This is a genomic window from Bradyrhizobium sp. McL0616 (genome assembly GCF_049993385.1).
Lineage (GTDB): Bacteria > Pseudomonadota > Alphaproteobacteria > Rhizobiales > Xanthobacteraceae > Bradyrhizobium.
In genome coordinates, this window is record NZ_CP188255.1 from 6,494,467 (window position 1) to 6,609,809 (window position 115,343).

The 115,343-nt window shown below is 63.6% G+C and carries 100 protein-coding genes and 1 pseudogene (2 of these 101 only partly in view); 57 read left to right on the plus strand and 44 right to left on the minus strand.

Features of this window, described 5'->3' with window-relative positions; all coding sequences use genetic code 11:
* Positions 1–477: the 5' portion of an FMN-dependent NADH-azoreductase gene (locus ACPPVR_RS31320; protein WP_426610396.1), read on the minus strand. The gene continues 360 nt to the left of window position 1, outside the view; the window shows 477 of its 837 coding nt (coding positions 1–477); it begins with the start codon at positions 475–477; its stop codon lies off the left edge, out of view.
* Positions 478–496: 19 nt separating this feature from the next.
* Between ACPPVR_RS31320 and ACPPVR_RS31325 the strand changes: the two genes are divergently transcribed.
* The 7 genes from ACPPVR_RS31325 (at position 497) to ACPPVR_RS31355 (ending at position 6,455) form a co-directional block, all read left to right on the plus strand.
* Positions 497–1,918, plus strand: a complete 1,422-nt coding sequence (locus ACPPVR_RS31325) for a PLP-dependent aminotransferase family protein (protein ID WP_426610397.1) — start codon at positions 497–499, stop codon at positions 1,916–1,918.
* A 127-nt stretch (positions 1,919–2,045) separates the two neighbouring features.
* Complete coding sequence (locus tag ACPPVR_RS31330; protein ID WP_426610398.1) at positions 2,046–2,501, plus strand: carboxymuconolactone decarboxylase family protein; 456 nt, start codon at positions 2,046–2,048, stop codon at positions 2,499–2,501.
* A gap of 110 nt (positions 2,502–2,611) precedes the next feature.
* Positions 2,612–2,932, plus strand: coding sequence for a DMT family transporter (locus ACPPVR_RS31335; RefSeq protein ID WP_426610399.1), 321 nt, complete (start codon positions 2,612–2,614; stop codon positions 2,930–2,932).
* Between the two features lie 175 nt (positions 2,933–3,107).
* Positions 3,108–4,442 carry an adenylate/guanylate cyclase domain-containing protein gene (locus tag ACPPVR_RS31340; protein WP_426610400.1) on the plus strand — a complete coding sequence of 445 codons (1,335 nt, stop codon included), beginning with the start codon at positions 3,108–3,110 and terminating at the stop codon, positions 4,440–4,442.
* Complete coding sequence (locus ACPPVR_RS31345; protein ID WP_426610401.1) at positions 4,442–4,588, plus strand: hypothetical protein; 147 nt, start codon at positions 4,442–4,444, stop codon at positions 4,586–4,588. The genes ACPPVR_RS31340 and ACPPVR_RS31345 overlap by 1 nt, the downstream gene beginning before the upstream one ends.
* A 187-nt stretch (positions 4,589–4,775) precedes the next feature.
* The gene (locus tag ACPPVR_RS31350) at positions 4,776–5,870 is read left to right on the plus strand and encodes an amidohydrolase family protein (RefSeq protein WP_426610402.1); all 1,095 of its coding nucleotides are present in this window, start codon (positions 4,776–4,778) and stop codon (positions 5,868–5,870) included.
* Between the two features lie 135 nt (positions 5,871–6,005).
* Positions 6,006–6,455, plus strand: coding sequence for a MaoC/PaaZ C-terminal domain-containing protein (locus ACPPVR_RS31355; protein ID WP_426610403.1), 450 nt, complete (start codon positions 6,006–6,008; stop codon positions 6,453–6,455).
* Positions 6,456–6,524: 69 nt separating this feature from the next.
* On the opposite strand, the gene ACPPVR_RS31360 is transcribed toward ACPPVR_RS31355, so the two are convergent.
* The 3 genes from ACPPVR_RS31360 to ACPPVR_RS31370 all read right to left on the minus strand — a co-directional run bounded on the left by ACPPVR_RS31360 (position 6,525) and on the right by ACPPVR_RS31370 (position 9,935).
* The gene (locus tag ACPPVR_RS31360) at positions 6,525–7,349 is read right to left on the minus strand and encodes a fumarylacetoacetate hydrolase family protein (protein ID WP_426610404.1); all 825 of its coding nucleotides are present in this window, start codon (positions 7,347–7,349) and stop codon (positions 6,525–6,527) included.
* Between the two features lie 300 nt (positions 7,350–7,649).
* Positions 7,650–8,591: a helix-turn-helix domain-containing protein gene (locus ACPPVR_RS31365; protein ID WP_426610405.1), complete on the minus strand. Its 942-nt coding sequence runs from the start codon at positions 8,589–8,591 to the stop codon at positions 7,650–7,652.
* A gap of 282 nt (positions 8,592–8,873) precedes the next feature.
* On the minus strand, positions 8,874–9,935 hold the full coding sequence (locus tag ACPPVR_RS31370; RefSeq protein WP_426610406.1) for an isocitrate/isopropylmalate dehydrogenase family protein: 1,062 nt from the start codon (positions 9,933–9,935) through the stop codon (positions 8,874–8,876).
* Between the two features lie 170 nt (positions 9,936–10,105).
* On the opposite strand from ACPPVR_RS31370, the gene ACPPVR_RS31375 reads away from it, so the two are divergent.
* Positions 10,106–11,494 (plus strand): MFS transporter, encoded by a 1,389-nt coding sequence (locus tag ACPPVR_RS31375; protein WP_426610407.1) that lies wholly within the window; start codon positions 10,106–10,108, stop codon positions 11,492–11,494.
* Between the two features lie 5 nt (positions 11,495–11,499).
* Here the strand turns inward: ACPPVR_RS31375 and ACPPVR_RS31380 are convergent, their stop codons facing one another.
* The gene (locus tag ACPPVR_RS31380) at positions 11,500–13,119 is read right to left on the minus strand and encodes a B12-binding domain-containing radical SAM protein (RefSeq protein ID WP_426610408.1); all 1,620 of its coding nucleotides are present in this window, start codon (positions 13,117–13,119) and stop codon (positions 11,500–11,502) included.
* Between the two features lie 315 nt (positions 13,120–13,434).
* Between ACPPVR_RS31380 and ACPPVR_RS31385 the strand changes: the two genes are divergently transcribed.
* The 10 genes from ACPPVR_RS31385 (at position 13,435) to ACPPVR_RS31430 (ending at position 22,584) form a co-directional block, all read left to right on the plus strand.
* The gene (locus ACPPVR_RS31385; protein ID WP_426610409.1) at positions 13,435–13,884 is read left to right on the plus strand and encodes a (2Fe-2S)-binding protein; all 450 of its coding nucleotides are present in this window, start codon (positions 13,435–13,437) and stop codon (positions 13,882–13,884) included.
* A 12-nt stretch (positions 13,885–13,896) separates the two neighbouring features.
* Entirely contained in the window at positions 13,897–16,080 is a 2,184-nt protein-coding gene (locus ACPPVR_RS31390) for a molybdopterin cofactor-binding domain-containing protein (protein ID WP_426610410.1), read from the plus strand.
* Positions 16,081–16,128: 48 nt separating this feature from the next.
* Positions 16,129–17,412, plus strand: coding sequence for an FCSD flavin-binding domain-containing protein (locus ACPPVR_RS31395; protein WP_426616219.1), 1,284 nt, complete (start codon positions 16,129–16,131; stop codon positions 17,410–17,412).
* On the plus strand, positions 17,405–17,857 hold the full coding sequence (gene soxX, locus ACPPVR_RS31400) for a sulfur oxidation c-type cytochrome SoxX (RefSeq protein WP_426610411.1): 453 nt from the start codon (positions 17,405–17,407) through the stop codon (positions 17,855–17,857). The genes ACPPVR_RS31395 and soxX overlap by 8 nt, the downstream gene beginning before the upstream one ends.
* A gap of 8 nt (positions 17,858–17,865) precedes the next feature.
* Positions 17,866–18,333, plus strand: coding sequence for a SoxY-related AACIE arm protein (locus ACPPVR_RS31405; RefSeq protein WP_426610412.1), 468 nt, complete (start codon positions 17,866–17,868; stop codon positions 18,331–18,333).
* On the plus strand, positions 18,333–18,653 hold the full coding sequence (gene soxZ, locus ACPPVR_RS31410; RefSeq protein ID WP_426610413.1) for a thiosulfate oxidation carrier complex protein SoxZ: 321 nt from the start codon (positions 18,333–18,335) through the stop codon (positions 18,651–18,653). The genes ACPPVR_RS31405 and soxZ overlap by 1 nt, the downstream gene beginning before the upstream one ends.
* Positions 18,650–19,429, plus strand: a complete 780-nt coding sequence (gene soxA / locus ACPPVR_RS31415) for a sulfur oxidation c-type cytochrome SoxA (RefSeq protein WP_426610414.1) — start codon at positions 18,650–18,652, stop codon at positions 19,427–19,429. Before soxZ ends, soxA begins: the two co-directional genes overlap by 4 nt.
* Before the next feature lie 79 nt (positions 19,430–19,508).
* Positions 19,509–20,831, plus strand: a complete 1,323-nt coding sequence (locus ACPPVR_RS31420; protein WP_426610415.1) for an ABC transporter substrate-binding protein — start codon at positions 19,509–19,511, stop codon at positions 20,829–20,831.
* Positions 20,828–21,763, plus strand: coding sequence for a carbohydrate ABC transporter permease (locus ACPPVR_RS31425; protein ID WP_426610416.1), 936 nt, complete (start codon positions 20,828–20,830; stop codon positions 21,761–21,763). The genes ACPPVR_RS31420 and ACPPVR_RS31425 overlap by 4 nt, the downstream gene beginning before the upstream one ends.
* Entirely contained in the window at positions 21,760–22,584 is an 825-nt protein-coding gene (locus ACPPVR_RS31430) for a carbohydrate ABC transporter permease (protein ID WP_426610417.1), read from the plus strand. The genes ACPPVR_RS31425 and ACPPVR_RS31430 overlap by 4 nt, the downstream gene beginning before the upstream one ends.
* Before the next feature lie 58 nt (positions 22,585–22,642).
* Here ACPPVR_RS31430 and ACPPVR_RS31435 read toward each other — a convergent pair whose 3' ends face one another.
* The 3 genes from ACPPVR_RS31435 to ACPPVR_RS31445 all read right to left on the minus strand — a co-directional run bounded on the left by ACPPVR_RS31435 (position 22,643) and on the right by ACPPVR_RS31445 (position 26,164).
* On the minus strand, positions 22,643–24,292 hold the full coding sequence (locus ACPPVR_RS31435; protein WP_426610418.1) for a regulator: 1,650 nt from the start codon (positions 24,290–24,292) through the stop codon (positions 22,643–22,645).
* A gap of 10 nt (positions 24,293–24,302) precedes the next feature.
* Positions 24,303–25,001: a cysteine hydrolase family protein gene (locus ACPPVR_RS31440; RefSeq protein ID WP_426610419.1), complete on the minus strand. Its 699-nt coding sequence runs from the start codon at positions 24,999–25,001 to the stop codon at positions 24,303–24,305.
* Between the two features lie 206 nt (positions 25,002–25,207).
* Positions 25,208–26,164, minus strand: coding sequence for a hypothetical protein (locus tag ACPPVR_RS31445; protein WP_426610420.1), 957 nt, complete (start codon positions 26,162–26,164; stop codon positions 25,208–25,210).
* 166 nt (positions 26,165–26,330) lie between these two features.
* Between ACPPVR_RS31445 and ACPPVR_RS31450 the strand changes: the two genes are divergently transcribed.
* A complete protein-coding gene (locus ACPPVR_RS31450; RefSeq protein ID WP_426610421.1) occupies positions 26,331–29,807 on the plus strand; it encodes an indolepyruvate ferredoxin oxidoreductase family protein in 3,477 nt (1,158 codons plus the stop codon).
* 142 nt (positions 29,808–29,949) lie between these two features.
* Here ACPPVR_RS31450 and ACPPVR_RS31455 read toward each other — a convergent pair whose 3' ends face one another.
* From ACPPVR_RS31455 to ACPPVR_RS31470, 4 genes are all read right to left on the minus strand, one after another.
* A complete protein-coding gene (locus ACPPVR_RS31455) occupies positions 29,950–31,674 on the minus strand; it encodes an FAD-dependent oxidoreductase (RefSeq protein ID WP_426610422.1) in 1,725 nt (574 codons plus the stop codon).
* Between the two features lie 58 nt (positions 31,675–31,732).
* Positions 31,733–32,752, minus strand: a complete 1,020-nt coding sequence (locus ACPPVR_RS31460) for a S1C family serine protease (RefSeq protein ID WP_426610423.1) — start codon at positions 32,750–32,752, stop codon at positions 31,733–31,735.
* Between the two features lie 96 nt (positions 32,753–32,848).
* Complete coding sequence (locus ACPPVR_RS31465; protein WP_426610424.1) at positions 32,849–33,295, minus strand: hypothetical protein; 447 nt, start codon at positions 33,293–33,295, stop codon at positions 32,849–32,851.
* Positions 33,296–33,302: 7 nt separating this feature from the next.
* A complete protein-coding gene (locus ACPPVR_RS31470) occupies positions 33,303–34,901 on the minus strand; it encodes a GMC family oxidoreductase (protein ID WP_426610425.1) in 1,599 nt (532 codons plus the stop codon).
* Between the two features lie 203 nt (positions 34,902–35,104).
* Here ACPPVR_RS31470 and ACPPVR_RS31475 point away from each other — a divergent pair, with 203 nt between their 5' ends.
* Positions 35,105–35,893 carry a thermonuclease family protein gene (locus ACPPVR_RS31475; RefSeq protein WP_426610426.1) on the plus strand — a complete coding sequence of 263 codons (789 nt, stop codon included), beginning with the start codon at positions 35,105–35,107 and terminating at the stop codon, positions 35,891–35,893.
* Positions 35,894–36,154: 261 nt separating this feature from the next.
* Here ACPPVR_RS31475 and cyoD read toward each other — a convergent pair whose 3' ends face one another.
* From cyoD to ACPPVR_RS31495, 4 genes are read right to left on the minus strand one after another with little or no spacing between them, the layout of a single operon-like run.
* Positions 36,155–36,544, minus strand: a complete 390-nt coding sequence (gene cyoD / locus ACPPVR_RS31480) for a cytochrome o ubiquinol oxidase subunit IV (protein ID WP_426610427.1) — start codon at positions 36,542–36,544, stop codon at positions 36,155–36,157.
* Entirely contained in the window at positions 36,541–37,182 is a 642-nt protein-coding gene (locus ACPPVR_RS31485; protein ID WP_426610428.1) for a cytochrome (ubi)quinol oxidase subunit III, read from the minus strand. Before ACPPVR_RS31485 ends, cyoD begins: the two co-directional genes overlap by 4 nt.
* A complete protein-coding gene (gene cyoB / locus ACPPVR_RS31490) occupies positions 37,182–39,182 on the minus strand; it encodes a cytochrome o ubiquinol oxidase subunit I (protein WP_426616220.1) in 2,001 nt (666 codons plus the stop codon). The genes ACPPVR_RS31485 and cyoB overlap by 1 nt, the downstream gene beginning before the upstream one ends.
* Complete coding sequence (locus tag ACPPVR_RS31495; RefSeq protein WP_426610429.1) at positions 39,172–40,005, minus strand: cytochrome ubiquinol oxidase subunit II; 834 nt, start codon at positions 40,003–40,005, stop codon at positions 39,172–39,174. The genes cyoB and ACPPVR_RS31495 overlap by 11 nt, the downstream gene beginning before the upstream one ends.
* A 222-nt stretch (positions 40,006–40,227) precedes the next feature.
* Between ACPPVR_RS31495 and ACPPVR_RS31500 the strand changes: the two genes are divergently transcribed.
* From ACPPVR_RS31500 to ACPPVR_RS31510, 3 genes are read left to right on the plus strand one after another with little or no spacing between them, the layout of a single operon-like run.
* Positions 40,228–41,040, plus strand: a complete 813-nt coding sequence (locus ACPPVR_RS31500; RefSeq protein ID WP_426610430.1) for an SDR family NAD(P)-dependent oxidoreductase — start codon at positions 40,228–40,230, stop codon at positions 41,038–41,040.
* Positions 41,041–41,057: 17 nt separating this feature from the next.
* Positions 41,058–41,612, plus strand: coding sequence for a carboxymuconolactone decarboxylase family protein (locus tag ACPPVR_RS31505; RefSeq protein WP_426610431.1), 555 nt, complete (start codon positions 41,058–41,060; stop codon positions 41,610–41,612).
* A gap of 1 nt (position 41,613) precedes the next feature.
* A complete protein-coding gene (locus ACPPVR_RS31510) occupies positions 41,614–42,414 on the plus strand; it encodes an SDR family NAD(P)-dependent oxidoreductase (RefSeq protein WP_426610432.1) in 801 nt (266 codons plus the stop codon).
* Positions 42,415–42,590: 176 nt separating this feature from the next.
* On the opposite strand, the gene ACPPVR_RS31515 is transcribed toward ACPPVR_RS31510, so the two are convergent.
* Positions 42,591–43,892 (minus strand): PQQ-dependent sugar dehydrogenase, encoded by a 1,302-nt coding sequence (locus ACPPVR_RS31515; RefSeq protein WP_426616221.1) that lies wholly within the window; start codon positions 43,890–43,892, stop codon positions 42,591–42,593.
* A 205-nt stretch (positions 43,893–44,097) separates the two neighbouring features.
* Between ACPPVR_RS31515 and ACPPVR_RS31520 the strand changes: the two genes are divergently transcribed.
* The 4 genes from ACPPVR_RS31520 (at position 44,098) to ACPPVR_RS31535 (ending at position 47,827) form a co-directional block, all read left to right on the plus strand.
* Positions 44,098–45,291: a urate hydroxylase PuuD gene (locus tag ACPPVR_RS31520; protein WP_426610433.1), complete on the plus strand. Its 1,194-nt coding sequence runs from the start codon at positions 44,098–44,100 to the stop codon at positions 45,289–45,291.
* A 157-nt stretch (positions 45,292–45,448) separates the two neighbouring features.
* On the plus strand, positions 45,449–46,306 hold the full coding sequence (locus tag ACPPVR_RS31525; protein ID WP_426610434.1) for a VOC family protein: 858 nt from the start codon (positions 45,449–45,451) through the stop codon (positions 46,304–46,306).
* A gap of 78 nt (positions 46,307–46,384) precedes the next feature.
* Positions 46,385–46,660: a hypothetical protein gene (locus ACPPVR_RS31530; protein ID WP_426610435.1), complete on the plus strand. Its 276-nt coding sequence runs from the start codon at positions 46,385–46,387 to the stop codon at positions 46,658–46,660.
* A 213-nt stretch (positions 46,661–46,873) separates the two neighbouring features.
* Positions 46,874–47,827: a lytic transglycosylase domain-containing protein gene (locus tag ACPPVR_RS31535; protein ID WP_426610436.1), complete on the plus strand. Its 954-nt coding sequence runs from the start codon at positions 46,874–46,876 to the stop codon at positions 47,825–47,827.
* A gap of 4 nt (positions 47,828–47,831) precedes the next feature.
* Here ACPPVR_RS31535 and ACPPVR_RS31540 read toward each other — a convergent pair whose 3' ends face one another.
* The 3 genes from ACPPVR_RS31540 to ACPPVR_RS31550 are packed head-to-tail and all read right to left on the minus strand — an operon-like array spanning position 47,832 to position 50,785.
* Entirely contained in the window at positions 47,832–48,215 is a 384-nt protein-coding gene (locus ACPPVR_RS31540) for a cupin domain-containing protein (RefSeq protein WP_426610437.1), read from the minus strand.
* A gap of 23 nt (positions 48,216–48,238) precedes the next feature.
* Positions 48,239–48,943 (minus strand): SDR family oxidoreductase, encoded by a 705-nt coding sequence (locus ACPPVR_RS31545; RefSeq protein WP_426610438.1) that lies wholly within the window; start codon positions 48,941–48,943, stop codon positions 48,239–48,241.
* 42 nt (positions 48,944–48,985) lie between these two features.
* Entirely contained in the window at positions 48,986–50,785 is a 1,800-nt protein-coding gene (locus tag ACPPVR_RS31550; RefSeq protein ID WP_426610439.1) for a thiamine pyrophosphate-binding protein, read from the minus strand.
* A 227-nt stretch (positions 50,786–51,012) separates the two neighbouring features.
* Between ACPPVR_RS31550 and ACPPVR_RS31555 the strand changes: the two genes are divergently transcribed.
* From ACPPVR_RS31555 to ACPPVR_RS31570, 4 genes are all read left to right on the plus strand, one after another.
* Positions 51,013–51,924 (plus strand): IclR family transcriptional regulator, encoded by a 912-nt coding sequence (locus ACPPVR_RS31555; protein WP_426610440.1) that lies wholly within the window; start codon positions 51,013–51,015, stop codon positions 51,922–51,924.
* A gap of 141 nt (positions 51,925–52,065) precedes the next feature.
* Positions 52,066–53,310: an ABC transporter substrate-binding protein gene (locus tag ACPPVR_RS31560; protein ID WP_426610441.1), complete on the plus strand. Its 1,245-nt coding sequence runs from the start codon at positions 52,066–52,068 to the stop codon at positions 53,308–53,310.
* 19 nt (positions 53,311–53,329) lie between these two features.
* On the plus strand, positions 53,330–54,205 hold the full coding sequence (locus tag ACPPVR_RS31565) for a branched-chain amino acid ABC transporter permease (protein ID WP_426610442.1): 876 nt from the start codon (positions 53,330–53,332) through the stop codon (positions 54,203–54,205).
* Positions 54,202–56,742, plus strand: a complete 2,541-nt coding sequence (locus ACPPVR_RS31570; protein ID WP_426610443.1) for an ATP-binding cassette domain-containing protein — start codon at positions 54,202–54,204, stop codon at positions 56,740–56,742. The genes ACPPVR_RS31565 and ACPPVR_RS31570 overlap by 4 nt, the downstream gene beginning before the upstream one ends.
* A gap of 161 nt (positions 56,743–56,903) precedes the next feature.
* On the opposite strand, the gene ACPPVR_RS31575 is transcribed toward ACPPVR_RS31570, so the two are convergent.
* The gene (locus ACPPVR_RS31575; RefSeq protein ID WP_426610444.1) at positions 56,904–57,887 is read right to left on the minus strand and encodes a Bug family tripartite tricarboxylate transporter substrate binding protein; all 984 of its coding nucleotides are present in this window, start codon (positions 57,885–57,887) and stop codon (positions 56,904–56,906) included.
* A gap of 425 nt (positions 57,888–58,312) precedes the next feature.
* On the opposite strand from ACPPVR_RS31575, the gene ACPPVR_RS31580 reads away from it, so the two are divergent.
* The 7 genes from ACPPVR_RS31580 to ACPPVR_RS31610 all read left to right on the plus strand — a co-directional run bounded on the left by ACPPVR_RS31580 (position 58,313) and on the right by ACPPVR_RS31610 (position 65,947).
* Positions 58,313–58,966 carry a hypothetical protein gene (locus ACPPVR_RS31580; protein WP_426610445.1) on the plus strand — a complete coding sequence of 218 codons (654 nt, stop codon included), beginning with the start codon at positions 58,313–58,315 and terminating at the stop codon, positions 58,964–58,966.
* A gap of 566 nt (positions 58,967–59,532) precedes the next feature.
* On the plus strand, positions 59,533–60,543 hold the full coding sequence (locus ACPPVR_RS31585; protein ID WP_426616222.1) for an alpha/beta hydrolase: 1,011 nt from the start codon (positions 59,533–59,535) through the stop codon (positions 60,541–60,543).
* A gap of 138 nt (positions 60,544–60,681) precedes the next feature.
* Entirely contained in the window at positions 60,682–60,939 is a 258-nt protein-coding gene (locus ACPPVR_RS31590) for a DUF1127 domain-containing protein (protein WP_426610446.1), read from the plus strand.
* A gap of 90 nt (positions 60,940–61,029) precedes the next feature.
* Positions 61,030–62,274 (plus strand): MFS transporter, encoded by a 1,245-nt coding sequence (locus ACPPVR_RS31595; RefSeq protein WP_426610447.1) that lies wholly within the window; start codon positions 61,030–61,032, stop codon positions 62,272–62,274.
* A gap of 65 nt (positions 62,275–62,339) precedes the next feature.
* On the plus strand, positions 62,340–63,533 hold the full coding sequence (locus ACPPVR_RS31600) for a M20/M25/M40 family metallo-hydrolase (RefSeq protein ID WP_426610448.1): 1,194 nt from the start codon (positions 62,340–62,342) through the stop codon (positions 63,531–63,533).
* A gap of 74 nt (positions 63,534–63,607) precedes the next feature.
* Positions 63,608–64,696, plus strand: coding sequence for a mandelate racemase/muconate lactonizing enzyme family protein (locus tag ACPPVR_RS31605; RefSeq protein ID WP_426610449.1), 1,089 nt, complete (start codon positions 63,608–63,610; stop codon positions 64,694–64,696).
* Positions 64,697–64,798: 102 nt separating this feature from the next.
* Entirely contained in the window at positions 64,799–65,947 is a 1,149-nt protein-coding gene (locus tag ACPPVR_RS31610; protein WP_426610450.1) for an amidohydrolase, read from the plus strand.
* 146 nt (positions 65,948–66,093) lie between these two features.
* Here ACPPVR_RS31610 and ACPPVR_RS31615 read toward each other — a convergent pair whose 3' ends face one another.
* The 6 genes from ACPPVR_RS31615 to ACPPVR_RS31640 all read right to left on the minus strand — a co-directional run bounded on the left by ACPPVR_RS31615 (position 66,094) and on the right by ACPPVR_RS31640 (position 73,206).
* Entirely contained in the window at positions 66,094–66,384 is a 291-nt protein-coding gene (locus ACPPVR_RS31615) for a hypothetical protein (RefSeq protein ID WP_426610451.1), read from the minus strand.
* Between the two features lie 145 nt (positions 66,385–66,529).
* Positions 66,530–69,031 carry a two-component system VirA-like sensor kinase gene (locus tag ACPPVR_RS31620; protein WP_426610452.1) on the minus strand — a complete coding sequence of 834 codons (2,502 nt, stop codon included), beginning with the start codon at positions 69,029–69,031 and terminating at the stop codon, positions 66,530–66,532.
* Entirely contained in the window at positions 69,028–70,014 is a 987-nt protein-coding gene (locus ACPPVR_RS31625; protein WP_426610453.1) for a cytochrome-c peroxidase, read from the minus strand. Before ACPPVR_RS31625 ends, ACPPVR_RS31620 begins: the two co-directional genes overlap by 4 nt.
* A 194-nt stretch (positions 70,015–70,208) precedes the next feature.
* Complete coding sequence (locus ACPPVR_RS31630) at positions 70,209–70,820, minus strand: DUF1127 domain-containing protein (RefSeq protein ID WP_426610454.1); 612 nt, start codon at positions 70,818–70,820, stop codon at positions 70,209–70,211.
* A 190-nt stretch (positions 70,821–71,010) separates the two neighbouring features.
* The gene (locus ACPPVR_RS31635; RefSeq protein WP_426610455.1) at positions 71,011–71,736 is read right to left on the minus strand and encodes a response regulator; all 726 of its coding nucleotides are present in this window, start codon (positions 71,734–71,736) and stop codon (positions 71,011–71,013) included.
* Positions 71,737–72,183: 447 nt separating this feature from the next.
* Positions 72,184–73,206, minus strand: coding sequence for a c-type cytochrome (locus ACPPVR_RS31640; RefSeq protein WP_426610456.1), 1,023 nt, complete (start codon positions 73,204–73,206; stop codon positions 72,184–72,186).
* A 321-nt stretch (positions 73,207–73,527) separates the two neighbouring features.
* Between ACPPVR_RS31640 and ACPPVR_RS31645 the strand changes: the two genes are divergently transcribed.
* The 5 genes from ACPPVR_RS31645 (at position 73,528) to ACPPVR_RS31665 (ending at position 79,857) form a co-directional block, all read left to right on the plus strand.
* Positions 73,528–74,880, plus strand: coding sequence for a glycosyltransferase (locus ACPPVR_RS31645; protein ID WP_426610457.1), 1,353 nt, complete (start codon positions 73,528–73,530; stop codon positions 74,878–74,880).
* A gap of 89 nt (positions 74,881–74,969) precedes the next feature.
* The gene (locus ACPPVR_RS31650; RefSeq protein ID WP_426610458.1) at positions 74,970–76,220 is read left to right on the plus strand and encodes a multidrug effflux MFS transporter; all 1,251 of its coding nucleotides are present in this window, start codon (positions 74,970–74,972) and stop codon (positions 76,218–76,220) included.
* A 328-nt stretch (positions 76,221–76,548) separates the two neighbouring features.
* Positions 76,549–77,973, plus strand: a complete 1,425-nt coding sequence (locus tag ACPPVR_RS31655; RefSeq protein ID WP_426610459.1) for a sodium:solute symporter family protein — start codon at positions 76,549–76,551, stop codon at positions 77,971–77,973.
* Complete coding sequence (locus ACPPVR_RS31660; protein ID WP_426610460.1) at positions 77,970–79,175, plus strand: sialidase family protein; 1,206 nt, start codon at positions 77,970–77,972, stop codon at positions 79,173–79,175. Before ACPPVR_RS31655 ends, ACPPVR_RS31660 begins: the two co-directional genes overlap by 4 nt.
* A 4-nt stretch (positions 79,176–79,179) precedes the next feature.
* A complete protein-coding gene (locus ACPPVR_RS31665) occupies positions 79,180–79,857 on the plus strand; it encodes an SDR family NAD(P)-dependent oxidoreductase (protein WP_426616223.1) in 678 nt (225 codons plus the stop codon).
* Positions 79,858–79,872: 15 nt separating this feature from the next.
* Here ACPPVR_RS31665 and ACPPVR_RS31670 read toward each other — a convergent pair whose 3' ends face one another.
* Both ACPPVR_RS31670 and ACPPVR_RS31675 read right to left on the minus strand, forming a co-directional pair.
* Positions 79,873–82,977 (minus strand): DEAD/DEAH box helicase, encoded by a 3,105-nt coding sequence (locus ACPPVR_RS31670; RefSeq protein ID WP_426616224.1) that lies wholly within the window; start codon positions 82,975–82,977, stop codon positions 79,873–79,875.
* Positions 82,978–83,403: 426 nt separating this feature from the next.
* On the minus strand, positions 83,404–84,591 hold the full coding sequence (locus ACPPVR_RS31675; protein WP_426610461.1) for a CaiB/BaiF CoA transferase family protein: 1,188 nt from the start codon (positions 84,589–84,591) through the stop codon (positions 83,404–83,406).
* A 171-nt stretch (positions 84,592–84,762) separates the two neighbouring features.
* On the opposite strand from ACPPVR_RS31675, the gene ACPPVR_RS31680 reads away from it, so the two are divergent.
* The gene (locus ACPPVR_RS31680; protein ID WP_426610462.1) at positions 84,763–85,650 is read left to right on the plus strand and encodes a VOC family protein; all 888 of its coding nucleotides are present in this window, start codon (positions 84,763–84,765) and stop codon (positions 85,648–85,650) included.
* 118 nt (positions 85,651–85,768) lie between these two features.
* Here ACPPVR_RS31680 and ACPPVR_RS31685 read toward each other — a convergent pair whose 3' ends face one another.
* Genes ACPPVR_RS31685 through ACPPVR_RS31695 form a run of 3 tightly spaced genes read right to left on the minus strand, consistent with a single transcriptional unit; the run spans position 85,769 to position 89,685 of the window.
* Positions 85,769–87,307 (minus strand): hypothetical protein, encoded by a 1,539-nt coding sequence (locus tag ACPPVR_RS31685; RefSeq protein WP_426610463.1) that lies wholly within the window; start codon positions 87,305–87,307, stop codon positions 85,769–85,771.
* Complete coding sequence (locus tag ACPPVR_RS31690; protein ID WP_426610464.1) at positions 87,261–88,817, minus strand: DEAD/DEAH box helicase; 1,557 nt, start codon at positions 88,815–88,817, stop codon at positions 87,261–87,263. Before ACPPVR_RS31690 ends, ACPPVR_RS31685 begins: the two co-directional genes overlap by 47 nt.
* Positions 88,818–88,863: 46 nt before the next feature.
* Positions 88,864–89,685: a Hachiman antiphage defense system protein HamA gene (locus ACPPVR_RS31695; protein ID WP_426610465.1), complete on the minus strand. Its 822-nt coding sequence runs from the start codon at positions 89,683–89,685 to the stop codon at positions 88,864–88,866.
* A 217-nt stretch (positions 89,686–89,902) separates the two neighbouring features.
* Between ACPPVR_RS31695 and ACPPVR_RS31700 the strand changes: the two are divergent.
* Together ACPPVR_RS31700 and ACPPVR_RS31705 are read left to right on the plus strand one after the other, a co-directional pair.
* A pseudogene (locus tag ACPPVR_RS31700) lies at positions 89,903–90,133 on the plus strand (hypothetical protein); the annotation flags it as partial.
* 88 nt (positions 90,134–90,221) lie between these two features.
* The gene (locus ACPPVR_RS31705) at positions 90,222–91,409 is read left to right on the plus strand and encodes a caspase family protein (protein WP_426610466.1); all 1,188 of its coding nucleotides are present in this window, start codon (positions 90,222–90,224) and stop codon (positions 91,407–91,409) included.
* Positions 91,410–91,590: 181 nt separating this feature from the next.
* On the opposite strand, the gene ACPPVR_RS31710 is transcribed toward ACPPVR_RS31705, so the two are convergent.
* The 6 genes from ACPPVR_RS31710 to ACPPVR_RS31735 form a co-directional block, all read right to left on the minus strand.
* Complete coding sequence (locus ACPPVR_RS31710) at positions 91,591–92,637, minus strand: carbohydrate porin (RefSeq protein WP_426610467.1); 1,047 nt, start codon at positions 92,635–92,637, stop codon at positions 91,591–91,593.
* Positions 92,561–92,752, minus strand: a complete 192-nt coding sequence (locus ACPPVR_RS31715) for a tautomerase family protein (RefSeq protein ID WP_426610468.1) — start codon at positions 92,750–92,752, stop codon at positions 92,561–92,563. Before ACPPVR_RS31715 ends, ACPPVR_RS31710 begins: the two co-directional genes overlap by 77 nt.
* Positions 92,753–92,850: 98 nt before the next feature.
* Positions 92,851–93,240 carry an AMP-binding enzyme gene (locus ACPPVR_RS31720; protein WP_426610469.1) on the minus strand — a complete coding sequence of 130 codons (390 nt, stop codon included), beginning with the start codon at positions 93,238–93,240 and terminating at the stop codon, positions 92,851–92,853.
* Positions 93,241–93,315: 75 nt separating this feature from the next.
* Positions 93,316–93,513, minus strand: a complete 198-nt coding sequence (locus tag ACPPVR_RS31725; protein ID WP_426610470.1) for a hypothetical protein — start codon at positions 93,511–93,513, stop codon at positions 93,316–93,318.
* 131 nt (positions 93,514–93,644) lie between these two features.
* Entirely contained in the window at positions 93,645–93,836 is a 192-nt protein-coding gene (locus tag ACPPVR_RS31730) for a hypothetical protein (protein WP_426610471.1), read from the minus strand.
* Positions 93,833–94,687 (minus strand): helix-turn-helix domain-containing protein, encoded by an 855-nt coding sequence (locus tag ACPPVR_RS31735; RefSeq protein WP_426610472.1) that lies wholly within the window; start codon positions 94,685–94,687, stop codon positions 93,833–93,835. Before ACPPVR_RS31735 ends, ACPPVR_RS31730 begins: the two co-directional genes overlap by 4 nt.
* A gap of 489 nt (positions 94,688–95,176) precedes the next feature.
* Between ACPPVR_RS31735 and ACPPVR_RS31740 the strand changes: the two genes are divergently transcribed.
* From ACPPVR_RS31740 to ACPPVR_RS31770, 7 genes are all read left to right on the plus strand, one after another.
* On the plus strand, positions 95,177–97,054 hold the full coding sequence (locus tag ACPPVR_RS31740) for a PAS domain-containing sensor histidine kinase (RefSeq protein WP_426610473.1): 1,878 nt from the start codon (positions 95,177–95,179) through the stop codon (positions 97,052–97,054).
* The gene (locus tag ACPPVR_RS31745; protein WP_426610474.1) at positions 97,051–97,722 is read left to right on the plus strand and encodes a response regulator transcription factor; all 672 of its coding nucleotides are present in this window, start codon (positions 97,051–97,053) and stop codon (positions 97,720–97,722) included. Before ACPPVR_RS31740 ends, ACPPVR_RS31745 begins: the two co-directional genes overlap by 4 nt.
* 103 nt (positions 97,723–97,825) lie before the next feature.
* Positions 97,826–98,203: a response regulator transcription factor gene (locus ACPPVR_RS31750; protein ID WP_426610475.1), complete on the plus strand. Its 378-nt coding sequence runs from the start codon at positions 97,826–97,828 to the stop codon at positions 98,201–98,203.
* Between the two features lie 155 nt (positions 98,204–98,358).
* Entirely contained in the window at positions 98,359–100,257 is a 1,899-nt protein-coding gene (locus ACPPVR_RS31755) for an FUSC family protein (protein WP_426610476.1), read from the plus strand.
* Positions 100,254–100,457 carry a DUF1656 domain-containing protein gene (locus ACPPVR_RS31760; RefSeq protein ID WP_426610477.1) on the plus strand — a complete coding sequence of 68 codons (204 nt, stop codon included), beginning with the start codon at positions 100,254–100,256 and terminating at the stop codon, positions 100,455–100,457. The genes ACPPVR_RS31755 and ACPPVR_RS31760 overlap by 4 nt, the downstream gene beginning before the upstream one ends.
* An 11-nt stretch (positions 100,458–100,468) precedes the next feature.
* Complete coding sequence (locus ACPPVR_RS31765) at positions 100,469–101,764, plus strand: biotin/lipoyl-binding protein (RefSeq protein WP_426610478.1); 1,296 nt, start codon at positions 100,469–100,471, stop codon at positions 101,762–101,764.
* Positions 101,765–102,007: 243 nt separating this feature from the next.
* On the plus strand, positions 102,008–102,976 hold the full coding sequence (locus ACPPVR_RS31770; RefSeq protein ID WP_426610479.1) for a helix-turn-helix domain-containing protein: 969 nt from the start codon (positions 102,008–102,010) through the stop codon (positions 102,974–102,976).
* 594 nt (positions 102,977–103,570) lie between these two features.
* Here the strand turns inward: ACPPVR_RS31770 and ACPPVR_RS31775 are convergent.
* Positions 103,571–104,284 carry a glycosyltransferase gene (locus tag ACPPVR_RS31775; protein ID WP_426616225.1) on the minus strand — a complete coding sequence of 238 codons (714 nt, stop codon included), beginning with the start codon at positions 104,282–104,284 and terminating at the stop codon, positions 103,571–103,573.
* A 134-nt stretch (positions 104,285–104,418) separates the two neighbouring features.
* On the opposite strand from ACPPVR_RS31775, the gene ACPPVR_RS31780 reads away from it, so the two are divergent.
* The 4 genes from ACPPVR_RS31780 to ACPPVR_RS31795 are packed head-to-tail and all read left to right on the plus strand — an operon-like array spanning position 104,419 to position 108,826.
* A complete protein-coding gene (locus ACPPVR_RS31780) occupies positions 104,419–105,759 on the plus strand; it encodes an efflux RND transporter periplasmic adaptor subunit (protein WP_426610480.1) in 1,341 nt (446 codons plus the stop codon).
* Positions 105,756–106,487, plus strand: a complete 732-nt coding sequence (locus tag ACPPVR_RS31785; RefSeq protein WP_426610481.1) for an ABC transporter ATP-binding protein — start codon at positions 105,756–105,758, stop codon at positions 106,485–106,487. The genes ACPPVR_RS31780 and ACPPVR_RS31785 overlap by 4 nt, the downstream gene beginning before the upstream one ends.
* 9 nt (positions 106,488–106,496) lie before the next feature.
* Complete coding sequence (locus tag ACPPVR_RS31790; RefSeq protein WP_426610482.1) at positions 106,497–107,657, plus strand: ABC transporter permease; 1,161 nt, start codon at positions 106,497–106,499, stop codon at positions 107,655–107,657.
* 2 nt (positions 107,658–107,659) lie between these two features.
* Positions 107,660–108,826: an ABC transporter permease gene (locus ACPPVR_RS31795; protein WP_426610483.1), complete on the plus strand. Its 1,167-nt coding sequence runs from the start codon at positions 107,660–107,662 to the stop codon at positions 108,824–108,826.
* Positions 108,827–108,860: 34 nt separating this feature from the next.
* On the opposite strand, the gene ACPPVR_RS31800 is transcribed toward ACPPVR_RS31795, so the two are convergent.
* From ACPPVR_RS31800 to pks2, 5 genes are all read right to left on the minus strand, one after another.
* Positions 108,861–110,237 (minus strand): hypothetical protein, encoded by a 1,377-nt coding sequence (locus ACPPVR_RS31800; protein ID WP_426610484.1) that lies wholly within the window; start codon positions 110,235–110,237, stop codon positions 108,861–108,863.
* Between the two features lie 130 nt (positions 110,238–110,367).
* Positions 110,368–111,756 carry a hypothetical protein gene (locus ACPPVR_RS31805; RefSeq protein WP_426610485.1) on the minus strand — a complete coding sequence of 463 codons (1,389 nt, stop codon included), beginning with the start codon at positions 111,754–111,756 and terminating at the stop codon, positions 110,368–110,370.
* A complete protein-coding gene (locus ACPPVR_RS31810) occupies positions 111,749–113,098 on the minus strand; it encodes a hypothetical protein (RefSeq protein WP_426610486.1) in 1,350 nt (449 codons plus the stop codon). Before ACPPVR_RS31810 ends, ACPPVR_RS31805 begins: the two co-directional genes overlap by 8 nt.
* A gap of 41 nt (positions 113,099–113,139) precedes the next feature.
* The gene (locus ACPPVR_RS31815; RefSeq protein WP_426610487.1) at positions 113,140–114,558 is read right to left on the minus strand and encodes a condensation domain-containing protein; all 1,419 of its coding nucleotides are present in this window, start codon (positions 114,556–114,558) and stop codon (positions 113,140–113,142) included.
* On the minus strand, positions 114,551–115,343 hold the 3' end of the coding sequence (gene pks2, locus ACPPVR_RS31820) for a sulfolipid-1 biosynthesis phthioceranic/hydroxyphthioceranic acid synthase (RefSeq protein WP_426610488.1). The gene runs 5,483 nt beyond the window's last position; 793 of the gene's 6,276 nt are visible here — the last part of the coding sequence; its start codon lies beyond the right edge, outside the window; the stop codon is at positions 114,551–114,553. The genes ACPPVR_RS31815 and pks2 overlap by 8 nt, the downstream gene beginning before the upstream one ends.

Consider the following 115,343-nt stretch of genomic DNA (forward strand, 5'->3'; position numbering starts at 1 on the left):
GTTATGCATTGGAGTTGCGATGACCACGAAATCCGCGCTCTCCAGCTCCTGGATCAGATCTTCCGACCGGGACATCGAACCTTCGGCCAACAGTTCCGCGAACGATCGCTCCGTCCCACCGAGAGCAGTTGCGTAACTTTCGTCGAGGTTGGCGACGGCGCCGCCGATCGGTCGAACGATGACCGTTGCCGTGGGCTCTCTATCCAGCAAGTAGCCGAGGATTTTCTGGGATAGCCTGTAACTTTCCGAGGCCTGACCGCGGGGGCTGCAAATCAAATGTAGTATTTTCATCATCCGCTTTCCAATCGCTGCCGTCTGAACTCTGATCATCAACGATAAGCAATCGCGGCCTGCATCAAAGGACCATGAATGAGCTTTGTGACTGGTCCATGATTTGCCGCGCGCAAGCTCGACCATTGCAGCCCGCGAGAAGTGGAGACCGGTCCGAACTGTTATGGCATAGTGGGTTTTCTTCATCGAAAGATCGGATCGGGCCATGCCTGCCGTGAAGCCGGAAAAAATCCCGCCGCTTGATCCAACGGCAGCCGCACCGTTCTACCGGCAGATCTACGATCGGGTTCGCGACGCTATCGCCAGTGGAATGTTGAAGCCTGGTGACCGCATTCCCTCGGCAAGGGCGCTGACCAAGGAATTGGGGCTGGCAAGAGGAACCATCGAAACGGCTTATTCCTTGCTGGCCGCCGAGGGGTATATCGAGGCGCACGGGCAGGCCGGGACGATTGTAAGCCCGAACCTCACGCCGCGAATGTCCATTGCCGACCCGACGCCGCTGCCGGATCCCCGGATGGACGCAGTCAGTTTTCGTCCGGACTCCATCCTGCCATTCCAGATGGGCTTGCCTGCCCTGGATGCGTTTCCCCGCAAGATTTGGGCGCGTCTTGGCGCGCGCACTGCGCGAGCCATGCAGCCTTCCGACATGATCCATCCTCCCGTGTACGGCTTGCCTTCGCTGCGTGCTGAAATCGCGAGATATCTCCAGGTGTCGCGTGGGATCAACTGCTCCCCGTCCCAGGTGTTCGTTACCTCGGGATATCGCCAAACCGTGGAGCTGATCGGTCATGCCCTGCTGAAGTCGGGTGATCGCGTCTGGCTTGAAGACCCCGGATATCCGCCCACGCGAGAAATATTCGAGTATATGCATATCGACGGCGTCTCGGTCCCGGTCGACGGGGAAGGCATGGTTGTTTCCGACGCCGCCAAACTCGCACCCCGGGCGCGTGCAGCAGTGGTCACGCCTGCGCATCAGAGCCCGCTCTGCATGTCCTTGTCGTTGCCGCGGCGTCTGGCCCTGTTGGACTGGGCCGCGCGAAACAAGACATGGATCATCGAAGACGATTACGATGGCGAATATCGCTACATCAGCCGCCCACTCCCTGCGTTAAAGAGCCTCGATCGTGACGGGCGGGTGCTCTATGCCGGTACGTTCAGCAAGGTGCTCTTTCCGGGAATGCGGCTTGCCTATCTCGTGGTGCCGGAAGCGCAGGTCGAGCGGTTTGAGCAGGTCACCGAAAGCCTTTCGCCGGGCTGTCCCGGGCTTACGCAGACCATCGTCACCGCATTCATCGCCGAAGGACATTTTGCGCGCCATATCCAGCGGATGCGGAAGCTCTATGCCGAGCGCCGAGAGGCGACCGCGGCGGGCCTGGAAAGCGTGCTGGGAAAATATGTACGAATAGATTTACAGCCGGGGGGCATGCACCTGATCTTGCGTCTTCGAGGCAACCGTTCAGACCGCCGGCTCGTCGCAAGCATGCGGGAACAAAATCTTTACGCGGAGGCACTCACGGATTGGACGAGTCGCACTGATGGAGCGTCCGCCCTTCTTTTAAATTTCACAAATGTTGATTCCCGGCGCACCGCCGAAAATTTCGGACGGCGTATTTTGAGACTGATGTGACGGCAGCTTGAGAGGGCATCGCCGGAGCCCGAGAATCATGGCCCAGCACCGAATGCCGATCATGGACCTTCTTGAATAGGCCAAGATGCGAGACGATGGAATCCTTCAACCAGATGAGGATTCAGTCATGAACAAGCGAATTGATTACGCCAAGGCATCACCGGAAGGCTTCAAGGCTTTCGGAGGCGTCTACGTCTACCTTCAAAAGAGCGGCCTTTCGAAGCAACTGGTCGATCTCGTGTATCTGCGGGTTTCGCAGATCAACGGCTGTGCCTACTGCATCGACATGCACTCCCGCGACCTGCTCAAGTCCGGCATCGCCGTTGACAAGCTGGTGCTGGTGCCTGTGTGGCGCGACGCGGGGGAAGTCTTCAATGCGCGCGAACGCTCTGCGCTGGCCTGGGCAGAAACCGTGACGCGGGTGGCCGAAACCGGCGTTCCCGATGCCGACTACGAGGCCGCGGCGAGCGAATTCAGCGACAAGGAGCTTGCTGACCTCACCTATGCCATCGGTTTGATGAACGCGTTCAATCGATTTGGAATTTCGTTCCGCTCGATTCCCACCGCCGCCGGCAAGGCTTGAGGCACCCGTCAGCAACCGTGTCGCGCATGGACATTCGTCCATGCGCATCCTGCCCCTCACGAGCGCTGCCCGGCCGAAGTGTCCGGCGGCCAGCGAATGGATTGACCCACATGGAATGGATGATATTGGCCTCCGCCGGCTTTCTCGAGATCGGCTTCGCCTTCGGTATGAAGTGGTCCGCGGGTTTCACGCGGCTGATACCCGCGCTATTTACGGTCGGCACCGGCTTGTCGAGCGTCTTTCTTCTCTCGCTGGCGCTCCGCACGCTTCCTGTAGGAACGGGGTACGCGGTCTGGACCGGCATCGGCGCCGCGGGGACTGCCATTCTGGGTATCGCAGTGCTGGGCGACTCCGCGTCGCCGGCGCGGTTGCTTTGCATTGTTTTGATTGTGGCAGGCGTGATCGGACTAAAGCTTGTCTCGGCAAACTGAGCGTGCGGCTCAAGGCGTTTCGGTGGTGTCCACTATCTTGCGGGGCCAAAAGGCGACGCAAATGGAATCGTGGGCATTGGCTCAGGAAAGCCGTGTTGACACATTGATCCTCCGCCACGGACTTGTGCAATGTGTTACCATGGGCGCGAATGATTGCGGCTAGGGGTCCCAGGCCATGGTCCCTACAACCCACTACGCCAAAAGCGGCGACGTCCACATCGCATATCAAGTCGTTGGTGAAGGGCCCGTCGACCTGGTGCTTATTCATGGCTGGATTTCCCATCTTGAGTATCAGTGGGAAGATCCAGCATTGGCTCGGTTTCTCAATCGCCTGGCCTCCTTCAGTCGCCTGATCGTTTTTGACAAGCGCGGCACGGGTCTGTCGGACCGCGTTGCGGAGAGCGCTTTGCCGACCCTCGAACAGCGGATGGACGATATCCGCACGGTCATGGATGCCGTAGGTTCAAGTCGCGCCGTCATCTTCGGCGTCTCGGAGGGCGGGCCGCTTTCGACGTTATTTGCCGCGACCTATCCCGCACGAACCGCCGCGCTGATCATGTATGGCGCTTACGCAAAGTATATTCGCGCCGACGACTATCCGTGGGCGCCCACACGCGAGCAGCACGAAGCAGCTTTCATTGCTTACGAAAGGCATTGGGGAACGCCGATCGGCCTTAAGATCCTCGCCCCCAGTTCCGCTGATGACGAGCGGGTGCGTCAGTGGTGGGCGCACTACATGCGGGTGTCCGCCAGCCCTGGCGCCGGCGTCACACTCTATCGGATGAATGTCGAGGTCGACATCCGCGCCATCCTTCCGACGATCAGGGTGCCAACCTTGATTCTTCACAGGAGTGGCGATCGATTGGTGTCCTCCCAAGGTGCTCGCTACATGGCCGGGCAGATCCCGGACGCAAAGTTCGTCGAGTTTCCCGGCGATGATCACATTCTCTGGATCGGCAACACCGATCCGCTGCTGGCGGAGATCCAGGAGTTTCTGACGGGCAAACCTCCCATACTGGAGGCGGACCGCGTTCTTGCGACCGTCCTCTTCATCGACATTGTCCAGTCGACCCAGCGTGCGACGGCGATCGGAGACTCGCGTTGGCGCGACTTGGTCAACAACTATCAGCAGCACGTTGGCAAGGAGGTCGCCCGTCTCGGCGGCCGGGTCGTGAACACCGCGGGGGATGGTGTTTTTGCAACCTTTGCCGGACCAGCGCGCGCGATTGAATGCGCCCGCGCAGTCAGGGACGTAGTTGCCACTTTGGGATTGGCGATCCGCTGCGGTATTCACACTGGTGAGTGCGTAATTGAAGGCGACGACCTGGCAGGTATCGCTGTACACATCGGTGCCCGCGTAGCCGCTCGCGCCGAGCCGGGGGAGATTCTTCTCTCGAGCACCGTGAAGGACCTGATCGCCGGATCGAAAGTGGAATGTTCGGATCGAGGTTCGCATATCCTCAAGGGCGTCCCCGGCCGGTGGCGGCTTTTCGCCGTCAAAGATTCCTGATGCCGATCAGCCTGCGACAGCTTGCCGTTTTCGCGCTGCTGTTGGGAGCGGACCGCATGGCTCGTCTGGTCGAGTTGGCCGAGGGCCTGAAGGCGACATTTGCGAACATCGCTCGCGGGGCCAACGCCGGGGCCGCGTTCACATAAAGTTGCAGCTGTGATGGGGTGGCGTGACGAGAGACATCGTTCAACGACGAAAAATCGGCGCATTCCAATCTCCAACAATCACGAGCCATGCTGCAGCTACACCGCGGACTGCAGATGAACGAAACCCATTGCTTATGGAAGCACCACAGGCCCTGCCCTTGCCGATTCATCACAGGAGACGCGCACCATGAACGTTTGGGATCGGAAATCGCCAGGGCGTCACGCCTGCTCTACCTGTTGCGACCCGTCCTGGTCGCGGCGCGGCTTTCTCGCGGGAGTCGGTGCACTTGGCCTCGCCTCGGCCATCCCGACCGTTGCGGTGCACGGACAGACCAAGCCGGCGCTGATCGATACCCACCTTCATTTCTATCCGCCCGAATATCAAAAGCTCTGGCTCGGCTACGAGGACGCACACAAGCAGCCGCACTTTCCCGGTCAGGTTGCCTGGACCCGCGAGAAGCTCGTCGAGGACATGGACCGCAACGGCATACGTACCGGAATCCTGTCGGTCGCCTCCACGCCAGGCGCGTGGTTCGACCTCGGGCCGGCGGAAGCTGGCCGGCTTGCGCGCGTCTGCAACGAATATGCAGCGGACATGATGCGCGACCATCCGGGCCGTTTCGGCCTGTTCGCGACCTTGTCGATGCTGGATATCGATGCGACGCTCAAGGAGATCGACTATGCGTTCGACGTGCTGAAGGCGGACGGGATCGGGCTGCAAAGCAGCTACGGCGACAAATGGCTCGGCCATGCCGCCTACAGGCCGGTGCTCGAAGAGCTCAACCGTCGCAAGGCGGTCGTTTACGTGCATCCGCTGGTCGCGAGTTGCTGTAGTGCGCTCAGCGTCGGCACGTTTCCGGCGGTGATCGAAGTGCCGCACGACACCACACGTGCGGTCACGAGCCTGCTGCTCAGCGGCTCATTTGCCCACCACCGCGACATCAAATGGCTGTTCTCGCACGCCGGCGGCACGATACCGATGATGGCCGGGCGGATCAATTCGTTCTATGGGGCGCGGCCCGACCTGAAGGAGTTTGCGCCGGAGGGGATCGAAGGCGAGCTACGCCGGCTTCACTACGACACCGCGAATGCGACTTTCGCGCCGTCCATGGCCGCGCTGCTCAAGCTCGTACCCGCCTCCCAGATCACCTACGGCACCGACTATCCGTATTTCGGCTCTGACCAGTTCGCGCAGTTGCAGAAGCTTGGCCTCTCGACAACGGATCTCGATGCGATTGGCCACGAGAATGCGGCACGTCTCGTGCCCCGGCTGCAGGCTTAGCCCGCAGGATGGGTAGAGCGCAGCGAAACCCACCCTACGAGCTCTGACATCCGACGCCACCAAGACTATAATGGACCCCGGTCAGCCACCTCTTGGCATCGATCTGGCTTCTTCCATCTTGCAAAAGGATAGCCCATGGCCCAGTTGTATTTTGAAGACGCGGAAATCGGGACCACCTGCAAGGCTGGTCCGTGTCTGGTCTCAAAGGAAGAGATTATTCAGTTCGCCAAACAATACGACCCGGTACCTCGCCACATCGACGAGGCGGCTGCGGCACTTTCCATTTTTGGAGGAATAACAGCATCGGGCGCCCACACTTTCGCAGTGTTCATCTCGCTTACGCCGAAGCTCCAGCCACGATTCCATGTCCTCACCGCAATGGGTTTCGATGAGCTACGCCTACCAAACCCGATACGCCCCGGAGATGAGCTCAATCTCGAAACGATTGTCCTGGAGAAGCGGGAGTCGAAGTCGAACTCCGAGCGGGGCATCGTGCGCAACCAGATCCGCTTGCGCAATCAAAGAGACGAAATCGTCTTGCAGTGTATCAGCAACATTCTTGTTGCGAGGCGACCAGGTCCATGACGACCAACCGTCGTCGCCATTGACGGCACTTGCTTCCCCGCCAGAACACCGGCTATCCAGGAGAAGCTCTCAGCTCCGAATATCGTGTCGCTGCGCGCCGAGGCCAGTGATGCCGCATTCCAGCACGTCCCCGATCGCCATGAATCGGTTTTTGCCGAAACCGACTCCGGGCGGCGTACCCGTCGCGATGACGTCGCCGGGAAGCAATGTCATATGCGATGAGAAATAAGCCACCATTTCGTGGACGCCGAACAGCATGTCACTTGTGTTGCCTTGCTGTTCAAATCGGCCATTCAGTTTGGTCCAGACATCGAGCTTCATGGCATCTATGCCGGTCGTGAGATACGGGCCGATGGGACTGTAGGTCGGCCGCGACTTGGCGCGGACCAAATGTTGCTGGCCCTCCTTGTCGACTTGCGTCGCACGGTCGGAAATATCGTTGATGCAGACATAACCGAAGATATGGTCCGCCGCTTCGGCTGCGGAAATGTTCGTGGTCTCGCGACCGAGGACGATTGCAAGTTCCGTTTCCCAATCCAGCTTCACCCCGTCATCACCGCCTCGAGAGATCGGGTCGAACGGTCCGGTCAGGGAGGTCATCGCCTTCAGGAACACCTCTGGCTCCGTGGGCGGCTTCATCTTGAATTCTTCAATGTGCTTTTTATAGTTGAAGCCCGTTGCTGCAATCTGACGAACGCCGTCGATGGGCGCGAGGTAGGTGAAATCGCCGCCGATCGGGGAAAGGCGCGACGTATCGACATCGATCAACGCGCCGCCGGCGATGCTGTCCGCACTGATGTCGGACACGATCGGACGCAGGTCAAGGTGCTCCGTCCCTTTCAGGATCACGGGAACGGCGCCCTTATCCGTATGTAAACGCGCGAACTGCTGCATCGCCTGCTCCACACATTCGTGACATCAAGGACCGCGCTTCGAGATCACCGATCAGTTGAAGGAAATCCAAGTGCCACTTGCCGCTCAGGTGACATATGCATCCCGGCCTTCGTTGTGAAAGTGTCCGTTGACCGGCGCCGGCATTTCATATTGCCCCGAAAAGAAACGCCTTCATTTTGGACGAAAATTGATCGGGCCTGCCACCCTTGTCCAAAGACGCGTCGCGCCGCCGGACGGCGCAGACAGCAACAACAAACTACGACAAAGAAAAACGAATCGATCCCGGGCCAGCTGGTTCGATCACGACCAATGAAGCCGTCGCCATGCGGTTGGCGTCATCCCCATCTCCTTCCGAAACGCCACTCCAAAAGCACTTTGGTTGCCGAAACCAACGCTCCCTGCGATGTATGAGAGGCTCAGTTGGGGACTGCGGAGCAGCGCCTTGGCCGTGTCTATCCGCTGGCGGCGCAACCAGCCATGAGGGGAAATTCCCGTGGACTGCTTGAACGCGAATGCAAAATGCCCTGCCGAAAGGCCGCACACACTCGCAAGTTCCGAGAGCGAGATATCGTCGCCCAGGTGACTGTTCATGTAGTCGCACGCACGACCGAGAATGACCGGCGGAAGCCCACCGCGGCGCAGGAGATTTGTCGGGCGCATCTGGTTCGAGAGGCTGCGCGCGACATGTAGCGCCAGAAGCGTCGCCGCTGTCTCGGAATAGAGCAGCCCCTGTCGGACAGCGCTCTCGCACTCTTCGAAGATGGCCTCGGCCAGATACCAGGTCAGCGGGTGATCGTGCTCCCACGTTTCGACGAATTCGACTGAACTGAGATGCTGGAGCTCCGCGGCTCTCAGGAGGTATCCGGGATCGAACTCCATCGCGAGAAAGCGGTAGTTCGACTTTTCCTTGATTCTGAATTCGACGTTCGCGCCTGGCGGCAAAACGAGGCCGTAGCGAGGCCGGTTCTTGTAGGCCCAGACCCGTTTGCCTGATTCCGCCTCCGCCTCCGCTACGCCAGAGTTCCACGAGAAGTGCAGCTCGAGCGAGCGCGTCCTGACTTCGGCGGCGCCGGAGACCTTGCCGATCTCGTGAGTTGCAGCAACGCCACCGGTCCATTTTATCATTCTCGAGTGGTCAACACTGCCTTTCACATCGGACCAGATCGTATCCCGATGCCCCGGGGCACTGAACATGGCGACCGGAGGCTCGGGCAACTGCAAAACCGAATCTGTTGAAGACATTCCTCGTTCTCCGAGGCTGACCGAAATCTAAATTCTGGTCCAACGATCTGCGCGCTGCCATGCCGTATTTCTTCCGACCGGCCTCCAAGCGCGACACGTCCCGCACGATAGCATCGTGCCGGTGTTTTGCCCGACGAGTCAACGTCGTCGCGGCCCGAGAATGTCGTCGCTGCGCAGATCGAAAAATCCCTTACCGATCAAGGGACCTTCTACTGTGCATGGGGTTGTTTTCGGCCTTTTTGTTTTGAGTCCCGGAGAAAAAGCGGAAACACGCGCAGCAACTCACTCCGCCTGCAATATCTCCGCGATCGCAGCCCCAGCCGCGATCGTGCCGAGCTTGCCGCCGACGTCGCGCGTCGCCCTGCCCCCTCCGATCGCCTTCGCCACCGCCGCCTCGATCGCACGCGCGGCTTCCTCGTAGCGGACCGCACCGCTCTTCTCGCCGTGCCAGCCGAGCAGCAAGGCCGTCGACAGGATCAGCGAGACCGGATTGGCCACGTCCTGTCCCGCGATATCAGGCGCCGAGCCGTGCGCGGCCTGCGCCATGGCGTAGCGGTCACCGACATTGAGCGAGCCGCCGAGGCCGAGGCTGCCTGACAGTTCGGCAGTGAGATCGGAGAGAATGTCGCCGAACATGTTGGTGGCGACAATGACGTCGAAGCGATCGGGGTTGCGCACGACGTGCGCCATCATCGCGTCGACCAGGATGTCATCGACCGCCAGGCCCGGATAGCCCTTCGCCGCCTCGCGGCAGATGTCCAGAAACATGCCGTCGCCGATCTTCAGCACATTGGCCTTATGCACGATGGTGAGATGCTTGCGCCGCTTCATCGCTAGGCGACAGGCGGCATGCGCGATGCGCTCGCAGCACAGACGCGTGATCCGGCGCAGCGAGATCACGACGTCAGGCGTGACCAGCAGCTCGCCATTGCCCTGCTCCATGTTGCGGTCGGCATAAAACCCTTCGGTGTTCTCGCGCACGACGACGAGGTCGAAATCACCGAGCCGGCCTGGACGGCCAGAATAGGTGCGCGCGGGCCTGATATTCGCAAAGAGGTCGAGGCTCTTGCGGAAGTGACGCGACGGATTGAGCTCGCCATGCGCCTCGTCCTTGAAGTCGAAGGTCGCGGTCGGCCCCAGGATCAGGCCATCGGCGGCGCGGACAATATCGAGCAGCTCGGGGCGCACCGTCGTGCCGAACTGCTTCAGGCTGGCATGCCCGACCGCGTGCTCCTCCAGCCGCAGATTGAGCTGGAAGCGCTCGGAGGCCGCGCGCAGCACGCCCGACGTCGCGGTCGTGATCTCCGGCCCGATGCCGTCCCCGGGCAAAACGACGAGTTGCATGGCGATCCCCTGAAATTGCAGCAGCTCGCGCGATCATACGCCGGGACGCAGGCTCAGCGCCTGACCTTCGCGCATACACAGCATGCAAGCATATGCCTGTGGAAGCAGCCCCGGCCGTAGTACATGCCGAAAGACCATTTCAGCCAGGCCATCGGAGAGCGCGCAAGGCAATGACAATCACGTTACCTGCCGCTGCGCACCAGCCCGATAAACCCGCTGCCGATGGCCTGCCGGCCGATCAACGCCGCTGGGCGATTGCCGCGATCTTCACCGCGCTGGCGATGGCCTCGCTCGACACCGCGATCGCCAACATCGCGCTGCCCGCCATTGCCGCTGATCTGCATGTCAGCCCGGAGCAGTCGGTCTGGGTGGTCAATGTCTATCAGATCGCGCTGGTGGCGACGCTGCTGCCGCTCGGTGCGCTCGGCGAGATCGTCGGGCACCAGCGCATCTATCTCGGCGGCCTCGTGCTGTTCACGATCGCCTCGCTGCTCTGCGCGGTGGCGTGGTCGCTGGACAGCCTGCTGGTGGCGCGCACGCTGCAAGGCCTGGGCGCAAGCGGCATCATGAGCGTCAACACGGCGCTGGTGCGCTTCGTCTATCCCGGCCGGATGCAGGGCCGCGGCTTCGGCCACAACGCGATGGTGGTCGCGACCGCCTTCACGCTCGGACCGTCGATTGCCTCCGCCATTTTAGCAGTGGGCCCGTGGCCGTGGCTGTTCGCGGTCAACATCCCCTTTGGCCTCGTCGCCATCGGCATCGGCTTTGCAATGCTGCCGAAGACGCCGCGGGCGAAGCACAGCTTTGACTTCCTCGGCGCGGCGCTGGCCTCCGCCTGCCTCGGCCTGTTCATCACTGGGATCGGCAGCGCCGCGCACAATCTGTCGCCTGCAATCGTCGCCGTCGAACTGGTCACCGCGCTCGTGCTCGGCTTCATCCTGATGCGCCGTCATGCCGATCATCCGGCGCCGATGCTGCCGATCGACCTGTTCGCCCGGCCGATGTTCGCGCTGTCGGCGGCGACCGCGGTTTGCTCGTTCGTCGTGCAGGGCCTCGCCTTCGTCTCGCTGCCGTTCTATTTCGAGGACGTGCTCGGGCGCTCGCAGGTCGAGACCGGCTTCTTCATGACGCCGTGGCCGCTGGTGGTCGGCATCATGGCGCCGATCGCCGGCCGCCTGTCCGACCGCCACGCCGTCGGCCTGCTCGGCGGCATCGGGCTCGTGCTGCTCGGCATCGGCATGGCGCTGCTCGCCCTGCTCCCGGCGAATCCCTCCATCCCCGACATCATCTGGCGCATGGCGATCTGCGGCATGGGCTTCGGCTTCTTCCAGGCGCCCAACATGAAGGCGGTGATGGGCAGCGCACCGCCGCACCGCAGCGGCAGCGCCTCGGGCATCGTCGCCACCGCGCGGTTGACCGGACAGACGACCGGTGCTGCCCTCGCCGCCGCCTGCTTCGCCATGGCCGGTCACAACGGCGCCACCGTCGCACTGGCGCTCGGCGCAGGCTTTGCCGCGCTCGGCAGCGTGATGAGCTTCTTGCGGCTCACGGTGAAGTAGGACGATCAGACCAAGTGCTGGGCTGCCGCCGCGCCTGCGATCGCCGCAGGGACGATCGGCTGCTCATCCAGCGTGGCCAACCGCGCATCGATGGCATCGATGACCTTGCGCGAGAACGGTCCGAGATGCGCATAGGCCGCGATCATCTGCACGGCGATGCGTGCCGATGACGTGTCGCGCTTGGCGCAGTTTAGAAAAGTTTGCCAGAGCGGACCACGCGCCTCCGGAATGGCGGTGACGACGCGGTGCACGGTTTCCATTGCGCCGACCCCGGCGCGGATGTCGCCCTCTGCCAGCTCATGGCGCTGCCTGGAACGGTCGAGCAGCGTCATCAACTTGTCGACACGGCTTGCATATGCCGCGGGGCTGTAAACGCGCTCCAGCACGGTCTTGTAGTCGGTCAGGATGTCGCGCAGCGGCCGCACCGGATCGAAATTGATCCCGCCGGTGCACTGGTCGCCGCCCGTCGCCGACGCCAGATCATGGTCCGGATGCAGCCGGCCTTCCTTGGCCAGGCGTCGCGTCAGCTGCGTGTTCGGCAAGGCATAGAGCAGACCAACCATGGCGACCGGGATGGCGGCCTCCTCGATGAAATCGACCATGGCATCCGCCATCGAGAGCTTCTCGCTATCGAAGCCCACGATGAAGCCGGCAGTGACGAGCATGCCGGCGGCATAGATCTTGTGGATGCTCTCGGCAATGTTGCGCCGCGTGTTCTGCTTCTTCCGCATCGCGACCAGGGTCGCGGGATCAGGACTTTCGATACCGACGAAGATAGCGAAAAAATTGGCTGCGCCCATCAGCTCCAAGAGTTCGGAATCGTCGGCCAGATTGACCGAAGCTTCGGTCGAGAGTTCGAAGGGATAACCGTGCGCGCGCTGCCATTCGGCGAGCTGGGGCAGGAACAGCCGTAGCGACTTTTTGTTGCCGATGAAATTGTCGTCGACGAAGTCGAGATGGCCGCGGTAGCCCATTGCGTAGAGCCTATCGAGCTCGACCAGCATCTGCGCATTCGTCTTGGTGCGCGGAACGCGGCCATAGAGCTCGATGATGTCGCAGAACTCGCAGGTGAACGGACAGCCGCGGGAATACTGCACACCGAGATAGAGGTAGTCCTCGAATTTGAGCAGGTCGAAACGCGGCACCGGCGTCCTGGTCACGTCGGCCTGGAATTTCGGTGCGGTGAAGACGCCGGAGCGCGCGCCGCTGTCCCAGGCCGCAATGAATTCGTCGAGGACACTCTCGGCTTCGCCGAGCACCCGAAAGTCCGCGCTGGCGTAAACGTGCGGGCTCGACGTCGGATCGGGACCGCCGACCACCACAGGCTTGCCCGCAGCACGGCACTCCTCGATCAGGCGTAAAGTGTCGGCCTGTTGCGGGAGCATTCCGCCGGTGAAGACGACATCGGCCCAGGCGAGATCCTCATCGCCAAAAGCTTGCGTGTTGCAGTCGACCAACCGGACGGTCCAGCTCTCCGGCAACATCGCAGCGACGGTAATCAGGCCGAGCGGAGCCGCGGGGCGGCGCACGCCCATCAGCTTGCAGGACTCGCCAAAACTCCAGAAGGACTCCGCGGTGAACAGCGGATAGAGCATCAGCACGTTGCAGGGGCTCGGCAGCTTCATGGAACTCCTTTTGTGTTGCCCCAGTGTAGCAAAGCGTCATCAACTTGCACCCCGGCAAAAGAGACATACTGTCGCTCACCCCAGAGGCGCCGACGTCGTCCCAGGCAATGTCCCTGGCGTTCAGGGAGATGGCGCGATCTGGGCGTCGGCGTGACCTTCTCAACGTCGCGCAACACCACTCGATCCATAATCTTCCCGCGGCGGCCAGAATCTTCGGCAGCCACCCTCAGACTATTGATTTGAACAGTTCCAATTTGCCGGACATTGTTCCCCCTTGAGTCCATTCGGTGGATTGGACCAATCAGGGGACTTGCGATGGCAAACCTAACAATCAACGGAAAAACCTTCACGCTCGACGTCGAGCCGGATACGCCGCTGCTCTGGGCGATCCGCGAGAATGCCGGACTGACCGGCACCAAATATGGTTGCGGCATCGCACAATGCGGCGCCTGCACCGTTCACATGGACGGCGTCGCGACCCGCTCCTGCGGTGTCACGGTCAGTGAGGCCGAGGGCAAGAAAATCACGACGATCGAGGGGCTCGCCTCCGCCAGCACGCTGCACAAGGTGCAGGAGGCCTGGATCGCCCAGGACGTCCCGCAATGCGGTTATTGCCAAAGCGGCATGATCATGGCGGTGGCGGCGCTCCTGAACGACAATCCGAAACCGACCGACGCCGACATCGACGAGGCAATCACCAATATCTGCCGCTGCGGCACCTTCCAGCAGGTGCGCGAAGCGATCCACACGATCGCAAGCGCATAAGGAGCCGCCAACATGAACAAGCACGTTTCCCCCAAGATGAACCGCCGTGCCTTCGTCATCGGCAGCACCGCCCTCGGCGCTGGCCTCGCCATCGGCCTCGATATCCCCTTTGGCGGCCCGGCCGTGGTCCGCGCGGCCGACGGCTCGCCCGAGATCAATGCCTGGGTCGTGATCAAGCCCGACGACACCGTCGTGATCCGCATCGCCCGCTCCGAGATGGGCCAGGGCTCACTCACCGGCCTCGCTCAGCTCGTCGCCGAGGAGCTCGAATGCGACTGGACCAAGGTCACGACCGAATTCCCCTCGCCCGGACAGAACGTCGCCCGCAAGCGCGTCTGGGGTGATTTCTCGACCGGCGGCAGCCGCGGCATCCGCACCTCGCACGACTATGTGCGCAAGGGCGGCGCCACCGCGCGCATGATGCTGATCCAGGCCGCGGCCAATGACTGGAAGGTGCCGGTCTCCGAATGCACCGCCGCCAACAGCGTCATCACCCACACCCCGTCGGGCAAAACCACGACTTACGGCAAGGTCGCCGAGGCCGCGGCCAAGCTGACGCCGCCGGCCGACGTCAAGCTGAAGGACCCCAAGGACTGGAAGCTGGTCGGCAAGGGCGTGAAGCGGCTCGACACCCCGGACAAGGTCACCGGCACCACCGTCTACGGCATTGACGTCAAGCTGCCGGGCATGCTCAACGCCGCGATCAAGGATTGCCCGGTCACCGGCGGCAAGCTGAAGAGCTATGACGAAGCCAAGATCGCCGGTATGAAGGGCGTCAAGAAAGTCGTGAAGGTCGGCGACAGCGCAGTCGCGGTCGTGGCCGACACCTTCTGGCACGCCAAGAGCGCGCTCGATGCACTCCCGATCGTCTGGGACGAAGGCGAGAACAAGAAGGTCTCCAGCGCCTCGATCGCCAAATGGCTTGCCGAGGGCCTCGACAGCGGCCCGGCCTATGTCGGCAACACCAACGGTGACACCAAGGCTGCGCTCGCAGGCGCCGCGAAGACGATCGAGGCCACCTACAACTATCCCTACCAGAACCACGCCACGCTCGAGCCGATGAACGCGACCGCGCTCTACACGGCCGACAAATGCGAGGTCTGGTGCGGCACGCAGAATGGCGAGGCGGCGTTCGCCGCGACGCTGGAAGCCTCGGAACTTCCGGCCGACAAGTGCGACGTCAACAAGCTGCTGCTCGGCGGCGGCTTCGGCCGGCGCGGCCAGACCGACTACGTGCGGCAGGCCGTTCTGATCGCCAAGCAGATGCCGGGCACGCCAATCAAGCTGTTGTGGACGCGCGAAGAGGACATGACGCACGGCCGCTACCACCCGATCACGCAGTGCAAGCTGACCGCCGGTTTCGATGCCAACAACAATCTGACGGCATTCCACATGCGGATCTCCGGACAGTCGATCCTGTCGAGCCTGCGGCCGGACGCGCTCGTCAACGGCATGGATCCGGCGACCTTTGCCGGCCTCAACGCAAAGGGCGATGCGCCGTTCGGCTACTCGGTCCCCAATCTCCTGATCGAGCATTCCATGCGCAACCCGCATATCATTCCGGGCTTCTGGCGCGGCGTGAACGTCAACCAGAATGCGATCTATGTCGAATGCTTCATGGATGAGCTGGCGCAGGCGGCAGGCCAGGACCCGCTCGAGTTCCGACGCAAGCTGATGAAGGACCACCCGAAGCATCTTGCGGTGCTGGACGCCGTGGCCGAGAAGATCGGCTGGGGCACCCCGCCGCCGCAGGGCATCTTCCGCGGACTCGCGCATTTTGCCTCCTACGGCAGCTATGTCGCGGCGGCCGCGGAGATTTCCGTGACCGATGGCAAGAAGGTCAAGGTGCATCGCATCGTCGCGGCGACCGATCCCGGCTACGCCGTCAACCCGGCGCAGATCGAGCGGCAGATCTCGGGCTCTTTCGTCTACGGCCTGAGCGGGCTGTTCTATGGCGGTTGCACGGTCAAGGACGGCGCCATCGAGCAGACCAATTTCGACACCTACGACTCGATGCGCATGGCCGCGATGCCGAAGGTGGAATCGATCGTGATGCCAAGTGGCGGCTTCTGGGGCGGCGTCGGCGAGCCGACGATCGGCGTTGCCGGGCCCGCGGTGCTCAATGCCTATTTCGCGGCAACGGGCAAACGCATCCGCTCGGTGCCGCTGCGCGACCAGAACATCACCTTCGCTTGAAGGAACAGCTGCGGCGGCGCACCAATGCCGCCGCAGCCTTTTGTCCGGATGATCCTGATGACCGCGCGCCCGGTGACACGGCGGAATGCCGTATTCGGCATCACCGCGGCGGTCGCGACATTGTCGCGGCCGTCGCTTTCGCGCGCGCAATCCACAGGCCGGGTCGTTGTTGTTGGCGGTGGCTTTGGCGGCGCGGCCTGCGCCCGCGCGCTGAAGCGTGCGCAGCAGAACCTGCAGGTCATCCTGATCGAACCCAATGCGGTCTTCACCTCCTGCCCCTTCAGCAACGAAGTGATTGCGGGCCTGCGCGAGATCGACGCGCAGCAGTTTGGCTATGACGGGCTCACGGCCGAGGGCGTCACGGTGATCGGCGAGGCCGTGACCACGATCGAGCCACAACTGCGCAGCGTCATGACGGCCGATGGCGTCGCGCTGCCCTATGACCGTCTCGTGCTCTCACCCGGCATCGACTTTCACTTCGAGGCGCTGCCCGGCTACGACGAGACCGCATCGGAAAAAATGCCGCATGCCTGGAAAGCCGGCGCGCAGACGCTGTTGCTGCGTCGGCAGTTGGAGGCAATGGAGGACGGCGGCACGGTAGCGATTGCGATCCCCGCCAATCCCTCGCGCTGTCCGCCGGCGCCTTACGAGCGTGCCAGCCTGATCGCGCATTATCTGAAGACGAAGAAGCCGCGCTCGAAAATCCTGATCCTCGATGCCAAGGACAATTTCTCCCAGCAGCGGTTGTTCGAGAAGGCGTGGAAGGAGCTCTACGGCGACATGATCGAGCGCGTGGCGCTCTCGCAGGGCGGCCGCGTCACATCGGTCGATCCCTCGACCAAAACCATCATCACCGAATTCGGCAACTATGCGCCTGACGTCGCCAACGTCATCCCACCACAACGGGCCGGGCGCATCGCCGAGATCGCGGGAGCGGCCGACACCTCGGGCTGGTGCCCGATCGATCCCATGAGTTTCGAATCGAAACTCGTCCCGAACATCCACGTCATCGGCGACGCCTGTCTCGGCGGCGGCATTCCAAAATCGGCCTCTGCGGCAAGCGCGCAGGGCAAGGCTTGCGCCGCCGCGATCGTCAACCTGCTCGTGGGTCGCGCGCCGGAGACACCGCGGCTCACAGGCGTCTGCTACAACACCGTCGCGCCCGGTTACGGCTTCTCGCTCGCCGGCAACTACCAGCCCAAGGGCGATATCTTTGCCGAGGTCGAGGGCGGCGCCACGAGCCCCTTCGATGCACCGCGCGAGTTGCGCGCCCGCGAGGCGGCCGAGGCGGAGCACTGGTTTCAAACCATCACGGCGGACACCTTTGGCTAGAGCATCCGTCCATATCGCGTCGCTGATAGCCGCCAGTCTCGCGTTCGTCCCCGGCACGAGGGCAGCGGGACTTGTGCCTTACACGATCGTCGGCGAAGGCATTCCGAAATCGCTCACGAGTGCGCCCGGCGATGCCGCGCGCGGACGCGCTCTGGTATTGACGCGTACGACGACCTGCATCCTCTGCCATTCCGGGCCGTTTCCGGAAACGCGGTTCCAGGGCGACCTCGCGCCCGATCTCACGGGCGCCGGGAACCGCTGGTCGGTGAGCCAGTTGCGGCTTCGTCTGGTCGATGCGTCGCGCTTCAACCCGGAGACCATCATGCCGTCCTATTATCGCATGGACGGACTCATCCGCGTCGGGCGCAATTTCGCCGGCAAACCGATATTATCGGCCGCGGAGATCGAGGACATCGTCGCCTATCTTGCAACGCTTCGGGACTAGGGCAATTCATGCGAACCACGCGACGACAATTTTTGAGCCTTGCGGGAGGCGTCACTGCCGCCGGGACGATCCCGATCATCACGCTGCGACCGCTCAACGCGACGCCCGCGATGCTCAATACCGCGATCCGCAATGTCGTCGGTGAAGCGCCGATCCGCACCGGCAAGGTCAAGATCGACATTCCGCCGCTGGTCGAGAACGGCAACACGGTGCCGATGACGATCAGCGTCGCAAGCCCAATGACGGCTGATGATTACGTCAAGAGCATCCACGTCTTCAACGAGAAGAACCCGCAGCCGAACATCGGCAATTTCTATCTCGGTCCCTGGGCCGGTCGCGCCCAAATCTCGACCCGGATCCGGCTCGCCGACACCCAGAAGGTCGTCGCGATCGCGCGGCTCTCCGACGACACGTTCTGGCAGGTCACAGCCGACGTGGTCGTGACGCTGGCCGCCTGCACCGAGGAGGTGAACTGATGGCCGCGGCCCTGATCAACGTTCCGGCTAAAGCCAAACGCGGCGACGTCATCGAGATCCGCACGCTGACCTCGCACATCATGGAAACCGGCTTTCGCCACACCATGGACGGCGCGCTGGTGCCGCGCGATATCATCACGAGTTTCACCTGCCGCTACAACGGCACGGAGATCTTTCGCGCCGATCTGTTTCCGGCGATCGCGGCCAACCCCTATTTGTCGTTCTTTACGATCGCAAAGGAGAGCGGCAAGTTCGAATTCGAATGGATCGGCGACAACGGCTATTCGTCCACCGCGTCGGCGTCGATCGCGGTCGAATGAATTTCTGGCGCGCGATAGCGGTGGCGGCGCTGTTCGCCACGGCCCCTGCCCTGCTCGCCGGCGAGATTCCGCCTGATTCGCGCCGCTCCGGCTATGCCTTCATGGGCCCGGAGACCCGCGCCATTCAGGATGACGACACGTCCAATCCGGGCATGTTGTTCGTGCTCGACGGCGAGGCGCTGTGGACAAAGAAGACCGGCAGCACCGACAAAGCCTGCGCAGACTGCCACGGCGATGCGCGCAGCAGCATGAAGGGCGTCGCCGCGCGCTATCCGGCTTTCGATAAGGCCGCGGGGCACCCCGTCACGCTCGACCAGCGCATCAACCTCTGCCGCGCCGATCATCAGCAGGCAACGCCGCTGCCCTACGAGAGCCGCGACCTCCTGGCGCTGTCCGCCTTCGTCGCGCACCAGTCGCGCGGTGCCCCGATCACGGCCGGCGACGATCCACAGCTTACGCCTTTCGTCGAACAAGGCCGTGCGCTGTTCATGCAGCGCGAAGGTCAACTCAACCTCGCATGCACCAATTGCCACGACGACAACTTTGACAGGCACCTCGCGGGCGCGCCGATCACGCAAGCGCAGCCGACTGGCTATCCGCTTTATCGGCTGGAATGGCAGACGTTGGGCTCGCTGGAGCGACGCTTGCGCAGTTGCATGACCGGCGTTCGTGCCCAGGCCTATGATTACGGCACTCCCGAGCTGGTCGCGCTCGAGCTCTATCTGATGTCGCGGGCGCGCGGCATGCCGATGGAGACACCCGCGGTGCGACCCTGATGCCTTAGATTAGGGCTAGGCATGCGCCGCGCGGACGCTAGTATCCCCCCAAACAAAATGAATCACAGGGAGGAATACAGTGGCTGACCATCGAATTTCGCGCCGCAGCCTTTTGGCGGGCACCGCAGCGGCTGGCGTGCTTGGCGTCACCGGATTTCCGGCGCGCGCGGAGCTCGCCTGGAAGAAATATTCCGGGACCAAGCTGGAGGTGATCCTCGCCAAGGGCCCGCGCGGCGATAATCTGCAAAAATACATCAAGGAGTTCACCGAGCTTTCCGGCATCCAGGTCGAATCCGAGCAGATCCCCGAGCAGCAGCAGCGCCAGAAGGTTGTGATCGAGCTCACCTCGGGCCGGCCGAGCTTCGACGTCGTGCATCTCAGCTATCACGTGCAGAAGCGGCAGTTCGAGAAAGGCGGCTGGCTCGCCGATATGACGCCCTACTTGAAGGATCCGACGCTGACGCCGCCGGACCTTGTCGAGAGCGATTTTTCGGCCGCAGGCTTGCAATACGCCAAGAACGACAAGGGCCAGCTGCTGTCGTTGCCGTGGTCGGTCGATTATTTCATCCTCTACTACAACAAGGAGCTGTTCCAGAAGAAGGGCATCGAGGTCCCCAAGACGCTGGAGGACATGGCGGTCGCCGCCGAGAAGCTCACCGATCCCAAGGAAGGCATCTATGGCTTCGTCGGCCGCGGCCTGCGCAACGCCAACATGGCGATGTGGACTAATTTCTATCTGAACTACGGCGGCGAATTCCTCGACGCCAAGGGCAACATCTTGTCCGACGGTCCGGAGGCGATCGAAGCCACCAAGCTCTATCAGCGCCTGCTGACCAAGTCGGCCCCTCCTGGCGTCGTTGGATTCAACTGGATGGAATCGATGGCTTCGTTCACGCAAGGACGGGCCGCCATGTGGATCGACGCCGACGGCTGGGCGCCCCCGCTGGAAGATCCGGCCGCCTCCCGTGTCGTCGGAAAGGTCGGATACACCGTGGTGCCCGCCGGCCCCAAAGGCCAGTTCTCGTCGACCTACGGCGACGGCATCGGCATTGCCGCGGCGAGCAAGAACAAGGAGGCCGCCTATCTGCTCTGCCAATGGGTGGCCTCGAAGGGACAAGGCGCGCGCCTGCTCCAGGCCGGGGGCGGCGTGCCGTTCCGCAATTCCATCGTCGATGATCCCGAAGTCGCCAAGGGCGTGAAGACCAAGGAGTGGCTGCAGTCGGTCATCGACTCCGCCAAGATCTCCAAGCTCGGTCTGCCCGTCATCATCCCGGTCGCCGAATACCGCGACACCGTCGGTGCAGCGCTCACCGCGACCTTGTCCGGCGCCGATCCCGCGACGGAGCTGAAGAAGGCGCACGAGCAATTCCGCCCGATCCTGGAGCGCAGCGAAAAAGCGTGAGCGTGATAACACAGACTACTCCGGCCGCGGCGCAAGACGCCGCGCCGGAGAAACCATGGCGTCGCCCCTCCTATTGGCCGTTCGTGGTGCCGGCGCTGGTCGTCGTGCTCGCCATCATCATCTTTCCGTGGCTGTTCACGATCTGGATGAGCCTGAACGAGTGGAAGGTCGGCTCGCCGACCACCTTCGTCGGGCTTGCCAACTATCTGCGGCTGCCCAGCGATCCCCGCTTTGTCGAGGCGGTCGGGCATACGCTGGTCTACACCGCGCTGTCGGTGCTGCTGCCGCTGCTGTTCGGCACGCTGGCAGCCGTGGTGTTTCACCAGAAGTTTGCGGGCCGCGGCTTTTTGCGCGGCATCTTCATCATGCCGATGATGGCGACGCCGGTCGCGATCGGGCTGGTCTGGACCATGATGTTCCATCCGCAACTCGGCGTTCTCAATTACCTGCTGTCGCTGGTCGGGATACCGCCGCAGCTCTGGGTGTTTCATCCCGCAACCGTGATTCCCTCGCTGGTGCTGGTCGAGACCTGGCAATGGACGCCGCTGGTCATGCTGATCGTGCTCGGCGGCCTTGCGGCGATTCCGACCGAACCCTATGAGAGCGCGCAGATCGACGGTGCCAGCTTCTGGCAGGTGTTCCGCTTCATCACGCTGCCGCTGATCATGCCGTTCCTGTTCATCGCCGGCATGATCCGCATGATCGACGCGGTGAAGAGTTTTGACATCATCTTCGCGATCACCCAGGGCGGACCGGGCTCGGCATCGGAGACCATCAACCTCTATCTCTACAGCGTCGCCTTCGTCTATTACGACATCGGCTATGGCTCTGCGATCGCGGTCATCTTCTTCCTGCTCATCGTCGCGCTCGCCGCGGTGATGCTCTATTTTCGCCAGCGCCTGCTGTGGACCGAGACGGGGAGCGACGCATGAACCTGCGCAGCCTTCTCGGCCAGATCGGGCTGTGGTTCGCGGTGCTCGTCATCGTGTCGCCGGCGATCATGTTCTTCCTCTGGATGGCCTCGCTCTCGCTCAAATTCGAGATCGATAACGCCGCCTACCCGCCAGTGTTCATCCCCGAGCATTTCGCCTGGAAGAACTATACCGACGTGCTCGCCTCCAACCGCTTCCTGACCTATTTCGTCAACAGCCTGATCGTCACCGGCAGCGCGACCGTGCTTGCGTTGATGGTCGGGGTCCCCGCCGGCTACGGCATCGCGCGCATGGCCGCGCATAAATCCGCGATCGTGATCCTGATCGCCCGCATCACGCCGGGATTGTCTTACCTGATCCCGCTGTTCCTGCTGTTCCAGTGGCTGGGATTGCTCGGCACGCTGGTACCGCAGATCATCATTCATCTGGTGGTGACGGTGCCGATCGTGATCTGGATCATGATCGGCTATTTCGAAACGACGCCACTGGAGCTGGAGGAAGCAGCCCTGATCGACGGCGCCACGCGCTGGCAGGTGTTTCGGCACGTCGCTCTGCCGATCGCCAAGCCCGGCGTCGCGGTCGCCTTCATTCTCGCTGTGATCTTTTCCTGGAACAATTTCGTCTTCGGCATCGTCCTGGCCGGCCGCGAGACGCGCACCTTGCCGGTTGCCGTCTACAACATGATCTCGTTCGACCAGCTGAGCTGGGGCCCGCTCGCCGCAGCCGCACTGATCGTGACTCTCCCGGTGCTGCTGCTGACAGTGTTTGCGCAGCGGCAGATCGTGGCCGGGCTCACTGCGGGCGCCGTCAAGGGCGGGTAAAAAATGAAACGGCCGGGCGACACGACATCGCCCGGCCGCTTTTCATGCCTTGCCTAGCCTACTCCGCAGGAGCTGCGTGCATCTCCGCATGCGGCATGTAGTGTTCGCTGCTCCGCCGGCTGAGAACATACAAGCCGGCTGCCATCACGGCGTAGGCAAAAGCGACGGATGGCGTGACGCCGAACCCTCCGCCGATACCGACGGCCTCGCCGTGCATGAAGCCAAAGTAAGTCAGGACTGCACCGACCAGTGCGAAGGCCGAGGCCTTCTCGAAATCACGCTCGATGATGAAGACGCCGATCGCACCCAGGATGAGACCGCCGAGGATGGAGCCTCCGCCCATGATCTCGAGCCCGTGATAGAACACGCCCTGCTGCGGCAGCGCTGCGATCGCGGCGGTCTTGACCGCGTCGGCCTTGTCGGCAGCCATGCCGCCAACCGTCGCCGCCGCAGTCATGGTCGAACCCAGCATGGTGTCGATCTGGAGCTTGGCCCAGGCCGCGAGATGCGGCGTCAGCGCCAGCACGATTGCCGGCGCATGCTTGACCGGCGTGGTCTGGAAGGCCTGCGCGCCAATGAGCATGCCGATATAGAGTAGGATCGGCGAGATCGCGACCACCGGCACCAGCGCCAGCAGCACCGGGATGATGCCGAACCACGCCAGCACGACCACCATGATGCCGGTCGCAGCCGAGTAGCCGATGCGGCCGCCCATCGCCTTCCAGCCGGGATGGCCGATATAGACGGCGTTGATGAAGGGATTGCCCATCAGGCAGCCGATCAGGCTGACGACGCCGTCGGCGGTCAGAACCCGCGTGGTTGGATAGTCGTCGCCGGCCGCTTCCGCGCTCTCGACATTGTCCATGGCCTCCACGAGGTCATAGATGCCGAACGGAATGGCCGTGACCAGGATGACACCGAGGAATTCGAAGCCCGAGAACACATAGTTCACCGCCGGGATCGGCACCGAGAAGCCGAAACTGGCAAAGGCATCGCCGACGCCCTTGACGCTCAAACCGCCGAGACCGAGACCGAACAGATTCGAGCCCCACGCGATGATCATGCCGGCCGCGATCGCAACTAGTCCGGCGGGGATGCCGCGCCAATATTTCACGCCGCCGAACCAGCTCACCAGGATGATGGCGAAGCAGACCAGACCGATCTGCGGCGTCATGTACATTTCGAGTGCGGGCCGCATCGAGATGAAGGTGACGGAGACGCCGGCGAGCGTGCCGAGCAGCGCGGCGCGCGGCGTGATTTTTCGAATGAAAGGCGCGATGAAGCCGCCGATCATGAGGATAAAACTCTGGAAGAATACCCAGACGAGGCCGGCCGACCAGCCCTTCAGCGGATCGCCGGTCTTGATCGTGATCGGCAGCATGATCACGAAGGTGACGATGAACATGTGCGGCACGCTGACGCCGGAAGGTAGCGCGCAGACGTCGCTGCGGCCGGTCTTCTGCGCCAGTTTGTACGCCAGGAATGCGTAGTAGAAGGTCGACAGGCACATCATCAGCCCGAGCGCGGGCAGGATGCGGCCGAACACGAGTGAGTCCGGCATCTTCAGCACGAAGCGCAAAAGGCCGGTCAGCACCAGCATGTTGACGAGGATGTTGGTGCCGAAGCCGAAAAACGCGTTCCAGTCGCCCGGTGTCCATAGTGCCGGCTTGAACTCGGACTTGCCGGCCGTCCCCGTCAAAGTGCTCATGATGTTACCCCTATGTGGTCGAAATCTTCATTGCCTCCAGAACTGCGGCTGAGCTTGCGACCCAGCCGAAGATGCCGCCCTGGGCCTTGATCATCTTCAGGCCCATCTCGTGAAACTCGGGAAAGTAGGACGCGCAGCCGTCGGAGATGACGACGCAGCGATAGCCGCGGTCATTGGCCTCGCGCACGGTGGTGTTGACGCACACTTCGGTCGTGACGCCGCACACCAGCAAATTCTCGATGCCGTATTTCTCCAGCACGTCGGTGAGCTCGGTGGCGTAGAACGCGCCCTTGCCGGGCTTGTCGATCACGACCTCGCTGTCGAGCGGATAGAGCTCCGGAATAATGTCGTGGCCGGCTTCGCCGCGAATGAGGATGCGGCCCATCGGGCCGGGATCGCCGATGCGAAGGCTCGGCGCACCGCGCTCGACTTTCGCCGGCGGCGCGTCGGAGAGATCCGGCAGATGGCCCTCGCGGGTGTGGACCACCAGCATGCCGGTGTCGCGCGCTGCCTTGAGCAAGGAGCCGATCGGCTTCACGGCGCGCGCGAGCTGGCTGACGTCATTGCCCAGCGTCTCGCCGAAGCCGCCGGGCTCCATGAAATCGCGTTGCATGTCGATGATGAGGAGCGCGGTACTCGCCCAGTCGAGCGTGATCGGCTCGGGCTCGGCGCTGATGACGCCCAGTGTCGACTTGGTTGAGTTCAACATGACTCAAGGCCCCCCGCGAGAACTCTCTTTCCCAAGAGTTCTGCAAACGCCATGCCATTGTGTACAATTGAATTTGAGCGGACAGCGCGGGGAAATTTGCTGCGCTGTCAGGATGTTATCGGAAGAGCGCGCGTCTGCTTATTCGCTGTGCGACGACTTTGCGACGGGCATTTGCTTAAAGGATGAGCGGCAGTGAAGCCAGCTTTTTAGCGCGCACCATCTCCATACAGCCGCCGATACTCTTCCTCATACGGCGCATAGGAATCCTTCAGCGTCGCCATGTTGAGCAGCATGGTCGCTACCACCGCGCCCGTCTGATCGAACACCCGCGTCTTGATCCAGGCGCTTTCGGTGCGGCGGCTGCTGGAGAGCATCACGACCTCGCGCTCGACTTCGTACGCCTCGTCGACAAGGAGCGGCCCCTTTACGAGCCTGATCTCCTGGTCGGCGAACAGGCCGACGGCAGGTCCCTTGGCCGGCAGCGGGTCGTCCTTGGAGCGGTACTGGAACAGCACGCTCAGCATCTCCATCGGGATGATGGCCTTGCCCCACGGATTCTCCGCGCCCGAATAATACGGCGAGTTCTCGGTGATGACGGCAAGCTTCTGCCGCAGCGAGAACGGATAGAGGTCGCCCATGTTCTGGTCGAATGCCATTCGCACTGCCTGCCGCTTGCCAGTTTGCGCCACCTTCACATCGCGCAGGATCACGGGATCGGTGAGCGGCTTGAGCTCGCCGAGGCGCGCCTCGAGCGCGGTCGAGACCTGGGGATCGCCGACCGAGGCCGTCCCGCGCAGCACCTCGGTGCCGTCGCGCTTCACCATCTGGATCTGGCACTGGCTGGTGCCGGGCAATGGCTTCGACAGGATCGCCTGCACCTCCTCGCCCTCGAAGCAGGCGTTGCGGTAGTGTGCGGAGAGACAGCCGCTCTCGAACCAGGCCTGTCCCCACAAGCGCTCGCCGAGCGGGGCGAACTGGCTGAAATGGGTCGGGCCCTCGATGGTGCCGCCCTTGAAGCCGAGCTTTTGCGCGGTGGCGTCGTCGTGGATCGAGGCGTGCGCGTCATAGACTTGCGCGTGCAGCATCTGGCGCGGCTGGCGCCACGGCCCGATCAGCGCTTCGGCTGTCTCGGTGATCTCGGTATCGAACGCGATTGCAGCCATGGTGTCCTCCGGTCGAAGCCATGACTAGCAGGAGCGCCACAGATGCGGCCAGCCATATTGACTTCGCTGGCCCATGCTCTTGACTGCGACGGCCCGCTTCGCAAGCCGCAATTCCCTCCCGCGGTGCAAACTCCACGCCGGACTAAGAAAAACAAGGACTTTCGACATGACGCTGATGCAGGTCGAGCTGGACGACAAATACCGGCTCGAATCGAAGCGGATCTACCTGTCCGGCACGCAGGCCCTGGTTCGATTGCCCATGTTGCAGCGCGAACGTGACCGGCTTCAGGGGCTCAACACCGGCGGCTTCATCTCGGGCTATCGCGGTTCCCCGCTCGGCATGTACGACCATGCGCTGTGGCGCGCGAAGTCGCACCTCCAACAGCACGACATCGCCTTCGTGCCCGGCCTGAACGAGGATCTGGCGGCGACCGCAGTCTGGGGCAGCCAGCAGGTCGGCCTGTTTCCCGGTGCCAAGGTCGATGGCGTGTTCGGCATCTGGTACGGCAAGGGCCCGGGCGTCGACCGCTCGGTCGATGCGCTCAAGCACGCCAACGCCGCCGGCACCTCGCTCAATGGCGGCGTTCTTGCGCTCGCCGGCGACGACCACGGTTGCCAATCCTCGACGCTGGCGCACCAGAGCGAGCAGGTGTTCGCGGCAGCGCTGATCCCCGTGATCAATCCCGCCACGCTGCAGGATTATCTCGACCTCGGCCTCTATGGCTTTGCGCTGTCACGCTTCTCCGGCTGCTGGGTCGGCTTCAAGGCCATCAGCGAGACCGTCGAAAGCTCGGCGTCGATTGACAGCGATCCCGGACGCATCCAGATCAAGCTGCCCGATGATTTCGAGATGCCGCCGGGCGGCCTCAACATCCGCTGGCCTGATCCGCCGCTGGAGGCCGAGAGGCGCCTGTTCGGTCCGAAGATGGCCGCGGTGCAGGCCTTTGCCCGCGCCAACCAGCTCGACCGCATCGTGCTTGATTCAAAGCCGGCCCGGCTCGGGATTGTCGCCACCGGCAAAGCCTATCTCGATCTGCGCCAGGCGCTCGCCGACTTGGGCATTACCGACAAGGACGCGCAGGATCTGGGCTTGCGCATCTACAAGGTCGCGCTGACCTGGCCGCTGGAGGAAAGCGGTGCACGGCGCTTTGCCGAAGGTCTTCAGGACGTGCTGGTGGTCGAGGAAAAGCGCGGCTTCATCGAAGACCAGCTCATGCGCATCCTCTACAATATCGATGCGTCGAAGCGCCCGACGGTCACGGGCAAGCGCGACGAGAGCGGCGCTCCGCTGCTGCCGAGCGAAGGCGAGCTGACGCCGACCATCGTTGCCTCCGCACTCCTGGCGCGACTACGCAAGCTCGGTCATCACAGCCCGCTGCTGGAGCAGCGATTGGCCCGGCTCGAAGCATTCGACAACCCCGTTCCGGCCAATGCGCAGATCAAGCTCGCGCGCACGCCGTTCTTCTGCTCGGGCTGTCCGCACAATTCGTCGACACGCGTGCCCGAGGGTAGCCGCGCCATGGCAGGCATCGGCTGCCACGGCATGGCGCTGAGCATGCCGACGCGCAGGACCGATTTGATCTCGCACATGGGCGCGGAGGGCGTGAACTGGATCGGGCAGTCGCCCTTCACCACCGAGCAGCACATCTTCCAGAATCTCGGTGACGGCACCTACACCCATTCCGGGCTTCTCGCTCTTCGTGCGGCGTCTGCCGCCGGCATCAACATCACCTACAAGATCCTCTACAACGACGCGGTAGCAATGACGGGCGGCCAGCCGGCCGAAGGCGGTTTCAACGTCGCGCAGATCGCGCACCAGGTCTGGGCCGAAGGCGTCAAGCGGCTCGCGATCGTCTCGGACGATCCCGGCAAATATCCAGAGGGCAATTACTTCCCGCAAGGCGCGACTATCCATCACCGCCGCGAGCTCGATGCCGTGCAGCGCGAGTTGCGCGACATCAAGGGCCTCACTGTCCTTATCTACGACCAGACTTGCGCGGCCGAGAAGCGCCGCCGCCGCAAGCGCGGGCTCTATCCTGATCCGGCAAAACGCGCCTTCATCAACGAACTCGTCTGCGAAGGCTGCGGCGATTGCTCGCAGGCCTCCAATTGCGTCTCGGTGCAGCCGCTGGAGACCGAGTTCGGTCGCAAGCGCCAGATCGACCAGTCGAACTGCAACAAGGACTTCTCCTGCGTCGAAGGCTTTTGCCCGAGCTTTGTCACCGTGCATGGCGGCACGCTCAAGCGGATCAAGACCTCGGGGGTTGATTCCGGACAGCTGTTCGCCGACCTGCCGCTGCCGCCCGAGCGTGAGCTGGAAGGACCGTACAACATCCTGGTCACCGGCATCGGCGGCACCGGCGTCATCACCATCGGCGCGCTGCTCGGCATGGCCGCCCATGTCGACGGCCGCGGCTGCTCGGCGCTCGACTTCACCGGCCTGTCGCAGAAGAACGGGGCGGTGATGAGCCATGTGCGCATCGCGCCGAAGCCGGAGGACATTTCCGCCGTCCGCATCACCACCGGCGGCGCGGACGTCATTCTCGGCTGCGACATGATCGTCTCGGCCGGCCCCTCCGCGCTCAGCCGTGCCGAGCGCGGGGTGACCAAGGCCTACATCAACGCCGACCTCCAGCCGACCGCAAGCTTCGTGCAAAACCCCGATCTCGATTTCGAGATGGGCACAATGCAGACCGTGCTGCGCGATGCCGTCGGCGACAAGAATCTCGACATCATTGACGCGACAGGCATGGCCGCGGCACTGATGGGCGACAGCATCGCGACAAATCCCTTCATGCTCGGCTTCGCCTTCCAGAAGGGCGCGATCCCGTTGTCGCTGGAGGCCCTGCTCCGCGCCATCGAAATCAACGGCGCCGCCATCGAGATGAACAAGCTCGCCTTCACCTGGGGCCGCCTCGCCGCCCACGACATGTCGCGGGTGCGCAGCGTGCTCCAGTTCAAGAGCCGGGCGGCCGCGCCGACGAAGTCGCTCGACGACATCATCGCGACGCGCGCAGAGTTTTTGACCGGCTATCAAGACAAAGCCTACACCGACCGTTACCTCGCGGCGGTTGGCAAGGTTCGCAAGGCGGAAACCGCCGTCTTGCCCGCGTCCACGGAGCTCACGGAAGCCGTCGCGAAGAACCTGTTCAAGCTGATGTCCTACAAGGACGAGTACGAGGTCGCGCGGCTTTACACCGACGGCAGCTTTGCCAAGAAGGTGTCGGAGAAGTTCGACGGCGATTTCTCGCTGAAGTTCTACCTGGCCCCGCCGGTCTTCGCAAAGCGCGATGCCACGACGGGTCATCTCCAGAAGAAGGAATTCGGCGGCTGGATGATCCATGCCTTCCGCATTCTGGCGAAGCTGAAATTCTTGCGCGGCGGCACGTTCGATCCGTTCGGCCGCACCGAGGAGCGCCGGACCGAACGGAAGCTGGTCGAGGACTATCTCAACATGATCGATCAGCGGATCGCCGGACTGAAGGCGGCGCAGATCCCGCTGCTGACACGGCTCGCGCGCGTGCCGGAGACCATCCGCGGTTTCGGGCATGTCAAGGAAGCGAACATCCAGCAGGCGGCGGCCGAGAAGGCGCGGCTTGAGGCAGAGCTGGAGAACAGCCGGTTTGCGGCTGCAGCGGAGTAGCGGTTAGAGAGCGAAGGCCTCTCCACACGTCATTGCGAGGAGCCCTTGCGACGAAGCAATCCAGAGTCTTTCCGAGGAAACAGTCTGGATTGCTTCGCTGCGCTCGCAATGACGGAGATTATGGATACAGCGGAGACAGCAATTAGACAGACGCCTTCGCCGCACTCGACACTGTCGCGGCCCCCTCCGCCAGATGCCGCCCCGCGATGTACCCGAACGTCAGCGCCGGCCCGAGCGTGATGCCCGGCCCCGGATAGTTGCCGTTCATGATCGAACCCATGTCGTTGCCGCAAGCATAAAGGCCTGCGATCGGCGTGGCGTCCTCGCGCAGCACGCGCGCCTGGGCGTCGACCTTCATGCCAATCGCCGTGCCGAGATCGGCCGGATAGATGCGCATCGCGAAAAATGGCGCTCGCAGGATCGGCGCGACGCAGGGGTTGGGCTTGTGGCTGATATCGCCGAGGTGGCGCTGATAGATGGTGCTGCCGCGGCCGAATTCGGGGTCGCGGCCCTCTTTCGCATCGGCGTTGTAATTCGCGACCGTCGCAGCGAGCGCGGGCGGCTTGATGCCGATCTTCGCCGCGAGTTGCTCGATATCCGCACTCTCAATCAACTCACTGCTCGCAACATAGTGCCGAAGGTTGCGCGTGAACGGCTTGATGCGGCCGAGGCCGTAGCTCCACAGGAATTGCCGATCGCAAATCAGGTAGAAGGGATGATCGGGCACGCCATTGCCGTCGCGCAGCATAGCGAGGACGAATTCGTGGTAGGACAACGCCTCATTGACGAAGCGACGTCCGGCCGCATTCACGGTGATCACACCGGGCTTGGCGCGGTCAGTGACCGTATGCGGGAAGACACCGCGGCTGCCGTCGGCGCGCCGGAACAGCGAGGCCGGCACCCAATAGGCCGGGCTCGTCGCATCAGTGTTAAGCGCGGCGCCAGTTGCCGTCGCGAAGCGAATCCCGTCGCCTGTACCTGGCGGGTTTGTCGCGGAGACAAAACCGGCAGCTGCCGGGAAAAAACGTTTGCGCAAAGCGGCATCGTGCGAGAAGCCGCCGGTCGCCAGCACCACGCCGCGGCGCGCGGAGATCGAACGATCGCGGGAGCCGTGGCGGATCACCACGCCGCTGACGCGATCGCCTTGCATCGACAGATCCTCGACATCGGCGCTGAAGAGGATCTCGACCTGCCGCGCCAGGAGCGATGCATACAGCCGTGCGGCAAGCGCATTGCCGAGATGCAGCGTCGTGCCGCGTGGGCTGCGCAGCCGCTGCAACGCGTATTCGGAAACGAGCCGCGCCGCGCGCAAGGTCGAGTGCAGCGATCTTCCAACTTGCCGCAGATGCGGGATGTCGAGCCGATTGACCATCATCCCGCCAAACAGCGTGAACTCCGGCAGCGGCGGCCGCAATCGCGCAAAGCTCTTGCCCAGCCGCGAGCCATCGAACGCGACCGGCTCGAGCACTCGCCCGCCCGGCGTCGCGCCCAGGCGCTCCGGATAATAGTCCGGGTAGGCTTTCACCGGCTGGAGGCGCACCTCGGTGTTGGATTCGAGATAAGCGACTGCTTCGGGTCCGCGCGCGAGGAAGGCGGCGCGCAGGCCGGCGTTGGCGGGTTCGGGCACAGTGCTCGACAGGTACTGGACCGCATCGGTGATGCTGTCCGAGAGCCCCGCTTCTTTCATCTTGGCGTTGGCGGGAATCCAGACCATGCCGCCAGACCATGCCGTGGTACCACCCACGAAAGCGGTCTTCTCGATCACGAGCACGCGCAAGCCTTCAGCGGCGGCGACGGCGGCCGCCGCCATGCCACCGGCGCCTGCGCCGATGACGATGACGTCGTAGGTCTCATGCGCCGGCATCATGCGGCAAGGGTCCGGGATCGAGGCATGACACCGTCATACCTCGCCCGAGGGCTTGCAGCTAGCGCGACGGCTTGCGCTCGACCGGATCGATATCGATCGCCCGCAGCCGTCCAAGCCGCAGCACGTCCATGGCGAGCCGGCGGCCGATCCGGTCACGGTCGAGCACGCGGATCAGATCGTCGACACCGTTGATCTCGACGCCGTCCAACTTGATCACGACGTCGCCGGACAACAGGCCCGCCTTGGCCGCCGGGCCGTCCGGCTCGATCTGGGCGAGCAACGCGCCCATCTTGTTCTCGACACCGGCCAGCACCGCGTGCCGCCGCGGAACCGGCGCGGTCTGCCCGGCCACGCCGATATAGGCGCGGCGGACATAGCCGTGACGAATGATCTCCGACAGCACGAATTGCGCGGTGTTGCTGGCGACCGCAAAGCAGATGCCTTGCGCGCCGCTGATGATCGCGGTGTTGATACCGATCACCTCGGCATTCGACGACACCAGCGGCCCGCCGGAATTGCCGGGGTTGAGCGCGGCATCGGTCTGGATCACGTCCTCGATGGTGCGGCCGCTGACCGAGCGGATCGACCGGCCGAGCGCCGAGACCACACCGGCGGTGACGGTCGATTCGAAGCCGAGCGGATTGCCGATCGCGATCACAAGCTGGCCGCGGCGCAAGGTTTTGGAGTTTCCGAGCGCGGCATAGGGCAAGTCGCGGACGCCGTTGGCGCGGAGCAGCGCCAGATCCGTGTCGGGGTCGACGCCCAGCACCCGGGCGTCACCGACGTTGCCCTCGACGTCGCGCAGCCGGATCTCCTTGGAGGCGCCGACCACGTGGCTGTTGGTGAGAACGAGGCCGTCCGGCGAGATCACAATGCCCGAGCCGAGCCCGCCGCGCTCGCGGCCGTTCGGCACCTTCGGCCCTGTCTCGACGCGCACGACAGCAGGGCCGACACGGTCGGTCACGTCGATCACGGCATTGGAATAAGCATCCAGCAGGGCCCGGTCGTTGTCTGGGGCAGCCGCCGCCGTTCGCGATGACGATCCGTCATCGGCGATCTCTGAGGTAAAATCCAGCATGGCAAGAGTCCTTGAGGCTCACACAGATGGTGGCCTGTTCCCTCTCGCGCAAGGGACCCGCCTGGGGTGCAAGGCTGGGCTGCCAGCGATTGACTGCTAGGGCGCCTCCCGCAGTGTGCCACCTCTTGCCTTGACGGGATCGAGCAGCGACCAGTCGCCGTCCGGGAGCACGTAGCCCTTGGGGAACGGCGCGCGGAGCTCCAGCCCGAGCGAGCGCAGCACGCGGTCGTCGCGATAGTAGCATTGCAGCACGACGCGGACGAGCGTTGCGGCCGCTGCACCGCCGGAGCTGCGAAACTCCAGCGCCACCGCCTCGCGCCTGGCGGCATCGAGCTTGGCGAACGGCACGCCGGCGAGCCGGGCCAGGTGATCCAGCGCTTGACGCACCAGCGTCGTGTCACGGCCGAGCGTCGCGAGCATATCGGCCTGGATGACGGGGTCATCAGCGCCGGGCACCTTGTACGCGTCGCTGGCGGGAACGATCATCGCGGCGATGCTGCGGAGGTCATCGCGTTGGGCGCGCGTGAGTTGATCTGCGGACATGACGGCCTCAATCGAACAAATTGGCGAGACGCTGCTTCATCTGGTCGGCGATGTAGAGCGCGAGGGCCTGGATGGTGGACGTCGGGTTCACGCCGCCCGAGGTGACGAAGATGCTGCCGTCGACGATGAAGAGGTTTTTCACGTCGTGCGAACGGCCCCACTCATTGACGACGGAGCGCTCAGGGTCCGTACCCATCCGCGCGGTGCCGAGCAGATGCCACCCGCCCCACGGGATCGGCGAATTGACACAGATGTCGGTCGCGCCCGCCGTCTCGAGAATCTCGCGGCCGCGGGCGAGCGCATGCTCCATCATCTTCCGGCTGTTCTCTGAGATCGTGTAGTTGATCTTGGGCGCGGGAATGCCGTGGCCGTCCTTCAGGATAGGATCGAGCGTGACGCGATTGTGCTCCTCCGGCAGGTCCTCGCAGATCGCGGAGAATCCGAGCCGGTGGCCGTTGAGCTTGCGGAACACGCGGTGATGATCGGCCCCCCACGGCAGAATGCCCTTCTGCTCGCTGACGACCGCTTCGAACACCGGCCCGGCCCCACGCACGAACTGGACGCCGTAGCCGCGCACGAAGCCGCGCGACAGATCGGTGTCATACCACTCCTTGCTCCACAGGCAGGTCGGCGGCGCCCGGTTGCTGTCGGTCGGCTCCTTCACATAGCCGTAGATCTGCGCATAGGGATGGAACATCAAATTCTTGCCGACGAGCCCGGACGAATTGGCAAGGCCGTTCGGGAAGCGCCCAGACGCGGAGTTCAGCAGCAGCCGCGGCGTGCCGACGCCGTTGCAGGCGATGATGACGACATGCGCAGGCTGGAATTGCTCGACACCGTCCTTGTCGTAATAGACCACGCCCGAGGCCATGCCGTTCTCGTCGGTCGTGATCTCGCGCACCCGACAATGGGTGCGCAGCTCGACGCCGGCGCGGACCGCCTGCGGCCAGTAGGTGATGTCGGTCGAGGATTTTGCGCCTTGCGCGCAAGCCGGCGTGCAATGGCCGAGATTGATGCAGCGTGCGCGGCCCTCATAGTCTGTCGTCGCGACCGTCGTGTCCGACGGCCACCAGTGCCAGCCGAGCTTGTTCATGGCGTTGCCGATGATGGCGCCGGACAATCCCATCGGCTGCTGCGGCATCGGTGGATGTGTCAGCGGCGAGAGCGGATCGCCCGACAGGCCGGAGGTGCCCATGATGCGGTCGTTCTCTTCGAAGAACGGCGTCAGCGCGTCGTAATCGATCGGCCAGTCATCGGCGACGCCGTCGAGCGTCTTCACCTTGAAATCGGAGGGGTGCAGCCGCGGCCAGTGTGCGGTGTACATCACCGTCGAGCCGCCGACCGCATTATAGTTCACGACCTTGATGGGCGAATTGTCGTCATTGATCGGATAGTCTTCGGGCCGGCCGCGGATATTCGGGCTCGACGACCACTCGCCGTAGAATTTGGCTTCCCAGTCCCGGCCCGTGCTGGGATATTCCGCCGGGTTCATCCAGCCGCCCTGCTCAAGGCAGAGGATGTGCATCTTGGTCTCGGCCAGCGACCACGCCACCGCGGCGCCCGAAGCGCCGGCGCCGATGATCAGGACGTCCACGGGGTCTTTCATCGCAACATTGTCCTCCCGCCTTCGCCGCTTCCCGGGCGATTCGGCCATCACGGCTCGCAAGGCTTGCGCAAACGATAGGATCAGAGCGGCGGCTGAGTAAAGCCGCGGGGCCGGAATGTCGCACTTCGCAGGGCGCAGACCATTGGTGTTGCCACATCCGGATGCTAGGAACGAGGGGAAAGAGCAATTCCTAGCGAGACCGCATGTCCTTCCAAAATTCCTTTGCCCGCGTCCGCGCCTTCGCGCTCGTTCTGTTTCTCGCTCTGACAGGATTTTGGACCTCTTCCGGACCGGCCTCGGCGCTGACAGCGGCTGCGACCGTCCGGGACGCCAATTCCATCCAGCTTGGCGACGTCACCTACCGGCTCGACGGCGTCGATGCGCCGGAGCTGGACCAGGTCTGCATCGACGACCACGCCGATCCCTGGACTTGCGGTATCGAGGCCCGCGACCAATTGGCCAAGCTGATCGGCAAACGCTCCGTGCGCTGCGACGATGTCGGTCCGGAAAAGAACTTCGGCAAACGCCACCGCGCGATCTGCACGGCCGAGGGCGACAAGGTTTCGCTCAACGAGCAACTGGTCAAGCTCGGCTTTGCGATCGCGCGCGAGCCGATCAAGGCGAACGTCAAGCCGGCGGCGTCCGACGCCAAAACGGCTTCTGCCGGCATCTGGAAGGGCTGCTTTGTTGCACCGCAAGAGTTCCGCACCGGCAAGAGAGACGGCGCGCTTCTGGGCGCAGCCTGCCGCTCTGACCGCGACAAGGAGATTCGCTCGGTGCTGTTTCCGGATGACCTGACGATGCCGCCGAGCTGTGGCATCAAGGGCAAGCTCGCGGTGCGCGCACGCGTCACCGGCAATATCGGCATCTACCATTTGCGGGGCTGCCCGAGCTATGCCGCGACCACGAAGCCGGACCGCTGGTTCTGTTCGGAGGACGACGCGCAGGCCTCGGGCTTCCGCAAGGCCTATAATTGCCGCCGGCCAAAGTGACCAATTGGTTCACGCAGCCGTGAGTGGTAGCCGGAGACAGTATTGATCCGGAATTGAACGCCAGCGCGAGTTGCTGCACTTATAAACATGCGCACGCGCTTTGCGCGAGCGCTTCCTTGGCAGACGATCCTCATCGGATTGTCTTTGCTCGGGCGTTTCCTCCCTAGACTTGGGCCGCTTGTCACAACAAGCGGCTCTTCTTTTTTGTGCGGACTCTACCCGCGCTTTCATGCTTGCGCTAGCGATGCACTCTTGCCCGCGTCAGCGGCGCATCAGCATGATCTGGTCCATAGACGGCATGTTCTGATTGAGATGCCCCATGATCCAGACCGTACCACCGACCACCAGGAAGACGACCATCAGCCCGAACGCCAGCGCCAGCACGTTGTTGGTGTTGTCAGGCCCCGTGGTGATGTGCAGGAAGAACACGAGATGCACGCCCATCTGCGCAATCGCCAGCACAATCAGCGCGACCGGGATCGACGGCTGCCAGACCAGGTCGGTGCCGGCGATGAAGAACGAGGTCGCCGTGAGCAGCAGCGCCAGGACCAGACCGACGACGTAGCCGACGATCCGGGCACCGACACCGTGTTGCTCCTCCTCGCCCGGTGCGAGATCGCGTTCGACCGGAATGTGCGCTTGATCGCTCATACGGCACTCCCAAGCAGATAGACGACGGAGAAGACGCCGACCCAGATGATGTCGAGCGCGTGCCAGAACAGCGCAAAGCACATCATCCGGCGCAGGACGTCGGCGCGAAAGCCCTTGGCGAAGACCTGGGCCATCATGGTGAGAAGCCAGAGCACACCGGCCGAGACGTGCAGGCCGTGGCAGCCGACCAGCGAGAAGAACGAGCTCAGAAACGCGCTGCGCGATGGACCATAACCGCGCGAGACGAGATCGGCGAATTCGCGGAACTCGATGATGAGGAAGATAATCCCGAGCACGCAGGTCACGGCCATGCCGAGGTAGAACCAGAGGCGGTTGCGGACGTCGGCCGCAATGCTGGCCATGCCGCAGGTGAAGCTCGATAGCAGCAGGCAGACGGTCTCGATCGCGACGTTCCGGTGGTCGAAGATCTCCGAGCCTTTCGGGCCATCGGCAGTCTGGCCGACCAGCACCGCATAGGCCGCGAAGAAGCAGGAGAACATCACGATGTCGGAGAGCAGGAAGACCCAGAAGCCGTAGGCGGTCACGATGCGCTTCGATGCCGGTCCGGGATGCTCGACGACGAGCCCGATGTGATGGGGATCGGCATGTGCGCGGCCGACGGTTGCGGTCATCGACATCAGATCGTCCCCGCCATGCTGACGAGGCTGCGCCGTTCCTCCAGATTGATGCGGTCGATGCGCTCGACTTCGTCCGCCGGAATGACGTATTCGTCATGGTCGCGCCAGGCGAAAACGACGAAGGTCGCGAACGCGCCGATGCCGCCCAGAATCACCATCCACCAGATGTGCCAGATCAGGGCAAAGCCCATGATGGTGGCAAAGAACGCGCAGGTGAAGCCGGTCGGCGAGTTCCTGGGCATCTCGATGTCGTGGTATTCGGGCGCGGTATGGTCGAGCGATTGCTGCTGGGCGGCGACCTTCATGTCCCAATAGGCATCCTCGCCACGCACGTCCGGATGGAAGGCGAAATTGAACACCGGCGGCGGCGACGAGGTCGCCCATTCCAGGGAGCGGCCGTCCCAGGGATCGCCGGTGCGGTCGCGCAAGGCCTCGCGATTGCGGATGCTGACCACGAGCTGCATGATCTGGCAGATCACGCCGATCGACAGCACGGCCATGCCGATCGCCGCCACGATCATCCAGGGCCGCCATTCCGCGACATCATAGTGCTGCAGGCGCCGAGTCATGCCGAGCATGCCGGCGACATAGAGTGGAACGAAGGTGATGTAGAAGCCGAGAAAGGTGAACCAGAATCCGAGCTTGCCCCAGCGCTCGTCGAGGCGGAAGCCGAACGCCTTTGGAAACCAGTATTCGAAGCCGGCAAAGGCGCCGAACAGCACGCCGCCGATGATGACGTTGTGGAAATGCGCCACCAGGAACATGCTGTTGTGGAGCAGGAAATCGGCCGGCGGCACCGCGACCAGCACACCGGTCAGTCCGCCGATGATGAAGGTGACCATGAAGCCGACCGCCCACAGCATCGGCGTCGCGAAGCGGATGCGGCCGCCATACATCGTGAACAGCCAGTTGTAGATCTTGACCCCCGTCGGCACCGCGATGATCATGCTGGCGATGCCGAAGATGGCGTTGACGTCGGGGCCCGCGCCCATCGTGAAGAAATGGTGCAGCCAGACCATGAAGGAGATCACGCAGATCGCCATGGTGGCGAGCACCATCGAGCGGTAGCCGAACAGCGCTTTTCCGGAGAAGGTCGAGACCACCTCGGAGAAGATGCCGAAGGCCGGCAGCACGAGGATGTAGACCTCCGGATGGCCCCAGGCCCAGATCAGGTTCATGAACATCATGACGTTGCCGCCGGCCTCGTTGGTGAAGAAGTGGAAGCCGAGGTAACGGTCGAGCAGCAGCATCGCCAGCGTGGCGGTAAGGATCGGGAACGCCGCGACGATCAGGAGGTTGGAGGCCAGCGTGGTCCAGCAGAACATCGGCATGCGCAGGTAGTTCATGCCCTTGGTGCGTAGCTTCAGCACGGTGGTGACGAGGTTGATGCCGGCCACCAGCGTGCCGACGCCGGAGATCTGGAGCGACCACGCGTAGTAGTCAACGCCGACGCCCGGCGAATAGGAAAGTTCCGACAGCGGCGGAAAAGCGAGCCAGCCGGTCCGCGCGAATTCGCCGACCACGAGCGAGAGATTGACCAGCAGCGCGCCGGTCGCGGTGAGCCAGAACCCGACCGAGTTGAGCGTCGGGAAGGCGACGTCGCGTACGCCTAACTGTAACGGCACGATCAGGTTCATCAACCCGATCACGAACGGCATCGCCACGAAGAAGATCATGATGGTGCCGTGCGCCGAAAAAATCTGGTTGTAATGCTCTGGCGGCAGATAGCCCTGCGACTGGTAGGCGACCGCCTGCTGGATCCGCATCATGATGGCGTCGCTGCCGCCGCGCAGCAGCATCACCGAGGCAAGCAGGATGTACATCACGCCGATGCGCTTGTGGTCGACGCTGGTGATCCACTCGTCCCAGAGATAGGGCAGATGCCCCTTCACGACGACCCAGATCAGCACCGCCAGAATCGCCACCAGCACCACGGAACCTGCGATCAGCGGAATCGGCTGGCCGAACGGGATCGCCGACCAATCGAGCTTACCGAGCATCATGGCCTCCACTGTGCGGGCGGCCGGCATCGGAGATCAGCTCCGGTCCGGGCCCTGGCGGAATGTGCTGGGTCGCGATCAGGTCGAACAAGCGGGGATCGTCCAGGCGGTAGGTCGGCCTGCCGCGCTCGATACCCTGCTGCATCAACTTCTTGTAGCTCTCCTCGTTCAGCACGGCACCGGACTTCGCGGTCGTCGCCACCCAGCCCGGAAAGGCGAGCGGCGAAACCACGTTGACATCGAACATCATGTCAGGAAAACCGTCGCCTGAGAAATGCGCTGACAGGCCCCGAAGCTCGCCCTCGTTGTCGGCGCGCAGGTTCAGCCGCGTCACCATCCCGTTCATGGTGTAGATCATGCTGCCGAGCTGCGGGATGAAGAACACGTTCATCACGCTCGACGACGTCAGCTGGAAATTCAGCTCGGCACCTGCCGGCACGGTCAGCGTGTTGACGGTGGCGATGCGCTGGTCCGGATAGATGAAGAGCCATTTCCAGTCGAGCGAGACAGCCTGGATGCGAAGTGGGCTACCGGTGCCCGGAACCGGTGCTGCGGGATCAAGCTTATGCGAACCGATCCAGGCGACGCCGCCGAGCAGAATGACAGTGAGCGCCGGGATCGCCCACACCACCATCTCGACGCGGCCGGAATAGACGAAGTCAGGCTGAAACTGCGCCTTCGGATTGGAGGCGCGAAACCAGAACGCAAACGCCAGGATCGCGATGATGGTTGGCACCACGATCACGAGCATGATGAAGACGGAATCGACCAGGATGGTGCTGTTGGCGACAGCCACCGGCCCTTGTGGATCGAGCAGATTCATCGGCAAGCCACTGGCGAGGAAAACCCCGAGGGGGAGCGTAACGCGAAAAACCCCCGGCAACAAACACAGTTGTGCGAAGACGGTTCCTCGACATTCGCGCTCGCCGTGCCGTGCCGCGGCATGCAATTCCGTGCGATGTCAATGACATCTGCGCGGGGCGACCGGCCTTCTCACCTCTGCACTCCATTGCTAACTTGCACGAAAATATCGGGATGAAACAACATGCAGGGCCCTGAGGACGATGCCGGCCTCGCCGGCAAGGTGGCGTTGATCAGCGGTGGCGGCGCCGCGGGCGATGGAATCGGCAACGGCCGCGCTGCAGCAATCCTTCTTGCCCGCGCCGGCGCAAAAGTGCTGGTGGCTGATCGCGACCTCAAGCTCGCCGAACGCACGGTCGAGATGATCGCAGGCGAAGGCGGCACCGCCGCGGCGCATGGCGGTGACGTCACCAGCGAGGGCGATTGCAAGAAACTGGTCGAGGCCGCGCTCGATCACTGGGGCCGGCTCGATTTCCTCGACAACAATGTCGGCATCGGCAGCCGCGGCAGCGTGGTCGACGAGGCGCCCGAGCAATTTCGCCGCGTCATGCAGGTCAATGTCGAGACCATGTTCCTGCTCTCGAAGCACGCGATCCCCGCCATGATCAAGACCGCGAAGAGCGGCGCGATCGTCAACATCTCCTCGATCTCGGCGCTGCGGCCACGCGGGCTGACGAGCTACACGACGTCGAAGGCCGCCATCATCGGCCTCACGCGAGCGATGGCGGTCGACCACGGCCGCGACAACATCCGCGTCAACTGCATCTGTCCCGGGCCGATGTACACGCCGATGGTCTATGCCCGCGGCATGAGCGAGCAGGCGCGCGCCCAGCGCGCCAAGGCCTCCGTGCTGAAAACTGAAGGCACCGGCTGGGACGTCGGCCACGCCGTCAAATTCCTGCTCAGCAATTTTTCGCGTTACATCACTGGCCAGGTGGTGGTGGTCGATGGCGGCGTGACGCTGCAAGCTCCCGAACGTGAATCACAAGAACACTAACAGAAGGAAATACAAGGATGGCCCGCCTGCCCTATCTCGAGGCCGACCAGGTCGCGCCAGAATACCGCGACATGCTCAAGCGCAACACCAATCTGCACAAGCTTTTGGTCAACTCCCCGGAGATGGCACGCGCCTTCAACGGCATCGGCGGCTATATCCGCTTCAAGAGCAAGCTCGACCCGCGCCTGCGCGAGCTTGCCATCCTCCAGGTCGGCTGGATGGAGAAGTCGGAATACGAGTTCACCCACCACGTGAAGATCGGCAAGGAGTTCGGCGTCACCGATGAGGATATCGCCGGCCTGATGGCGGAGACCGAGGGCAAGCCGTCGAAGCTCGAGCCGCTGGCGAAGGCGATCCTGAAGGGGGCCCGCGAGATGGTTCGCCAGCTTGCGATGTCTGACGCGACCTTTGCCGAGATCAAGACACATCTCTCCGACGAGCACATGGTCGACCTAGTCCTGACCATCGCCTTCTATTGCGGTGTGGTGCGCGTGCTCGCCACCATGAAGATCGACAATGAGCCATATTACAAAGAGGTACTGCAGCAGTACCCGATCCCCGGAGTGAACTGACATGCGCTTGAAGGACAAGGTTGCAATCGTCGTCGGCGCCGGCCAGAGCCCGGGCGAAGGCATGGGCAATGGCCGCGCCACCGCGATCACCTTCGCGCGCGAGGGTGCGAAGGTGCTGTGCGTCGATCATCATCTGGAGTCGGCGCAGGAAACCGTCGCCATGATCGCGGCAAAGCAAGGCACCGCCGCAGCGTTCAAAGCCGACGTGACAAAATCGGCCGACATCAAGGCGATGGTGGCAGACGCGCAATCGCGCTGGGGCCGGATCGACGTGCTGCACAACAATGTCGGCGTCAGTCTCTCGGGCGGCGACGCCGAGCTGCTTCAGCTGACCGAAGAAGCCTTCGACCGCGTCGTCGCGATCAATCTGAAGAGCTGCATTCTGGCGGCAAAAGAGGTGATCCCGATCATGCGTGCGCAGAACAGCGGCGCGATCATCAACATCTCCTCGATGGCGGCAATCACCACCTACCCTTACGTCGCCTACAAGGCGACGAAGTCGGCGATGATCGCCTTCACCGAACAGCTCGCCTATCAGAACGCCGAATATGGCATCCGCGCCAATGTCATCCTGCCCGGCCTGATGAACACGCCGATGGCGGTCGACACCCGCGCCCGCGAATGGCACAAGGCCCGCGCCGAAGTCGAAGCCGAGCGCGACAGCAAGGTGCCGCTGCGCAAGAAGATGGGCACGGGCTGGGACGTCGCGAATGCCGCGCTGTTCCTGGCGTCGGATGAGGCGAACTTCATCACCGGCGTGACGCTGCCGGTGGATGGCGGGGCGAGTGTGAGGCGAGGGTAGATTGATGCTCTTCCCCTCTCCCCTTGTTGTGGGAGAAGGTGGCGCGAAGCGCCGGATGAGGGGTTGCATCCGCAAACTCAACTGGCAAAGGACTCGCGGATAGAACCCGTCTTCGCTGTCGCGAAGCCACCCTCTCCCACAAGGGGCGAGGGTGCACCTTCACCGCCGCGCGATTGCTAATGCGTCACCCGCCAGATCGTGCCGCCGGTATCCTCCGAGATCAGCAGCGATCCATCCTTGGCCACCGCAATCCCGACCGGCCTTCCCCACACCTGGGTATCATTGACGACGAAGCCTGTGACAAAGTCCTCGTACTCCCCGGTCGGCTTACCGTCCTTCATCTTGATGCGGATCACCTTGTAGCCGGTGCGCTTCGACCGGTTCCAGGAGCCGTGCTCGGCGGCGAAGGCATCGCCCCGGTACTCGGATGGAAACAGTGTGCCCTGGTAGAAAGTCATGCCGAGCGAGGCCGAGTGCGGCTGCACCAGCACGTCGGGCACCGTCACCTTGTTCTTGAGGTCCGGCCGTGCGCCGGCATGGCGGGGGTCTTCATTGTTGCCGACATAGAACCACGGCCAGCCGTAGAACGCGCCCTCCTTCACGCTCGTCACATAGTCCGGCACGAGATCGTCGCCGAGGCCGTCGCGCTCGTTGGTCGAGCACCAGGGCAGGCCGGTCTGCGGCTGGATCGCAAGACCGACACAGTTGCGGATGCCGGTGGCATAGAGTTTTCGATCCTTGCCTTCGGGGTCGAAGGTGAGCACCGCGGCGCGTTCGGCTTCGTAACCCCAGGACGCTCCCACAGCCTGCGCCTTTGACCAGGCCTCGAGCCCGCCGGGCGGGCTTCCCATGCCTTCGGCGACATTGCTAGCCGAGCCCACCGACACCAGCATGCGCTTGTTGTCTGGCGTGAACACGATGTCGCGGGTGGTGTGGGCCGATCCTGCCGGCAGGCTCGTAACCACCGTCTCCATCTTTGCCGACGCCTTCAGGTCGCCTGCGCGATAGGGAAAGCGAACGACATTGCTCATATTGGCCACGTAGACCCATTGCGGATTGTCGCCGTTCGGAAAGAAGGCGACGCCGAAGGGACGGCTGAGCCCGCTGGCAAAGACCTCGTTCGTGACAACCTTCGCACCCTCTCCGAGGCGCAGCACGCGAATGCGACCGGGTCCGGTCTCCGCAACGAAAATGTCGCCATTCGGCGCGACACGCAGCACGCGCGCGTCGGACAGGCCGTCAGTCAAAAGCTCGATCTTGAATCCCTCGGGCACGAGCGGTGTAGTGCTGCCGCGCGCCGTCACGCGCGTGGCATTGGAGACTGACGGCGAAGCGCCGGGCTTGGCCAGATCCTCCGGGCGGATCAGCCTGACGGTGCCGGGCTTGTCGGCCTGCCAGCTGCCATAGGCGTCCTTGCCCTGCAGCACGGGCTCGGCTTGCGCGCCGGCGCAGGCTGCCAAAAGCCATGCGGGCACCATCATGTGCGAAACATGAACCTTCACGTCATCTTCCTCCCGAACTTATCTGCCAAATCCCACGTCAGCTCATGCCCGCACGATGTGCAACAGCGTGGGCCCATCGTACTGGAAAACAGCGCGGATCGGTGCGACACATTGTAGGGGCACGGCCGCCGGTTGCGGTCATCAACGCTGCGGCATCGATGTCGCGATTGATGGGGTGATCATGTGGGGATCGATCTTATCGGAATGGGCGAGCCTGCTGCTGCGCTGGCTGCATGTGGTGGCGGCGATCGCCTGGATCGGCAGCTCCTTCTATTTCATTGCCCTCGACCTCAGCCTCAAGCCCAAGAGCGATCTGCCGGACGGCGTGCAGGGCGAGGCCTGGCAGGTCCATGGCGGCGGCTTCTACCGTATTATGAAATATCTGGTGGCGCCGAGCCAGATGCCGGACGAGCTGACCTGGTTCAAATGGGAGGCCTACACCACCTGGCTGTCCGGCTTCGCGCTGATGGTGGTGGTCTATTATCTCGACGCCGATTTGTTCCTGGTCGACAAATCGATCCTCGATCTGACGCCGGCCCAGGCCGGGCTGTTCAGTTTCGGTAGCCTCGCGCTGGCCTGGCTGCTTTACGAGGTCGCCTGCCGCACTGGGCTCGCGCAGCGCGAGCTTCCCTTCACCATCGGCGGCTATCTGTTCCTGGTCGCGCTGACCTACGCTTTCACCCATGTCCTGAGCGGCCGCGGCGCCTTCAACCAGATCGGAGCCATCATCGGCACCATCATGGTGGCCAACGTCTTCGCGGTGATCATCCCGAACCAGAAGAAGATCGTGGCCGCCCTGATCGCCGGGACGGCGCCCGATCCGAAGCTCGGCAAGACCAGCAAGGAGCGCTCGGTCCACAACAATTATCTGACGCTGCCCGTCGTCGTGCTGATGATCAGCAACCACTATCCACTGCTCTACGCGACGCGTTTCAACTGGATCATCGTCGCGATCGTGCTGGCGCTGGGGCCGGTGATCCGCCACTTCTTCAACGAGGGTCATGCTGGACGCAAATCGCCGTGGTGGGTGTGGGGCGTCGCCGCCGTGGGCGCAATTGCGATCCTCTTCCTCTCAGCCGCCGGCCCGCGCGAGGTCAAGACGGGCGCACTATCGGCACAGCCAACGGTCGCCAATGTCGAGGAAATCGTGATGTCCCGTTGCAGCATGTGCCATGCGGCCGAGCCGGTCTGGGCGGGCATCGTGACCGCGCCGAAGGGCATCCTGCTCGACGCGCCCGAGCATATCCATCGCAATATCCGCCTGATCGGCCGCGTGGCGGCATGGTCCAATGCGATGCCGCCGGGCAACATCACGGAAATGACCAGCGAGGAGCGCGCCATCCTCGCCGCGTATATCAGCGAGCAGGATCGCTGACGTCATCGACCTTCGCGTCGACGAAGCGTTTCGCGGAATGATATTCCGCATGTCCCCCCGATTTGAAAATGACTCGATCGCCTATCCGGCGTAGACAGGACCGGCGGCCACCGGTCGCCGTCCAAAGTCAGTTTGCATTTGCCGCGGGGAAATCACAGTGGCCCTCAAGAACGTCATCGGTATCGACCACGCCGTGGTCATGGTGAAAGACCTCGACAAGGCTGCCGAAAATTACCGGCAGCTCGGCTTCACTCTCTCGCCGCGCGGCACCCACAGCGCGCATATGGGCACCGGCAACTACACCATCATGTTCGATCCGGACTATATGGAGCTGCTCGGCGTGATCGCTGCGACCGAACACAATGCGCCGGCTCGCGCCTACCTCGACAAGCGCGGCGAGGGTATCGAGCGCATCGCCTTCACCGCAGTCGATTCCGCCGCGGGCGCCGAGGAAATCCGTGCACGCGGGTTCGAGCCGATCGGCCCGACCGATTTCGAGCGGCCGGTGACGCTGCCGAACGGCACGGTGTCGGCGGCGAAATTCCGCACCTTCATGTGGCCGACCGCAGAAGCGCCCGGCGGCGTGCGCATCTTCGCCTGCCAGCACAAGACCCGCGACACCGTGTGGATTCCCGAACTGATGAAGCACGCCAATGCGGCCAAACGCATCAAGCAGGTGCTGATCGCAACACCCAAGCCGGCAGAGGAAGCGGCGCACCTGGCACGTCTGATCGATCGCGAGACGAAGGCGGAGGCCGACGGCGCAATCACCGTGTCCTCCGGCGGCGATCGTGCCGACTTCGTCTATCTGACGCTGGACCGGCTCGGCCAACGCTATCCCGGTGTGCCGCTCGCAGGCCTCTCCGAGCGCGGCGGCGCGGCGCTGGTGCTCGTCAGCGGCGATCTCGCGGCGACCGAGAAGGCGCTGGGCTCAGTGGGGGTGCGTAGCGGCGCTGCGATCTGCGTGCCGCCGGCCAAGGCCAATGGCACTCTGCTCGCCTTCATTGCCGGCTGATTTGAGCTAATTCTTTAACGTGTGTTTACCGGGCGGTTCTAGGCTTCTGGCCTATCCAAGCCGCCCGGGGCCACGCGCATGTTCAAAGAGGAATCGCCGATCGCCTACGACGCGCCGGCCGAGCTGAAGAAGTGGCCGTCGCTCAAGGGCGAGCGGCAGAAGCACAGAGGACCGCCCTATCTCGTCTACAACGGCACGCTCGCCGACTGCGTCCGCGAGCTGATCGGAAAGCCGATCAAGGGCATCTCGCTGTACGACATTATGACGAAACCGCAGCAGGCTTTCGACCAAACCGTGTTGTCGCCCGGCGACGCCGCCGAGATCGCCATGCGCAAGGATTTTCCCAAGGCGTAAGCGTCACCCGTCTGCTGCAACACCGCTAGCAACACTGCATGTCCCCGCGGTTCCCGTAGATCAGCGGGGCTGACGCCGTATTTTCCGCGGCGGGAACACCGTACTAACACCTGCGGCCCCGCGGAATCGCAGCTTCGCCGCAATTACGGTTAAGAAGTCCTTGTCGCCGGCGCGCGCCGGTCGTTCCCCCACAGTTCGAGGACTTTTACCGAGATGCGATTTCTCGTCGCGGCTTGCGCTGCGTTCCTGATTCTGATGTGCGACACCGGCTCATCGCCGTCCTGGCAAGCTTCACATGTCGACAACGCCACGCCCAAAGCCGATCGCGCACCTTCACTGGTCCCGCTCGTCGAGCTCTTCCTCGCAAACGTGCAGGCCATTGAGCTCGCGAATGCGCGGGCGTCATACGAAGAGACGAACGAGACGAAGCGCGCGATCGAAACCGCCGCGCCGGCTCCGGCTTCACCAACTGAACAATTCTGCCACGCGCTCAGGGAAGCGGCCGAGGAGAGCGGCATTCCCGTGCCGTTCTTCGCCCGCCTGCTCTGGCAGGAGAGCCGCTTCCGCTTCAACGAGGTCAGCCAGGCCGGCGCACAGGGCGTCGCGCAGTTCATGCCGGACACGGCCGCCGAGGTCGGGCTCGATGATCCCTTCGATCCGATGAAGGCGCTACCCGCATCGGCAAAATTCCTGCGCAAGCTCCGCGACGATTTCGGCAATCTCGGCCTCGCCGCAGCCGCCTACAACGCAGGCCCCGGTCGCATCCAGAAGTGGCTCGGCAAAGAGAGCGAGCTGCCGCGCGAGACGCGCGACTATGTCCGCATCATCACCGGAACCAAGGCCGAGGACTGGATCGAGCGCTCGGAAGCGCTCGCAATCCGGATCGACCTGCCGCGCGAAGCGCCTTGCGAAGGCATCGGCAGCCTCTCCAAGACCAAGGACGTCGCCTGGGTTCCCGCGAACCTGACGCCTTCGGTCACCACCATCATTCGTAAGGCTGAGCAGCTGGCGGCGCGGCTCTCGGAAAATCGCGCCCGCAAGCGGTTCGCATCCTTGCTCAGGAAGAGCGCCTCGGCCCACGGCAAGGCGCGCAGCATGATCGTGGCACGCGCGGCCGGAAAGAGTGCGAAGGCTCACATCATCCGCGTCGCGTCAGGCGAACGCTGACCGGTCAGACCGGCCTGTCGTCGTCCGTCACTGGTGAAGTCACCACCAGGAACACGAGATCGGTCAGGCCGGAATTCGAGATCGCGTGCTCGACGCCGGCCGGCAGGAAGATCACGTCGTGCTTGCGCACGACATGGTTCTTGCCGGCGATCTCCATCAGCCCGTCGCCTTCGAGCACGTGATAGACCTGCTCCTGCACCTTGTGATGATGCCGCGCGACATAGGCCATCGGCTGATACATCGAGATGCGATAGTCGATGTGGCGCGCGCCCGCGGTCTCCGGCATCACCAGCGGCTTCGACAGCGCACCACCAAAATGGTTGGGAAATTCGCGCCAGGGCACCTCGGCGATGTTGCGGATGAAGGCGCCGTTGCTCTCCTCGGCCATGATCGTGCTCCCTTTCGTGCGGCTCAATTCACCAGCGCGCCGCCGTCGATATAAACGATCGATCCCGTGGCAAATCCGTTGGTCATGAAGCTCGCGATCTGCCGGGCGATGTCCTCGGCCATCCCGACGCGGCCGACCGGAAGTGCGGCCGCCGTCTTCGCCAGCATCTCCTTGCGCGCCGCTTCCGGCATCGCGGCACGGATCGGCGTATCGATCACGCCCGGCGACACCGCATTCACGCGTACCGGCGCAAGCTCGAGCGCAAGCGCGCGCGCAAGCGATTCCAGCGCGCCATTGGCCGCGCTGACGATCGCCGAATTCGGCCGCGGCCTCACGCTGAGGAAGCCGGTGACCAGCGTCAGCGAACCGCCTGGCCTGATCTCGGCCTCGCGCGCCACGCGCCAGGCACCCCAGAACTTACCCTCCATGGTGGCGCGGACGTCGTCCATCGCGACCGTCTTGAACGGACCGGTGCGAAGCTGCGCGGCCGTCAGCACGACGTGGTCGACGGGCCCGGTGCGGCGGAACAGCTCGGCGACGCTCTGGTCATTTGTGACGTCGGTGGGAATGGCCATCACCTTCAGCCGCTCAGCGACGGGATCGAGTTTTGCGGCGCTGCGCGAGGCGATGATGATTTCGGCGCCCTGCGCCTTGGCCAGTTCCGCCGTGGCGAGGCCGATGCCTGAGGAGCCGCCGACCACGACAACCTTCTTGCCTGCGAGCGTCATTCCCATCTCCCTATATTTTTGTTGATCGGTGAGGCCGCGCGATTAGCCTGGCTGGAAGCGCGTGCCGATGCCGGCCTTGCTTTGGCCAAGGCCCGGCAGTTCCCAGACGCCGGCGCCGACTGGATTGATGTCGGCCGCAATATCGACATCGATCAGATAGGGCTTGTTGGCGGCGATGCCCTTGCGGATCGCCTCGCCGAGATCTCCGGCACGATCGACGCGCACGCCCTCGACGCCGCACGAGCGCGCCATCGCCGCGAAATCGGGATTGTAGCGTTGGCCCGTCTCCGGGTGCCTGAAGTCGGTGGCAAGCTCGCGCCCGCCGAGATAGCCGCGCTGAAGCCCACGGATCGACGCGTAGGCGTAATTGTTCCAGACCACCCAGACCACAGGCAGATTGTATTCAACCGCTGTGCCCAGCACGTTGGCATGCATGAAGAAGGCGCCGTCGCCGCACACCGACACGCAGGGACGATCGGGTGCTGCGAATTTCGCACCCATCACGCCGGCAACGCCGAAGCCCATCGGGCCAAACCCCATCGATCCGATCAGCGAATCCGGCCGCTTCGGTTTGCAGAAGCCGAGCAGCCAATTGTGATGCACGCCGATGTCGGAGACGAGGATGGCATCCTCCGGCAGCGCCTTGTCGATCTCGGCCGCAGCGCGCTGCGGATTGATCGGCGTGGTGTCGTCGGAGAAGCCCGGCGCGACGAACTTGTCCCACTCCTTGCGATAGCCATCGATCTGCGCCAGCCATTTTTTTCGCGCATCGGACTTCTTGAAGAGGTTGTCGCGGCGATCGAGCTCGGCATGGACCTGGCGCAGGAAGGTGCGAACGTCCGCCATCAGCCCGAGCGCGACGGGATAGTTGCGGCCGATCTCCTCGGGATCGATGTCGACGTGGATCAACCGCGTCGGCGGGATCGTGAAGGAATAGCCGGGGATCCACGAGCTCGAGGTGCGGTCGTCGAAGCGGACGCCGAGCGCGAGCAGCACGTCGGCCTGGCGGGTCGCGTGATTGGCCTGATAATGCCCGGCGCGTGCGACGAGGCCGAGCGCGAGCGGATGATTGACGTCAAGCGCACCGAGCCCGCTCGCCGATGCAGCGACCGGAATCTGAAGCCGTTCGGCAAGCTTGCGCAGCTCATCCGCCGCACCACCATAGCGCACACCCTGCCCGACCAGCATCACCGGCCGCTCCGCCGAGAGCAGCATGTCGACCGCTTTCTCGACGCCTTCAGGATCAGCGCCGCAGCGGCTGGAGATATTGGCGCTCCACTCGCTCGCCTTCGGCGCTTCCTCGGCAGCCGCCTCCATGAAGACGTCGAAGGGCACGTCAATCACCACCGGCCCCGGCCGCCCCGTGACCATGGTCTTCCAGGCCTGCCGCACAGCGAGCGGCACCATCTCGCCGCGCGTCGGCTGAAACACTTTCTTGCACATCGTGCGCACGGTGGAGGGGAAGTCGGCCTGATAGTGCCGGTACATCTCCTGGAACGCGCCGCGATTGAACTGGCTGGTTGGCACGTTACCGGTGATCGCCATGAACGGCACGGAATCGAGGAAGGCGTTCGCGAGCGAGATCGGCAGATTGGCGGAGCCCGGCCCGCACGAGGTGAAGGTCGCGGTCGGCCTGCCCGAGACACGATAGTAGACGTCAGCCATGAAGCCGGCGACGCTCTCGTGATGTACGGAAATCGTCTTGATCTCTGAGGAGCGCTCGTACAGCGCGTCGATAAACTGGATGTTGCCGTGGCCGCACAGCCCGAACACCTGCGGCACCTTCTCCTGGATCAGATAATCGACAATGACCTGGGCGCCGTTGAGCATATTTCGCGACATCAACCCGTCTCCCTGCGGCCCACGACTTCTTATGGACCGATGCGGAAACGCGGCCGGTCATCGCTGGGCCGCGGGCACCCTATTTCTCATAATGCTGTACGTCAATTTATATTGTGATAGGCTATTGCCCCGAGGAAACGCGGAGCTCCGCGCCGACGGCTGCGCTTGATGCGTGCTACTGTCGCAACGACGGAGTCATGATGGATCGACAAGAGGGGGCCTCGTCCTTGAAATCGCGTACCAAGCCCACGACCGGCGAGAAGCCTGCAAGCCCGCGCAAGGCCGCGATTGCCAAACTGGTCCCCGTGCCGCAAGCCATTGGCGACGATGACGCTGACGACAAGCAGCGCGGCGGTGGCGTTCAGTCGCTGGGCCGTGCCTTTTCGATTCTCGAAGAGGTCGCGCGCCATCGCGAAGGGATCGGGCTCGCGGAACTCAGCAAGCTCGTCGGCCTGCACAACTCGACCACGTTTCATCTTGCCAAGACACTGGTCTCGCTCGGCTACCTCCGCCAGGAGAAGGACAGCAAGCGCTACCGCATCGGCCGGCCGCTGTTCGCGCTCGCCGCATCCGCGCTCGACGAGATCGAGATGGTCAATGTCGCTACGCCCGTGCTGGAGGAACTGTCGCGCCAGACCAGCGAAAGCAGCCATTTTGCCGTGCGAATGGGCGATGCCGTGGTCGTCATAGCCCGCACCAGCGGCCCCGGCGCGTTCCAACTGACCGACCGTGTCGGCGTGGTGCGCCCGGCCCATTGCACCGCGCTCGGCAAGATCATCCTGGCTTCACTGCGCCCCGAGCAACTCACACGGTTCATCGATCGCGTGGAGCTGAAATCGTCGACACCAAAATCCATCAGCGATGTCGGCGCGCTGATGCGCGAGATTGCCGAAGTGCAGCGCACCGGCGTCGCCTTCGACGACGGCGAGTTCAACATGGAAGTGCGCTGCGTCGCCGTGCCAGTCACCGATTTCACCGGGCAGGTGATCGGCGCGCTCGGCATTTCCGGCCCGATCTGGCGGCTCTCCAACCAGGCGCTGCACGCCAGCGCGCAGGTCGTGCAGGCCGCGGCTGACCGGCTCTCTGCCGAATTCGGCGCCAAAGGCGCGGCGCAGAAGGTGCTCACGCAAAAGGCCTGAGACGCGCGCAAGCGGCGATTTTGCCGGTTGACACCGGCGACGGCGTTCGGGATTATCCTCCAGCATTAGAAAAAGCTCTCTCACAATACCGGATACTCGGTTTTGAAGGGAGGCACACGATGCACCCGGGAGGAGACAGACATGATCCGCTACCGCAGACGGACGTTGTTGCAGGCGGGCGCAGCCCTTGTCGGCGCATCTGCACTGGGGTTTCCGGCCATCGTGCGGGCCCAGGCGGAGAAGATCCGGATCGGACACCTTACGCCGCTCACCGGCTTCCTCGGCGTGATCGGCAGCTACGCGCAGCTGGGTGCGAAGCTCGCTGCCGAAGAGATCAACCAGTCGGGCGGCATTCTGGGCAAGCCAATCGACCTGCTCTCGGAAGACTCGATCAACCCGGCAACCGCAGCGACCAAGGCGCAGCGCATGCTGGAGCAGGACGGCGCGGTGGTGCTGTTAGGTGAGATCTCGTCGGCCTCCTCGCTCACCATCATGCAGGTCGCCGAGCGCAACAAGAAGGTGTTCTTCTCGACCGGCGCGCGGTCAGACGCACTGCGCGGCAAGAACTGCAACAAATACTCCTTTCACTGCGACATCCCGAACACCGTGATGGTGAACGCGGTCGGCACCGCGCTGTCGCAGAAGGGCATGGTGAAGGGCAAGAAGTTCTTCACGCTGACGGCCGACTACATCTTCGGCCACGACCTGCTGAAGGCCGCCAAGACCTTCTTCGGTGCGCATGACGCCAACCTGATCGGCGACGAGCTGATCGCGACCGACGTCACCGATTTCAGCCCGTATCTCTTGAAAGTGCGGCAGGCCAGGCCCGACGTGGTCTGCTGCAACCTCGCCGGCAATCAAGTGACAAATCTCGTCAAGCAGTATGCCGAGTTCGGCTTTCCTTACCCGCTGGTCGGCTTCAATCTCAACACCGGCGACGCCTGGGCGGCCGGTGCGGGCAACCTCAGCGGCACCTGGCCGACGGTCTGGTATCACACGCTGGACAATCCGGCCTCCCAAGCCTTTGTCGCGGCGTTCAGCAAGAAGTACGGCAAGCCGCCGGAGAACCACGCCTGGATCGACTACGTCACGCTGAAGCTGCTGGCGGAGGCGATCAACACCACCAAGTCGACCGCGAGCGACGATCTGATCGCCTATTTCGAGAAGCAGGCACAGTTCGACATCATGAAGGCGCGCAAGGCCTATTTCCGCTCGTGGGATCACCAGCTGGTGCAGGAGGCCTATCCCTTCACCGTGAAGCCGAAGGACCAGATGAAGGACCAGTGGGACATGCTGGTGCTGGGCGATGCGGTGCCGGCGGCAAACGATCCGCTGGAGACGATCTATCCGACCAGGGAACAGAATCCCTGCGAGATGAAGGCCTGACACGCCGCTTGGACGCAACATGCAGTTCGAGTTCTTGCTGGAACAGGTGGTGAATGGCCTCGTGCTCGGAGGCTATTATCTGCTCATCGCGCTCGGGCTGTCGCTGATCTTCTCCGTCGGCGGCATCGTCAACCTCGCGCACGGCGCCTTCTACGCGCTCGGCGCCTATGTCTGCGTCGAACTGACAAAGCGTCTCGGCTTCGCCCCGTCCGTCGTGATCTCTCCGCTCGTCGTTGCCCTCCTCGGCATTCTGTTCGAACGCATCATCCTGCGCCGCTTCTACACGGCGGATCCAATCCTCAGCCTGCTCGTGACCTTTGGGCTGGCGATGGTCGCCGAGCAGGCAATTCGCATGATCTGGGGCGCCGCGCCCGTCTCGACCGAAATCCCGCAAAGTTTTCGCGGCTCGATCATCGTCGGCGACTTCCTGTTTTCGCGCTATCGCCTGCTGATCCTCGGCGTGGTTGCGGCGATCATGGTCGGGATCTGGCTGCTGCTGCACAAGACCTCGTTCGGACGCGTGGTACGCGCCGGCATCCAGCGGCCGGACATGGTCGCAGCCCTCGGCATTCGCCTCCAGCCTTACATGACCGCGATCGTCATGCTCGGCGTTGGTCTCGCCGCCCTCGGCGGCGCGTTCTTTGCACCGATCACGACGGTGCATCCAGCGATGGGCGCCGATATCATGACGGTGGCCTTCGTCGTTGTCGTGATCGGCGGCCTCGGCAGTTTTTGGGGCGTGATCATTGCGGCGCTCCTCGTCGGCGTCGTGCGCGGCATCGCCATCCATTTCGAGCCGGCGGCGGGTGAAGCGTCGATCTACATCCTGATGTTCCTTGTGCTGCTGGTGCGCCCGCGCGGTCTGCTCGGCGAGCGCATCGAGAAGTTCGAATGAGAAGCGCCTCGACCATCGACAGGCTGAGGCCGCTGCTGATCGCAGGCGTTGCGGTCATCGCGTTGCCTTTCCTGCTGAGGGCGCTCGGCCTGTCGCTCAACACCGGCACCTGGATGCTCGGCCTTGCCATTGCGGGGATGGGGCTCAACCTCTGCATCGGCTATACCGGCCTCGTCTCGTTCGGCCACAGCACCTGGTTCGGCATCGGTGCCTACGCCGCCGGGCTGATCCAGCTTCGCTTCTTCCCCGGTCAGATCTGGCTGCCACTGCTGGGGTCGATGGTCATCGTCGCGATCGCCTCAAGCGTGATCGGAATGCTGATCCTGCGCCGGCGCGGCGTGTACTTCTCGCTTTTGACGCTGGCCCTTGCCGCGCTCGTCTACACCACCGCCTTCCGCTGGACCAGCCTCACCGGCGGCGAGGACGGGCTCGGCGGGCTGAAGCGCGGCGGCATCGGACCCATCAGCTTCGACGGCGCGCTCAACTATTACGTCGTGGTCGCGGCAATCGGCCTCGCCGTGCTCTACGTGCTGATGCGCCTGGTGCGCTCGCCGTTCGGGCATGTGCTGGTCGCGATTCGCGAGAACCAGTTGCGCGCGGGCTTCCAGGGCTATCCGGTCGAGCGCTACAAGCTCGCCGTGTTCGTGATTTCCGCCGTCGTCACTGGACTGGCCGGCGCGCTGATCGCGTTCCTGAACTATCTCGTTTCGGCCGAAGCGGTCTCGGTGCCGTTCGCCGGCGAGTTGCTGGCGATGGTCGTCATCGGCGGCATGCGCAGCCTGCTCGGACCCGCGCTCGGCGCGGTGTTCTTCATCCTGTTCAGAGAACTGTTCTCGATCTGGACGTCGGACTGGCTGTTCTGGTTCGGCCTCACCTTCGTGGCCTTCGTGATGTACTCGCCCGGCGGCCTCGTCGGCATCGGATCGCTGATCATGCGGCGCTTCCGCCCCGCACCCGAAGAAACGGCCGCGATGAGCCGGCGCAAGATCTATGATGGCCTTCCGTTGCCGAGCTTTTTGAGGCCCGAAGCATTGAAGGGCACCGTGCTCGAGGTGAGCGGCGTCTCGCGAAAGTTCGGCGGCATCCGCGCGGTCGAGAATGCGAGCATCAAAATCGCGGCCGGCGAGATCCACGCGCTGATCGGGCCGAACGGCGCCGGCAAGACCACGCTGTTCAACCTGGTCTCCGGTCTCTACGCGCCCGACCAAGGCACGATCCGCCTGAACGGCCGCGACATCGCGGGCGTGCCGGCGAATTTGATCTGCCACCAGGGGCTGGCGCGCTCGTTCCAGATCACCAATCTGTTTCGCGGACTCCCGATCTACGAAAATCTCCGCCTGTCGCTGCAGGCGCGCCGCCCGATGCGCTTCAACATCTGGAACGACATCGACGCCTACGAAGACATCCATGCCGAGACCGCCGCGCTGGTCAAATTCCTGGGGCTCGAAGGCATCGAGGCGATCGAGGGCGGAGAGCTCTCCTATGGCGGGCAGCGGCTGGTCGATCTCGGCATCGCGCTAGGCTCCAAACCGCAGGTGCTGCTGCTCGACGAGCCGCTCGCGGGCCTGGCTGCGGCCGAGCGCGAGCGCGTGTCCAACCTCGTCAAGAACATCGCGACGAACATCCCTGTGCTGATCGTCGAGCACGACATCGACCGCGTGCTCGGCTTCTCTCAAGTCGTCACCGTGATGAATCAGGGCGAAGTGCTGATGTCCGCCTGCCCAAGCGCGGTGCGGGCCGATCTGCGCGTGCAGGAGATCTATACCGGCAAGGGCATTCCCGCCGTCCAGCATCGTCGCAGCGAGGACGCCACCGGCGCGCACGAGACCGTGCTGCGCCTGGACGGCGTCAACACGTTTTACGGCAAGAGCCACATCCTGAACGACGCCGCGCTCGACGTGCGCGAAGGCGAGATCGTCGCGTTGCTGGGCCGCAACGGCGCCGGCAAGTCGACGCTGCTCAAGACCATCGCCGGCCTCGTGCCGGCCGCCTCAGGCACGATCGGATATCGCGGCGCGGACATCGCAGGCGTCCCCGCCCCCGACATCGCGCGGCGCGGCATCGGCTACGTGCCGCAGGGCCGCGGGCTGTTTGCCGGCATGACCGTGCGCGAAAACCTCGCGCTCGGCCGCCTCGCGCGCAAGACCGACGGCAGCGACGGCGTGGTCTGGAACGAAGAGCAGATCCTGCAATATTTCCCGCGCCTCAAGGAGCGGATGAATATCGCGGCTGACTATCTCTCCGGCGGCGAGCAGCAGATGGTCGCGGTCGCGCGTGCGATGTCCGGTAATGTGCGCCTGCTGCTGCTCGACGAGCCCTTTGAGGGCCTCGCGCCGGCTGTGACGCTAGAGCTCTTCAAGGTGTTCGACCAGCTTCGCCGGCACATGTCGATCGTGATCGTCGAGCACAATCTCGACCTGGTGCTGGCGCTAGCCGACCGCGTCTTTGCACTGGAACGAGGCGCCGTGTTCCATCAGGGGCCGGCGGCGCCGCTCCTCAACGATCTCGGCTATCGCAAGCAGATCCTGTGGCTGTGACGGAAACAGGTGCGCTCCCTCTCCCGCTTGCGGGAGAGGGCTGGGGTGAGGGTATCTCCGCAACGAGACAATCCCCAAGCGGAAAGAGCCCTCACCCGGCGCTACGCGCCGACCTCTCCCGCAAGCGGGAGAGGTTAAGGAGCCCGCGGCGCTACCAAGCCCTACTCCGCCTTGATGTTGGCGGCCGCTACGACCTCGGCAAGCTCCCTGGTCTCCTTCGCGATCTTCACGGCATACTCATCCGGGCTGAGCACACTCACGACGCCCTGTGAGCCGAGCCGCTCCTCGACGATCGGATCCTTGGCGGCCGCCATGATCTCCCGATGCAACGTCTCGAGGATCGGCGCGGGCGTCGCCTTCGGCATGAAGAAGCCGACCCAGAACGACAGGTCGAAACCGGGATAGCCCGCTTCCGCGACGGTCGGCACGTCAGGCAGCGACGGCAACCGTTCGGCCGATGACACCGCGAGCGCGCGCAGCTTTCCGCCCCTCACCAGCGGCACCGCGGAGAGCGGATCGAACACAGCGAGCACTTCCTGCGCGAGGATGCCGACTTCGGATGCCGCACCTCCGCGATAGGGCACATGGATCATCTTGATGCCGGCGCGCTGGCCGAGCAGCTCCATCGCGAGATGGGCGAGGTTGCCATTGCCGCCCGAGCCGTAGGCGAGCGCGCCCGGTGCGGCCTTTGCCGCCGCGACGAGGTCCGCTACGGACTTGATGTCGGCGGTCTTTGGATTCTCGGGATTGACCACCAGCACGAGCGGCGCCGACACGACGGTGGTGAGCGGAGCAAAATCGCGTTGCGGGTCGTAGCGAATATCCTTGAACAGCGTCTTGTTGAGCGTGATCGTGGACGAGTTGCAGGCGAGCACCGTGTAGCCATCGGCTTCCGCATGCGCCACACCCTCGGCCGCGATCATGCCGTTGGCGCCGGCGCGGTTCTCGACCACGAAGGGCTGTCCGAGCTTGGCCCCGAGCCGGTCGCCGATGATTCGCGCGACCACGTCGACCGGACCGCCCGCGCTGAAACCGACCATGATCTTGACCGGCCGCGTTGGATATTTTTGCGCGACGGCCTGCGTCGACAGCGCAGGTGCGCAGAGTGCGGCGATGAGCGCCAGCAGGCGGGCCGTTCGTTGCATTCGTTCTCTCCCGGGATCTCGGCACCGCCTGTTCTTGTTGTTGGTCCGGCGCGTCCAGAGATCATGATGAGCGGCCGCGCTGATTTTCGCAATCATGTTTCGACGCGCGCAATACCCTGCAATTCCGTCGCACGGCAGGTGCGCGCCACCTCCAAACAAAAATGTCGAAAACAACCCCATGCACAGTAGCCGCCCCTCGCGGGATCAAGGGCTTGCACATCGTTCAAAGCCGTTTGACTCGTCGGGCAAAACACCGGCACAATGGCACCATCGCAACAATCGTCAGCGTCATACCGCGCCCCGCCATGGGCGCCGCGACCCGATTGCGCGTAAGCCTCTCATCGACATCCCGAAAATCACGCTCACGCGCCGCGATCGATCTCGCGCGCGCCGAACGCACATGCCTGCACGGCAAAGGACACGACATGACGACATCCCCGACACGCAACAGCGCCGCGCCGCTTGCGGCAAACGATCGCACCGGCCTCGCCACAAGCCCGCGGGTGAAACTCTCCCGCCGGCGAATTTCGATCGACCATCCGGACCCGCACGTCGGCGCGCAACTGCTGGCCGACGCACTCGGCGCCGTCGACCGCGACGCACTGGATGGCCTGCTCAAGCAATTGGTGAAGGCCAGCCTGATCGGCCAAAAGCCCGATGAAGCCAACCTCGCTTTCATGATCTCGATGATGAAGAGCATCGCCCCGCGCGATTCCGTCGAGGCCATGCTGGCGGCGCAGATGGTGTCTGTCCACGTGGCGGCGATGCGCTCCGCCTGCCGCCTCGCCTTCATCGACGACCTTCCTCAGCAGGAGAGCGTCACGCGCGCACTCGCTCGATTGGCTCGAACCTTCGCGGCCCAGATCGAAGCGCTGAGCCGCCACCGCAACAATGGCGAGCGCGCGATCACCGTGCGGAATTTGTCAGTGCAGGACGGCGGCAAGGCAATCGTGGGGAACGTTACGCAGCATGCGAGTATGATCATCGTACCGAGCGCTGCGGCAGCGGCGATTGACACAGGATTTGTCTCGACCCGCGACGTCGGCGAACAGGTCGAGGCCGAGCAAGGCGTCGCGTGATGGATGGCCATGCCCGCAACACAAGCCCGATGCTGGCGAGCGCGCGCTGCGGCGCCAGGACGCGCGGCGGCGCGGCCGGATCAGGGGCGCCAAGGGGAAACCGGAATGCGCGGAAGCATGGGCTGTTCGCCCGCGTGGCGGTTGCCGAACGAAGACGGGTCCAGGCGTTGCTGACCGAGACGCGGCAATTGCTGCGAGAGATGACGTCGGATTTGCCTAAGGAATAACGTCGAACGGTCTATTAATGGCCCGCATGGCTATCAATGGGTCATTGATGGACCAATTCAAGGACGCAACCAACCGGACCAAGCAGGCCATCAGCACCAGGAAGCCGCCCTCGATCGAAGGCCGCCCCCCTGGCCCGCTGGTCTTGATCTAAATCAAGCAACGAGAGGCCCAATAGTCCAGCACTGGGCGGGGGTCGCGAAAAATCGAGGCACGGACCAATTCGCATTGTTCGTCGCAACATGAGCTCTCGGGCCACACTGCGCACCTGTCGACGCGTGACCAGCGCCTTGTTAGTGTCTCTGGCGTGCGCGTCCTGTGCGGGACGCCCCTTGCAGGGCGTGCTCGTTCCGGGCGTCGAGTTCGCGGAGAGCACCTCGCGCGTGCCGGTCCTGGTTGCGACGACGCGGGAGCGCGCGGCCGCCGACACCGGTGACATGTTCAGCCGCGAGCGCGCGAGCGCGACGTCCTACGCGATGATCTCGGTCTCGATTCCACCCGACGAGGCCCGCGTCGTCGGCGCGATCCAGTGGCCGGTGGTGCCGCCCGGCGATCCGCGCCGCGAGTTCGTCACGGTGTCGGCCGACTACCTCGACAAGGCCGCCTTCAATGCCGCCGTCAACAGCGTCGCCAGGACGAGCCGCCGCAGCAAAGCGATGATCTTCATCCACGGTTTCAACAACCGCTTCGATGATGCGGTCTATCGCTTCGCGCAGATCGTGCAGGACTCCCGGGCCCCGGTCATTCCGATCCTGTTCTCCTGGCCCTCGCAAGGCGTCGTCGGACTGCGCGCCTACGCGCGCGATAGCGAAGTCGCGCGCGACTCCAGCGGATCGCTGGACGAGTTGATCGACCAGGTCGCGCTCAACCCTGCGGTCCGCGAGGTCACAGTGCTTTGCCATTCCATGGGATGCCTCCCCACGCTGAATGCCTTGCAGGCCAGAGCACGCCGATCGGGCAAGATCGGCGGCAAGATAAAAAACGTGGCGATGGTTGCGCCCGATGTCGAGTTCGAGGCGTTTCGCGAACAGATCCACGAAATGGGATCGTCCCGGCCGCGCTTTGCGCTGTTCTTGTCGCAGGATGACGGCGCATTGAAACTGTCGAAGTCGATCGCGGGCGGCCTCACCCGGCTCGGCGGTGTCAATCCGGAAGAAGAACCGTACAAGGGCGAGCTGGCGCACGCCAATATCATTGTGTTCGACATTACCCATCTGCAAGGACGCGCGCATGCGAGAGCATTTGAGGACGCGACAACCGTCATGGGCATGATCGAGCGCAGGCTTGCCCAGGGTCAGCAACTTGCCGAGGACATGTCGCGGCGTCCGGCAGCAGGCGCGGCATCACAGTAGCTCCACGCAGGCTGATTGCTTCCTGACCATCGCTTGAGCACCCGAGGTGGATGTGATACATAAATCGCTCGGGACATTGACAACCGCCCGATGAGCTCCTGCAGCCAAGTGTTGTTTCGCTCCGTACGGAGGTGAAACATGTCTTGCGGCAGCACTGCTTCCAATTCGACTTGCATCATCAACCCGCCATCACTGTCGCTTTCCGACGCAAGATGGTGGAAGACCCCGCTTGCGTGGCTGGCTGGAATAGTTTGCGCGTGGGACCGACGGCGCCAGTACAAGGAACTTCTCGACCTCGACGATCGGCTGCTCGCCGACATGGGCCTGTCGAGGACCACCGTTGAAGAGGTGCGCAGGTCTACATTGTACCTCGAAGCGTGGCGCCACAGCCTATGACGGGCACAATGACCCGCTATTCCTCCTGAGGTTGGCACTGGCCGCTTGATCGTGTAACCCCACCCAAAACCTTCTTGGGACGGGACGCTGATGACGACCGCTGCCACCGACGACGCGGGAAACGCCGCCCGCGCGCTGATCTTTGCGCTGGTTGCGCTGGCCTGCGGGCACATGCTGTCGACATTGCTGCGCACCATACCCGCGATCAGCCTCGATCTGATGGCGGCGGATTTTCGAATCGAGCCGCAGGCGCTGGCGAGCCTGACCTCGGTCTATCATTTCGCCTTTGCGGCTGCGCAGATCCCGGTTGGGGCCGCGATGGACCGGTTTGGCGTGCGGCCGGTGTCGCTGAGCCTGCTTGCGGGAACCGTGGTCGGCGCCGTCGCGTCGGGCTTTGCGACGGGGCCTGAGAGTTTAGCATTCGGGCAGTTGATGCTGGGGATCGCGACCTCCGGCATGCTGATGTGCCCGATGACGCTGGCGGCCAAGCAATTGTCGGCCGCGCGGTTCGGGCTGTGGTCCGGCGCGATCCTCTCGATCGGCAATATCGGCATGCTGCTGTCGTCGAGCCCGCTCGCCTTCGTTGTCGATCATTATGGCTGGCGCGCCGGGTTCTGGATCGCAGGCCTTGGCGGCGTCGTGGTGGCGCTCGCGGTGTTTGTGCTGGTGCCGAACCAGCCGGCCGAGCACAAGGACAACTCCTCTCCCTTGTCGCAGATGATCGAGGTGCTGCGGCTCGGCCTGTCGCGGCCGCTGCGCGGGCTGATCGCACTGGCGCTGGTATCGCTTGCAAGCTCGCTGGTGCTGCGCGGCCTGTGGGGCGGGCCGTGGCTGATGCAGGTCAAGGGATTGTCGCGGATCGAGGCCGGCAACCAGCTCGGCGCGTTCACGCTCGCCATGATCGCGGGGCCGCTTCTGATCGGCATGATCGACCGTAAGGTCGGCCGCCGCCGCGAACTGGTCGCCGGGACGCACGCGATCGCGGCGCTGCTGGTGGCGCTGATGGCGCTCGGCGCACCGCACTATGCGGTTGCATGGCTGTTCGGCGTATCAGTCATGCCGCCGCAATATGACCTGGTGCTGTTCGTACTGATCGGCCTTGCGACCTCGGCGCAACCGCTGCTGTTCGGCATGTCGCGGCAACTGGTCGACGCGCAGACCGCGGGCAAAGCGCTGGCCGCGGTGAACCTCGCCTTCTTCCTCGGCACGGCTCTGATGCAGTCGATCACCGGCGCGGTAGCGGCATTCGCGGGCCTGCCGGCGGTGCTGCTGTTCATGGCGGCGGCGCTTCTCGTCGGGGTGATGATCTTCCTGGTCTATACGCGGCCTGTCTGAGCCCTTGCGAAACGCGGTGCCGCGAGAGATGCTGACGCGCAATCTGCATCAAGGGAATGATCTCCATGCCAGTCGACACCAAAGCCGCCACCGACCGCCTCATGCGCTTTCTCGCCATCGAGGGCGTCACCGGACAGGAGGCGGCAATCGGGCGCGAGCTCACGGCCGCGCTGAAGGAGAGCGGCGTGCCGGCGAAGGCGATCCGGCTCGACGATGCCAACACCCGCATTCCGGTGCCGACCGAGACCGGCAACCTCATCGTCGATTTGCCCGGCCGCGGCGCGCTGCACAACCAGCCGCGGATCATGTTCATGACCCACATGGACACCGTGCCGCTCTGCGCCGGCGCCAAGCCGAAAAAATCGGGGCGCAAGATCGTCAATGACGCCAAGACCGCGCTCGGCGGCGACAATCGCTGCGGCTGCGGCGTGCTGGTGACGCTGGCCGCCGAACTGGCCAAGCAGAAGCTCGATCATCCGCCGATCACGCTGCTGTTCTGCGTGCGCGAGGAGAGCGGGCTCTATGGCGCGCGCCACGTCAAGCTGGACGAGCTCGGCTCACCGGTGATGGCCTTCAATTATGACGGCGGCTCGGCCTCCAACGTCGTGATCGGCGCCGTCGGTGCGGATCGCTGGAATGTCGAGATTTTTGGCCGCGCCTCGCATGCCGGCGTCGCGCCCGAGCGCGGCATCTCCTCGACCATGATCATGGCGCTGGCTCTTGCGGACGTAAAGGCCGGCGGCTGGTTCGGCAAGGTGGTGAAGGGCAAGAGCCAAGGCACCAGCAATGTCGGCCCCGTCACCGGCGGCGAGGGCCGCCCCGCGGGCGACGCCACCAACGTCGTCACCGACTACGTGCATGTGCGCGGCGAAAGCCGCAGCCACGACGGAAAATTCTTCAAGGAAATCACCAAGGCCTACAAGGCCGCGTTCGAGAAGGCGGCCAAGAAGGTGACGAACACGCAAGGCAAGTCCGGCAAGGTCAAGTTCAAGGCCGAGACCGACTATTATCCGTTCCGCATGAAGGAGAACCTCCCCGTCGTCAAACGCGCGATCGAGGCGGTGTCCGCGGTCGGGGGAACACCGAACGTCCGCGCCGCCAATGGCGGGCTGGATGCCAACTGGATGGTGCGCCACGGCGTTCCGACCGTGACGTTCGGCGCCGGGCAGAACGAGGCGCACACGATCGACGAATGGATCAATCTCGACGAATACGATCGCGCCTGCGCGCTGGCGCTGCAGCTTGCGACGATGCGGTGAGCTGCGTTGCGCTGCCCGCGCTTGCCGGGCAGCGCGCGGCGGCCTAGCCTGCAAAGAAAACGCAGGGAGGACGCATGCCGCGCATCGCAAATATCGAGACCGGGTTCTATCGGATCCCCCTCCCCGTCACGCTCTCCGACTCCACCCATGGCGAGATCGCGGCGTTCGAGCTGATTACCTGCCGCATTCGCGATGCCGATGGCGCCGAAGGCGTGGGCTACACCTACACGGTGGGGCGTAATGGCGGCGCTGTCGCCGACATTTTGAGGCGCGAGATCCCGCCACTCGTCGAAGGCCGCGAGGCTGATGATACGGAAGCCGTCTGGCACCACGTCTGGTGGGGCCTGCATTATGGCGGGCGCGGCGGGCCGGCGGTGCTGGCGCTGTCCGCGCTCGATATCGCGCTGTGGGATTTGAAGGCACGACGCGCCAAACTGCCGCTGTACCGGTTGCTCGGTGGTTTCGATGCGCACGTGCCGTGTTACGCCGGCGGCATCGACCTCGATCTCTCCGTCGAGGCGCTGCTGAAACAGACCGACGGCAATCTCGCAAAGGGCTTTCGCGCGATCAAGATGAAGGTCGGCCGGCCCGATCTCAAATCCGACGTCGCGCGCATCGCGGCGATGCGGCAACATCTCGGCGACGGCTTTCCGCTGATGGCGGACGCCAACATGAAGTGGACGGTGGAGGAGGCCATTCGCGCCGCCCGCGCCTTCGCATCCTACGACCTGACCTGGCTGGAAGAGCCGATCATTCCCGACGACGTCGCGGGACACGCCCGCATCATGCAGGCCGGCGGCGTGCCGATCGCGGCGGGCGAGAATTTGCGCTCGCTGTGGGAGTTCAAGAACTACATCGTCGCCGGCGCTGTGTCCTATCCCGAGCCTGATGTGACCAATTGCGGCGGCGTGAGCGCGTTCATGAAGATCGCGCGGCTCGCGGAAGCCTTCAACCTGCCCGTCACCAGCCACGGCGCGCATGACATCACCGTGCATCTGCTCGCGGCCTGCTCGAACCGCTCGTATCTGGAGGCGCACGGCTTCGGGCTGGACACATATATCGAGCATCCGCTGGTGCTCGAGGACGGCAAGGCGCTGGCCCCGGCGCGGCCGGGCCACGGCATCAGCTTTGACTGGACGGGGCTGGCGAAACTTGTGCCTTGAGCGACGCGCGTTGTTGCACGCGAGGCATTCCAAGGCACTTGATGCAGGGGGCGGATTCTCCGCTATGGTGCCGGGATCGACACCATCGGAAAGAGCCACGCCTTGACCCCCGAGCTGCACCAGAAACTGACCGCGTGGCGCCAGCATTTGCATGCCCACCCCGAGCTATCCCTCCAGGAAAAGGGGACTGCCACCTTCGTGCAGGAAAAACTCACCGAGCTCGGCATTGCCTTCAAGGCCGGCATTGGCGGCCACGGCGTCGTCGCGACGCTGACGCGCGGGTCGGCTGAGGGGCGCGTCGGCCTGCGCGCGGACATGGATGCGCTGCCGATCACCGAGGACACGGGGCTCGCCTACGCCTCGAAAACTCCCGGCGTGATGCATGCCTGCGGGCATGACGGGCACACCGCCTCGCTACTCGGCGCGGCGGCACTGCTGGCGGCGGATACGAGCTGGAGCGGGACTGTCGATTTCATCTTCCAGCCGGCCGAGGAAGGTTACGGCGGTTCGCGCGCAATGGTCGCGGCCGGGTTGTTCGAGCGCTTTCCGATGGACCGGGTGTTCGGCTTTCATAACTGGCCGGGGCTTGAGGCCGGCACCATCGCGGTCCATGACGGCGTCGTCATGGCCTCGGGCGGGCGCGTCACCATCACCATCGAGGGCCATGCGGGACATGCCGGCATGCCGCATCTGACGCGCGATCCGGTGATGGCGGCCGGACACCTGATCGTCGCCATGCAAGGAATCGTGTCGCGCAGCATCGATCCGCTCGATACCGCCGTGCTCTCGCTGTGCACGATCGAAGGCGGCACCGCGCCGAACCAGGTCGCGGGCAAAGTCACCATCCGCGGCACGCTGCGGCATCACCGCAATGCGGTGAAGGACATCATCGTCGCGCGGATCGGCGAGATCTGCGCCGGCATCGCCACGAGCTTCGGCGTCAAGGTCACCCCTGACATCGTGATGGGCGTCGGCGTCGTCATCAACATGCCGGAGGAAGCAGGTTTCGCGCGCACGGCTGCCGACAAGGTGCGGGCGCCGGTGCGCCGCGATCTCGCGGCCAGCATGGCCGGTGAGGATTTTGCATTTTATCTCCAGCAGCGCCCCGGCGCCTTTGTCTGGATCGGCAACGGTGAATTGCGCGACGGCGCCGAACTGCACGGCCCGCGCTACGATTTCAACGACGCGATCCTGCCGGTGGCCTCCAGCTGGATGGCCGAGGTCGCCAAGACGGCGCTGTCGGCGAACTAGAGCCATTTCCGTTCCGATGGAATCGGAACGGGGCTCCAGATTCCTATTTTGACGCGTTTTCTTGACGCGAACCGGTATCCACTTCGCTCGAAAACGCTCTAGCACGCGGAGGCGGCGGGCCTGGCGCTCGCCGCCTTCCGGCATGATCAGCAGCCGCGACAGATGAGCAGCTTGCTATCGATCTCCACATCGAGGCGTCGCAACTCGGTGTCGACGGACGAGGCCTGCACGGGCTCGGAGATGTCGCCGGGCCGCGGCTGCCGGTGTCCAACGGGAGCTTGTCGGAACAGATCCGCGAACCTTGTCGGGGCAGGACGGCCTGGTGCGACGATCGTCGTACGGGCGCCAGCGCCCACACTTTCTCCAGCCTTGAGGCTCGCAACCGACCCGAACAACACCGTAGCTGCGACAATGGCCACGCCAAATCTGATCGACATCATTCTTCTCCTATCGCGGTGACATTGCGAACACGCGCCCACGATGGATAGGAAATGCCGGCTACCCGGCGATGTCGCCGGCGATGAAATCGCGTTACGGCTGAAACCGCGCGCGCCGCCGCGGAAACGTCCCGCGGCGGGAGGCTTACGATGCCCCGGCGGTTCGCCTCAATCTTCGGCCCGTGGCCGACGAGACGAGGCTGCGCGCCAGCACGCCGGCGAGCTCCGCCGCGACCAGCGGGTGATGAACCAGTTCGGTGATGCCGGATGTCTTGAGCGACGGCATCGCCAGGTCGCGCGTCGAGGGCGCCGCCAAAATGATCGGCAGAGCCGGCACGGCATCGTGCAACGCCGCCGCGAGATCGAGCGAGGAGCCTCCGGGCAGGTGACACACCAGCGCCGCGTCGAAACGAGCGTACCCGGCCCGGCAGGCGGCGATCGCCTCTGCCAGCCTGGTGAAGCCGACGGGCTCATAGCCCAGCGCCGCGAGGATTTCCTCGTAGCGCAGCAGCCGGTGGCGGTCGGTGTCGATCACCAGCACGGTTTCGCCGGCGCCACGGAGCGCCGGATCGGAGCCATAGTGAGCCGACTGCGGCTCGTCATGCTCGCCCGCTGGCAGCCAGATATCGAAGCGGGTGCCGGCATCCGGCTTGCTCTGCACGGCGACGGCGCCGCCATGCTGCTCGACGATCTCGTTCACCGTTGCGAGCCCGAGGCCATTGCCGTCCGGGCGGGTGGTGAAGAACGGCTCGAAGATCCGCTCCAGCGTCGCCTCGTCCATGCCGGGCCCGGGATCGGCGACCGAAATGACGACGAAGCGGCCGGGGCCAAGCTCACTGCGCCCGATCGACCGCGGCCTTGCGAGATCGCGGCTCTTGATGCTGAGCTCGATGCGGCCGGGCTCCTTCATCGCCTGCGCCGCGTTGTTGCACAAATTCAGAATGACCTGCTGCAATTGGCCCGGCTCACCCGTCACGACGGCCGTCTCTGTCGTCTCGCCGACCTCGAACTTGACGTGAGAAGGCAGTGATGCGGCGAGCAGAGCCCTGGTTTCGTCGACCAGGGTCTTGACACACACGCGCTCCCGCCTGCCCTCGCCGCGGCGCCCGAAGCTGAGAATCTGTTCGACCAGCTCACGCGCCCGCTCGCCTGCCCGGCGGATCTCGGCCAGATTCGCGGCGGGCCGGCTTCCCGACGGGACCCGCGCATCGGCCATTTCGGCATGGCCGAGAATGGCGCCGACGATGTTGTTGAAGTTGTGGGCGATGCCGCTGGCAAAGGTTCCGATGGTCTCCATGCGACGCGCCTGTTGCAGGCTTGCCTGCAGGCGTTGCTTGTCGCCTTCGAGCCGGGCCCGCCGGATCGCGTTGCCGATGGCGTCGAAAGCCATGCGAAACAGCGAGACTTCGGACCAGTATGTGAGTGCGCCTCCGCGTACGGCGTCGAATCCGAGAATGCCATCGCGGCTTCCGTAGGCCGCCATGATGCACAGCCAGCCGCTGACGCCGGCCTCGGCGAGCAGGTCCATCGCGTCATGGGGATGCGAAGCGTTCACCTTCGGGATGTAGACGATGCCGTCCTCGCCGCCGTCAAATCGCGGTGCGAGGCTCAGTGCCCGCTCCGGCCAGCCTTGCTCGAGTTCGATGCCGTCGCGAGACCACCAATAAGTGTGCGTCGTGGTGCCGACCACGCAGGCAAAGTAGGCACGATCCGCGCCGATGCATCCGGCAAGCTGGTGAAGCGCCATCTCGACATCCGCGGCGATTCTCTCGTTGCTGGAATTGATGAACAGCATCGAGATATTGGCGATCACATGCTCGAACGCGGCGCGTCGGCGCAGCGTCACGGCTCGCTTGCGCAACAGCGATCCGAAATAGATGAGCCCGCAGAGCAGCGACAGCGAGGTGATATATTGCAGCAACCGCGTCTTGCGCGCCGAGGCCCGCGCGGCGAGCTGACGTTTCAGGATCACCGCCAACATGGCATCCTGCTCGCGGTTGCTGGATTCGGCGATGAGCGTCTTCAGGATAGTGTCGATATCGGGCAGAAGTTCATGCAGCATCTGTCCGTGGGTCAGCAGCGCACGGACCGTGTCTGCTTCCGCCGGCGGCGCTTGCAGCTGCGCCAGCTCCTCCAATCGATCCTGGACCTGACGCGCCGTGGCGTTCGACGTATCGAGAGTCAGGCGCAGCATCGCCGCTGCCAATGCGGACGCGGCCGTCACCAGCCGCCGGTCATCCGAGGCGGCCAGCTTGTCGCTGGACAGGCTAAAATAGGCAAAGGAGTTCTGCAGCAACGCGTTCCTGCTCTTGAACCGCTCGATCAGGTTCTCCTGCCGACCGGCACGCGCCGTCAGGACATCGATAGCCCTGGTCTGTTCGACATCGAGGTCCGCCGTTTCGCGCAGCCGCGCCAGGGCATCATCATAGGCATTCACCATCCGCACCAGCCCGTCATAGTTGCGCGACAGGCCGGTACGCGCGGTGAGAACCTCCCTCGTCATGCCGCGTTCGGACCGGGTGAAGTCGCCGAGCGCCTCGAGCTGGCTGTCGTAGCGTGCCGAATTGACATTCAGCCCGTTCAGCAGGAGCCAGGTGAGAAGAGCGAGCACGATCGCGAAGCTGGCCACAGTGGGAACAGGTTTCATGGCGAACCTCCGACCGGCGAGCCGCGGTAGATCCCGGTCAGGCTGTTAAGAAAGGCGACAAGCGCCTTGGCCTGCCGGTCCGTCAGCGTCGCGTTCAGCTGCGCCTGCGCCATCTTGCGAACCGCGTCGTCCAGCGTCGGCGCGCTGCCGTCATGAAAATAGGGCGGCGTCGTTGCGACATTGCGCAGACTCGGCACGCGCAGGATCTTCGGCTCCGGCGACGCGAGCGGCTGGAATATGCCGTGGCGTTCGTACAGATTGCCGCCGACGTTGACGCCCTGATGGCAGGCCGAGCAGCCCAGCGATTTGAACAGGCGGTATCCGTCCAATTGATCGGCCGACAGGGCTGCCTCGTCGCCCTGCAGCCAGCGATCGAACCTGCTGCCTGGCGTGACCAGCGTGCGTTGAAAGCTTGCCAGTGCGTCGATGACATCGTCGCCCTCGGGGCGGCGGCCATAGGCCGCCTGGAAACGATCGCGCATATCGGGATCGGCATCGAGCTTTGCTGCAATCTCCGCCGCGCTGCTGCCCATGGTGTGCGGGCTCTCCAGCGATGCGTCGATATCGGTCTCGACGGTGCGGAATTTTCCTTCCCAACCTAAACGAAAGCTGAGCGTCGAGTTGAAGACGGTGAGCGTATTGAGCGAAAGCTCGGTCCCATCAGGACCGACATCGTGCCGCTTTTGGGTCGCGCCGTTGGTCGCGACGTCGTGGCAATCTTGGCAGGTGCGGGAATCGTCATGCGAGAGCCGCGGATCGCCGAACAGCTTCTCGCCAAGCGCGACCTTCAGGGGGGCGATGGCGGGAGCCGCGGGAATCGGCGTGATTGGCTCTCCGCGGTCCAGTGCTGGTGCCGGCAGCGACTGCGACGACGGCGCGGGGGTGACTTCCACGCAGCACAACAACACCGCGCAGATCGCGATCACGCCGCCCCGATAGCCGGCGCCTGGCCCGGCTTCGCGAAATACATTCAATTGTCGCACTGTCAATCATATGGGCGGGGGTGGAAGTGGATGCAACGGCGCTCATTCAAGGGCTTTTGATCGAAGCGCGATGATCTCGTGAACGCGGCCATCGCCAGAAAAGGGCGTGGAGGTCACCCAAGATCGTCGACAAGATCATCGAACGGCACACGGCGCGACTGAGGCCGAGACCGGCGAAGGCAAGATAGACCGCATCAGCAATCATGACAGTACCTCACCGTCCACTCGATCTCCGAACGGCTGCTAATTCCGAGATCGCGCAATGTCCGGTCGTCGAGTTGCATCAGAGCGGCAATGGCCCTCTTGATCTCGCGCTCACGGCGTACATGCGCCAGCAAAACCGTTAGCGTCTCGCCGGCCGAACGCAGCCAATTCCAGCGTCGTTCCGGTCGGGCATCGAGCGGTAGGGCGCGATCGAATCTGATGACATTGCCGTTGCTCCCGGCGCCATCGCGACCGCTGGGCTGCGCCGACTCACAATTATCCGGGTCCGGTTCCCGCTCTCGCAGCGCCGTCAGTATCGCGTGAACCGGCATGGCCGCGGAAGGATGCAAGGCGGCACCATAGAGAGCAAACCCCTCCATGAAGGCAAAGGCCACCGACCTGAACAGGCTGACCTCCCGGTCGGGCGCCGCAGCAGGCAGCGCCGGATGCGAGCCGATGTCTGCGGTGCCCCGCCTCGCGATGCGCTCGGAACTGAGACGGGCCATGCCGCGACCATCGGACCATCCGATCCAGCCTTGCCCATCGGGCCCCGAATCATCCGGCCGGACAAGAGCGATCACCCTGCGAGAATGCGTCTTCATCGTAGATCTCCCACACGCTGTTGGTGGGAGGCAATGTGCAGGCCGGCCGTTACGCTGAGATCACCGTCACCAGCAAAGAGGTTACAACTGCAATCCGGCCGCCGCGTTTTTGTTGGAGCATGATCTCCGCGCAAACGCGTTCCGCGTTTGTCGCGAGGGCAAACCGCTGCACACCTTCCCGGATCATGCGCTAGAACGGATCTACGGGAACCGCGAAGACATAGCCGACGCCGCGCTCGGTCTGGATGACGCGGGGTGCACTCGGATCGGCCTCCAGCTTGCGCCGCAGCCGCAGCACTTGAACGTCGATGCTGCGATCGAAAATGTCTTCGTGGATGCGGGTCGCCTGAAGCAGATGCTCACGCGTCAGGGGTCGCTGCGGCGCCTCGAGGAAGGCCAGCAACAAGGCATATTCTCCTTTGCTCAGCGGCACCGTCGCTTCGCTGGGATCGACGAGCTTTCGGCCCCGGCGTTCCAGTTTCCATCCGCTGAAGCGATAGCCGCCGCGCTCGGGATCGCGGGCGCGCGCAGCACGGCCCATCTCCTGCCGCCGCAACACCGCCCGGACACGTGCCAGCAGCTCTCTCAGGGAGAACGGCTTGATAATGTAGTCGTCGGCGCCGAGCTCGAGCCCGACGATACGATCGATTTCGTCGGGGCGGTGGCCGGTCGTGATGATGACAGGCACGTCGGAATGCGAGCGTATCTCCCGCAGCAGATCCAGACCGTCGTCTTGACCGAGGCGAAGGTCGAGGATGATCAGGCTGGGCTGACTGGCCTCAAGATGGTGATTCAATTCCAACCTGTTGGACGCAGCCCTGGTCGGGACATTGTGCTCCTCCAGATATCTGATCACCATCTCTCGCAAGGTGGGGTCGTCGTCGACAACGACGATGTGGCCAACATCTGCAAGCATACTTCTCTCTCAAATTCCGCCGTCACCAACACAGTCGCGCTTTAAGATCCACGATCACTCATAATATTACGGGGAACAGCCAATATTTCGCTATGCGCGACACCGTCCGCAACGCCCTGATGACGCTGCAACCCGGTATTTCTGCGGCCAATTCCCTGGAATGTCGCAGACGTGAAGCATTGTGATCTGAGCCAATGCTACTTTTGAGCGATTCCAATCTGGTGGCCTGCGCGATTGTTCGCCCGTGACGAAGGGACCGTTCAGCTGTGACGACAGGCTGCGCGACTGGCGGCAAAAGGCCGTGAAGGTTTTCCTGCGCGCGTGACGTCGACTTCAACTGCGCGCGTGCTTCCGCTGATGCCGTTGCTCTTTGCGCGTATCCGAAGCGCGAATCACGACGGCGCAGCCGGGCGAGGCCGGCTGCGCCAGATCATTCGCCGGGATGCATCAGGAGCGCGGCAGACCCAGGAGGTACTGGTAAATCGCCGACAGTTCGTCGTCGTCCATCCGACCGATCGGTCGCCACGGCATTTGCTCACCGAGCCGATGTCCGCCCGGATCGACACCCGTGCGCATGGTGGCGATGAATTGCGCCTGGTCCCAGTCCTTGACGATAGCAAGGTCGGGTCCAAGCGGCGGCAACTGGCCCGGCACACCACCGGTGAGGTCCTTGCCGTGACATTCACGGCAGTCCTGATAGGACAGGAGGTACCTGCCATAACGAGCCGTCGGCCCCTTCGGCGGCGCGATGATCGTACCGGTGAAGACCTGCTTGGCATCCGGCAACAGTCCGGCGCCCAGCATCGCCAAGCCCAGCAAGCTGAAACGATCCGGAGGATCCGGGGTCTGTTCACCGCTCACCGGCAAGCTGCGGATGTAGGCAATCACGGCCTTGGTGTCGTCGTCACTGAGCCGCCCGGCATTGGTAAAGGACTTGATCGCGAGCCATTGTCCCCGCGCGTCGACGCCATTGCGAATGGCGCGAAAGATCTCGCCGTCGGACCAATGCTTCAGCGCTCCGGCGGGAGTCAAATTCGCGGGCACGAACGAACCGATTGGAAGTGGAAGATCCTTGCCCACGTCGCCGCCACCCGACAGCCCGCCGCTTTTCGAGTGGCATCCGGCGCAAAAGCCGTCGGCGACGGCCCTGCCGCGGGCAATCCGTTCCGGTGTGGTCTCGACCTTGAGATCGGGGACCGGCGCGGAACGCGAATGCTGCCTGACGATGCCCGTTGCGGTCAGCGCGCTGACGCCGGACAGCGCGACGGCCAGCACTGCCGCCAGCAGCACACCACCCCACTTCACCAGGGAATGCTTTGCCCGCAAGGCGCGAGCGCCAGACCAGACCAAGAGCGCGACGGCAGTGAGCATCGCGACGAGGGCGACAATATTCAGCATGGCGTATTCCTCAAGTAATTCTGTCTCAACCAATTTTACGCGGCCAAAGCCGTGCGATATCTCGATCGTCAATAATCGCCTTCGGACAAAATCAGCGTTGAATGTCCGCGGCGCGCCAATCGGCGATCTGGCGGATTACGCGCGCGGCATTACCGCTCCATGTCACCGCCGGCCACTCGCGTTACAAATGTAACCCTCGTGCGGCGCGCTATCGCGGCCCGCATGATGCCGGCCTTATGACGCCAGCCTTGGCGGCGCCACGATGCGTTGCCGCCGTAACCATTTCGCAGTCATCGGAAGCCTTGGTGTAATCGCGATCCCGTCAATTCCTCTTGCTCACTCGACCGGCCGCCCTGCGGCGACCGTGCATCGATCATCAAGAGGTCAGCTCACATGAAGATCCTTATCACCTCGACACCCGCGACGGGCCATCTCAATCCGCTGCTGGCGATTACGCAGATCCTGGTTGCCGAAGGCCACGAGATTGCGCTTCTGACGGGCACCGCCTTTCGCGCCCGCGTCGAAGCCAGCGGCGTCAAATTCTTTCCCTTTCCCGCGGGCGCCGATTTCGATCCGAACGACGTCTTCTCCATGGTCCCCGAACTCAAAATCATCCCGCCGGGATTGGAGTGGTTCCGCGTCGCCTGCGAGCGCATCTTCGTCGACGCCGTTCCGGCCCAGCACCAGGGGATGCTGCAAGCGTTGCAGCAATTCCCGGCCGATATCATTATCGGCGACGACATGGTGTTCGGCGTACTGCCGATGCTGCTCGGACCGCGCTCGCAGCGGCCCCCCATCGCTCTTTGCGGGACCTCGTTTCTGCATTGGGCGCGCGAGGACGGTGCGCCGAACTTCCTCGGCTTGCCGCCGGCAAAGAACGACAAGGAGCGCGATCAATATGCGACCATGGCGCGGGACTATGATGCGGCGGTCGATCAGCCGGTGTCACTGCGCCTGAACCGGGCGTTGAAGGCCCTCGACGTCGGGCCGATCTCGATGCCGCTTTTCCATTCCGTGGTCGCTCTCGCGGATGCCTATCTGCAACTGTCGGTGCCGAGTTTCGAGTTTCCTCGCGAGATCCCGTCCTCCGTGCATTTCGTCGGCACGCCTCCGATCATCGCAAAGCAGGTCCCGCCGCCGTCCTGGGCGAGGGACCTCGACGGTACGCGCAAGGTCGTGCTGGTGACGCAGGGAACGGTGGCCAATCACAATTTCAATCTGCTGGTCGCCCCGACGCTGGCGGCGCTTGCCAACGAGCCCGACATCCTGGTGGTCGTGACGACAGGCGGCCGCCCGACCGACGCCATTCCCGGCAAGGTCCCGTCGAATGCGCGTGTCGCAAGCTATCTGCCGTTTGAATGGCTGCTGCCGCACGTCGACGTGCTCGTCACCAATGGCGGCTATGGCAGCGTCAACCAGGCCATGAGCTACGGTATCCCGCTGGTCACCGCGGGACTGACCGAAGACAAGGCTGACGTCAACGCGCGGGTCGCGTGGTCCGGCGTCGGCATCAACCTCGAAACCAACGAGCCGACGCCGGAGGCCTTGCGCGACGCCGTGCGGACGGTGCTCGACCAGCCGCGCTATCAACTGCGCGTAACACAGATCGCGGACGAGTTCGCCGAGATCGACACGCAGGCGGAAATTCTACGGGTCATCGGCGAACTCGTGACCGACGAGCCTGAAGTGTCACGCCTCCGCGCGACCGCGGCGAGCCAGGGGCGGCGAGCCGGTCGGCGCGCCTGATCGCCACCGCGCAACGGAATGATGGAGCGCGGCGCGACCGCGCTCCATCGCCTCGTGAAATCTCGTCAAATGTCATCGGATATTCGTCCATGCGAATCGAACCTGAATCCTTTGCGTTCACAGTGCTGCTCGGCTTGCTGGCGGCCGTGCCTTATTCCGGCATCGACATCAATCTGCCGGCACTGGCCGCCACCGGCGCCGCGCTTGGCGCGAGCGCGTCGGATGTCGGGTTGACGATGAGCGCCTTCATGCTCAGCCTGGCCACCGCGCCGCTGATCTACGGACCGGTCTCGGACCGCCTCGGCCGAAAGCCGGTCCTGGCATTCGGCCTCGCGCTGTTCATCGCCGCCAGCATCGGTTGCGCACTCGCCCCGTCGTTGCCGGTTCTGCTGCTGTGCCGCTTCGTTCAAGGCATCGGCGCCGCGGCAACCGCCACGACCTTTGCCATCATCCGCGATGTATTCGATGGCGACGCCGCACGAAGCAAGATCGCCAACGTCATGGTCGCGGTCAACGTCGCGACCGTGATCGCACCGACGGCAGGCGCCGCCCTGCTGGCGGCTGCCGGCTGGCAATCGATTTATGCGACCCAGGCCGCAATAGGTTTCATGCTGCTGGTGGTGGTGATGTTTCGCTTCGCTGAAACCGCGACGATCGCTCCATCCGGGCGCCTGGTGCCGGCCGCCGTGGTCGACAGCTATCGTCGGGTGCTGACGCACCCGGTCTCGCTGCCTTATATCCTGGTCGGGGCTGCGGGCGGCGCGATGGTGTTTGCCTACGTCACCGGCGCCTCGCTGTTCTTCATCGACGCCGTCGGGTTGCGGCCCGAGCAATACGGCCTGATCTTCAGCGCCTGCTCGGCGGCGGTGATGAGCGGGGCCTTCCTCGATGGCCAGCTTGGCCGTCGCGGGATATCCTCAGGCCACATGCTCGCAATCGGGCTGGTGCTGTCGTCGGCAGCCAGCGTCGCCCTGCTCGCGATGACGTTGACCGGCTGGATGCCTACAGCGCTCGTCGTCGCGCTGCTGATGGCGGTGGCGCTCGGCTTCGGGCTGAGCGTGCCGAATGTGATGAGTGCGACGATGCAGCACCTCCCGGAGATTGCCGGCGCCGTCAGCGCGGCTGCCGGGAGCATTCAACTGATCGCAGGTGCCATTTCGAGCGGATTGGTGGCGGTGCGCTTCGACGGACGGACCGCGCTCTCGATGACTGCGGTCATGGCTGTGTCGTCGCTCCTTGCGTTGGTCCTGTATTTTCTGGTCGCGCGTCCCGCCGACCGTCGTCTGCAATTACGGACGATCGATGCGGGCGCGGCGATCGGGAGCTCCACAGGCTCCTAGTGTTCGCAGGACTCCTGCCGGTCGCATCCGCCTGGATGACTGACCGGCACGGCTCTGCGGACCAACCAGTCGCTAAGGTGCTGCGCCAGGGCTGGAACCGATCGCGTCAGCCCGCGCCGCGATGATCTCCGCAACCCTCTGAGCATGCTGCGGCAATGCCCGCCGGCGGGACGCGTCTTCCCGCCGGCTCGCGGCCGCATGCTTGACGCATGGCGTCCGGGCAGGTTTAATAATCCATAACAACATTTGTTCGCATTCCGAACATTGTACAGCCGGGCCAAGCGGGTCACACAACACCGCGTCCGCGTCACCAGAGGAAACGTCACCGATGCAAGCCATCCTCAGCGGCGACAGCGCGCTCATCGTCGCGATGATCGTCGCCTACATCGCCTTCACCTCATGGCTCACGTTCAGGCTGCGCAGCAGGACCAGCGACCAGTTCATGACCGCTTCGCGCGCGATGCCGGCCGTGGTCGTCGGCGTGCTGATGATGTCCGAATTCATCGGCGCCAAGTCGACTGTCGGCACCGCGCAGGAAGCGTTTCAGTCGGGCATGGCGGCCGGATGGGCCGTGCTCGGCGCCTCGCTCGGCTTCCTGCTGTTCGGCATGCTGATGGTGAAAAAGCTCTACAATTCGGGCGAGTACACCATCTCGGCCGCGATCGCGCAGAAATACGGCAAGTCGACCATGCTGACCGTGTCCGTAATCATGATCTACGCGCTGCTGCTGGTGAATGTCGGCAATTATGTCAGTGGCGCAGCTGCGATCGCCACCGCGCTGCATGTCAGCATGCCGGTTGCGATGTGCGTCATCGCTGTCGTCAGCACCTTCTACTATGTCTTCGGCGGATTGAAGGGCGTCGCCTGGGTGACGATCCTGCACAGCGCCTTCAAGGTCGTCGGCATCGTGATCATTTTTTCCGTTGCGATGTCGCTGACCGGCGGCATCGCGCCGATCCAGGCCAAGCTGCCGGCTTATTATTTCAGCTGGGACGGCAAGATCGGCTTCACCACCATCTTCGCATGGACCTTCGGCACGGTCGGCGCGATCTTCTCGACGCAGTTCATCGTCCAGGCGATCTCCTCGACGCCGAGCGCGGACGACGCCCGCAAGGCGACCTACTATGCGGCGGCGTTCTGTCTGCCGCTCGGCTTCCTGCTCGCGCTGATCGGGGTTGCCGCAAAATTTCTCTATCCCGACATGAACAGCCTCTACGCGCTGCCGGTGTTTCTGGAGAAGATGCCGCCGCTGGCGTCCGCCTTCGTGACGACTTCGCTGGTCGCTTCGATCTTCGTCAGCGTCTGCACGGTGGCGCTGGCGATCGCTTCACTGGTGGTGCGCGACTTCTATGTGCCGTATTGGAAGCCGACGCCGGAGCGCGAGCTGAAGATGACCCGGGTGTTCTCGGTGCTGATCGGAATCGCGCCGCTGGTGTTCGTGTTCTTCATTCCGGAGATCCTGAAACTGTCGTTCTTTACGCGGGCGCTGCGCCTGTCGGTGACGATGGTGGCGATGATGGGTTTCTATCTGCCGCTGTTTGCCAGCAACCGCGGCGCCACCGCCGGCCTGATTGGAGCTGCGGTCTCGACCACGGTCTGGTATTTGCTCGGAAACCCCTTCGGCATCGACAACATGTACATCGCAGCCGCAACGCCGCTGGTCGTGATGGCGCTCGAGCGCCTCGCCTTGGGCCGCACGCCCTCAGCGCCGCAAGCCGCGCAACCAACATTCGTGGAAAGGACTTCGACATGACCATCGATACCGAGGTCGCGACTAACAACATCGAGATCGCGACCGACGGCGCGGTACGCCAGGCTGCCGGCGATCCCGACCGGTGCGACGCCTTCATTCCCTCGCCCTGCGTGCAGAACCACGCGGCGAATTTGATGCCGCTCGCCAACGGCGATTTGGCCTGCGTCTGGTTCGGCGGCACGCAGGAAGGCATGTCGGACATCTCGGTCTATTTCTCGCGGCTTGCCCGCGGCGCGGCGCAATGGTCGCGCGCCGAAAAGCTGTCCGACGATTCCGGACGTTCCGAGCAGAACCCGGTGCTGTTCCCGGCCCCGGACGGCGCGCTGTGGCTGATGTGGACGGCGCAGCTCGCGGGCAACCAGGACACCGCGCTGATCCGCCGACGTATCTCGCGCGACAACGGCAAGAGCTGGGGCCCGATCGAGACGCTGTTTCCCGAACATCGCGGCCGCGGCACTTTCATCCGGCAGCCGATCGTCGTGCTCGACAATGGCGACTGGCTATTGCCTGTGTTCTACTGCCACAGCACGCCCGGCAAGAAATGGAACGGCGACGAGGACACCAGCGCGGTGAAGATCTCGTCCGATGCGGGTGCGACCTGGCGCGATGTCGACGTTCCCGGCAGCCGTGGCTGCGTGCATATGAGCATCGCGCGGCTCGACGACGGCTCACTGATCGCGCTCTATCGCAGCCGCTGGGCGGACAACATCTATCAGAGCCGCTCCACCGATCACGGCCGCAGCTGGTCGGCGCCGGTCGCTACGGTGCTGCCCAACAACAATTCCTCGATCCAGGTCACGCGGCTCGGCAATGGTCATCTCGCGCTGGTCTTCAACGATTCCAGCGCCAAGGATGCGACCGGCCGCCGCCTGTCGCTCTACGACGAGATCGAGGACGACCTTCCGCCCGTGCTCGCCGGCGACGGCGGCAAGGCGGACGGACGCACCGCGTTCTGGGGCGCGCCGCGGGCGCCGATGACGCTCGCTGTTTCCGCCGACGGCGGACGAAGCTGGAGCAAGCGCAACGTCGAGACCGGCGACGGCTATTGCATGACCAACAATTCGCGCGACCAGACCAATCGCGAGCTGTCCTATCCGTCCGTCAAGCAGACAGCCGACGGCGCGATCCACATGGCCTTCACCTTCCATCGCCGCGCGATCAAATATGTCCGTGTGAGCGAACCATGGGTGATGCGTGACTGAGATCATGGACAAGCGGGACGCGCTCGTCACGGGCGCCAGTTCAGGAATTGGCGCTGCGATCGTCGAGCGCCTCTTGCGCGACGGCTGGCGCGTCACCGGGATTAGCCGCCGGCCGGGACCATTCGACCATCCGGCGTTCGATCATGTGTCGCTTGACCTCAACGATGTCGATGCAATCGCGAACGCCGTCGCAGATCTCGCGCCGACCGCGCTGGTTCATGCTGCCGGCATGCTCAAGGTCGGTCCGCTCGGTTCGCTTGACCATGACGACGGCGCCGCGATGTGGCGGCTGCATGTCGATGTCGCCGAGCGTCTCGCCGACGCGCTGGCGCCGCGCCTGCCGCAGGGCGGGCGTATCGTCTTCATCGGCAGCCGCACCGCCTCGGGCGCAGCCGGCCGCGGACAATATGCCGCGACGAAAGCGGCGCTGGTCGCGCTCGCCCGGTCATGGGCGATCGAGCTCGCGCCGCGCGGCGTCACGGTCAATGTGGTTGCACCGGCCGCGACCGAAACGCCGATGCTGAAGAACCCGACCCGCGCCAATGTCGCGCCAAAGCTGCCGCCGATCGGCCGCTTCATTCAGCCGGAGGAAGTCGCGAGCGCGGTCGCGTTCCTGCTCTCGGCGGACGCTGCCGCCATCACCGGACAGCAGCTCGTCATCTGCGGCGGCAGCTCGCTCTGAATTCGCGCTCGGCCATCACGCCTCGTCGAGAACATCGAACAGCTCTTCGACCCTCTCGAACGGGCCATCCCGCATCTGGCCGTGGTAGACGACACGATCGCCATCGCGTTGCAGCGATCGCCCTCGGGATTTCCGCAATCGTCCCGGCAGGAACGTCGCGGCGACTGCCTCGCGCCCAACGTCCAGGCGGATGATGCCCCTGCGCTTGCAATCCAGCCGCAGTCTCGCTGCGGCAAAGACGTCGCGCGCCGCGGGCGGCAGTGGCCCAAAGCGGCGGGAGGTTTCCTCCTCCAGATCGTCAAGGTCGTCTTCGCTGGCGCATCGCGCGGCCCGGGCATAGAGCTCGAGCCGCACCGGCTCCGATTGCACGTAGGTTTCCGGAAGCATGTCCGCGACCGGCAGATTGAGGTCAGGCACCCAAACCTCGGCCCTTCCATCGGCCTTCTCCGAAGCCATTTTCAGGAGGTGGCTGTAGAGCACGGGCCCGAAGACCTGGACATGGCCGGATTGCTGCTCGGAGAACAGGTCGCCCGCACCCCTGAGATCCAGATCGCGCTCGCTGATGGCAAAACCCGCGCCCGGCCGGGTGAACTCCTCCAGCACAGCCAGCCGCTTCTCGGACTGCACGGAGGCCGACTCGGTCAGCAGATAGGCGAAGGCGCGTATGCCGCTGCGACCCACACGCCCGCGCAGTTGGTGAAGCTGGGCGAGACCGAAATTTTCGGGCCAGCACACCACGATGGTGTTGGCACGCGGGATGTCGAGGCCGCTCTCCACGATGTTGGTGGCGAGCAGGACGTCGGCCTTGCCCTCGACGAAGCTCATCATCCGATCGTCGATCTCGTCAGCAGGCAATTTGCCGTGGAGACAGACGATGGTCAGGTCGGGTGCCATCGCCTGTACGCGTGCCAGCATGGGTTCCAGATCCTGGATGCGCGGACAGATCAGGAAGCTTTGTCCGTGGCGTCGCTGCTCGCGCAGCAACGCCGAGACGATGGCGGCATCCGACAACGGAGCGATCTTGGTCGCGACCGGAAGCCGGTGAACCGGCGGCGAGGCCATCACGCTCAGATCCCGAAAGCCGGCAAGACCAGCGGCGAGCGTGCGCGGAATCGGCGTCGCGCTCATCCAGAGCGTATGGACATTCTTGGCGAGCCCAGAGAGTTTTGCTTTCTCGGCTGCGCCAAAATGCTGCTCCTCGTCGATGATGACGAGGCCGAGATCGTCGAATTTCACGTCCTTCGCGGCGAGCGCCTGCGTTCCGACCACGATCTTCATTCGGCCGCTGCGCAAGCCCTCCTTCGCCTCCCGTACCTCCGCGCCGGACGTGGCGCGCGACAGGCTTCCGACCTCGATGCCGAACGGGGCAAAACGCTTGCGGAAGGTCGCGACGTGTTGCCGTGCCAGGACAGTCGTCGGCACCGCGATCGCCACCTGTTTTCCCGACAGCACCACGGCGGCCGCCGCGCGCAGCGCCACCTCGGTCTTCCCGAAGCCGACGTCGCCGCAGATCACCCGGTCCATCGGATGGCCGGATGCAAGATCATCCAGCACGTCATGGATCGCCTTGGCCTGATCGATCGTGGTGAAATAAGGGAAGCGCGCGACGAACTTCTCGTAGGCCGATCCCGGCGGAACCAGCTTCGCAGCCCGCCGTCGGCGGCGCTGGCTGATGTGCTTGGCGAGCGCCTTGCCGGCGATCTGGATTTCCCGCTCGGCCTCGGTGCGGCGGGCCCACCATGAACTGCCATCCGCCTTGTCGAGCGCCAGCTTGCCGCGCTCGGACGCATAAGGCCACATCAGGGCCAGGTCAGGCGGCGGCACCAGAACCGCATTGTCTCCCGCGAAAGAAAGCCTGACCATCTCCCGCAATGCGCCGCCGCCCGTGTTCACGGTCTGCAAGCCATCGAGTACGCCGATGCCACGCTGGAGATGAACGACCACCGTGCCCTGCTCCGGCACATCGGCGTGGTCGAAAGCCGCGCTCCAGCTTCGCGCCATCGGCTGCGGATGATGCGCCCTGCTACCGAGCACGTCGGACGCCGTCAGGACGACGAGCGCTTTTTTCGCAAGGATGATAAAGCCAGCATCGAGATCGGCCAGCAACGCCGCTTCGCGCTTGTCCGCGCTCGCCGCCTCGTCCCAATTCGCGACGCGTTCCGCCTTCACGCCGCTCATCCGCTCCATCGCGCGCAGATCCTCCTCCTGCGCTGCGACGAAGACCAGACGCGAACCGGCCCGCCGCGTCTCCTCGACGAAGGCGCGAAGCGCTTTCCTGGAGGATGTCAGCTTGGAGAATTCCGGCGTGGGCTGGAAGGGAGACGTCCGCGGCAACACCTTCATGCCCTTGGAGGCCAGCTTCCAGTCGCGCGGTCCGAGATATTCGCGCTCCCTGTCCGCGCGACCCGCGCCCTCCTCGATCGTGTCCAGCCAGCCGTCGGCATGCAGGGGAACCCCAGCATCCGCGATCCATTTGGCGCGTCCGCAATAGTCGAACAGCGTCGCGCGCTTGTCGCGCTTGCCGGCGAAAGCGAGCCGCTCCGACATGGGATCGACGAGAAGCTCTTTGGTCTCGAAAATGATCTCGTGTTCTTTCGGGTCGAACGCCACGATCCGGCGGATCGCGCGCCCCGAATGCTCGACCCGGAACGGACCGAGCGCGCCGGCCGGAAATATCTCGAAGGTCTGCCCGTGAAACAGCACGCCGCCCGGATAATCCGGCTCGTCGTCCATGTCGTAACCCAGGGCTTCGAGACGGACGCGAAGGTCGGCTTCCGAGAACGAACCGCCGACCTTCAAGCTCGTGTTCAGGCGCGCCAGGCTCACCGGAGACGGCAAGCGCTCCATCACAGCCTCCGCCGTCGAGACGAGAAAGATCGGCCGTTTGGATTTCGCCAGCCGTCGCAGCACCGCGGCTCTGCGCCCTGCGATTTCGCGCGATGGTTCCAATTGATCGAACGGCAAGGTGTTCAATCGCGGAAACACCAGGACCTCGCAGGACGGATCAAGCGCATGAATGACGCTGCCGAGCCGCTCCGCCCTGTTCTCGCTTTCGGCCAGGAACACGAGTCCGTTGCGGCCGGAGTCCTTCCATTTCGCAAGCAGATGAAGCGCCATCATACCAAGCGGCGACGACGACGAGATCGCGGCGCGTTGCGATGCCTTGGCCTTCTTCGGCGAAGTCTTCTTTAGCGAGCTCTTGTTTGGCGCAATCTTTTTTGGCGAGTTCTTTTTGGCCGAGTGCTTTTTTGCCGATTTCTTGGCCGGGTTCATGGCCGCGTTCTTGGCAGGGCGCGCTTTTTTGGAATGCCGCACGTGAATCCGTTTCTGGTCGTCAACGATCATCGATTGCACGCGCGCCGAGCTCATGTCGATTCGGCAGTGCGGCGTCATGCATATGGGTTTTTGCCGTGCGAACGCACGCCTCCCATCAACTCTCGCGCGGCGTGCAGGTTGCTGGCAAACGCGAAAAATTGCGCGAGGACAAGCGACCAGTCGTCTAGCAGACGCGCCCGCCCATTTCTACCCTTCGCCAGAACTTCGCAACTAAATGATGCCGCTCTGCCGAAGCGCCGCAATTGCGGCAGTATCGTAGCCGAGCTCGGCCAGGACAGCATCGGTATGCTCGCCGAGCGTCGGCGGACGCGTCGCGATCTCACCCGGCGTTTCCGACAGCCGGACGGCGGCGCGCGCGACCGGTGCCTGTTTCGGCAAGCCCGGGTAATCGACGTCCTGCAAGAAGCCGGCGGCGCGAATGTGCGGGTGGTCCAGCGCTTGTTGCGGACTGAGGACGGGGCCGGTCGGAATCATCGCAGTTCCCAGCGTATCGACGGCCTCCTGCGTGGTGCGCTCGGCGCACCAGCGCGCCATGCGTTCGCTGATGACGGGGCCGTTGTTGCCGCGGCTGATGTCGTCGGCAAAGCGCGGATCGTTCAGCCACTGCTCCTCTTCGCCCATCAGCTTCGCCCAGCGTTTGAACAACGGATGTCCGGTGACCTGGCACAGCACCCAGCCGTCCTTGGTGCGGTAGATGTCGGCCGGCGCGGCGGTCTGGCCGAGATTGCCGGTCGGAACGCGATTGACGTTGATGACCGCCTGCTCGATCAGCGTGGCATTGGTGAAGGACAATGCGGTTGCGAGCAGCGCGCCCTCGACGATCTGCCCGCGGCCGGATTTGCCGCGCTCGATCAGCGCGGCGAGCGTCCCGAACGCGCAGTGCAGCGCGGTTCCGAAATCAACCCAGTTCACCGCGGCCCGGTAAGGCGGATCACCGGTGCCGGTCATGTACACCGAACCCGACATGACCTGGCCAACACCGTCGAAGCCGACGCGATCCGACCACGGCCCCGGCCCGCCGAAGGCAGTGGCCGTCGTCAGGATGATGTCTGATTTGATCGCCCTCAAGGAATCGTAGTCGAGCTTCATCGCACGCAGCGTCTGCGGCGGCAGATTGGCGACGACGACGTCTGCGGTCGCAACCAGGCGGCGCATCACCTCCTGCCCCTCCGGCTTCATCGGATCGAGCGTGATGCACTTCTTGTTGCGGTTGACCTGGAGGAACAGCGCACCTTCACCGCCTGCGCCGACCGGCGCCACGAAACGATCTTCGCTGCCGTCGCGCTTTTCGACGCGAATGACCTCGGCGCCGAATTCGGCCAGCAATGTCGCGCAATACGGCCCGGCGATGTAGCGCCCGAAATCAAGGACGCGCACGCCTTCCAGAACTCCCCCCATCGGCCTCTTTCCTTATGTGTTTTTTGTGAGATTACAGGGAATGGTTGCCACGGCAAGATGGCGGCGCACACTATGTCCTGCCCTTAAAATGTGATCTGCCAACCGTTTCGGCCGGCGGAAATTCTGTTCTAGTATGGACCTGTCCGTCCCTCCAGCGAGAAGCGCACATCCATGCCGCAACAATTCGATCGATCCGCAGAAGATCTCGGCAACGCTGTTCATTTCGAGCACGTCAACATCCAGGTTCCGGACCAGCGCCTGGCGACGTTATTCTACGTCACGGGACTAGGTCTCACGCGCGACCCCTATCTGATGGTGTCCGACACCAACATGTGGATCAATGCCGGACGGAGCCAATTTCACCTGCCGAGCGGCAGGCCGCAGGTGCTGCGCGGTCATACCGGCCTCGTCATCGAAGGCCGCGAGGCGCTGCTGGGGCGATTGGCGTCGGTCGCCAAGAAGCTCGAGGGCACGGCGTTCGCGTTTTCCGAGCACAATGGCTATGTCGAGGCGATCTGTCCGTGGGGCAACCGCCTGCGCTGTTATGAGCCGGACCCGGCGCGGTTCGGACGCATCGCGCTCGGCATTCCCTATGTCGAGTTCGAGGTGCCCATCGGGACCGCGCCGGCGATCTGCGCCTTCTATCCCGAAATCATGGGCATGCCCGCAGAGCTCTGGAATGGCGACGGCACGGTCGCAGCGGTGAAGACCGGCCGCAATCAGCACCTGCTGTTCCGCGAGAGCGATCGGCCCCAGGGCGACTATGACGGCCACCACGTCCAGATGTACATCACCGATTTCTCCGGCCCTTACCGCAAGCTCCTCGCGCGCAATCTGGTCTCGCGCGAGGACAATCAATACCAGTACCGGTTCTGCGACATCGTCGATCTCGGCAGCGGCAAGCCGCTGTTCACGGTCGAGCACGAGGTGCGCAGCGCAACCCACCCGATGTTCATGCGGCCAATGGTCAACCGCAATCCGGCGATCAACAACCGCAATTACGCGTTCGGACATGACCAGACGTCGTGGGCGATGGGGCCGGATCAGTACGAGGGATGATAGAGTAAAGCGAAGCTGCTGCGGCACGCTTTCATCCGAGCGCCGCTCCGACAAAGTCTTCGGTTAAGCTTCCACACACCCGAGCTGATAGGGCAATGCTCTTAACAACAAGCCCCTCTCACGCCAAATCGATTGAACGAATCCACTCATCGTCTGTCAGTACCGTCCCGAAATAGGCCGGGTACGTCGCTATCAGGCCACGGGTGAGATCACCGTTCGCCCGCACCCATGCGCGTGCAGTGGCAAAATTTGTGACTTGTGAGAAAGTTGCCGCAAGGCTCTTCGCAATTTCGCGGTCGGAGAATCCCACTTCGTACATGCCGAGCGCCGCCCCTGTCGTAAGACCTGCCTTCATCTGGCGCTGCAGAAACTTGAACGCGTCGACGAGCGCACCGTCCAACCCCTCGGCCAAGTCAGCAACCGTCGAAACGACCATTGCGCCTTCATAGGCAAATCCGCCTTCGCACAGCGCGATCGCGTGTTCGATAGTCGGCTTCCGGTTGTTACCACCGATGCGGACGTCGGCCTCGATCATACGCCCAAGGATCGCGGCGAAGGTTTCACCGGCAAGCCAAGCTTGCACGAGGGACGGAACAATCTCTTGCTTCGACAGGGCCGTGATCGTCGAGTGGCGGTTGTGCTGAAGCATCATGGGAATAACCGCGGCCGCGAAGTTGCCCGCAAGGGCCGCGAGCACCAGCGGCTCGACATTGCCCGACAACCACGCGCGTAGCGCTTCGACCGATCGCGGAGCCAGCGGGGAACGGCGCAGAGCTTGCCGTACCTCATCGGTCGTGGCGCGCGCGAGAAGGTCCTTCGCGATATTGCGGAAGACATTCTCGATCTGCGCGCGTTGTGCTTCGTCAGCCAAGAAATGCGCAAGCGTGTTCTTCGCAAGTTCCACCGCGCGTTCAGGCAGATCGTCGCCTTCAAAGTTGAGGTGAGCCAGGAGAAACGACGCGATCCCGTGAACGATACGGACCCGTTCCTGCAAGAACTTGATGAATTCGCGCGGCTTCACGTTCGGATTATTCGCACGGGCAAGCTCTGCCAGCCGAGCCAATGCCGCGTCATCGTCCGAAAACAAGAGCCGGTGAATTTCGCCGACATTAATGCGCACGACTTGATCGTCACGTTGTCCATACGCGAACGATTCGAACATCGCCGAAATGCTGCTCGCGGACGGTTCCGAATTTGCCGAGTCCAGCAACTGCTTCGCACCTCGCCAGCGCCGTCCTCCCCGTCGTCGGCCTTTCTCGTCGAAGATCGAATTGTCCGCGAAGATCACGCTACCTTCCGTATACATGCCCGCCCGGCCGGCCCGCCCGATGAGGTTGTGAAAGTCGCGGACGAGGATGCGGTCCTTGCCTTGATTTACGCTCGTTACGATCAGGTACTTGATCGGCAGATTAACGCCCTGCGCGAGCGTGGAGGTGCATACAACGAAACGCACCAAACTGACTTTCATCGCATACTCGATCGAAAGCCGGAGACCGTGTGGCACACTCGCGTGATGCGGGAAGATGCCGAGCGCAGCCGAGCGCGCGGCCGGGGCCGACTCGCCAAGTTCGCGCGCGAACAAGCCAGCAATTCGCTCGACCTCATCGGCGTCAGACACCCCGATCGGTTTGTCGTATTCGCCCGTACGCTCGAACAAGTCGGCCGCGTCCTCGCAAATTTTGGCTGCGGTGTCCTTGCGGCCGCAAAACACTGCCACGCTTCCGTTGGCGACAAGTTTGAGGCCGAGATAAAGTCCCGACGGAAGGGCCGTTCTTCTCGAGCGGGAACTCGTTCGGTTTTTTCGGCCTAGGTTCAAGCGAGATTTTCTCGATGACCCGAGGCACGAAAAACTCGACATCCTCAGGGTCGAGCGGGTCTACATATTCGAGCCTTCCGAGCGGATTGCGCCAACTCGCGAAAGCAATGCTGCGCGAGGTCGGAAGAAGACCGGTGCCGTCCACGACCAAGTCTGGGTCGCTCAAAAGCCATTTTGCAATGCGCGGCGCGTTTGCAATGACAGCGGAAATCAGGACGATTTGTGTTTCCGGGGCGAGAAGCAGCTTTAAGGACGTTAGGAGCAGCTCGTACGTGACGCCGCGCGCGCCACTGTCGAACTGATGCCCCTCGTCATATACAACCAATCCAATTTGCTCCGCGAGCTCTGGCGTGCGACGCAGCAGGTAGAGCAATTTTTCCGGCGTAACGATGAGGACGGTCTTCTGTTCGAGTAGCTCCGCTATTGATAGATCCTCTTGGAAGCTGTCCGTCGCTTCATTAATGACGACGTTGTCCCCAGCAAATGCGTAGGCCATATCGCTTCGGATGTCGTGGCACAGCGACCGGAACGGGCAGACCATCACGGCAAGTGAGAACCGGTTGGCAAGAAAGCCACTTCGCAATATCAGCTCAGTCGCACGGGTCTTGCCTGCGCTGGTGGGCATTTGAATCAGCGCCGACTTTCCTAGGAGAACGCCGGCTTCGCAGATACGCTGCTGTGAAGGCCAAAGCTCACGGGGAAAGCCATCGCGACCAAGGAAGGGCCTCCATGTGTCGATGTCTACACCTGACGCATCGGGCAAGATTGTCACAGCGGCGGCGTTGACCTTCTTGCTGACGAGCGCAGCGATTAGGTCAGCATAAAGCAGTTCGCGGCCATCGCCGCTCTCATAGGCGTCTTTGCGAATGGAAGCGGCCGGGTTGTAGACAGCGTCTACGCTGCCCTCGCCGCTGAGATAGGCTGACAAATTGGAGAGAACCGAGGTACCCGGTTGCTGATAGGGGCCGTCGGGTAGTTCGCCTAAATCACCGCGGAGAAGCCTGTAGGTCAGAAGCGCTAGGCCCGCCCCGACGGTCGGCTCCGGTGCAGTCGCCTGATTGATTAGGACCTTCGAGCTCCCAGGATTTCCGCCAAGATAGAAGCTCGCTGAGGCAAGGATCGGAAATTCGCCTTGGGCAAAATCATCAAGCTGGCTTTGCAGATAAGCATCGAAGTATGTGCCGGCAAAGGTTAGCGTTGCCAGCTCGGCCGGCTCGCGCGCAGTAACGAGAGCCGAGTCTGCAATCGTCGCGGCTGCGTCTCCCAATAGACCCACCGCGAGCGAGAACAGCTTGTTGGGTGATTGAGGGAGCTCGATATGCTCCTCTTCGGGCACATCGTACTCGTACATCTTCGCTTTCGAACGCGTTGTGGCGAGGAGACGATTTGCTGCGCGTTCAGGCCTCATCGGCGGCCCTCCGATAAAGTGCGTGAACGAGTTGCATCATCGCCGTGCCCGTCACGACGATCAACCTGAGGTTTGACGCATTAAAATGCCCGGTGGCCGTGACCGCAGCAGCATGTGCCGGATCGAACGTCGTTACATCGTGCACTGCGGCGGCGCCGCTAACGCGCTTGAAGGGCCTGTCGGTCTCGTTCTGGAAGCGTGCAATTTTATCGGCCGGCACGCGCTCGCCCCTCTCCAGAAAACGCTGCCTCAACGCATTAAGCGTCATCGCCTCGCGGAGCTTATCCTTGTTCGAGTCATCGATTGCGATCTGCAGGCGGTTTTGGGGCTCAGCTCCTAGGGCCAATTGCGCTTTTGCCTCGAAGACGAACAATTCGTCTTGCGGGCTCACAACGCCGTCTTGCGCGAACTTGAAGCCAACAACGTCGCAGCCTTTGGTCGATTCGTTTCGGTTCCATTTGAAGTCATAGCGGAGCTGCCGCGGGCACCAGTATCCCAGTTTGTATTCGATATAGTCCGCGACAATGATCTCTGCGAAATCGCCAGAGCGAACGCTCGGCCCGGGCGCCATCGCCGGATCCGGGAATTTTATCTGCGTTAGATACTCACTGTGACTCAAGCCCATCCCGTTCGCTAGGTCCGGTAGCATGGCGTCGTCGCAGTAATGCTCGCGGAAGTGCTTCGCCCATGCTGATAGAATCGCCGCATCGACGGCATGGTTCAACTCCCACAGCTCGACGGTTTGACCGTCAACACTCGTAATCGCATTGCCCGTGTTCACGAGCCAATTGAGGTGCGCAGGGGCTGTCATGGGGATCGGCAGGGCGAAACTTGGAAGGGAGACGGAACTCTATCATACGTTGAACGACTGACCACTGTGAACCGGTCTGTGAGCCATTTGCTGCGATATACACGAAAGTCGGACTGTCGTCATTGCTTCAGCGCGCCAACCAATTGCGCGTCTCGGGAGGTAGTCGTGGTCGAACGCTGTTTCCACCTACAATCTCCCCCTTGCCGGTGGCTGGCGGCGCGAACTTGATTCCCGCGAGGACAATCAATACCAGTACCGGTTCTGCGACATCGTCGATCTCGGCAGCGGCAAGCCGCTGTTCACGGTCGAGCACGAGGTGCGCAGCGCAACCCACCCGATGTTCATGCGGCCAATGGTCAACCGCAATCCGGCGATCAACAACCGCAATTACGCGTTCGGACATGACCAGACGTCGTGGGCGATGGGGCCGGATCAGTACGAGGGGTAGGAGCAGCAAGGGCTGAATGGAATCAGCCGGGCTACCGGGTCTTTCGCAAGAATTCGACCCGTGGCCACTCCGGATCGGTTGCTGTACCATGGACCTCGTTCAGGCAAGCGAGATCCAGATGGACCGACGCGAGTTCGTTTCGGGATTGACTGCTGCAAGCGCGTTTGCAGGCTTGATGCAGATCGCCGCCGCGGCGGAGGCCAGGCGGGTCGCGCTGGTGATCGGCAACGGCGCCTACAGGAACGTGCCCACGCTGCTCAATCCGCCAAACGATGCAGGTGATATCGCTGCGGCGCTGACGCGACTCGGATTCTCGGTTTCGCTGATGCCTAACGCCGGCTTCGATGACATGCGCCGCGGCCTGATTGCATTGGGACGCGACGCTGCCGGCGCCGACATGGCGGTCGTGTACTTCGCAGGTCATGGCATGGAGATCAGCGGCGAGAACTGGCTGATCCCCATCGACGCAGAACTGAAGCGGGACACGGATGCGGCAAATGAAGCCATCAGCCTACAGAGCGCGATGTTGCAGGTATCCAACACGACGAGCCTTGGCCTCGTCATCCTCGACGCGTGCCGCAACAATCCTTTCGCCGCCAAAATGAACCGCTCGATCGCCACGCGCGCGGCCCCGAACAATGGGCTCGGCCGGATCGAGCCGGTCGGTAACGTCCTCGTCGCCTATGCCGCGCGAGACGGCACCACGGCGTTTGACGGCGACCAGCGCAACAGCCCGTTTGCGGCGGCACTCCTGCGCAACATCGAGACGCCGGGCGTCGAGGTTACGTTCATGTTCCGGAACGTCCGCGACGAGGTCATGGAAGCGACTCACAACGAGCAGCAGCCCTTCGTCTACGGCTCGCTGTCTCGCAGAGCGATCTATCTAGCCGGTCGACCAGCCGGCGGCGCCGAGGGCGCGGCGGGTGTCACGCCGGCTCCGGCCGAGGTCTCCCCTGCGCGGTCGCAGGCGCCGATGTCGACGGCGGTCGATCCTGCGTTGGTCGGCACCTGGGAGATCATGGTGCCGAGCGGCCGTGGGCAGTCGCGCTGGATCTGGCAGATCATGGGGGACGGCACCTACAGCTTCCGCGCCGAGCCACCGCGCTCGGCTCGCCCGCACGAAGGCACGATCACCGCAGCGAATGGCCACTGGACTCTGCGCGCCCTCAAGGGCCTTTCGGGCTATAGCGATAGCGGCGCATATGAGATCCACGACACGCTGGCCATGATCACTGGCAAGCTGGGCAGCGGCGCCTGGAAGCGCAGCGTCGAGTAACTCACGATCAGCGCGCGGCGGCATCCCATCGGCTCAGCCATCGCCGCGAGCGCGAGGTAGACGGCGATATCTGGTAGCGCGCTGAGAAAGGGCGGCTCCGCTAAAGGGCGGAGCCGCCGCTCCTTGGCACGCCCGTCGACGGGCATGTCCCACCTTGCGCATCAGACGGGTGTGCGTCCCATTAGAAGTGGACCTCGGTGCGCATACCAAGAACCACGGCGTTGTCGGTCTTCACGCCCGCGGCGTTGAAGCCACGCCCGCCGGGATTGATCACATATTGCGCGTCGAACTTGAGGTTCAGCCAGCCGGTCGCCTGCCAGCCGTACCAGACTTCGATCGGAACCTCGTTGCCGCCGGCATTGGGACTGAGGGCCGCCGTATTCACATGGGTCGTGCCCACCGCGAAGCCGACTTCGTCCTGGGGACGCCAGGTGAACGTTCCGGTGTGCCGGAAGCCCCCGGCAATCTGGTAGTCCTGAAACGACGTCCGGTGATCGGCAACAGTCGTATTGAGGAAGGTGTGCCAACCCACGGCATCGGGGCCGTCAACGGTCAGCCGCTGCACGATCGACTCGTAGACGCCGTAGCGGCCCCTTTGATCCCCGAGATTTTGATCCGGGACGCCACCGACGCCCGGGATGGTGGAGATGATGCCGGGAAGGCCACCATCAATGGTCGATGCGCTGTCATACCAGCCGCCAAGTCTCCAGGTCCCGGACAAGGGACCCTTGGGCGCCCAGACCAACTCCACCGGCACCATCACGCCGCTGGCGCGGCTTGAGGCGGGGATGCCCGGCAAGAAGTAGGTGGTAGATTGGTCCGTCGTCAGATAATTCGGATTGGCGTCGTAGACGCCGACCGAAACCGTGAATTCCGGAGCCACCTTGTAGTGGACGACACCGGCCCACTGGCTCACCGGCCAGTTGTAGATGTAGCCACCCTGGATGTTGCCGGGCTGGCCGCCGCAGAAAGTCAGGTTGATGAACTCGCACAGACCGAAGAAGAAGTCGGAGCCGACGGGAAGACGGCCGCCCTTGAGTTCAAGGCGGTCATCGAAAAGCTTCTGCGAATAGTAGAGCTGTGTCAGGCGCAGAATATTGCCGCGGCCGAACACTTCGTTGGTCAGCTGCAAGGCGGGAATGCCTGCCTGGTCATTCAGATTGCGGCCGAAGCGGTCGACCAGCGTAAGACCGATGGTGCCGCCCTGGATTGAAGATGGTTCGCACAACGTTTCTCGGTGCGCCCGTCGCACCGCAGTGAATGTCTGTGACGGCCTTTGCCAGTAACTTTTGTTGAGCTTGAGAGAACGTGCCTTGCTGCGAAGTCCAGGCGTAAACGGGCATCGGGATTATTCCTTCATTTGGCCGGCCTAACGCGGCTGCGTATGCTGGTTGGTTCCGCGGGGTTACTCTCGTTGGCAATTACGGGTTCGCTCCACCGGTTATCGATGTTGCGACCGGCTCTCAATCTTGTGCGTCAAATAGTGCTGTGCGTAATGACGGCGCAGCTCCATTTTCTGCACCTTGCCCGTGGCCCCATAGACGAGCGCTTCGACGAAGACGATATCGTCGGGCATCCACCATTTCGCGATCTTGCCTTCGAGAAAGCTGTAGATCGATTGCGCTGTCGCTGGATTGGTCGCGGCAGGGACGATCACGAGCAACGGCCGCTCTTCCCATTGCGGATGATGAATCTCGATGACGGCAGCGTCCACTACCCCTGGACAGCCCGATGCGAGGTTCTCTAGATCGATGGAGCTGATCCATTCGCCACCCGACTTGATGACGTCCTTGGCGCGGTCGGTGAGGCGAATGTGATTGTCCTCGTCCATGACAGCGAGATCCCGGCTATTGAACCATCCGTCCTCCAGCAACGGCTTCTCATCGCGGAAATAGCTGCTCGCTATCTAAGGGCCTCGGAGCATGAACCGTCCGCTCGACACGCCGTCGCGCGGCAATTCATTTCCGTTCGCATCCGCGATCTTGACGTCCACCCCACAAGATCGGAGTTTGGAGTGCAGGCAGCCGAGGTTCGGCGACAACATCTGGACGCGACCGCCGAAATGCGTGATGCGGCCGTCCACCACGTGGATCACCACGCCCATATCGATGACCGAGGTGTAGTACTGATACGCCAACTGGTTGAGGAAGGAGGCGAACGGCTCAATCGTCCGGACGTTCGCGATGACACGTTGGATCGACTGTTTCCGAAGCGCCGTCTACCGCGCGACCCACGTTACAGCGCCCCGACAGAAATTGAAGGCGAGACGTCCATACAGAAGGCTGCTCCCCGGCTCTGCCACAGCCAGGCGATACGAATTGCCGAGAGCGCGGACAAACTCGATCCCCCCGTAAGGTCATAGTGCGTCAGCATCAAATATGTGCTCGCGAGCGGCAGCAGCAGGGCGTGAATGCCAATGCTGTTCATGACGGACCTGCTTTTGCGCGCGGCAGCGGCATGAATTGCGCGAGATAGGCGCTCCGCCATTGATACGGCGTGTCGCCGACAAAGCGCTTGAACACCGTGGTGAAATGCGCCTGGGTCTGGAAGCCTACGGTCAAGGCGACATCGACCAGAGTGACTTCGGCCTGCTTGAGCAGCTCCTGGGCGCGCTCGATGCGCCGCCTCAGCAGATATTCGTGAGGCCGAGCGCCGATGGCTGCGCGGAACTGTGCGGCGAAATGCATCCTGCTCAGGCCGGCAACGTCGGCCATGTCCTGAAGCGTGATCTTCGCGGTCAGATTCTTGTCGACATATTCCAGAACGCGCTTGAGGCGCCAGCTCTGCAACGACCGAACGGTCCGGCCGGCGTCCTCCTCGTGAACGCCGTCGGCCGGGTCGAGCTCGGCCAGCGCGCCGGACGCCTGCCGGCTGAACGTCCGGGTGAGGATCGCAAGCCGCAGGGCGTCGGCCATGATGGCGGAATGGGCATCGTGCGTCGCTTCGGTCGCCGCGAGCGCGTCCGACAGACGCCGCATGACCGGATCGGTGAGGTCTCCTGCTGCAAACGCGAGCTCGCTCTCGGCAGGCGACCCCGCAAGGAGTTTTGCAGAGAGTCTAAAGCGAGGCCGGCGAACGGTAGATCGTTCGACGTCAGCCGCGTGCGTCTCGACCGCCAGGGCCACGTCCAGATGGACGAGAGACAGCGTTGTGCCGTTTTCGTTGAACCGGTCGCGGAGTTTCGACAGCCCGAGCTGATGTTGGTCGATCGCCGAGATATCGATCGCGCGAACGTCATGATCCTTGATCGCCTGTGAGCGTGACATCTGCAGCGACATTGTCGAATCTCCTTGTCCCGTTTTCGATCCGGCATCGCCTGGCTGGCTTGTCCGAATGTCATGGGAGCAGAGTAGTTCGGCCGCCCGCGCGATCCATTCTACGCGCGGGTGCGTCGATAGGTTCTCGGGTTGACCGCGTCATACCTAGGTATGATCGCGGCAGCTTCGTGGGGTGAGCGCACCTGCGTGACGCCTCGCCGGCATTGCGGATGCGGACAGGAGTCGCGGCGTGACACGCCTGCGATAAGTTGACGCGCTTTTTGCGTATGATTCGCTGGTGGAACCATGTGAGCTCCCTGGTTTTTCCGCCGAATGCCGGCCGCCGGCGCTTTCGCCGGTTTGCTCGGTCCTACAAGTCTTCCACGAGAGCACGAAAATCGCGCGGCGGGATATTGTGAACGCGATCAAATCGCGGCATCAACGCTGGTGATATGGGAAGAACGACTGCCAGCGACGATGACGACTCATGATCGGCCCACGGGTTCATCCATGAGCCGCGCCGGCTTGCGGTTCTGGTCCGCCGTCCTCGCCTTCGCGGTTTTCCTGGTTGACGTGTTGACGCCGCTCGAGGGCGCGGTCGCGGTCCTCTATGTCGTGGCGATCCTGCTCGCGGCGAAGACCAACCGGCGCGACGACACCATCGTCGCCGCGGCCGGCTGCATTGTCCTGACGATATCAGCCTATCTGTTGTCGCACGGTCTGCAGAACATTGCATCGCCCGCTCTTCGCGTGCTGGTGAGCCTCGCGGCAATCGGGATCACGACCCTGCTGGCGTTGGAAAATCACGCGGCAACGAGACGCCTCGCGGCGCAGGCGCGCCTGCTCAACCTCTCACATGACATGATCTTCGTCAGGGATCGCGGCGGCGTGATCACTTTCTGGAACAAGACCGCCGAGCAAGCCTATGGCTGGTCGGCCGACGAGGCGGTCGGGCAGATCGCCGACAAGCTTCTGCAAACCATATATCCCGACCGGCGCGAGGTCATCGAGGCCGCCCTGCTCGACAGCGGTCGGTGGGAAGGCCGCGTGCAGCAGCATACGAAAGACGGAACCGCGCTCACCGTCGATGCCCGATGGGCCTTGCAGCACGATCGCCTCGGCAAGCCCGTCGGGGTTCTCGAAACGCATACCGACGCCACCGACCGCGTGGCTGCGCACAGCGCCCTGGTGCAAAGCGAGCAACGATACCGCCGGATGTTCGACGCAAGCCGGATCGGCGTGGTCGAGCAGGACTGGAGCGGCCTGCGAGCCGCGCTGCAATCGCTGGACACCGCCGGAGTCAGCCTGCGCGATTATCTGGCGCAACATCCCGATTTCGTCCGGAATGCCCGCCGGCTCGCTAAAATCAAAAACGTCAATCCGGCCCTGCAAACGATGGCAGGCGCACATGGTGCCTCGGCCCTTATCGAGAACATGGAGCGGGTTCTCAGCGAGAACGACCGGAATTTCCTCGGCGCATTGATCGCGTTCGCAGAAGGCAAACCGTTCTACGAAGGAGAGACCGAGCTCGTCAGGCTCGACGGACGCAAGGTTCCAGTGCTGTTCACGATCACCTTTCCTCCCGAGTCCGACGGCGATCGCAACGTGCTCGCCTTCGTCGTCGACATCACCGAGCGCAGGCAGACGCAGGATGCATTGCTCGCGGCCCAGGCGGAGCTGGCCCATGCCGCGCGCGTCGCCACCCTCGGCGAGCTCAGCGCCTCCATCGCCCACGAGGTCAATCAGCCGCTGGCGGCGATCGTCACCAGCGGCGAGGCCGGCTTGCGCTGGCTGCGGCGCGCGGTGCCCGATCTGGACGAGGTCGCGGCCACGATCGTCCAGGTCGTCGCGGAAGGCCGCCGCGCCAGCGAAATCGTGGCGCGCATCCGGACCTTCCTGAAAAAGGCGCCTGCCCAGCAGGACAGTCTCGACATCGCCGAGATCATCGAGGAAGCGGCCCTTCTGGTCGCGCGGGAACTCGCGAACGACGACGTCGTCCTCACCTTCGAGACCGAGCATGGCCTGAGGCCAGTTCGCGGCGACCGGATCCAGCTTCAGCAGGTACTTGTCAATCTGCTGGTCAATGCCGGCCAGGCCATGTCGGCCCAGCCCGGTTCCCGCACGGTCAAGCTGCGCGCCGGTGCCGTCGACGGCAAGAATCTCGCCATCTCAGTGCAGGACAGCGGCCCCGGCATCCAGCCTGACGACCTGGCGCGCCTGTTTGATCCGTTCTTCACGACCAAGCGCGGCGGAATGGGCATGGGACTTGCGATCTGCAGAACGACGGTGGAAGCTCACGGCGGCCAGTTATCGGTCGAGAGCACGCCCGGCGCGGGGGCGACATTCCGCCTGACACTGCCATACAGCCAAGAACATCCCAGACCATGACACGACCAGACCAAGTGCAGCCGCCTGCCCAATCCCTCAACTCGGTCGTCATCATCGTTGATGACGACGCCGGGATCCGCACCTCGCTCGACAGCCTGTTCCGATCCGTCGGCCTCGAGACGCGCCTGTTCGCATCGCCCGCCGAACTGCTCGGCGGCTCGCTGCCGGACGGCCCCGGCTGCATCGTGCTGGACGTCCGCCTTCCCGGCGCGAGCGGGCTCGACCTGCAGGGTCAGCTCGTCCGGCAGGGTATCAGATATCCGATCATCTTCATGACCGGCCATGGGGACATTCCGATGTCGGTGCGTGCCATGAAGGCCGGTGCGGTCGATTTCCTCGCCAAGCCGTTCCGCGACCAAGACATGCTCGATGCGGTGACGGCGGCGCTCGAGCGGGATGCGCAGTACCGTGCCGAAGCCGCGACCAAGGAGGATATGCGCGCCCAATACGAAACCCTGACGGCGCGCGAGCGCGAGGTCATGGGCCATGTCACCGCCGGCCTGATGAACAAGCAGGTCGCCGCCCTGATCGGCCTCAGCGAGATCACGGTCAAGATCCACCGCGGGAACGTCATGCGCAAGATGGTGGTCCGGTCGCTGGCCGACCTCGTCCGCAAGGCCGAGGCGCTCGGGGTTTCTCAAACCCGCAGGACTACGGACCAAACCTGAGTATAATTCCGGCGGGGCTGCCGCGGGTGCATATAGGGCGTCATCGGCCGTGCAAAGGGAGATGCTCTCCCTGCGGAACACCGCGGGTGAGGATTGTGCACTAATGGCGAAAACCCCGGTGATTGCGATCGTTGACGACGACGAAGGCGTTCGCGCGTCGCTTGCGAGCCTCGTACGCTCGATCGGCTACGAGGCTCAGGCCTATGAATCCGGCATGGATTTCTTGCAGCGGGCGCCGGGAGACGATCCAGCATGCATGATCGCCGACGTTCAGATGGCTGTCATCACCGGTGACGAGCTGCAGGCCCGGCTGATCGCCGCCGGCCGCCATTTCCCGATCATCTTCATGACGGCGTTTCCAAGCGAAATTGTGCGCCAGCGTGTGATGGCCGCAGGCGCGCATTGCTTTCTCGGCAAGCCCTCCAGCGGTGACGAGATCATCCGCTGCCTCGAAGAGGCGCTTTCCGGCCACGCGCCGTAATCCGCAAGACGCCGCCTTCGACCCGTACCCGGCGTGCGTTCCGACAACTCGGTTGACGGAGTGGAAATACCGGTAAGCCCTGCAAACCTCATATTCGGTGCCAATTTCGCGAGATCGGCCAAGCCGCGCGCTCTGCCGGAAACGGATAAGGCACGATGCCAGTGAACGCCACCAGTGCCGCCGCGCCGCGTCAGCTGGTCTTTGCCGGCTTCCCGGCAGGCTCCTGGGCCTTCGCGCTGCGGGCATGGCTAGCCATGCTGCTGGCGCTCTATGTGAGCTTTTGGCTTGAGCTCGAATCCCCGTCGTCGGCGGCGCTGACCGTGGCCGTCCTGGCGTTACCGACACGCGGTCAGGGCATGGAAAAGGCCGGCTACCGGCTGCTCGCAACCGCCATCGGCGTCATCGCCTCGATTGCGATCGCCGGGATGTTCTCCCAGACCGGTGGCCTCCTGCTCGCGGTATTGGGCATCTGGGTCGGGGTTTGCACCTATGTGGCCGGCATGCTCGACGGCAATCGCGCCTATGCGGCAGCGCTCTGCTGCATCACAGTCGCCCTGATCGCCGTCGAGCAGATCGACACGCCGCTGCAGGTGTTCCCGACCGGTGTCGCGCGGGGTGCGGCCATCTGCATCGGGGTCTTTGCGGTCGCACTCGTGAATGAGGTTCTGGCCGCGCCGGACTATCATCCGGTTCTGGCGAGCCGTCTCGACGCGCTGCAATGCCGGGTCTCCGACTTCGCGCAGAGCGCCATCCGCGGCGAGGTTTCGTCCGCAATCGTTGCCGCGGACTTGTTGCGCGACATCGCGTCCCTGCATCCGGAGATCGCGAGCCTCACCACTGAATCGAGCAGCGGCACCGCGAGAACCGCGGCTGCACGGACCGCTATGGTTGATCTCGTCACCGGGCTGTCGCGTGCCCGCGCGCTCGCGGCGCTGCCGCGCCCCGTCGCGGCGACGCAGGACGGCCGGAACTATGGCGAATCCGGTCTGATGACGATCTGCCGGAACGTCTTGCTCCGCGAGATCGCCGGCAGCAGCGCGGACGTGCGCAGCAGCCTTGAAGCGCTGCGGGCCGGGACGCATCCTCGCCGGCAATGGCGCGCCCCGCTGTACCGTTCACGGCGCATCGCAGCAGAGGCCGGCGTCAGGGCCGCGATCCACTTCACGATCATCGCAATGATCTTCGTGATGGCGGGATGGCCGAGCACCGAACTTTGTCTCACCCTGGTCGCAGCCATCATCGGCCTGAGCACGACGGCCCCGGACCCGCGCGGCTTCACGACGCTGGCGGTCTTTGCCATGCCGATCGCATGCGTGGTGGCCGGTATCCTGAAATACCTCGTCCTCAACGGCGTATCCGAGTTCCAATTGCTGGCGATCGGCCTTGCGCCCGTCGTGATTGGCGCGGCGCTGATGATCACGCTGCCAAGCCGCCTGCTGTCGCCGATCGGCCGGCTCGTCCTCGTGTTCATGCTGGTCGTCCTCGCGCCGAGCAATCCGCAGAGCTACGATCCGCAGGTATTTGTGGTAACGTGTCTCTTTCTCCTGCTTGCCGCGGTGCTGGCCTTTGCGGCCCAGCTGCTGCTGCCTTCTCTGTCGGGCGACAAGCGCATCCGCCTGCTGGTCGGCGAGGCCCGCCGCGACCTGAACCGTCTCGATTCCGAGCGCGCGCCAAACCTCACGCCCGGGGAAGCCGCGTTTCGCGATGCCGTGCGGATCGAGCAGATCATGACGGCCAACGGCGAGCCGGCGACCAAGCATCAAGCCGTGGCTGAAGTCATGCGCTGGTTCGATCAGGCGGCGATCCTGCGCCGGTGCCGGGCCGAGCTGGACCTGTTGGCCGCAAGCCCGCTCAATGAGGCGGCCTCCGCCGCGCGAACTGCCCTTACCTTGAGAGACGAGAACGCAATCATGGCGGCTGCCGAGGCACTGCGCCGGACAGCGGCGGAGCACAACATTTCTGCCGATCAGGCGCTCGCCGCGCTCGTCACGGCAGGCGTCGCATTCCAACCCTCGCAGTTTCCCACCGACTCCAGCCAAGGGAAACGGCCATGACGAACACTTATCGGGAGCTCGTTATCGGCGGCGTGCTCATCGCTCCCATCGTCTCCTATGCAGCAACGGCGCTGCTCGCGTTCCTGTTGCTCCGCCCGCTGCTGCGCTTCGTCGGATTCGCGAGAGTCTTCAGCAACCCGTCGCTCGCCGAGCTCTGCCTGTACGTGACGATGTTCGGCATGCTCGCGCTGTTCTTTTAGGGAGAAGAGTCTTGGAAGCTACCCTGCCTCGCGACGCCACCCCGCTTCGCAGCGAACCATCAACCGAAGCACCGGTCGATGCCGCAGATACCCCGGAAGATTTGGCCGTGCTGGGGTCCGTGGCGCGCGACACCAGCGATCACGCGGCGAACGGCGGCAGATCCCCGGCGCAAGCGATGCCCTTCGCGAATCCGTTGCGCAAGGCGGTCGGCCGTTTCATGCTCGGCGCCGGCAAGCATCTAGCGACCCTCGGCATCGCATTGGTCGCCGTCTCGATATCGGTCGCGACTTGGCAGCACTACGTCACTGCGCCATGGACGCGGAACGGCAGCGTGCGCGTCCAGGTCGCCAATGTCGCGCCGCAGGTTCCCGGCAAGATTGTGGAGCTGCGGGTAGGCGACAACCAGTTCGTCCACAAGGGCGATGTGCTGTACGTCATCGACCCCTTCGACTTCGAGGTGGCCGTCCGTGTCGACAAGGCGCTCGTCGCCCAGAGGGCCGCGGACCTGGAGGTAAAGCAGGCCGAGTTCAACCGCCGCCAGCATCTGTCCAATCTTGCGACGACGCCCGAAGAGCAGCAGATCTTTGCGGGCAACGCGGCGCAGGCGAAGGCCGCCTATGAGTCCGCGGCGCACCAGCTTGCGTTGGCGGAGTTGAACCTGAGACGGACCAGCGTGGCCAGTCCCGTCGATGGCTACGTCACCAATCTCCTACTGCGCGCTGGCGACTATGCCGTCACCGGCGTCAGCAACATTTCGGTCATCGATTCCGGCAGTTTCTGGATCGACGGCTATTTCGAGGAGACCAAGATGGCCCGTGTCTGCGTCGGCGATCGCGTCGAAGCGCAATTGGTCGGTTACGCCAAGCCAATTCTGGGGCATGTGAAGACCATAACGCGCGGCATCAGCGTATCGAACGCCGCCGCAGGCACGCAGGGCTTGCCCAATGTCGATCCGATCTACACCTGGGTGCGGCTTGCGCAGCGCGTGCCGGTACGCGTCGCCATCGACACGGTTCCGCCGGATGTGCCGCTGGTCTCCGGCATGACTGCGACGGTGACGATCCGACAGCCCTCCGCCGGCGATCACCAAGCCCTGTTCGACCGGCTCCGCGCGAGCTTCGTCGATCCCGTCACTGATCTGTTCGGCGCGGGACGTCCGCCGCGTCCGAACTGCCTGCAGGCAACATCCCAGCAGCGCCCCGAGGTGGAAGCGGTTCCGTACTCGCGTGAACCCGCGGTTCCCCCGGTAGAGACGATTGCGCCCGGCCTTACACCCGGCATCGACGCCTCGCCACGCCTGCCCTGAATCAGACGTGCGCCTCTCGAGCGGTCCGTGCCGCTCCAACATCGGACCTCACAACACATCTACTTGATCCCTTGGTTCAATTGAACTTTTTGCGACACGCGGTCCCTCGCATTTGCAAAATCTAATACCGCTTAAGCATCCTTAACGAGCCTTGCGGTGAAATCGCACCTATCGTTCGAGCATGGACCATCTGCATTCCGCCGCCGTCACGACGGCAGCAGAATCCAAGAGACGGGACGAACAATGCTCACCGATATGCAAGCGGCCGGCGCCCGGTTGACGTATCAACCCAGCCGTCGCGAATCTGATTCCCGCGCATTTCCGCACGAACGACGGTGGCGCCAGCCCGACCCAAATGCCGCGACCGCGCCTGACGACATCACGATCTCGCGCTGGACTTGTTCGCAAACAGGCACAAGGCACGAAGAAGCGACGACGCCTTCCGACCGGTACTTCTTCGCCATCGCCTTGAAGACGACCCGCGTCAAGCTGACCAGAGGCCGTCACACCATCTTCGACGGCGTCATGCCGGCAGGCACGCTGTATATCGGCGCCCCGTCGCAGCAGCTCAGAGCGCAGTTCTACGCGCCGTGCGACTTCCTGCACTTCCACGTCTCTGCCGGCAGCTATTTTCCGAATCTTCGGGCGGGAGCTGCCTCGGCCGCAGGCTTCAACGACCTCGTCCTGCTTCGCGACCCCTTTGCCGAGCAGCTTGCGAAAGCGTTGACCGAACGTGCCCATTCGGCCGACCGGGAATTCGCGCGCTGCATCGGCCAGACGCTGGCCATGCACCTAGCCCGGCGCGAGCTGCCGCAGGCGAAGGTCAATGCCTTGCCGAAATGGCGGCTGCGGCGGGTCGAGGAATATGTCGGGACGCACTTCGAGCACTGCATCAGCCTGTCCGAGCTCGCCAAGGTGGCAGGACTGTCCCGGATGCATTTCGCGGCCCAGTTTCGCGCTGCGACGGGTTACCGGCCGCGGGAGTACCTGCTGCATCAGCGTATCGAGCGTGCGAAATCGCTGCTGTCGAATTCCGAGACGGGCCTGGCGCAGGTTGCGCTGACTGTCGGCTTCTGCACGCAGGCGCATTTCTCCACCGTCTTCAAACGGATGACGGGTGACACGCCCGCGCGCTGGCGCTGCGCCAGCCGGAACGCATCGGCCTCGACATCGAGAGCTGTGTCTCACGTGCTGCCCGCGAATTTCTCGTGAATTGAACCATGCCAAATGAGCAACGACCGGGGTGCAAGCGCTGTCGGCAGTGCTGGAAGAAATACGGAGTCGCTGTCGATCTTTGTCCAGTTGCACAGAAATGGAGTTAACAACGGTTAGGGAAATCCAGGCCCATGATGATGATGCTGCGGAACCGGCCTGCAGGGTCCTGGATTTCACGATGCGGCCGCAGTTAAGCGAGGAGTGTCGCCGCTGCCGAAAGTCGAATACGTAAAATATCGACCGCCGCGGCGAACGGGGAGGTTCGCGACCATCGCGACGCAGTCGCCGTCGGCTTCAAGGCGATGTTTTTAAAACCCGCAACGCCCAGCGGCGCCAACGCGGCTTCAGCGACACCTCAGGCTGAGTGTTTTGCACGAGATGGCTGAGAAAACGACGCGGCCTCCCAGTCTCGACCCAAGGCATGAGGTTTGTGGTATGCGGTTCGAGATGGTCAAGCAAGCCCTTCGAGGAGGGCTACAGTGATTGTCAGGCTCCGGCTCGGCGGTGTCATCTGATTGCCCACCTCGCGCGCCCGAGCGGCGCATCCTGCCCCCAGAACGGTCCGCAGGTCATCGTGAAGGGTCTCCCGCGTCATGGCGGAGAAACGACGCGAGGTGCCGACCCGCAGGCGTTACGCGCCGACCAAAGGTCTCTTCCAGCCCATTGCTCCTCAAGCCCGGGAAAGAACACCTTGTCGTAGGCTTGAATCTCTAGCGCTCCATAGTCGACGAGACGGCGCACGGCACGAATTCTGGACTCCGGAAGTCCCAAACCCTGGCGCTGTTCATCGTAGGCCGGCTTCAACAGGCGCCAGTGCGACCACTCGGCGACTGACCACAGGGGTTCGATCAAACCTTGGGGCAATCGAACCGGCAGGATGTGATTGTTCGCCTTGACGGGGAAGTAATGCAGGGCGGCAAACGGCGCCCCTCGGGCCTCGGCAACATTGGCGGCTACCTCTTGATAAGTAGTGCCGCTCGGTATCAAATCAGCGCCGACTGCCAGCTTCGTGAGAGCCTCACTCATTTCGGCCCAGCCGTTGGTGAGATACTCTCGAGCCTGCCGCAGGACCTTGATGGGATTGCGCAACTTAAACCAGTCGTGGAAAACCTCCGCCTCCAGTTGCTGTTGTGAGTCCGGGCCGTAAGAATCCACCGATAATAAACCAGCCGACTCGGCGAATTCGACGAGACTGGGAGGCACGGCCATATTCACTTCGTGACCGCGGCGCTGCAACTCACATGCAACCGCAGCCGCAGGTTCGATGTCTGCTCGTGTCCCGTGTACTGCGACGGCGAACTTTATGGTCCCGCGCCGGCTTTCGCGGTTTCAAGTTATGGCAATCGCTTTGGCGCGGGTGCCGTCGGCTTTATTTCAGAGTTTAGAGAAGATTTGGAGAATACGAAATCATGGATGTCAAGAGCCGCTTTTAATGCTAATTGACAGTCGTCAAGCGCATGGCTTACGGCTTTCTCAACGAGATATTTTCTTCAAAATCTGCGCTGCATTGCTCGGAAATCGATGATGAAACGATGACTCTGCCCCAAGCCCTGAGCGATGGCGCACCCACTGCCTCCGATCTATCCGCGCTTACGATCGATCGTAGCGCTGGCTCGCGGCGTCGCAGACAATTGCGCCGCATCCTGGTGCGGGTCCTTCTCCTCGCCATGCTTGTCGGCATTGGGGTCGCAACGTGGGTGTGGCGCCGGCATGCGCAGATCGTCGTCGACACGGCGGTCGTCTACTCTGTCTATCCGTCACAAGCGCTGACACTGCTAAACGCGACCGGGTACGTCGTTGCGCAACGCAAGGCGTCCGTCGCCTCGAAGGCGACAGGCCGTCTCGAATGGTTGGGTGTACTCGAAGGCAGCAAGGTGCGCGAGGGTGAGGTGATCGCCCGGCTCGAGAGCAGCGACACGCAGGCGATGCGCGACCAGGCCGCCGCTAACGTGCAGGTTGCGGAAGCCAACCTCGGCCAGGGGCGGGCGGAGCTCACGCAAGCGGAAATCGCGTTCAGGCGCTCCGAGGCCCTCGGCGAGAAGAATATCATCAGCGACTCGACGCGCGAAAGCGCCGAGGCGCGCCTCGCCAAGGCGCGGGCAGCGTTTGCTGGGTACGAGGCCGCCATCGCCGCTGCGCAGGCTAATCTCCGCGTGTCCGACGTTGCCGTCAGCCAGACCGTTATCCGGGCGCCCTTCGACGGCGTCGTCCTCACGCGGCACGCCAACGTAGGCGATACGATCACACCGTTCTCGCAGGCGGTCGACACCAAGGGCGCGGTCGTCACCATCGCCGACATGGATTCGCTTGAAGTGGAAGCCGACGTGGCGGAGTCATCGTACCTGAGCATCCACGTGGGGCAACCGGTAGAGATCCAGCTGGACGCGATCCCTGCCGAGCGCTTCGAGGGCGTGGTCAGCCGGATGGTACCGACCGTGGATCGCGCCAAGGCGTCCACCCTCGTGAAAATCCGGTTCCTGCAGGGCGACTCGCGGATGCTTCCGGACATGAGCGCCAAGGCGGCTTTCCTCGAGCGTGAAGTGGCCGAATCCGAGCGCAAGCCTGTTCTTGCAGTGCCTATGGCGGCCGTCTTCGAGGTGGATGGACGACAGCACGTCTACGTCATCGAGGATGGCAAAGCTCGTCTGCGGAGCGTGGATCTCGGCGCGAAGGTGGGCGACCTGATCGAGGTACGTGACCTCGAGGCCGGCATGCGAGTGGTGATCCGACCGCCGGAGGATCTTGTCGACGGGCACGCAGTCAAGCAGGCCGCGAAGTGACCGTGCTTCGCGTCTTCGACGCGGCGGCCGGGGAAGATGTGCTTATCGCGCTGAGCGACGTCAGCAAGAGCTACCGGCGCGGCCGGCAGACCGTCCCAGTCCTTTCCAAACTCACATTCGACATCCGTCGTAAGGAGTTCCTCGCGCTGATGGGCCCGTCGGGATCGGGCAAGTCGACGCTGCTCAACCTGATCGCTGGCATCGACAGTCCGGATCACGGCTCGATCAAGGTGGGTGGCGAGGATATCACGCGCCTTCCGGAAGCCGATCTCGCTGACTGGCGCGCCGCGAACGTGGGCTTCATCTTCCAGTTCTACAACCTGATGCCCGTGCTCACGGCGCTGGAGAACGTCGAGCTGCCTCTCACGCTCACGAGCCTAGGGCGGCGCGACCGCCGAGACCGCGCGCAACTCGCGCTCAGTCTCGTTGGCCTCAGCGATCGCGTCAAACATTTGCCCTCGGAGCTCTCGGGCGGACAGCAGCAGCGCGTCGCGATCGCGCGGGCGATCGTCACCGACCCGACGATGCTGGTGGCCGACGAGCCGACGGGCGACCTTGACCGGCAATCCGCGGAGGAGGTGCTCGAGATCATGCAGCGGTTGAACCGCGATATGGGCAAGACGATCGTGATGGTGACACATGATCGCCGCGCCGCGGCGCGTGCGAAGCGCATCATGAATCTGGAGAAGGGCGATCTTTCCTATCTGGTCGAGCAGCGCCTTGAGTGAGTGCCAATCATGAGCCAATGGCTCACGCTCGTGGTGCGTAACGTCTTGCGCCACCGGCTCCGCACGTCCCTGACGCTGGTCGGGCTCGTTGTTGCGATCCTCGCCTTTGGCCTGCTCCAGACCGTCGTCAAAACCTGGTACGCGGGAGTGGATGGCGCCGTTCCTTCGCGGCTGCTGACCCGCAACGCCATCTCTTTCGCGCTGCCGCTGCCGCAAGCCTATCAGAAGCGCATCAGCGCGGTCGAAGGCGTGCGGCGCGTCACCTACATGAGCTGGTTCGGCGGCATCTACAAGAATCCGAAGAATTTCTTTCCCCAGTTTGCCATCGATGCGGCGAGCTATCTCGATACGTACCCCGAGATCCTCGTTTCGGACGAGGTGCGGCACGCCTTCCTGCGCGACCGCCGCGGCGCTATCGTCGGACGCAAACTCGCCAACCGCTACGGCTTCAAGCCAGGCGATGTGGTTCAGCTACGCGGGACGATTTTCCCCGGGAACTGGGAGTTTGTGATCGACGGCGTCTTTGACGGCCGAGATCCCAAAACCGACACCTCGCAGCTTTTCTTCCGCTGGGACTACCTGAACGAAACACTACGTGTGCGCTCCAAGGCACAAGCTGACCAGGTTGGCTTCTTCGCCGTGGACGTTGACAGCATCAATCGCGTCGCGGAAGTCAGTCAGGCAATCGACGCTGTGTTCCGAAACTCGCTTGCCGAGACGCTCACCGAGACCGAGCGCGCTTTCCAGATCGGTTTCGTGAAGCAGACCGAGGCGATCCTCATTTCCATCCGGATCGTCTCGTTCGTGGTTATCTTCATAATCCTGGCCGTCATGGCAAACACCATGGCGATGACGGCCCGCGAGCGACTCCGCGAGTATGCCACGCTGAAGGCCATTGGCTTCAGCCCCGGCTACGTCGCACGATTGATCCTTGGGGAATCCGTCGTGATAGCATTGATCGGCGGTGCGATCGCCATCGGGCTCACGCCCCCGGTTGCCGCGCGCCTTGCCGTGCTCTCCGCGACGCTCTTCCCATCACTGATCGTGAGCGTCAACACTGTCATATTGCAGGCACTTGCGGCGTTGGTGGTCGGGGTCTTGGCCGCGCTCTTGCCGATGCGCCGGGCAGCCCGTGTCAGCATCGTCAACGGCCTTCGGGCGTTGGGCTGACCATGCCGTTGCTGCTCGCCTACAGCTTGCGTAACCTGCACGTGCGCAAACTCACCAATTTGCTCACCGCGACAGGCATGGCCCTCGTGGTGTTTGTCTACGCTGCCGTGCTCATGCTCGACTCCGGACTCAAGCAGACGCTCGTTGCAACCGGCGAGGACACGAACGTCATCTTCGTACGCCGCTCTGCAGAAGTCGAGATCCAGAGCCTGATCGACCGTCTGCAGGCCAGGATCATCGAAAGCCAGCCCGAGGTCATCATCGGGGCCGAAGGCGTGCCGCTTGTATCGAAGGAAGCGGCCGTGCTGATCTCGCTGCCAAGGCGCAAGACCAGGCAGGCGAGCAACGTTTTGATCCGCGGCGTTGGTCCAGCCGCTGTCGCTGTGCGTCCGCAGGTGCGGCTCGCCGAGGGACGCATGTTTCGTCCGGGATCGAACGAGATCGTGATCGGCCGAGCACTCGCGGGGCGTTTCGAAGACGTCGAGATTGGATCGAGCCTCAGGTTTGCTCACCGCGACTGGAATATCGTAGGCCGGTTCGACGCGGGCGGCAGCGGGTTCGATTCCGAGATCTGGGGCGATAGCGAGCAGCTCATGCAGTCGTTTCGGCGAGATTTTTTCTCTTCGATCACGGCGCGGCTCGCTGATCGCTCCAGCTTTGATGCGCTCAAGGCGCGCCTCGAAGCGGATCCCCGCCTTACCATCGAGGCCAAGCGCGAGCGCGTCTTCTACGAGGAGCAGTCGCGCCTGCTCTCCGGGTTCATTCAGCTTCTCGGGATCACGCTCTCGGTCATGTTCTCGCTCGGCGCGGTCATTGGCGCGACGATAACGATGTACGCGGCCGTGGCCAGCCGGATGATGGAGGTAGGCGTCCTGCGCGCGCTCGGATTTCGGCGCTCGCGGATCCTCGTTGCCTTCCTTGTCGAGGCGCTGCTGCTCGCGCTCGTCGGCTGGGTCGTTGGGCTTTCGTTCGCATCGCTCATGACGCAGGTGAAGATCTCGACGCTCAACTGGACGTCGCTCTCCGAGCTCGCATTTCGGTTTGTGCTGACGCCCGAGATCGTGCTGCGGTCGCTCGTCTTCGCGCTCGTGATGGGCTTCCTCGGCGGTTTCCTGCCGGCCGTACGGGCCGCCCGCATGAAGATCGTCGACGCGCTGCGCGTCGCTTGAGCGTTCGACAACCGCTTTTTTTGAACGGCTATCGTCAACTGACCGTCCCGCACAGGCCCATATCCGCGAGCGCATCGCGCACGAATGGCGCCAACTCGGCGCGGGTCGTTGCGCAGCCTGGCACGTAGCCGGACACAGTAAAGAACAGCCGTTCGCCGACGCGGTAGCACGGGATAAATAGCACCCCGCCCAGCCGTTCGAGCTCGGAGGCCGTGTAGCGCTCCAGAATGGAAATCTGCAGAAGCAATGCCTCGCCGCAGGGGCGGATCATGTCCAGCGGCAATTCGCCGATAAGGCTGCATCCAACGGGCAGGTCCGCCGCGAGCGCCGCCCGCTCCAGATGACGCGCCAGCCACAGCGGCACATACGGAATCAGCGGAAACAACGGCGACAAGTCATCACCGTGCCGGATCAGCGACGCCAGCGCAGCCTTGATATCTCGATGTAAGGCGCGCGGACAGTTGCGGCAAGCATCGGGGTCCGCCATCACCGTGATCGACCGCAGCGCGTTGCCGCGCCGGTCACTTGAATGGCGGTCGCTGACCGGCAGCACCAGCTTCACGCGCCCTAAGGCGTCCACGCGGCCCATCCGGAAAGCGAGCCGTGCTGCGAACGCAATGATCATCGTGTTACTTGCCACGCCCAGATCCGACGCACGCCGTTGGCACGCTCCTGCGTCCATGACCACCTGCACGAGCGGTACATCCACTGCCGGCTGAAAGTGGTCGTGGCTGCTTCGAGCGCCGGAGCTCGAACGCGACAAGCCCGCCCTCCCCTTGCGCGACCGCCGCACGAGAGCCACCAGAGCGCGCCAAACACCAGGCAGGGCGCGCAAGCTCTCAACGCTGTCGCGCGCCAGCATCACTGGAGACCATCGCCAAGATGGGGCTGGGAGTCCATGGTCGAGACGTCGGCCAGCCACCGCGTCAGCGATGGCCTGACTGGCGGCTTGCATGTCGGCGATCGTGTGCGACACCAGCATCGTCAGCGCGCAGCCACCGCCCTCCAGCGCTTGGACTGCCAGGCGCCAGCCCGGTCCGCGCTCGGGATCCACAGGTAGATCGAGCAGCACATTTCGCAACTTGGGCAGACACTCGTTGGGAAGCGGGTCGCGAAACCACGTCACTGGGCCCGGCACAGGGTTGGCCACCCAACGGTGCCGCCCCCATGGCAATGGCGAACGCTGCAGAAGGCGTCCTAGCAACCCGAGTGTGAGGCGCTCGCTGAACTGTCTCACGGCGGCTTCATCGATAGCGTGCGGATATAACCAGGTGAGATGCAGCGCTGGCCCGCGTCCGAGCGCGCGCAATCCGACGAATGAGCCTTGGTCCATATAGCACAGAACGTCGTCCGCGCCGGCGTCGCTCGCCCCGCCGCGGCGTCCGCGCAGTTTGTTGGAAGAAGGGTTCACCCCTCAAGCCCCTGGTTCATTACTGTGCGAAGCGACCGCCGCCCATGTCAATTTAACTCGATTTTGAAGACGCTTATCTTTTATTGACTGGGAATCCACATGCAAAAACCAGCCCCGATGGGCGCTGAGATCAGGCGTCAATGATCGCGTCGAGTCCGAAGTCGGCGAGTGTTCGCGAGACCGCCAGGCGAAGTTCGTCAGTCGTGGTTGGTGAGGGTCCCAACTGGCAGCCTTCGATGCAGAGGGAAACAGTGTTGTCGTAGCGGGAGGCCACAACAACGAGATGACCGTGGGAACGCTCCAGGTCCTGGCGCGTGACGTTGACATCCACAGCTCGTGCCAGCACATGGCGGCACGGCGCGCCGTCGATGTGCGCGAGCCCGTCCGGCAGCATTCCAAGGTCGGAACAGCTTGCTGCCAGCTCACCCGCATAATTGAACAACCGGTTCACGAGCGTCTTTGCGGCAGTGCGCGGCATCCAAGCGATGGCGGGTAGAAACGAAGCCAGTACGTCGGTCTGATTTTTCGTCGCGCCGCGAAGCAGCGCCTTCCGCGACGCATTCACGGGCCGCAGGTTCGTGGCCAGGCCTGCAGGCGCGACGTTCATCATATGGAATTCGATCGCCAGCGCTCGTTCGTCGTCCAGCCCACGCCTTCGGTTTATTGGGACAAGCAGACTGATGGCGCCGTCGGAGAAACGGCGGCGGCCCAGATGTGATGCCAGGGACGCTACGAAGCCTGGCAGCAGCGTATTCAAACCACCACCAAGCCGCTGCTCGCACGCGAACCAGACACGCGATTCAACAGTCACCGCAACAGCCGGAAGCTCCACGATCGTTGATGGGGCGTGACCTGCTTCGGCGGCTGTAACGGCCGGCCTCTGTATAGGGGCGGCGGACCTGTACCAGTTCGCGTGCGCAATCCGAGCGAGTGCGGCAACCGTACGCGGAGCGTCGGCGAGGATCTGCCAAGCGTCCGACACGCACCCGGACAGCCGCCCGCGGGCGCCTTTGGGCAAGTACGGGCTCGCGACGCCCGTGCCGTTTACGGCAGCCTCGATAACGCCCAAGGCGCCCATTCCGTCGAGCAGGAGATGCGATCCGACGATGCTCACGGCTGTGCTGCCATCGTCGAACGACTGGATGGCCATTCGCCTGGCCGGACCGATGACAGGATCTATGGGCGCGCGCGCGTGCTGGTTAGCCCACCGCAGCAGCCGCGATCGTGGCAGCACGTCCGAACTCTGCTCAGGCAGAATGGGCGTCCCGGCCGGCTTCACCCAACGAGGCCTTCCCCACGGCAAGGGTGACGGCTCAATGAGCCGATTGAAGGACAGTGCGGCGAGTCGTTCATTTGTTCGCGCCAGCGCGGCGAGGTTCACGTCACGGTCATAGAGCCAGACGCATTGCATCAACTGGCTCCGGCCGGTCACCCTAAACAATTCGTAGGCCAGTTGGTCCAGCCAGGCGAGGCGGTGCCGCGCGTATGTAGTGGCGCCGGGTGTGCTCGTCTCAAGCATCGAAAAACTCGCCAGCGAGTTCGTAGTCAGCCAAGAGCCGTTCGACGAGCGCACGAAGATGCTGAGGCTCCGTTACCACGCCGGGCTGGTAGGCAACGAAGCTCAGGGCGAGAAATCCGGGTATGACGCCGGCGAAGAGAGTCGCCACGCCTTGACGCGCCTCGATCGCGCCGCGCGCGACCGGACGGTCGATGCCGCGAGAGCAGATTCGATCAGCTGCGCCGCCATCGATCTGCAGCACGTCCTTGGGCAAGTCGCCCAAGTACGAACAGGTGACCGGCAGGTCAGCGAGCGCGCCAAGCGCCAGATGGCTGGCAGCCGAAAATGCGCGTCTAGGCACAAAGGGCACCAAGGGCAGCAGTGTGGCAAGTCGATTGGGTTCCCGTCTCGTCCGCAGCAGCGTAGCCCGCAGACGCCGCTGCAACGCATGCAGGCGCCCGCGCGGTTCGTCGACACGCACCTTCAATGTAGCAAGCGCGACGCCGTCCCCGCCGGTGTGCGACAGACCCTCTCGCTGATTCACAGGAATCAACAAGGTCACATCATCGTCACGGACGCGACCGAGCGCCTCGGCAAACGTCGCGGTTACCGCGGTCAGGAGCGTGAGGCGGTTCGCGCCGAGGCTCTGTGCTCTGGCGTCCCATACGGACGTGGGCAAGCGTATGAAGGCCGACGGAAACACGACTGTCCGGTCATCTGCGATTGTCACGACTGGCGATGCGGCGGGCGTGTTGGACGTGGCGCGCGAGGTGTATGCTGTACGGGCCAGCTGGGCGAGCGCCCGGAGCGTCGCCGGCGCGTCCCGCACAGCGCGCTGGAGTTCGGCACCCAGTGTCGTCGCGGCGCGGTGCGCTGACCAGACTGACCACGCGGGATAGACTGGAGGCCGTCGCTCTCCACGCACGGCTTCGCTCAAGGCCATTGCGGTCGTCAGTCCGTCCGCGATGCAGTGCGACACCACAAGCGAGACCACCGTGGAGCCGTCGGTGAAGGTTTGGATCGTCAAGGTCCATGCAGGTCCGCGCGCAGGGTCCAATGGAAGCTCCACCTGCGCGTCGATCCACGCCTGCATCGCCTCAGGGGCAAGCGCCGCCTCCGCGACAGCTAGAGCAGCCGATGGGGGTGGCGCGCTGACCCATTGATGCCGTCCGAACGGGAGCAGCGCCGGCCGGATCAGCCGCGCCAGACGACCGCGCGCGAGATTGTCACGGAACCGTGTCAGCGCGTCCAGGTCTACAGGCCGCAGATAGCGCCACAGCACCTGAATGACCGCATGCTGCCCAAGTGAGACATGCGCAAGGTAGATGCCCTGATCCGCGAACGACAGGAAGGGCGGCGACATACTCGACACGTTCTCTGGGTGAGATATCGCATGCGTCATCGTCAACGACCGACATGGGAGTACGCCGGTATCAATGCGTCGGCCGCCCGGCGGCATGCGCCCGTAAGCGCTTTGACATAGCGGTGCATCGAGGCGCGGGCTGTCCCGTTTGCCGGATAAGCCGCCGTAAGCGAGAGCCCGCATTGCGTACGGAAGAACCAGAGCGCAACCTGCGCGGACATGCCTTGGTTGATATAAACCCGCCCATTCCCCTGATGCCATTGGCGCGCAATGTGCGCACTGAGCGGAGGAACATTCACATCCATATAGGATAGCATGACGCCACCAGTGGCGACGGATCGAATCGTCGGCAGCCCGACGGCCAGTTCAAGTACGAGCTCGATTGGCACGTTGGCAAGGCGTAGCCGTTCGTCAAAGTTACGTTGGGCGGTGATGGCGAGTTCAGGAAACGTTCGTTCTTGCACGTCGAAGTCGATTGGCACCACTCCCACGCACCAGCCGGTCGTCCTGAAAGCCTGTGGCGATCTTCGCGTCGTTGTGGGCGTGACGACACTGTAGCGCGAGCGCCCAGCCAATTCCCGTTCGGTCAGGGCCGCGCAGGCCAACAGGCCGCCGATTGCCCGCGCGCCGGAAGCATGACACGCGGACTCGAACGCGGCCATGGCGGTATCATCGAGGATATCCAAGTGTACATACTCGGCGTGATAGCGATCCTCCGGCACACCGAGCGGCAGCGCGAAAGAGGGCATCCGCCCGTTGTTGCGGTGCAGGAACGCGATCCACTCCTTCACCTCGGGATCCGCCAACGTTGTCATGGCTGCCCGCTGGCGCTGGCTGGTGCAGTAATCCAGATAGCTCCCCGGCGGTCCGAGTTGACGCGGCGTCTCGCCGTCGAGCACAGCGCGATACATTGAGCGGATCTCTGTCATTAGGAACGCGATGACGGTCGCGTCGGCGTGCAAGTGGTCAATGCTTGCGAAGCAAGTGAACCCACTCGCGCGCTGGAGAATGCCAAATCGAAAGCAATCCCATGCGAACGGTGTAGGGGTTGCTATGACATGTTTTTGCCAATCCTCCGCGCTCACCTCGCCGAGCGTCGAAGGCTCCATCTGGATGGCGGCAGGGTCGGTAAGTACGTGTCGTACTATTGCTTCGCCGCGCTCCTCGAACCAGCTGTGATAAGTGTCGTGCCTGCGCACATGTGCGGTCACCACACGGGTCAAGGCTCTGAGGTCACACCGCCCGGGTTCGTCCCACACGACGACAAGCAGCCGCGCCATCGCCTCGTGCCGCTGCTCACACGCGCGGAAGGCGCGCAGATGCTGTTCCTGTTCGTAGCTCGGCAACGCGGGCGACACCGGTGCGCGCTTCGCGCTTTCTATCGACGCCGCAGACGGACACCAGAGAGTCAGCGTCGCAGGAGGCCCTGACCAGTCGTGCAGCGGAGCCAGATCAGTCACGGGCATCTGCTTCGGCTGGCTGCAATTCTTGCATCGCCCCACTCAGTGTGTCGGCCAGTGCACGCACAGTCGTCGCGTCCACGGCGCGGAGACGGATGCCGGTGTCGGCTTCGAGCGCCACCAGCAGTTGGAGCGTCCCGAGTGAGTCGAGGCCGTAATCGAAAAATGAGCGATCTGGATTCACTGTGCGGCGCAAGATGACACCGAGATGCTCGATGATCAGACGCCGCAACAGGGCCGGCCGCTCGTCGGGCGGCGTGCGTCTGAACTCCACGCGCGGGCGGCGCGCCCGACCGCCCGCTGCCTCTGGAGCCTGCGACCCGGCCGCTCCGAACGGACTCCGCGCGGATAGCGCCGTCAGCCACGGCGCGCCGTCGAGATGGGCGTATGCAGCATACCCGCGGTCGTGCCGCAGCAGCGTCTCGAATGCGTAAACACCGTCGCGTGGCTCGGTCATTCGCGCATCGCCGCGTGCCGAGAGATGCGCACCGGCGCCGATGTTCGCCCACGCGGCCCAGGCGATTGCCGACGACGGCAGCCCCTGCGCGCGCCGCCACTGCGTGAACGTGTCGAGCCAGCTGTTACCGGCTGCGTACGCGGACTGCCCAGGCGAACCAAAGAGCGCCGCGACCGAAGAGAAACAGCAAAACCAGTCGAGTTGTTGCTTCAGCGTCGCCTCATGCAAATGCCAGGCGCCTTCCGCCTTGGGTGCCCAGTTCCGATGTAGCCGCTCCTCGGTGACGGAGGGGAGGATGCCGTCCTCGACGACGGCTGCGCCGTGCAGG

Coding starts and splice junctions, on each gene's coding strand:
- ACPPVR_RS31325 (WP_426610397.1), top strand. CDS start 497: ATGCCTGCCGTGAAGCCGGAAAAAATCCCGCCGCTTGATCCAACGGCA.
- ACPPVR_RS31330 (WP_426610398.1), top strand. CDS start 2,046: ATGAACAAGCGAATTGATTACGCCAAGGCATCACCGGAAGGCTTCAAG.
- ACPPVR_RS31335 (WP_426610399.1), top strand. CDS start 2,612: ATGGAATGGATGATATTGGCCTCCGCCGGCTTTCTCGAGATCGGCTTC.
- ACPPVR_RS31340 (WP_426610400.1), top strand. CDS start 3,108: ATGGTCCCTACAACCCACTACGCCAAAAGCGGCGACGTCCACATCGCA.
- ACPPVR_RS31345 (WP_426610401.1), top strand. CDS start 4,442: ATGCCGATCAGCCTGCGACAGCTTGCCGTTTTCGCGCTGCTGTTGGGA.
- ACPPVR_RS31350 (WP_426610402.1), top strand. CDS start 4,776: ATGAACGTTTGGGATCGGAAATCGCCAGGGCGTCACGCCTGCTCTACC.
- ACPPVR_RS31355 (WP_426610403.1), top strand. CDS start 6,006: ATGGCCCAGTTGTATTTTGAAGACGCGGAAATCGGGACCACCTGCAAG.
- ACPPVR_RS31360 (WP_426610404.1), bottom strand. CDS start 7,349: ATGCAGCAGTTCGCGCGTTTACATACGGATAAGGGCGCCGTTCCCGTG.
- ACPPVR_RS31365 (WP_426610405.1), bottom strand. CDS start 8,591: ATGTCTTCAACAGATTCGGTTTTGCAGTTGCCCGAGCCTCCGGTCGCC.
- ACPPVR_RS31370 (WP_426610406.1), bottom strand. CDS start 9,935: ATGCAACTCGTCGTTTTGCCCGGGGACGGCATCGGGCCGGAGATCACG.
- ACPPVR_RS31375 (WP_426610407.1), top strand. CDS start 10,106: ATGACAATCACGTTACCTGCCGCTGCGCACCAGCCCGATAAACCCGCT.
- ACPPVR_RS31380 (WP_426610408.1), bottom strand. CDS start 13,119: ATGAAGCTGCCGAGCCCCTGCAACGTGCTGATGCTCTATCCGCTGTTC.
- ACPPVR_RS31385 (WP_426610409.1), top strand. CDS start 13,435: ATGGCAAACCTAACAATCAACGGAAAAACCTTCACGCTCGACGTCGAG.
- ACPPVR_RS31390 (WP_426610410.1), top strand. CDS start 13,897: ATGAACAAGCACGTTTCCCCCAAGATGAACCGCCGTGCCTTCGTCATC.
- ACPPVR_RS31395 (WP_426616219.1), top strand. CDS start 16,129: ATGATCCTGATGACCGCGCGCCCGGTGACACGGCGGAATGCCGTATTC.
- ACPPVR_RS31405 (WP_426610412.1), top strand. CDS start 17,866: ATGCGAACCACGCGACGACAATTTTTGAGCCTTGCGGGAGGCGTCACT.
- soxZ (WP_426610413.1), top strand. CDS start 18,333: ATGGCCGCGGCCCTGATCAACGTTCCGGCTAAAGCCAAACGCGGCGAC.
- soxA (WP_426610414.1), top strand. CDS start 18,650: ATGAATTTCTGGCGCGCGATAGCGGTGGCGGCGCTGTTCGCCACGGCC.
- ACPPVR_RS31430 (WP_426610417.1), top strand. CDS start 21,760: ATGAACCTGCGCAGCCTTCTCGGCCAGATCGGGCTGTGGTTCGCGGTG.
- ACPPVR_RS31435 (WP_426610418.1), bottom strand. CDS start 24,292: ATGAGCACTTTGACGGGGACGGCCGGCAAGTCCGAGTTCAAGCCGGCA.
- ACPPVR_RS31440 (WP_426610419.1), bottom strand. CDS start 25,001: ATGTTGAACTCAACCAAGTCGACACTGGGCGTCATCAGCGCCGAGCCC.
- ACPPVR_RS31445 (WP_426610420.1), bottom strand. CDS start 26,164: ATGGCTGCAATCGCGTTCGATACCGAGATCACCGAGACAGCCGAAGCG.
- ACPPVR_RS31450 (WP_426610421.1), top strand. CDS start 26,331: ATGACGCTGATGCAGGTCGAGCTGGACGACAAATACCGGCTCGAATCG.
- ACPPVR_RS31455 (WP_426610422.1), bottom strand. CDS start 31,674: ATGATGCCGGCGCATGAGACCTACGACGTCATCGTCATCGGCGCAGGC.
- ACPPVR_RS31460 (WP_426610423.1), bottom strand. CDS start 32,752: ATGCTGGATTTTACCTCAGAGATCGCCGATGACGGATCGTCATCGCGA.
- ACPPVR_RS31465 (WP_426610424.1), bottom strand. CDS start 33,295: ATGTCCGCAGATCAACTCACGCGCGCCCAACGCGATGACCTCCGCAGC.
- ACPPVR_RS31470 (WP_426610425.1), bottom strand. CDS start 34,901: ATGAAAGACCCCGTGGACGTCCTGATCATCGGCGCCGGCGCTTCGGGC.
- ACPPVR_RS31475 (WP_426610426.1), top strand. CDS start 35,105: ATGTCCTTCCAAAATTCCTTTGCCCGCGTCCGCGCCTTCGCGCTCGTT.
- cyoD (WP_426610427.1), bottom strand. CDS start 36,544: ATGAGCGATCAAGCGCACATTCCGGTCGAACGCGATCTCGCACCGGGC.
- ACPPVR_RS31485 (WP_426610428.1), bottom strand. CDS start 37,182: ATGTCGATGACCGCAACCGTCGGCCGCGCACATGCCGATCCCCATCAC.
- cyoB (WP_426616220.1), bottom strand. CDS start 39,182: ATGCTCGGTAAGCTCGATTGGTCGGCGATCCCGTTCGGCCAGCCGATT.
- ACPPVR_RS31495 (WP_426610429.1), bottom strand. CDS start 40,005: ATGAATCTGCTCGATCCACAAGGGCCGGTGGCTGTCGCCAACAGCACC.
- ACPPVR_RS31500 (WP_426610430.1), top strand. CDS start 40,228: ATGCAGGGCCCTGAGGACGATGCCGGCCTCGCCGGCAAGGTGGCGTTG.
- ACPPVR_RS31505 (WP_426610431.1), top strand. CDS start 41,058: ATGGCCCGCCTGCCCTATCTCGAGGCCGACCAGGTCGCGCCAGAATAC.
- ACPPVR_RS31510 (WP_426610432.1), top strand. CDS start 41,614: ATGCGCTTGAAGGACAAGGTTGCAATCGTCGTCGGCGCCGGCCAGAGC.
- ACPPVR_RS31515 (WP_426616221.1), bottom strand. CDS start 43,892: ATGGTGCCCGCATGGCTTTTGGCAGCCTGCGCCGGCGCGCAAGCCGAG.
- ACPPVR_RS31520 (WP_426610433.1), top strand. CDS start 44,098: ATGTGGGGATCGATCTTATCGGAATGGGCGAGCCTGCTGCTGCGCTGG.
- ACPPVR_RS31530 (WP_426610435.1), top strand. CDS start 46,385: ATGTTCAAAGAGGAATCGCCGATCGCCTACGACGCGCCGGCCGAGCTG.
- ACPPVR_RS31535 (WP_426610436.1), top strand. CDS start 46,874: ATGCGATTTCTCGTCGCGGCTTGCGCTGCGTTCCTGATTCTGATGTGC.
- ACPPVR_RS31540 (WP_426610437.1), bottom strand. CDS start 48,215: ATGGCCGAGGAGAGCAACGGCGCCTTCATCCGCAACATCGCCGAGGTG.
- ACPPVR_RS31545 (WP_426610438.1), bottom strand. CDS start 48,943: ATGACGCTCGCAGGCAAGAAGGTTGTCGTGGTCGGCGGCTCCTCAGGC.
- ACPPVR_RS31550 (WP_426610439.1), bottom strand. CDS start 50,785: ATGTCGCGAAATATGCTCAACGGCGCCCAGGTCATTGTCGATTATCTG.
- ACPPVR_RS31560 (WP_426610441.1), top strand. CDS start 52,066: ATGATCCGCTACCGCAGACGGACGTTGTTGCAGGCGGGCGCAGCCCTT.
- ACPPVR_RS31565 (WP_426610442.1), top strand. CDS start 53,330: ATGCAGTTCGAGTTCTTGCTGGAACAGGTGGTGAATGGCCTCGTGCTC.
- ACPPVR_RS31570 (WP_426610443.1), top strand. CDS start 54,202: ATGAGAAGCGCCTCGACCATCGACAGGCTGAGGCCGCTGCTGATCGCA.
- ACPPVR_RS31575 (WP_426610444.1), bottom strand. CDS start 57,887: ATGCAACGAACGGCCCGCCTGCTGGCGCTCATCGCCGCACTCTGCGCA.
- ACPPVR_RS31580 (WP_426610445.1), top strand. CDS start 58,313: ATGACGACATCCCCGACACGCAACAGCGCCGCGCCGCTTGCGGCAAAC.
- ACPPVR_RS31590 (WP_426610446.1), top strand. CDS start 60,682: ATGTCTTGCGGCAGCACTGCTTCCAATTCGACTTGCATCATCAACCCG.
- ACPPVR_RS31595 (WP_426610447.1), top strand. CDS start 61,030: ATGACGACCGCTGCCACCGACGACGCGGGAAACGCCGCCCGCGCGCTG.
- ACPPVR_RS31600 (WP_426610448.1), top strand. CDS start 62,340: ATGCCAGTCGACACCAAAGCCGCCACCGACCGCCTCATGCGCTTTCTC.
- ACPPVR_RS31605 (WP_426610449.1), top strand. CDS start 63,608: ATGCCGCGCATCGCAAATATCGAGACCGGGTTCTATCGGATCCCCCTC.
- ACPPVR_RS31615 (WP_426610451.1), bottom strand. CDS start 66,384: ATGTCGATCAGATTTGGCGTGGCCATTGTCGCAGCTACGGTGTTGTTC.
- ACPPVR_RS31620 (WP_426610452.1), bottom strand. CDS start 69,031: ATGAAACCTGTTCCCACTGTGGCCAGCTTCGCGATCGTGCTCGCTCTT.
- ACPPVR_RS31630 (WP_426610454.1), bottom strand. CDS start 70,820: ATGAAGACGCATTCTCGCAGGGTGATCGCTCTTGTCCGGCCGGATGAT.
- ACPPVR_RS31635 (WP_426610455.1), bottom strand. CDS start 71,736: ATGCTTGCAGATGTTGGCCACATCGTCGTTGTCGACGACGACCCCACC.
- ACPPVR_RS31645 (WP_426610457.1), top strand. CDS start 73,528: ATGAAGATCCTTATCACCTCGACACCCGCGACGGGCCATCTCAATCCG.
- ACPPVR_RS31650 (WP_426610458.1), top strand. CDS start 74,970: ATGCGAATCGAACCTGAATCCTTTGCGTTCACAGTGCTGCTCGGCTTG.
- ACPPVR_RS31655 (WP_426610459.1), top strand. CDS start 76,549: ATGCAAGCCATCCTCAGCGGCGACAGCGCGCTCATCGTCGCGATGATC.
- ACPPVR_RS31660 (WP_426610460.1), top strand. CDS start 77,970: ATGACCATCGATACCGAGGTCGCGACTAACAACATCGAGATCGCGACC.
- ACPPVR_RS31665 (WP_426616223.1), top strand. CDS start 79,180: ATGGACAAGCGGGACGCGCTCGTCACGGGCGCCAGTTCAGGAATTGGC.
- ACPPVR_RS31670 (WP_426616224.1), bottom strand. CDS start 82,977: ATGATGGCGCTTCATCTGCTTGCGAAATGGAAGGACTCCGGCCGCAAC.
- ACPPVR_RS31675 (WP_426610461.1), bottom strand. CDS start 84,591: ATGGGGGGAGTTCTGGAAGGCGTGCGCGTCCTTGATTTCGGGCGCTAC.
- ACPPVR_RS31680 (WP_426610462.1), top strand. CDS start 84,763: ATGCCGCAACAATTCGATCGATCCGCAGAAGATCTCGGCAACGCTGTT.
- ACPPVR_RS31690 (WP_426610464.1), bottom strand. CDS start 88,817: ATGTACGAGTACGATGTGCCCGAAGAGGAGCATATCGAGCTCCCTCAA.
- ACPPVR_RS31695 (WP_426610465.1), bottom strand. CDS start 89,685: ATGACAGCCCCTGCGCACCTCAATTGGCTCGTGAACACGGGCAATGCG.
- ACPPVR_RS31705 (WP_426610466.1), top strand. CDS start 90,222: ATGGACCTCGTTCAGGCAAGCGAGATCCAGATGGACCGACGCGAGTTC.
- ACPPVR_RS31715 (WP_426610468.1), bottom strand. CDS start 92,752: ATGCCCGTTTACGCCTGGACTTCGCAGCAAGGCACGTTCTCTCAAGCT.
- ACPPVR_RS31720 (WP_426610469.1), bottom strand. CDS start 93,240: ATGGACGAGGACAATCACATTCGCCTCACCGACCGCGCCAAGGACGTC.
- ACPPVR_RS31725 (WP_426610470.1), bottom strand. CDS start 93,513: ATGGGCGTGGTGATCCACGTGGTGGACGGCCGCATCACGCATTTCGGC.
- ACPPVR_RS31730 (WP_426610471.1), bottom strand. CDS start 93,836: ATGAACAGCATTGGCATTCACGCCCTGCTGCTGCCGCTCGCGAGCACA.
- ACPPVR_RS31735 (WP_426610472.1), bottom strand. CDS start 94,687: ATGTCGCTGCAGATGTCACGCTCACAGGCGATCAAGGATCATGACGTT.
- ACPPVR_RS31740 (WP_426610473.1), top strand. CDS start 95,177: ATGAGCCGCGCCGGCTTGCGGTTCTGGTCCGCCGTCCTCGCCTTCGCG.
- ACPPVR_RS31745 (WP_426610474.1), top strand. CDS start 97,051: ATGACACGACCAGACCAAGTGCAGCCGCCTGCCCAATCCCTCAACTCG.
- ACPPVR_RS31750 (WP_426610475.1), top strand. CDS start 97,826: ATGGCGAAAACCCCGGTGATTGCGATCGTTGACGACGACGAAGGCGTT.
- ACPPVR_RS31755 (WP_426610476.1), top strand. CDS start 98,359: ATGCCAGTGAACGCCACCAGTGCCGCCGCGCCGCGTCAGCTGGTCTTT.
- ACPPVR_RS31760 (WP_426610477.1), top strand. CDS start 100,254: ATGACGAACACTTATCGGGAGCTCGTTATCGGCGGCGTGCTCATCGCT.
- ACPPVR_RS31770 (WP_426610479.1), top strand. CDS start 102,008: ATGCTCACCGATATGCAAGCGGCCGGCGCCCGGTTGACGTATCAACCC.
- ACPPVR_RS31790 (WP_426610482.1), top strand. CDS start 106,497: ATGAGCCAATGGCTCACGCTCGTGGTGCGTAACGTCTTGCGCCACCGG.
- ACPPVR_RS31795 (WP_426610483.1), top strand. CDS start 107,660: ATGCCGTTGCTGCTCGCCTACAGCTTGCGTAACCTGCACGTGCGCAAA.
- ACPPVR_RS31805 (WP_426610485.1), bottom strand. CDS start 111,756: ATGCTTGAGACGAGCACACCCGGCGCCACTACATACGCGCGGCACCGC.
- ACPPVR_RS31810 (WP_426610486.1), bottom strand. CDS start 113,098: ATGTCGCCGCCCTTCCTGTCGTTCGCGGATCAGGGCATCTACCTTGCG.